101 protein-coding genes are annotated in these 113,329 nt (G+C 72.3%); 48 read left to right on the forward strand and 53 right to left on the reverse strand.

Annotated elements, in window-relative coordinates:
• Positions 1-114 precede the first annotated feature (114 nt).
• From EOT10_RS25350 to EOT10_RS25360, 3 genes are read left to right on the forward strand one after another with little or no spacing between them, the layout of a single operon-like run.
• On the forward strand, positions 115-1,263 hold the full coding sequence (locus tag EOT10_RS25350) for a lipid-transfer protein (protein ID WP_127830633.1): 1,149 nt from the start codon (positions 115-117) through the stop codon (positions 1,261-1,263).
• Positions 1,264-1,266: 3 nt separating this feature from the next.
• The gene (locus tag EOT10_RS25355; protein WP_127830634.1) at positions 1,267-1,740 is read left to right on the forward strand and encodes a Zn-ribbon domain-containing OB-fold protein; all 474 of its coding nucleotides are present in this window, start codon (positions 1,267-1,269) and stop codon (positions 1,738-1,740) included.
• Positions 1,737-2,510 carry an enoyl-CoA hydratase/isomerase family protein gene (locus EOT10_RS25360; protein WP_127830635.1) on the forward strand — a complete coding sequence of 258 codons (774 nt, stop codon included), beginning with the start codon at positions 1,737-1,739 and terminating at the stop codon, positions 2,508-2,510. The genes EOT10_RS25355 and EOT10_RS25360 overlap by 4 nt, the downstream gene beginning before the upstream one ends.
• Before the next feature lie 18 nt (positions 2,511-2,528).
• Here EOT10_RS25360 and EOT10_RS41390 read toward each other — a convergent pair whose 3' ends face one another.
• Complete coding sequence (locus EOT10_RS41390) at positions 2,529-3,122, reverse strand: hypothetical protein (RefSeq protein WP_223281187.1); 594 nt, start codon at positions 3,120-3,122, stop codon at positions 2,529-2,531.
• 146 nt (positions 3,123-3,268) lie between these two features.
• On the opposite strand from EOT10_RS41390, the gene EOT10_RS25375 reads away from it, so the two are divergent.
• On the forward strand, positions 3,269-3,841 hold the full coding sequence (locus tag EOT10_RS25375) for a hypothetical protein (protein ID WP_127830638.1): 573 nt from the start codon (positions 3,269-3,271) through the stop codon (positions 3,839-3,841).
• A gap of 6 nt (positions 3,842-3,847) precedes the next feature.
• On the opposite strand, the gene afsK is transcribed toward EOT10_RS25375, so the two are convergent.
• Positions 3,848-6,247: a protein serine/threonine kinase AfsK gene (gene afsK, locus EOT10_RS25380; RefSeq protein ID WP_127830639.1), complete on the reverse strand. Its 2,400-nt coding sequence runs from the start codon at positions 6,245-6,247 to the stop codon at positions 3,848-3,850.
• A 256-nt stretch (positions 6,248-6,503) separates the two neighbouring features.
• Positions 6,504-7,190, reverse strand: coding sequence for a VOC family protein (locus tag EOT10_RS25385; RefSeq protein ID WP_127830640.1), 687 nt, complete (start codon positions 7,188-7,190; stop codon positions 6,504-6,506).
• Positions 7,191-7,450: 260 nt separating this feature from the next.
• Between EOT10_RS25385 and EOT10_RS25390 the strand changes: the two genes are divergently transcribed.
• Positions 7,451-8,098, forward strand: a complete 648-nt coding sequence (locus EOT10_RS25390; protein ID WP_127830641.1) for a TetR family transcriptional regulator — start codon at positions 7,451-7,453, stop codon at positions 8,096-8,098.
• A gap of 180 nt (positions 8,099-8,278) precedes the next feature.
• Here EOT10_RS25390 and EOT10_RS25395 read toward each other — a convergent pair whose 3' ends face one another.
• Positions 8,279-8,755 (reverse strand): nitroreductase family deazaflavin-dependent oxidoreductase, encoded by a 477-nt coding sequence (locus tag EOT10_RS25395; RefSeq protein WP_127830642.1) that lies wholly within the window; start codon positions 8,753-8,755, stop codon positions 8,279-8,281.
• Positions 8,755-9,963: an acyl-CoA dehydrogenase family protein gene (locus tag EOT10_RS25400; RefSeq protein WP_127830643.1), complete on the reverse strand. Its 1,209-nt coding sequence runs from the start codon at positions 9,961-9,963 to the stop codon at positions 8,755-8,757. The genes EOT10_RS25395 and EOT10_RS25400 overlap by 1 nt, the downstream gene beginning before the upstream one ends.
• Positions 9,964-10,140: 177 nt before the next feature.
• Between EOT10_RS25400 and EOT10_RS25405 the strand changes: the two genes are divergently transcribed.
• The gene (locus tag EOT10_RS25405; protein WP_127830644.1) at positions 10,141-11,325 is read left to right on the forward strand and encodes a thiolase C-terminal domain-containing protein; all 1,185 of its coding nucleotides are present in this window, start codon (positions 10,141-10,143) and stop codon (positions 11,323-11,325) included.
• Positions 11,326-11,345: 20 nt separating this feature from the next.
• Positions 11,346-12,044, forward strand: coding sequence for a pyridoxine/pyridoxamine 5'-phosphate oxidase (locus EOT10_RS25410; protein ID WP_127830645.1), 699 nt, complete (start codon positions 11,346-11,348; stop codon positions 12,042-12,044).
• A 27-nt stretch (positions 12,045-12,071) separates the two neighbouring features.
• Here EOT10_RS25410 and EOT10_RS25415 read toward each other — a convergent pair whose 3' ends face one another.
• From EOT10_RS25415 to EOT10_RS25430, 4 genes are read right to left on the reverse strand one after another with little or no spacing between them, the layout of a single operon-like run.
• Positions 12,072-12,647 (reverse strand): GNAT family N-acetyltransferase, encoded by a 576-nt coding sequence (locus tag EOT10_RS25415; RefSeq protein ID WP_127830646.1) that lies wholly within the window; start codon positions 12,645-12,647, stop codon positions 12,072-12,074.
• Between the two features lie 6 nt (positions 12,648-12,653).
• Positions 12,654-13,535 (reverse strand): GNAT family N-acetyltransferase, encoded by an 882-nt coding sequence (locus EOT10_RS25420; RefSeq protein WP_127830647.1) that lies wholly within the window; start codon positions 13,533-13,535, stop codon positions 12,654-12,656.
• A gap of 24 nt (positions 13,536-13,559) precedes the next feature.
• Positions 13,560-13,976, reverse strand: coding sequence for a Zn-ribbon domain-containing OB-fold protein (locus EOT10_RS25425; RefSeq protein WP_127830648.1), 417 nt, complete (start codon positions 13,974-13,976; stop codon positions 13,560-13,562).
• Entirely contained in the window at positions 13,973-14,425 is a 453-nt protein-coding gene (locus EOT10_RS25430) for a DoxX family protein (protein ID WP_127830649.1), read from the reverse strand. The genes EOT10_RS25425 and EOT10_RS25430 overlap by 4 nt, the downstream gene beginning before the upstream one ends.
• A 269-nt stretch (positions 14,426-14,694) precedes the next feature.
• On the opposite strand from EOT10_RS25430, the gene EOT10_RS25435 reads away from it, so the two are divergent.
• The 3 genes from EOT10_RS25435 (at position 14,695) to EOT10_RS25445 (ending at position 18,435) form a co-directional block, all read left to right on the forward strand.
• Complete coding sequence (locus tag EOT10_RS25435; protein WP_127830650.1) at positions 14,695-16,911, forward strand: acetate--CoA ligase family protein; 2,217 nt, start codon at positions 14,695-14,697, stop codon at positions 16,909-16,911.
• A 44-nt stretch (positions 16,912-16,955) separates the two neighbouring features.
• The gene (locus tag EOT10_RS25440) at positions 16,956-17,750 is read left to right on the forward strand and encodes an enoyl-CoA hydratase/isomerase family protein (RefSeq protein ID WP_127830651.1); all 795 of its coding nucleotides are present in this window, start codon (positions 16,956-16,958) and stop codon (positions 17,748-17,750) included.
• 79 nt (positions 17,751-17,829) lie between these two features.
• Positions 17,830-18,435 (forward strand): flavin reductase family protein, encoded by a 606-nt coding sequence (locus tag EOT10_RS25445; RefSeq protein WP_127830652.1) that lies wholly within the window; start codon positions 17,830-17,832, stop codon positions 18,433-18,435.
• On the opposite strand, the gene EOT10_RS25450 is transcribed toward EOT10_RS25445, so the two are convergent.
• Positions 18,436-19,806: an MFS transporter gene (locus tag EOT10_RS25450; RefSeq protein WP_127830653.1), complete on the reverse strand. Its 1,371-nt coding sequence runs from the start codon at positions 19,804-19,806 to the stop codon at positions 18,436-18,438. It lies immediately after the preceding gene.
• An 86-nt stretch (positions 19,807-19,892) separates the two neighbouring features.
• Between EOT10_RS25450 and EOT10_RS25455 the strand changes: the two genes are divergently transcribed.
• Complete coding sequence (locus EOT10_RS25455) at positions 19,893-20,900, forward strand: GlxA family transcriptional regulator (RefSeq protein WP_127830654.1); 1,008 nt, start codon at positions 19,893-19,895, stop codon at positions 20,898-20,900.
• Positions 20,901-20,931: 31 nt separating this feature from the next.
• On the opposite strand, the gene EOT10_RS25460 is transcribed toward EOT10_RS25455, so the two are convergent.
• Genes EOT10_RS25460 through EOT10_RS25470 form a run of 3 tightly spaced genes read right to left on the reverse strand, consistent with a single transcriptional unit; the run spans position 20,932 to position 24,104 of the window.
• Positions 20,932-21,981 (reverse strand): Zn-dependent alcohol dehydrogenase, encoded by a 1,050-nt coding sequence (locus EOT10_RS25460; protein ID WP_127830655.1) that lies wholly within the window; start codon positions 21,979-21,981, stop codon positions 20,932-20,934.
• Positions 21,978-23,177: an acyl-CoA dehydrogenase family protein gene (locus EOT10_RS25465; protein ID WP_127830656.1), complete on the reverse strand. Its 1,200-nt coding sequence runs from the start codon at positions 23,175-23,177 to the stop codon at positions 21,978-21,980. The genes EOT10_RS25460 and EOT10_RS25465 overlap by 4 nt, the downstream gene beginning before the upstream one ends.
• Positions 23,178-23,192: 15 nt before the next feature.
• Positions 23,193-24,104 (reverse strand): SDR family NAD(P)-dependent oxidoreductase, encoded by a 912-nt coding sequence (locus tag EOT10_RS25470; protein WP_127830657.1) that lies wholly within the window; start codon positions 24,102-24,104, stop codon positions 23,193-23,195.
• Between the two features lie 84 nt (positions 24,105-24,188).
• On the opposite strand from EOT10_RS25470, the gene EOT10_RS25475 reads away from it, so the two are divergent.
• Entirely contained in the window at positions 24,189-25,115 is a 927-nt protein-coding gene (locus EOT10_RS25475; RefSeq protein ID WP_127830658.1) for a cyclase family protein, read from the forward strand.
• 396 nt (positions 25,116-25,511) lie between these two features.
• Here the strand turns inward: EOT10_RS25475 and EOT10_RS25480 are convergent, their stop codons facing one another.
• The 4 genes from EOT10_RS25480 to EOT10_RS25495 all read right to left on the reverse strand — a co-directional run bounded on the left by EOT10_RS25480 (position 25,512) and on the right by EOT10_RS25495 (position 29,676).
• On the reverse strand, positions 25,512-26,012 hold the full coding sequence (locus EOT10_RS25480) for an ATP-binding protein (RefSeq protein ID WP_127830659.1): 501 nt from the start codon (positions 26,010-26,012) through the stop codon (positions 25,512-25,514).
• Positions 26,013-26,439: 427 nt separating this feature from the next.
• Positions 26,440-27,303 carry an acyl-CoA dehydrogenase family protein gene (locus tag EOT10_RS25485; RefSeq protein WP_127830660.1) on the reverse strand — a complete coding sequence of 288 codons (864 nt, stop codon included), beginning with the start codon at positions 27,301-27,303 and terminating at the stop codon, positions 26,440-26,442.
• 2 nt (positions 27,304-27,305) lie between these two features.
• Entirely contained in the window at positions 27,306-28,466 is a 1,161-nt protein-coding gene (locus tag EOT10_RS25490; RefSeq protein WP_127830661.1) for an acyl-CoA dehydrogenase, read from the reverse strand.
• 10 nt (positions 28,467-28,476) lie between these two features.
• Entirely contained in the window at positions 28,477-29,676 is a 1,200-nt protein-coding gene (locus tag EOT10_RS25495; RefSeq protein WP_127830662.1) for an amidohydrolase family protein, read from the reverse strand.
• A gap of 238 nt (positions 29,677-29,914) precedes the next feature.
• On the opposite strand from EOT10_RS25495, the gene EOT10_RS25500 reads away from it, so the two are divergent.
• Positions 29,915-31,465 (forward strand): class I adenylate-forming enzyme family protein, encoded by a 1,551-nt coding sequence (locus EOT10_RS25500; RefSeq protein ID WP_127830663.1) that lies wholly within the window; start codon positions 29,915-29,917, stop codon positions 31,463-31,465.
• 16 nt (positions 31,466-31,481) lie between these two features.
• Here EOT10_RS25500 and EOT10_RS25505 read toward each other — a convergent pair whose 3' ends face one another.
• Positions 31,482-31,994, reverse strand: coding sequence for an EF-hand domain-containing protein (locus EOT10_RS25505; protein ID WP_127830664.1), 513 nt, complete (start codon positions 31,992-31,994; stop codon positions 31,482-31,484).
• 250 nt (positions 31,995-32,244) lie between these two features.
• Positions 32,245-32,619: an STAS domain-containing protein gene (locus EOT10_RS25510; protein WP_127830665.1), complete on the reverse strand. Its 375-nt coding sequence runs from the start codon at positions 32,617-32,619 to the stop codon at positions 32,245-32,247.
• 279 nt (positions 32,620-32,898) lie between these two features.
• On the opposite strand from EOT10_RS25510, the gene EOT10_RS25515 reads away from it, so the two are divergent.
• Entirely contained in the window at positions 32,899-33,486 is a 588-nt protein-coding gene (locus EOT10_RS25515; RefSeq protein WP_127830666.1) for a sigma-70 family RNA polymerase sigma factor, read from the forward strand.
• Positions 33,483-34,814, forward strand: coding sequence for a maleylpyruvate isomerase mycothiol-dependent enzyme family protein (locus EOT10_RS25520; protein WP_127830667.1), 1,332 nt, complete (start codon positions 33,483-33,485; stop codon positions 34,812-34,814). Before EOT10_RS25515 ends, EOT10_RS25520 begins: the two co-directional genes overlap by 4 nt.
• Before the next feature lie 446 nt (positions 34,815-35,260).
• Here the strand turns inward: EOT10_RS25520 and EOT10_RS25525 are convergent, their stop codons facing one another.
• From EOT10_RS25525 to EOT10_RS25535, 3 genes are all read right to left on the reverse strand, one after another.
• Positions 35,261-36,841 (reverse strand): transporter, encoded by a 1,581-nt coding sequence (locus EOT10_RS25525; RefSeq protein WP_127830668.1) that lies wholly within the window; start codon positions 36,839-36,841, stop codon positions 35,261-35,263.
• Positions 36,838-37,629, reverse strand: coding sequence for an ABC transporter ATP-binding protein (locus EOT10_RS25530; protein WP_223281188.1), 792 nt, complete (start codon positions 37,627-37,629; stop codon positions 36,838-36,840). Before EOT10_RS25530 ends, EOT10_RS25525 begins: the two co-directional genes overlap by 4 nt.
• 71 nt (positions 37,630-37,700) lie before the next feature.
• A complete protein-coding gene (locus tag EOT10_RS25535; RefSeq protein WP_127830669.1) occupies positions 37,701-38,372 on the reverse strand; it encodes a bifunctional DNA primase/polymerase in 672 nt (223 codons plus the stop codon).
• Positions 38,373-38,679: 307 nt separating this feature from the next.
• Here EOT10_RS25535 and EOT10_RS25540 point away from each other — a divergent pair, with 307 nt between their 5' ends.
• A complete protein-coding gene (locus tag EOT10_RS25540) occupies positions 38,680-40,062 on the forward strand; it encodes an NsdA family TPR-like regulatory protein (protein ID WP_127830670.1) in 1,383 nt (460 codons plus the stop codon).
• 228 nt (positions 40,063-40,290) lie between these two features.
• Positions 40,291-41,907, forward strand: coding sequence for a hypothetical protein (locus tag EOT10_RS25545; protein ID WP_127830671.1), 1,617 nt, complete (start codon positions 40,291-40,293; stop codon positions 41,905-41,907).
• 48 nt (positions 41,908-41,955) lie between these two features.
• Here the strand turns inward: EOT10_RS25545 and EOT10_RS25550 are convergent, their stop codons facing one another.
• Positions 41,956-43,251, reverse strand: coding sequence for an ABC transporter substrate-binding protein (locus EOT10_RS25550; protein ID WP_127830672.1), 1,296 nt, complete (start codon positions 43,249-43,251; stop codon positions 41,956-41,958).
• Positions 43,252-43,368: 117 nt separating this feature from the next.
• Here EOT10_RS25550 and EOT10_RS25555 point away from each other — a divergent pair, with 117 nt between their 5' ends.
• From EOT10_RS25555 to EOT10_RS25565, 3 genes are all read left to right on the forward strand, one after another.
• The gene (locus EOT10_RS25555; RefSeq protein ID WP_127830673.1) at positions 43,369-43,869 is read left to right on the forward strand and encodes an SCO4402 family protein; all 501 of its coding nucleotides are present in this window, start codon (positions 43,369-43,371) and stop codon (positions 43,867-43,869) included.
• Between the two features lie 85 nt (positions 43,870-43,954).
• Complete coding sequence (gene purU, locus EOT10_RS25560) at positions 43,955-44,839, forward strand: formyltetrahydrofolate deformylase (protein ID WP_127830674.1); 885 nt, start codon at positions 43,955-43,957, stop codon at positions 44,837-44,839.
• Positions 44,840-45,311: 472 nt separating this feature from the next.
• Positions 45,312-46,709, forward strand: coding sequence for a PAS domain-containing protein (locus EOT10_RS25565; RefSeq protein ID WP_127830675.1), 1,398 nt, complete (start codon positions 45,312-45,314; stop codon positions 46,707-46,709).
• Positions 46,710-46,842: 133 nt separating this feature from the next.
• Here EOT10_RS25565 and EOT10_RS25570 read toward each other — a convergent pair whose 3' ends face one another.
• Positions 46,843-47,598, reverse strand: a complete 756-nt coding sequence (locus tag EOT10_RS25570) for an SIS domain-containing protein (protein ID WP_127830676.1) — start codon at positions 47,596-47,598, stop codon at positions 46,843-46,845.
• Between the two features lie 231 nt (positions 47,599-47,829).
• On the opposite strand from EOT10_RS25570, the gene EOT10_RS25575 reads away from it, so the two are divergent.
• Together EOT10_RS25575 and EOT10_RS25580 are read left to right on the forward strand one after the other, a co-directional pair.
• The gene (locus EOT10_RS25575; RefSeq protein WP_127830677.1) at positions 47,830-48,522 is read left to right on the forward strand and encodes an iron-dependent transcriptional repressor DtxR; all 693 of its coding nucleotides are present in this window, start codon (positions 47,830-47,832) and stop codon (positions 48,520-48,522) included.
• 637 nt (positions 48,523-49,159) lie between these two features.
• Positions 49,160-50,020: an alpha/beta fold hydrolase gene (locus tag EOT10_RS25580; protein ID WP_127830678.1), complete on the forward strand. Its 861-nt coding sequence runs from the start codon at positions 49,160-49,162 to the stop codon at positions 50,018-50,020.
• Between the two features lie 36 nt (positions 50,021-50,056).
• On the opposite strand, the gene pdxH is transcribed toward EOT10_RS25580, so the two are convergent.
• A complete protein-coding gene (pdxH, locus tag EOT10_RS25585; protein WP_431313323.1) occupies positions 50,057-50,755 on the reverse strand; it encodes a pyridoxamine 5'-phosphate oxidase in 699 nt (232 codons plus the stop codon).
• A gap of 187 nt (positions 50,756-50,942) precedes the next feature.
• Between pdxH and EOT10_RS25590 the strand changes: the two genes are divergently transcribed.
• On the forward strand, positions 50,943-52,055 hold the full coding sequence (locus EOT10_RS25590; RefSeq protein ID WP_189492062.1) for a citrate synthase 2: 1,113 nt from the start codon (positions 50,943-50,945) through the stop codon (positions 52,053-52,055).
• 232 nt (positions 52,056-52,287) lie between these two features.
• On the opposite strand, the gene EOT10_RS25595 is transcribed toward EOT10_RS25590, so the two are convergent.
• Genes EOT10_RS25595 through EOT10_RS25615 form a run of 5 tightly spaced genes read right to left on the reverse strand, consistent with a single transcriptional unit; the run spans position 52,288 to position 58,332 of the window.
• The gene (locus tag EOT10_RS25595; protein WP_127830681.1) at positions 52,288-52,893 is read right to left on the reverse strand and encodes a TetR/AcrR family transcriptional regulator; all 606 of its coding nucleotides are present in this window, start codon (positions 52,891-52,893) and stop codon (positions 52,288-52,290) included.
• Positions 52,881-53,639: an enoyl-CoA hydratase family protein gene (locus EOT10_RS25600; protein ID WP_223281189.1), complete on the reverse strand. Its 759-nt coding sequence runs from the start codon at positions 53,637-53,639 to the stop codon at positions 52,881-52,883. The genes EOT10_RS25595 and EOT10_RS25600 overlap by 13 nt, the downstream gene beginning before the upstream one ends.
• Positions 53,640-53,663: 24 nt before the next feature.
• Positions 53,664-54,851 (reverse strand): acyl-CoA dehydrogenase family protein, encoded by a 1,188-nt coding sequence (locus EOT10_RS25605; protein ID WP_127830682.1) that lies wholly within the window; start codon positions 54,849-54,851, stop codon positions 53,664-53,666.
• Positions 54,848-56,725, reverse strand: a complete 1,878-nt coding sequence (locus EOT10_RS25610) for an acetyl/propionyl/methylcrotonyl-CoA carboxylase subunit alpha (protein WP_127830683.1) — start codon at positions 56,723-56,725, stop codon at positions 54,848-54,850. Before EOT10_RS25610 ends, EOT10_RS25605 begins: the two co-directional genes overlap by 4 nt.
• A gap of 8 nt (positions 56,726-56,733) precedes the next feature.
• Positions 56,734-58,332 carry an acyl-CoA carboxylase subunit beta gene (locus EOT10_RS25615; RefSeq protein WP_127830684.1) on the reverse strand — a complete coding sequence of 533 codons (1,599 nt, stop codon included), beginning with the start codon at positions 58,330-58,332 and terminating at the stop codon, positions 56,734-56,736.
• Between the two features lie 179 nt (positions 58,333-58,511).
• Here EOT10_RS25615 and EOT10_RS25620 point away from each other — a divergent pair, with 179 nt between their 5' ends.
• Positions 58,512-59,738 carry an RNA-guided endonuclease InsQ/TnpB family protein gene (locus EOT10_RS25620; protein ID WP_127830685.1) on the forward strand — a complete coding sequence of 409 codons (1,227 nt, stop codon included), beginning with the start codon at positions 58,512-58,514 and terminating at the stop codon, positions 59,736-59,738.
• 12 nt (positions 59,739-59,750) lie between these two features.
• On the opposite strand, the gene EOT10_RS25625 is transcribed toward EOT10_RS25620, so the two are convergent.
• The 3 genes from EOT10_RS25625 to EOT10_RS25635 form a co-directional block, all read right to left on the reverse strand.
• Positions 59,751-61,484, reverse strand: coding sequence for an acyclic terpene utilization AtuA family protein (locus EOT10_RS25625; RefSeq protein WP_431313321.1), 1,734 nt, complete (start codon positions 61,482-61,484; stop codon positions 59,751-59,753).
• Positions 61,481-62,275, reverse strand: a complete 795-nt coding sequence (locus EOT10_RS25630; RefSeq protein WP_127830686.1) for a TIGR03084 family metal-binding protein — start codon at positions 62,273-62,275, stop codon at positions 61,481-61,483. The genes EOT10_RS25625 and EOT10_RS25630 overlap by 4 nt, the downstream gene beginning before the upstream one ends.
• A 165-nt stretch (positions 62,276-62,440) precedes the next feature.
• On the reverse strand, positions 62,441-63,391 hold the full coding sequence (locus tag EOT10_RS25635; RefSeq protein ID WP_223281196.1) for an EamA family transporter: 951 nt from the start codon (positions 63,389-63,391) through the stop codon (positions 62,441-62,443).
• Positions 63,392-63,755: 364 nt separating this feature from the next.
• On the opposite strand from EOT10_RS25635, the gene EOT10_RS25640 reads away from it, so the two are divergent.
• Positions 63,756-64,679: a LysR family transcriptional regulator gene (locus EOT10_RS25640; protein WP_223281190.1), complete on the forward strand. Its 924-nt coding sequence runs from the start codon at positions 63,756-63,758 to the stop codon at positions 64,677-64,679.
• Here EOT10_RS25640 and EOT10_RS25645 read toward each other — a convergent pair.
• The gene (locus tag EOT10_RS25645; protein ID WP_127830688.1) at positions 64,669-67,575 is read right to left on the reverse strand and encodes an FAD-binding and (Fe-S)-binding domain-containing protein; all 2,907 of its coding nucleotides are present in this window, start codon (positions 67,573-67,575) and stop codon (positions 64,669-64,671) included. The two genes, EOT10_RS25640 and EOT10_RS25645, sit on opposite strands and share 11 nt — an antisense overlap.
• Before the next feature lie 167 nt (positions 67,576-67,742).
• On the opposite strand from EOT10_RS25645, the gene serC reads away from it, so the two are divergent.
• Positions 67,743-68,861, forward strand: coding sequence for a phosphoserine transaminase (serC, locus tag EOT10_RS25650; RefSeq protein ID WP_127830689.1), 1,119 nt, complete (start codon positions 67,743-67,745; stop codon positions 68,859-68,861).
• A 75-nt stretch (positions 68,862-68,936) separates the two neighbouring features.
• Here the strand turns inward: serC and EOT10_RS25655 are convergent, their stop codons facing one another.
• Complete coding sequence (locus EOT10_RS25655; protein WP_127830690.1) at positions 68,937-69,911, reverse strand: WD40 repeat domain-containing protein; 975 nt, start codon at positions 69,909-69,911, stop codon at positions 68,937-68,939.
• Between the two features lie 73 nt (positions 69,912-69,984).
• Here EOT10_RS25655 and EOT10_RS25660 point away from each other — a divergent pair, with 73 nt between their 5' ends.
• Both EOT10_RS25660 and EOT10_RS25665 read left to right on the forward strand, forming a co-directional pair.
• Complete coding sequence (locus EOT10_RS25660; protein WP_127830750.1) at positions 69,985-70,683, forward strand: GDSL-type esterase/lipase family protein; 699 nt, start codon at positions 69,985-69,987, stop codon at positions 70,681-70,683.
• A 30-nt stretch (positions 70,684-70,713) separates the two neighbouring features.
• Positions 70,714-71,709: an aldo/keto reductase gene (locus tag EOT10_RS25665; RefSeq protein ID WP_127830691.1), complete on the forward strand. Its 996-nt coding sequence runs from the start codon at positions 70,714-70,716 to the stop codon at positions 71,707-71,709.
• Positions 71,710-71,839: 130 nt separating this feature from the next.
• Here EOT10_RS25665 and thpR read toward each other — a convergent pair whose 3' ends face one another.
• From thpR to EOT10_RS25685, 4 genes are all read right to left on the reverse strand, one after another.
• Positions 71,840-72,409 (reverse strand): RNA 2',3'-cyclic phosphodiesterase, encoded by a 570-nt coding sequence (gene thpR, locus EOT10_RS25670; protein ID WP_127830692.1) that lies wholly within the window; start codon positions 72,407-72,409, stop codon positions 71,840-71,842.
• Between the two features lie 95 nt (positions 72,410-72,504).
• Entirely contained in the window at positions 72,505-73,713 is a 1,209-nt protein-coding gene (locus EOT10_RS25675) for a TIGR03118 family protein (protein WP_127830693.1), read from the reverse strand.
• A 152-nt stretch (positions 73,714-73,865) separates the two neighbouring features.
• Complete coding sequence (locus tag EOT10_RS25680; RefSeq protein WP_127830694.1) at positions 73,866-75,209, reverse strand: MFS transporter; 1,344 nt, start codon at positions 75,207-75,209, stop codon at positions 73,866-73,868.
• Between the two features lie 63 nt (positions 75,210-75,272).
• On the reverse strand, positions 75,273-75,710 hold the full coding sequence (locus EOT10_RS25685; protein ID WP_127830695.1) for a MarR family winged helix-turn-helix transcriptional regulator: 438 nt from the start codon (positions 75,708-75,710) through the stop codon (positions 75,273-75,275).
• Positions 75,711-75,863: 153 nt separating this feature from the next.
• Here EOT10_RS25685 and EOT10_RS25690 point away from each other — a divergent pair, with 153 nt between their 5' ends.
• The gene (locus tag EOT10_RS25690; RefSeq protein ID WP_189492065.1) at positions 75,864-76,046 is read left to right on the forward strand and encodes a ribbon-helix-helix protein, CopG family; all 183 of its coding nucleotides are present in this window, start codon (positions 75,864-75,866) and stop codon (positions 76,044-76,046) included.
• Between the two features lie 38 nt (positions 76,047-76,084).
• Here the strand turns inward: EOT10_RS25690 and EOT10_RS25695 are convergent, their stop codons facing one another.
• Positions 76,085-77,533, reverse strand: a complete 1,449-nt coding sequence (locus tag EOT10_RS25695; protein ID WP_127830697.1) for an NCS2 family permease — start codon at positions 77,531-77,533, stop codon at positions 76,085-76,087.
• A 246-nt stretch (positions 77,534-77,779) separates the two neighbouring features.
• On the opposite strand from EOT10_RS25695, the gene EOT10_RS25700 reads away from it, so the two are divergent.
• Both EOT10_RS25700 and EOT10_RS25705 read left to right on the forward strand, forming a co-directional pair.
• Positions 77,780-78,046: a DUF2530 domain-containing protein gene (locus tag EOT10_RS25700; RefSeq protein ID WP_127830698.1), complete on the forward strand. Its 267-nt coding sequence runs from the start codon at positions 77,780-77,782 to the stop codon at positions 78,044-78,046.
• A gap of 64 nt (positions 78,047-78,110) precedes the next feature.
• Positions 78,111-80,510 (forward strand): cation-translocating P-type ATPase, encoded by a 2,400-nt coding sequence (locus EOT10_RS25705; RefSeq protein ID WP_127830699.1) that lies wholly within the window; start codon positions 78,111-78,113, stop codon positions 80,508-80,510.
• 13 nt (positions 80,511-80,523) lie between these two features.
• On the opposite strand, the gene EOT10_RS25710 is transcribed toward EOT10_RS25705, so the two are convergent.
• From EOT10_RS25710 to EOT10_RS25720, 3 genes are all read right to left on the reverse strand, one after another.
• Positions 80,524-81,396: a calcium-binding protein gene (locus tag EOT10_RS25710; RefSeq protein ID WP_317617361.1), complete on the reverse strand. Its 873-nt coding sequence runs from the start codon at positions 81,394-81,396 to the stop codon at positions 80,524-80,526.
• Between the two features lie 195 nt (positions 81,397-81,591).
• Positions 81,592-84,735: a sacsin N-terminal ATP-binding-like domain-containing protein gene (locus EOT10_RS25715; protein WP_127830751.1), complete on the reverse strand. Its 3,144-nt coding sequence runs from the start codon at positions 84,733-84,735 to the stop codon at positions 81,592-81,594.
• Positions 84,736-84,824: 89 nt separating this feature from the next.
• Positions 84,825-85,748: a DUF3027 domain-containing protein gene (locus EOT10_RS25720; protein WP_127830701.1), complete on the reverse strand. Its 924-nt coding sequence runs from the start codon at positions 85,746-85,748 to the stop codon at positions 84,825-84,827.
• Positions 85,749-86,083: 335 nt separating this feature from the next.
• On the opposite strand from EOT10_RS25720, the gene EOT10_RS25725 reads away from it, so the two are divergent.
• From EOT10_RS25725 to EOT10_RS25740, 4 genes are all read left to right on the forward strand, one after another.
• Positions 86,084-87,625, forward strand: coding sequence for an MFS transporter (locus tag EOT10_RS25725; RefSeq protein ID WP_127830702.1), 1,542 nt, complete (start codon positions 86,084-86,086; stop codon positions 87,623-87,625).
• Positions 87,626-87,728: 103 nt separating this feature from the next.
• Positions 87,729-88,208, forward strand: a complete 480-nt coding sequence (locus EOT10_RS25730) for a DUF2771 domain-containing protein (protein WP_127830703.1) — start codon at positions 87,729-87,731, stop codon at positions 88,206-88,208.
• Positions 88,178-88,885: a futalosine hydrolase gene (locus EOT10_RS25735; RefSeq protein ID WP_127830704.1), complete on the forward strand. Its 708-nt coding sequence runs from the start codon at positions 88,178-88,180 to the stop codon at positions 88,883-88,885. The genes EOT10_RS25730 and EOT10_RS25735 overlap by 31 nt, the downstream gene beginning before the upstream one ends.
• Complete coding sequence (locus tag EOT10_RS25740; protein WP_127830705.1) at positions 88,882-89,742, forward strand: 1,4-dihydroxy-6-naphtoate synthase; 861 nt, start codon at positions 88,882-88,884, stop codon at positions 89,740-89,742. Before EOT10_RS25735 ends, EOT10_RS25740 begins: the two co-directional genes overlap by 4 nt.
• Before the next feature lie 176 nt (positions 89,743-89,918).
• On the opposite strand, the gene EOT10_RS42890 is transcribed toward EOT10_RS25740, so the two are convergent.
• From EOT10_RS42890 to EOT10_RS25755, 3 genes are all read right to left on the reverse strand, one after another.
• Entirely contained in the window at positions 89,919-90,302 is a 384-nt protein-coding gene (locus tag EOT10_RS42890) for a cold-shock protein (RefSeq protein ID WP_127830706.1), read from the reverse strand.
• Between the two features lie 227 nt (positions 90,303-90,529).
• On the reverse strand, positions 90,530-91,186 hold the full coding sequence (locus EOT10_RS25750) for a hypothetical protein (protein WP_127830707.1): 657 nt from the start codon (positions 91,184-91,186) through the stop codon (positions 90,530-90,532).
• A 160-nt stretch (positions 91,187-91,346) separates the two neighbouring features.
• Positions 91,347-92,972, reverse strand: coding sequence for a transposase (locus EOT10_RS25755; RefSeq protein ID WP_223281191.1), 1,626 nt, complete (start codon positions 92,970-92,972; stop codon positions 91,347-91,349).
• Positions 92,973-93,188: 216 nt separating this feature from the next.
• Between EOT10_RS25755 and EOT10_RS25760 the strand changes: the two genes are divergently transcribed.
• Positions 93,189-93,437, forward strand: coding sequence for a hypothetical protein (locus EOT10_RS25760; RefSeq protein WP_127830708.1), 249 nt, complete (start codon positions 93,189-93,191; stop codon positions 93,435-93,437).
• Here EOT10_RS25760 and EOT10_RS25765 read toward each other — a convergent pair.
• Together EOT10_RS25765 and EOT10_RS25770 are read right to left on the reverse strand one after the other, a co-directional pair.
• Complete coding sequence (locus tag EOT10_RS25765; RefSeq protein ID WP_431313322.1) at positions 93,416-94,102, reverse strand: HAD family hydrolase; 687 nt, start codon at positions 94,100-94,102, stop codon at positions 93,416-93,418. The genes EOT10_RS25760 and EOT10_RS25765 overlap by 22 nt on opposite strands.
• Positions 94,103-94,124: 22 nt before the next feature.
• On the reverse strand, positions 94,125-95,114 hold the full coding sequence (locus EOT10_RS25770) for a hypothetical protein (protein WP_127830710.1): 990 nt from the start codon (positions 95,112-95,114) through the stop codon (positions 94,125-94,127).
• 141 nt (positions 95,115-95,255) lie between these two features.
• Between EOT10_RS25770 and EOT10_RS25775 the strand changes: the two genes are divergently transcribed.
• Both EOT10_RS25775 and EOT10_RS25780 read left to right on the forward strand, forming a co-directional pair.
• On the forward strand, positions 95,256-97,769 hold the full coding sequence (locus EOT10_RS25775) for a helicase-associated domain-containing protein (protein ID WP_127830711.1): 2,514 nt from the start codon (positions 95,256-95,258) through the stop codon (positions 97,767-97,769).
• Between the two features lie 92 nt (positions 97,770-97,861).
• Complete coding sequence (locus EOT10_RS25780) at positions 97,862-99,511, forward strand: DNA repair helicase XPB (protein WP_127830712.1); 1,650 nt, start codon at positions 97,862-97,864, stop codon at positions 99,509-99,511.
• Between the two features lie 59 nt (positions 99,512-99,570).
• On the opposite strand, the gene EOT10_RS25785 is transcribed toward EOT10_RS25780, so the two are convergent.
• Positions 99,571-101,853, reverse strand: coding sequence for a heavy metal translocating P-type ATPase (locus EOT10_RS25785; protein ID WP_127830713.1), 2,283 nt, complete (start codon positions 101,851-101,853; stop codon positions 99,571-99,573).
• 142 nt (positions 101,854-101,995) lie between these two features.
• Here EOT10_RS25785 and EOT10_RS25790 point away from each other — a divergent pair, with 142 nt between their 5' ends.
• Positions 101,996-102,937 carry a DUF8832 domain-containing protein gene (locus EOT10_RS25790; RefSeq protein ID WP_127830714.1) on the forward strand — a complete coding sequence of 314 codons (942 nt, stop codon included), beginning with the start codon at positions 101,996-101,998 and terminating at the stop codon, positions 102,935-102,937.
• A 121-nt stretch (positions 102,938-103,058) separates the two neighbouring features.
• Positions 103,059-103,748, forward strand: a complete 690-nt coding sequence (locus EOT10_RS25795; protein ID WP_127830715.1) for a copper homeostasis protein CutC — start codon at positions 103,059-103,061, stop codon at positions 103,746-103,748.
• 190 nt (positions 103,749-103,938) lie between these two features.
• Here the strand turns inward: EOT10_RS25795 and EOT10_RS25805 are convergent, their stop codons facing one another.
• Positions 103,939-105,978 (reverse strand): HelD family protein, encoded by a 2,040-nt coding sequence (locus tag EOT10_RS25805; protein WP_223281192.1) that lies wholly within the window; start codon positions 105,976-105,978, stop codon positions 103,939-103,941.
• 313 nt (positions 105,979-106,291) lie between these two features.
• On the opposite strand from EOT10_RS25805, the gene EOT10_RS25810 reads away from it, so the two are divergent.
• The 4 genes from EOT10_RS25810 (at position 106,292) to EOT10_RS25825 (ending at position 109,198) form a co-directional block, all read left to right on the forward strand.
• On the forward strand, positions 106,292-106,474 hold the full coding sequence (locus EOT10_RS25810) for a hypothetical protein (RefSeq protein WP_127830716.1): 183 nt from the start codon (positions 106,292-106,294) through the stop codon (positions 106,472-106,474).
• Between the two features lie 25 nt (positions 106,475-106,499).
• The gene (locus EOT10_RS25815; protein ID WP_127830717.1) at positions 106,500-107,162 is read left to right on the forward strand and encodes an HD domain-containing protein; all 663 of its coding nucleotides are present in this window, start codon (positions 106,500-106,502) and stop codon (positions 107,160-107,162) included.
• Between the two features lie 182 nt (positions 107,163-107,344).
• A complete protein-coding gene (locus tag EOT10_RS25820) occupies positions 107,345-107,875 on the forward strand; it encodes a GNAT family N-acetyltransferase (RefSeq protein ID WP_127830718.1) in 531 nt (176 codons plus the stop codon).
• Positions 107,876-107,959: 84 nt separating this feature from the next.
• Positions 107,960-109,198 carry a Cmx/CmrA family chloramphenicol efflux MFS transporter gene (locus EOT10_RS25825; RefSeq protein ID WP_127830754.1) on the forward strand — a complete coding sequence of 413 codons (1,239 nt, stop codon included), beginning with the start codon at positions 107,960-107,962 and terminating at the stop codon, positions 109,196-109,198.
• On the opposite strand, the gene EOT10_RS25830 is transcribed toward EOT10_RS25825, so the two are convergent.
• On the reverse strand, positions 109,146-109,421 hold the full coding sequence (locus tag EOT10_RS25830) for a DUF4031 domain-containing protein (protein ID WP_127830719.1): 276 nt from the start codon (positions 109,419-109,421) through the stop codon (positions 109,146-109,148). The genes EOT10_RS25825 and EOT10_RS25830 overlap by 53 nt on opposite strands.
• On the reverse strand, positions 109,418-109,786 hold the full coding sequence (locus tag EOT10_RS25835) for a DUF8819 family protein (RefSeq protein ID WP_127830720.1): 369 nt from the start codon (positions 109,784-109,786) through the stop codon (positions 109,418-109,420). Before EOT10_RS25835 ends, EOT10_RS25830 begins: the two co-directional genes overlap by 4 nt.
• Before the next feature lie 88 nt (positions 109,787-109,874).
• Between EOT10_RS25835 and EOT10_RS25840 the strand changes: the two genes are divergently transcribed.
• Together EOT10_RS25840 and murQ are read left to right on the forward strand one after the other, a co-directional pair.
• Positions 109,875-110,804, forward strand: a complete 930-nt coding sequence (locus tag EOT10_RS25840; RefSeq protein WP_127830721.1) for a MurR/RpiR family transcriptional regulator — start codon at positions 109,875-109,877, stop codon at positions 110,802-110,804.
• A 205-nt stretch (positions 110,805-111,009) separates the two neighbouring features.
• Positions 111,010-111,939, forward strand: a complete 930-nt coding sequence (murQ, locus tag EOT10_RS25845; RefSeq protein WP_127830722.1) for an N-acetylmuramic acid 6-phosphate etherase — start codon at positions 111,010-111,012, stop codon at positions 111,937-111,939.
• Between the two features lie 65 nt (positions 111,940-112,004).
• Here the strand turns inward: murQ and EOT10_RS25850 are convergent, their stop codons facing one another.
• Positions 112,005-112,247, reverse strand: coding sequence for a hypothetical protein (locus EOT10_RS25850; RefSeq protein ID WP_127830723.1), 243 nt, complete (start codon positions 112,245-112,247; stop codon positions 112,005-112,007).
• Between the two features lie 140 nt (positions 112,248-112,387).
• Between EOT10_RS25850 and EOT10_RS25855 the strand changes: the two genes are divergently transcribed.
• Both EOT10_RS25855 and EOT10_RS25860 read left to right on the forward strand, forming a co-directional pair.
• Positions 112,388-112,885 (forward strand): hypothetical protein, encoded by a 498-nt coding sequence (locus tag EOT10_RS25855; protein WP_127830724.1) that lies wholly within the window; start codon positions 112,388-112,390, stop codon positions 112,883-112,885.
• Between the two features lie 44 nt (positions 112,886-112,929).
• Complete coding sequence (locus EOT10_RS25860) at positions 112,930-113,220, forward strand: hypothetical protein (RefSeq protein WP_127830725.1); 291 nt, start codon at positions 112,930-112,932, stop codon at positions 113,218-113,220.
• Positions 113,221-113,329: the final 109 nt, after the last annotated feature.

Below are 113,329 nucleotides of genomic sequence, written 5' to 3' on the forward strand. Positions count from 1 at the left end.
CCACATACGTAGCCGTACCCGTAGCTGACTATCCGTCAGATTAACGGTAGCCTGACGCGCTGTCAGCAGACGGGACGATCGTGGTGGCATCACGACGCGCGGAGGTGGCTTGCGATGGCGGGGCTCAAGGACGCGACGGCCATAGTGGGGATCGGGCAGACGGACTTCGGGAAACAACTGCCCGAGAATGAGAAGACGTTGGCGTGCCGGGCCATCCTCGCCGCGCTCGACGACGCCGGGATCGCGCCGTCCGAGGTCGACGCCTTCGCCTCGTACACGATGGAGGAGACCGACGAGGTCGAGGTCGCCAAGGCCGTCGGCGCGGGGGACGTGACCTTCTTCAGCAAGGTGGGGTACGGGGGCGGCGGCTCGTGCGCGACCGTCGCGCATCTCGCCGCCGCCGTCGCGACCGGGCAGGCGAGCGTCGGCATCGCCTGGCGGTCGCGGAAACGCGGGTCCGGGCCACGGCCCTGGAAGAACACGGCGGTACAGCTGCCGACCCCCGCCCAGTGGACCCGCCCGTACGGGCTGCTGCGCCCCGCCGACGAGATCGCAATGCTCGCGCGCCGCTACATGCACGAGTACGGGGCGACCAGGGACCACCTCTTCAACGTCGCCCTCGCCTGCCGCAACCGGGCCAACCAGAACCCGGCCGCGATGATGTACGAGCGCCCGCTGACCCGCGACATGTATATGACGGCCCGCATGATCAGCGAGCCGCTGTGCCTCTTCGACAACTGCCTTGAGACGGACGGCGCGTTGGCGTGCGTCATCGTCTCCGCCGAGCGCGCCCGTGACTGCCGGCAGAAGCCCGTGTACGTGCACTCGGTGGCGCAGGGGCTGCCCGCGCAGCACCACGGGATGGTCAACTACTGGAACGACGACCCGCTGACCGGCCCCGCCTGGACCGCCGCCCGGCACCTGTGGAAGCAGGCCGACTTCGGGCCGCAGGACGTGGACGTCGCCCAGATCTACGACGCGTTCACCCCGCTCATCCCGCTGTCCCTGGAGGGGTACGGGTTCTGCGGGCGCGGCGAGGGCGGCGCGTTCACGGAGGGCGGGGCCCTGGAGATCGGCGGCCGGCTGCCCCTGAACACCGGCGGCGGCGGCCTCAGCGAGGCCTACGTCCACGGCTTCAACCTGATCAACGAGGGTGTGAAACAACTGCGGGGCAACAGCACCGCACAGGTTCCGGGCGCGGGGACGTGCCTGGTCACGGCGGGCGAGGGTGTGCCCACGTCGGCCCTTCTCCTGAGGAGCTGAACCATGACGGAGACTCTTCCCGGCGCCGGGACCGACGCCCCCGCCCTTCTCCGGCCCGTCGTCGACGACGACGGCGCCCCCTTCTGGGACTACGCCGCCCGGTCCGAGCTGCGCGTGCAGGCCTGCGCCTCCCCCGCCTGCGGCGAGCTCCGGTTCCCGCCCCGGCCCTGCTGCCCGCACTGCGGTTCCTTCGACAGCGAGTGGCGGCTGATGAGCGGGCGCGGGCGCATCTGGTCCTTCGTCGTCCCGCATCCGCCCCTGCTGCCCGCCTACGCGGCGCTCGCCGGGTACAACGCGATCGTCGTCGAGCTGGCGGACGCGCCCCGCATCCGGCTCGTCGGCAACCTCGTCACCTCCGCCGACGCGCCCCTCGACTCCGTACCCCCCGAGCGGCTGCGGATCGGCGCCAAGGTGCAGGTCGTCTTCGCCGACGTCGACGGTGTGACGATGCCGCGCTGGGTTCTGGAGCGGCCGTGACGCTGCGGGTGGAGACGGACAAGCAGAGCGGCGTCGCCGTCGTCACGCTGGACCGGCCCGACCGGCACAACGCCATCGACCTGGCGACCGCCGGTGAACTCGCCGACGTCTGGCGGGAGTTCCGGTTCGACGACTCCGTGCGCGCCGTCGTCCTCACCGGGGCCGGCGAGCGGGCGTTCTGCACGGGCATCGACCGCGACGCCGAGGTGCCGCAGCCGCACTCCCCGTACAGCATCGACGACCCGCTCGTGGCGATCGGGCCCAGGGCGAACGACCTGTGGAAGCCCGTCATCGCCGCCGTCAACGGCATGGCGTGCGGCGGGGCCTTCTATCTGATCGGGGAGTCCGACTTCGTCGTCGCGGACGAGACGGCCACGTTCTTCGACCCGCACACGACGTACGGCATGGTCAGCGCCTACGAGACGATGCTGCTCGCGCAGCGCATGCCCGTGGGTGAGGTGGCCCGGATGGCGCTCATGGGGAGCGCCGAACGGATCTCGGCGCGGCGCGCGTACGAGACCGGGCTCGTGTCCGAGGTGACGGGGCCGGGCGGGGCTCGGGCGGCGGCGGTGGCGTGCGCGGAGACGATCGCGTCGTATCCGACGGAGGCCGTGCAGGGCACGGTGCGGGCGGTGTGGGCCGCCAAGGAGGCGACCCGCACGCAGGCCCTCGCGCACGCCCCGCACCTGATCACCCTGGGCAACCTGCCGCCCGAGCGTCAGGCGGAACTGTTCACGGGGCGGCGGCCGGGCGGGTTCCGGGTGCGGTGACGAAAGGACGAGAAGGGGTCAGACCGTGGTCGCCAAAGGGTTGGCGCACCGGTACACCTTCGCCGCCTGGCGCGGCATCGTCATCCTCAGCGTGAGGGTCTCGGTCTCGCCCTCGTCGAGGGTCACGGACTTGCTGACGTTCTCGACGAGCCTGCCGCCGCCGTCCAGCAGGTCGACCCCGACGGAGAAGTCGTTCGTGCCCGGCGCCTGGGACGTGACGCGTACGGTCACGGTCGAGTCGGCCTTGCCGGCGGCGCGGCGCTTACCGGCCTTGCGGCCGGGGCCCGCGCAGTCCACGATCACCACGTCGGCGTCGCCTGTGACGGAGTCGGTGGCGGTGTCGCTGCCACCGGACGACCCGTAAGAGTCGTCGTCGTACGAGTCGTCGCCGTAGTCACTGTGGTGCGAACCGGTGTAGCCGCCGCCGTGGTTCTGCTTCGAGCTGGAGCAGCCGCCGCCCCCGCTGCTGCTGTGGCTGCCGCCGCTCCAGCTGCTGCCGCTCCCGCCCCTGCTCTTGCCGGACCCGCCGTGGCCGCGGCCCGTCGAGAACCCGGTCAGTGCGAGTACGACCACTGTCGCCAGTGCCGTGAGCTTCAGCCCGCGTCGCAGCATCCTTCGACTCCCCCGAAAATGTGGTGATCAGTTGTGTGCCGTGCGGCAGCCCGAAACCGTAGCAGCGCCGCATGGCGACGGGGGTCCTCGGGGCGTAGCGTCGGAACCGAGAGCCGAACCGGACCGCACCCTCAGGGAGGCTGCGCATGGTCCGCAACGTCCTTGGGTCGATCCTCGCTGTCCTCGGAGCGACGGCCGCCGTTTCCAGCCCCTTCCGTGCGTGGTACGACGGCCGTCACGGGCGCTACTACCGCCTCGGTGACCTGTTCTCGGGTGCCGGTGTGACGGACGCGCGCGCGGGGCTGTTCGGTTCCCTCTTCCTCCCGTTCGCCGTGGCCGCCGTCCTGACGCTGGTCGGGATCATCCTGCGGTCGCGGCTGCTCGTCGCGGGCGCGGGGGTGCTGGTGCTCGCGTTCACCGTGCTGTGGATGGTGCGGGTGGGACAGGCCGAGGGGCAGCTGGTGATCGGCGGTGACGGGGCTGGGCTCGGGGCGGGGACGGCGACCGCGCTCGTCGGCGGTGTGCTGCTGCTGATCGCGGCGGCGGTGATGAGCGGCCGGCCCCGGCCCGTGGCCCCGCGCCACGATCACCCCGACCACGAGCCCCCGCACGGCCCGCTCACCCTGGAGGGCCCGATGCAGCCGTACGCCGACCAGCCCCCGTACCCGGAACCGCCGTACGAGGAGCCGCCCGAGGGACCGCCGCCGCACCGGGCCTGAAACCCTCTAGCGGGCCGTGCCCGTGCCCTTCTCCGCGTCGAGCGCGTACACGCAGCGGTCCTTGCTGCACGCGTACACGACGCCGTCCTTCACGACGGGTGAGCCGGTGATCTCACCGCCCGTGGCGAGCTTCCAGCGGAGGCGGCCGTCGTCGGCCTTGAGGGTGTAGAGGAGGTGGTCGGTGGCGCCGAAGTGGATGCGGTTGTCGGCGACGACGGGTGAGCCGACGACCTCGCCACCCGCCTGGAAGCGCCACTTGGGCGTGCCGGTGACCGCGTCGAGGGTGTAGAGGCCCTGGCCACTGCCGACGTGGACGTGGCCGTGCGCGACGAGGACCGGTTCGACGGACGACGGGCGGGGTTCCGTCGCGATGCGCCAGCGGTCGCGGCCGTCGGTGGCGTCGAGGGCGTAGACCGTGCCGAGGTGGTCGGCGAGGTAGACACCGCCGCCGGTGACGGCCGGGCCGGGGACGAACGCGGGCGGACAGAGGAACACCGCGGGCGCCTCGAAGTGCCAGCGCACATGACCGCTGGCGACGTCGACGGACAGGACGCGGGTGCCGGCCGCCACGTAGACGTAGCCGTCGGAGGCCGGGGTGAGGCGGACGGGGACGCCGCCGCAGGAGGCCGCGTCGCCGATCGGGTACGACCAGCGCTCCTCGCCGGTACGGGCCTCGAGCGCGCGCAGCCGGGCGTCCTGCCACACGTAGACGGTGCCGTCGTGGATGACGGGGCCCGCCTCGGGTGACTCGAAGTCGGTCTGGGCGCCGGTGAGCTCCCACAGCTTGTCGCCGGTGGCGGCTTCCCTGGCCTGGACGCCGCCGCCGCGGGTGCCGGTGACGACGGTGCCGCGGTCGGCCTTGAGGGAGTACACCCAGGCGTCGGACTGGAGCCGCCACAGGTCGTGTCCCTCGCGGGCGTCGAGCGCGTAGAGGGTGGGTCCGTCGGAGGCGTGGATGCGGCCGTCGGTGACGGCCATGGACCAGGCGACGTCGCGGGTCTTGAAGCGGCGCCGGCCGGTGGACACGTCGAGGGCGTGTACCTCGAAAGAGGTCACGTAGACGAGGTCGCCCGCCACGGAAGGGGTGCCCCACACGTCGTTCGACATCCGGAAGCGCCAGGGCCGCCAGGCGGCGCCGGCCTCGGGAGCGGGGGCGGGCACGACCGGGTCGGGCGTGCCGTTGGCCCCGGGCCGGGGGCGGGACCAGGACGCGGCGAGGCCCGCGTCGGCGGGCGGTGCCTTCACGGCGGCGGCGCGGGCGTCGGCGACGCGCGGCCCCGGGCCGATCGGGACCCGCACCCCGGCCAGGTGCACGGGACCGGGGTCGGGGGCGTGGGCGGCGCCGACGGGCGCGGGCGACGGGCGCCAGCCGTCGGTTCGGGGAGCGTGGCCCGGGGGCGGGCCGGGGGGCTGGGCGGGCATGGCAGGCATGGGGCCGGGGCCGAGGCCGTGTCCGCCGCGTCCGCCCGACGAGCCGCGTCCGCTGCTGCCGCTCGTCCTGACCGGCGGGCGTCCGCCCCTGCGCTCCTCGATGAGGGCGACGGAACGCTCGGGGAGCCAGGCGGAGGCGGTGCCGCTGTCGTCGCTGCCGGAGCCGAAGAGGTGCGGGGCGAGCTGGGCCTGGAGGTCCGCGGGCGAGGGCCGCAGCGGGGCCTCCATCTGCATGCAGGACTCGATGAGGGGGCGCAGCTCGGCGGGCAGTCCTTCGACGTCGGGGCCTTCGCGCAGCAGCATGAAGACGGTCTCGACGGGGTTGGCGCCGTGGAAGGGGGCGTGTCCGGTGGCGGCGAAGACGAGGGTGGAGCCGAGGGAGAAGACGTCGGAGGCCCCGGTGACGCTCCGCGAGTCCTTGGCCTGCTCGGGCGACATGTACGCGGGCGTGCCGACGGCGACGTTCGTCATGGTCAGGCGCGTGTTGGAGACGCCGGACGCGATGCCGAAGTCGATGACGCGGGGGCCGTCCTCGACGACCAGCACGTTCGACGGCTTGAGGTCGCGGTGGACGAGGCCCGCGCCGTGGATGGACTGGAGGGCTTCGGCGATGCCGGCGGCGAGCCAGCGCACCGCCTGGGCCGGCAGCGGCCCGCACTCGTTCACTATTTCTTCGAGGGAGGGTGCGGGGACGTAGGCGGTGGCGAGCCACGGCACGGCGGCGCGCGGGTCGGCGTCGACGACGGCCGCGGTGTAGAAGCCGGAGACGGCGCGGGCCGCCTCGACCTCGCGGGTGAAGCGGACGCGGAAGAGCTGGTCCTCGGCGAGTTCGGTCCGCACCGTCTTGATCGCCACGCGCCGGCCGGACGCCGAGCGCGCGAGATAGACGAGTCCCATGCCGCCCGCGCCGAGCCGTCCCAGAACCTCGAACGGGCCGATCCGCCTCGGATCGTGCTGCGTCAGCTGATCCACCACTTGCCTGCCACCTCCCCGTACGGGACCGGGTGCTTGGTCACAGTCCCCGGCCAGCGTCTCACCACCGAAGCCCTACGGCGGCACGCACCCCGATTCTTCCTGTACGAGGCTCCGGTTGCGAACCCGGGGGCAAATCGGGGTGTCACGGGAGGGGTGCCGTATTTCGGTCCGTGATTCGGTCCGTATCTCGGGTCCGTAGTACGGGTCCGTAGTACGGGTCCGTATACGGGTGGCGAGCTCGGGCCGTGTGACCCGTTCAGCCCTGGACGACGGCGAAGGCCGCGCCCTGGTCGTCGGTGAGGTGCGCCACGCGTCCGTGCGGGGTGCCGAAGGGAGGCTTGCGGACGTGTCCGCCGAGGCGGGTGGCGGTGCTGGCGGCGGCCTCGCAGTCGGTGACGCCGAAGTGGGGGAGGAAGCGGGCGGGTGCGCCGTCGGCGGCGGCAGAGATGCCGAAGCGGGCGGCTGCGGGGCCGAGGACCGACGCGTAGAAGGGGGTGACGGCCGCCTTGTCGCGCGCGTGGAGTTCGGCCCGGTGGAACGTCGCGGGTTCGCCCTGTGCCTCGAAGCCGGTGAGGGTGCCGGCCTGCCAGAGGCCGAAGACGGTTCCTTCGGGGTCGGCGGCGAGGGCGAGGGTGCCGAAGGGGCCGATGGAGAGGGGTTCGACGACGAGGTGTCCGCCGGCGTCGCAGGCGGCGCGGGCGAGGGCTTCGGCGTCGCGGGCGGCGAAGTGGACGGTCCAGCCGGTGGGCGGAGAGCCCTCGCGGCCGGGGGCGAGAGCCGCCACGTTCCTGCCGTCGCTGTAGGCGTGGGTGTAGTAGCCGTACTCGGCGCCCGCGCCCTCGTCGAAGGTCCAGCCGAAGAGGTCGCCGTAGAAGCGCTTGCCCGCCTCCACGTCGGGAAGCGTGGCGTCGGCCCAGCAGGGGGCGCCCTCGGCGAACTCCATCGGCGTGCGTCCTTCCTGGTTCACTGACGGGGACACCCGCAGAGTGCCGCGTCCGCGGGCCCGCGGCACGGCCGATTCGAACACTTGGCCAATTTTATCCACCGGGTTTTCCACAGGCTGTTGATAACGGGTGCGGCACCCCCCGCCCCGACGTGCGCGAAGCCCACGGGCACCCCCTCACCAACCCGTGTGCCGGAGCCCCCAACCCCATTTGCAGTCGGCCGAATCGCGCTCCGATCACCCCTCGGTAAGCTGACGGCATGACAGGACAAGTACGTACCGTCGACGGCCGCGTGGCCGGACGGCGTGGTCAGGCGACGCGTCAGAAGCTCCTTGAGTGCCTCGGCGAGATGCTCAGCTCCTCGCCCTACCGGGACGTCAAAGTCATTGATGTCGCGCGGAAGGCGGGCACCTCACCGGCGACCTTCTACCAGTACTTCCCGGACGTCGAGGGCGCCGTCCTGGAGATCGCCGAGCAAATGGCCGCGGAGGGCGCCGGGTTGACCCAGCTGCTCGAAGGCCGCTCATGGGTCGGCAAGGCCGGCTGGCAGACCGCGCAGGAACTCGTCGACGGCTTCCTCGAGTTCTGGCGCAAGAACGACGCGATCCTGCGCGTCGTCGACCTCGGCGCGGCCGAGGGCGACAAGCGGTTCTACAAGATCCGCATGAAGATCCTGAACTCCGTGAACAACTCCCTTACGGACACGGTCAAGGAGCTCCAGGCCAAGGGCAAGGTCGACAAGGACGTGAGCCCCGCCGCGATGGCCGGATCGCTCGTCGCGATGCTCGCGGCGGTGGCCTCGCACCAGAAGGGCTTCCAGACCTGGGGCGTCAAGCAGGCCGAACTCAAGCCCAATCTGGCCCTGTTGGTGCACCTGGGCGTCACCGGCAAGAAGCCGACGAAGTAGCCTCCGGGCCTCCCTCAAGGGGGAGCCCTGTGCGGGGAGCCCTCGGGGCTCTCGTTCCTGTCGAGCAGCGGCGGTTCGCGTCTCACGTGAACCGCCGCTGTTGCAGTTGCGGCCAGGGTCAGAGCCAGAGCCGGTGTGCCAGGGCCGGTGCACCAGGGCCAGTGTGCTGGCGGCGGTGTGCTAGCGCCGCGCCAGCCTGAACAGCCTGATCTCGCGCTCCACCCTCGCCTGGTACGTCGCGTACGGCGGCCAGAACTTCAGGGCCGCCGCCCACGCCTCCTCCCGTTCGGCGGAGTCGAGCAGCCGGGCGGTCACCGGGACGTCCTCGCCCTTCCAGTTGATGTCGGCGTCCGGATGGGCCAGCAGGTTCGCCGTCCAGGCGGGATGTCCCGGGCGCCCGAAGTTGGACCCGATCAGGAGCCAGGTGCCGGCCTCCTCCTCCGGCATGCACGCGAGCGGCGTACGCCGTGGCAGTCCGGTCTTGGCGCCGCGCGCGGTCAGGATGAGCCCCGGCAGCATCTGGGCGCTGACCAGCACCTTTCCTCGCGTGAGCCGGTGCACGGCGCGGTCCATCGCGGGGATGAAGTGGGGCGCGACGCGGGCGAAGGCACGGGTCGACGAGACTTTCTGGATGAGCTTGATTCCGGGTGGCGCCATCAGACCGTCACCTCCTGGCGGGCGAAGAGTTCGGCGGACTCGGCGGCGCGTGCCCGCAGCAGGTGGACGGGACCGAAGAGCAGTTCGTCGCCGGTCGCGCGTTTGAGGTAGAGGTGGGCGTCGTGCTCCCAGGTGAAGCCGATGCCGCCGTGCAGCTGCACGGCCTCGGACGCGGCGGTGCGCAGCGCCTCCAGGGCCTGGGCGAGGGCGAGCCCGCCCGCCCGTCCGCCGCCTTCCGCACCGGCGGCCCAGGCCGCGTAGTAGGCCGCGGAGCGTGCCGCCTGCACCTGTACATACACGTCGGCGAGGCGGTGCTTGACGGCCTGGAAGGAGCCGATCGGGCGCCCGAACTGCTCACGCTGGCGCACGTGCTCGACGGTCCGTTCCAGGGCGCGCCCGGCGGCGCCGACGGCCTCCGCGGCGAGCACGGTCGCGGCCGCGTCCCCCGTGACGGCGAGCGCGGCGGCCACCTCGTCGCTGTCGCCTGACCCGAGCAACTCGGCGGGCGTGTCGCGCAGTTCGATCCGGGCGCGGGGCCGCGTCTCGTCGAGCGCCGTGCGCCGCGTCCTGACGACTCCGTCGCCGTCCCCGTGCACGAGGAAGAGCAGGGTGCGGGAGCGGGCGAAGCCGCCGGTGTGGGCGGCGACGACGAGGAGTCCGGCGCTGTGCCCGTCGAGGACCTGGTCGGCCTGTCCGTACAGGCGCCAGCCGTTCCCGTCGTCGCCGCCGTCGGCCGGCCGGGCCTGGATGCCGCCCGCGCGTCCGCCGCCGGACCAGTCGCCCCCGTTGTCGCCGGTGAGGCCGAGCGCGGTGGCGAGGCCCTCGCCGGGCACGGCGAGGGTGGCGGTGAGGGCGCCGGTGGCGATGCGGGGCAGCAGTTCGGCGCGCTGCCCCTCGGAACCCAGGGCGAGGACGAGGGGGGCGGCGAGTGCCGCGGTGGCCAGGAGCGGGGACGGCGCCAGGGCACGGCCCGACTCCTCGCAGGCCAGGGCGAGCTCGGTGGTTCCGCAGCCGACTCCGCCGTACGTCTCCGGGAGGGCGAGGCCGGGCAGGCCGAGGTCGCTCCCCAGGGCGGTCCACAGGGCCGGGTCGTATCCGGCGGGGGTGGCGACGGCGGCCTTGACGTCGTCGGGTCCGCAGCGCTTGTCCATGAGTTCGTGCAAGGTGCGGCGGATCTCGTCCTGTTCCGCGGTGAAGGCGGCGTCCATACGGGCTCCTCCCCGGGGGCCGGCGACCCCGGACCCCTGTTCTGACGGGGCGTCATGTTAGGACCGCGGCGACGGATTGCCCAGACTTTCCGCTCACGCCCTTCCCCTCACCCTTCTTCGGCCGCCTTCTTCCTCTCCCTCCTCCCCCTCCAAGAAATCTGATGTACCGTCAGATTCATGACTGCCGCACCCCGACCGCAAGGTTCCCGCCGGGTCGCCATCGCCGGCATCGCCCTCTCCGACTGCGGCCGCGTGGACGAGGCCACCCCGTACGCGCTGCACGCCCAGGCCGCCCGCCGCGCCGTGGCCGACGCCGGGCTCACCCCCGACGTCGTCGACGGGTTCGCCAGCGCGGGCCTCGGCATCCTCGCGCCCGTCGAGGTCGCCGAGTACCTGGGCCTCAAGCCCCGCTGGGTGGACTCCACCTCGGTCGGCGGCTCCACGTGGGAGGTGATGGCCGCGCACGCCGCGGACGCCATCGCCCAGGGCCACGCCCGCGCGGTCCTGCTCGTGTACGGGTCGACCGCACGCGCCGACATCAAGGCCAAGCGCCGCACATCGAACCTCAGCTTCGGCGCCCGCGGCCCCCTCCAGTTCGAGGTGCCGTACGGCCACTCGCTGATCGCCAAGTACGCGATGGCCGCCCGCCGCCACATGCACGAGTACGGCACGACCCTGGAGCAGCTGGCCGAGGTCGCCGTGCAGGCACGGGCGAACGCGGCACTCAACCCCGAGGCCATGTTCCGCGACCCGGTCACCGTCGACGACGTGCTCGACGGGCCGATGATCGCCGACCCCTTCACGAAGCTGCACTGCTGCATACGCTCGGACGGCGGCGCCGCCGTGCTGCTCGTCGCCGAGGACCTGCTCCCCGACTGCGCCAAGTCGCCGGTGTGGGTGCTCGGTTCGGGTGAGCACGTGTCGCACACCACGATGTCGGAGTGGGACGACTTCACGGTCTCCCCGGCCGCCGTCAGCGGGAAGCTCGCCTTCGAGCGGGCGGGCGTCACGCCCGACGAGATCGACATCGCGGAGATCTACGACGCCTTCACGTACATGACCCTGGTGACGCTTGAGGACCTCGGGTTCTGCGCGAAGGGCGAGGGCGGCCCGTTCGTCGAGAAGGGGCGTCTGCTGCGGGACGGCGCGCTGCCCACGAACACGGACGGCGGCGGCCTGTCTGCCCAGCATCCGGGCATGCGGGGCCTGTTCCTCCTGGTGGAGGCGGTACGGCAGCTGCGCGGCGAGGCCGGGGAGCGCCAGGTCTACAAGGCGGGCGGCAGGCTCCCGCGGCTCGCGGTCGCGTCCGGCACGGGCGGCTGGTTCTGCTCGTCGGGCACGGTGGTGCTCGGCACGGAGTGAGCGGCGTCCAGAATCGACGTATGCGAGAACTGCCAGAACGGCCAGAACTGCGAGATCTGCGAGATCTGCGAGATCTGCGAGAACTCCTGAAGTCCCTGCGCGTCTGGGACACCGACCTGCCCGGGTTCGACCCGGCGCAGGCCCCGCCGTCCCCGCTGCCCCTCTTCGCCGAGTGGTTGGCGGCGGCCGCCGCCGCGGGCCAGACCGAGCCGCACACCATGTCGCTCGCCACCGTCGACGAGGACGGGCTGCCCGACGTCCGTACGGTGATGCTGCACGGCGTCGAAGAGGAGGGCTTCCACTTCGCGTCGCACGCGGGCAGCGCCAAGGGCCGCCAGCTCGCCGCGAACCCGCGGGCCGCGCTCGGCTTCTACTGGCCGGCGCAGGGCCGCCAGATCCGCGTACGCGGTGAGGTCACGGCGGCGACGCCGGAGGCGAGCCAGGCCGATCTGCACGTCCGCTCGACCGGCGCGCTCGCGGCGGCCCTCGTCGGGCACCAGAGTGAAGTGCTGGGATCGCAGGACGAGTTGGAGCGCGCGTCGGTGGCCGCCTGGGAGCGCGCGCAGGCCCAGCCGGACGCGCCCGCGCCCACCTGGACGGCGTACGCGCTGGTCCCGCGCGAGGTGGAGTTCTTCCAGGGCGACGCCCGGCGCCGCCACATCCGCCTCAGGTACCGCGCCGACGGCTCCCGGTGGGTACGGGAACTGCTCTGGCCGTAATCCCGTAACCCGTAAGCCGTAAACGCCTCACGCCACCTCGGGCTCGGGGTCCGAGGAGAGGCGGGCGTGCAGGTGCACGTCACGGAAGGCGTCCTGTCGCCCGGCCTCGAACATCGCGCCCCTCAGCGTGCCCTCGTAGGGGTAGCCGCCGCGCTCGGCGACCCGGCAGGACACCTCGTGGCCAAGGGCGTGGCCGAGTTCGAGCCGGTACAGGCCGAGTTCGCCGAAGGCCAGCCGGGAGCCGAGGCACAGCGCCCGGGTCGCGACCCGGCGCCCGCGCGCCTCGGGCAGCACCCAGTACCCGACGATCGCGGTGCGGAAGGCGGGCGTGATGGCGCTGAAGCCGATGTGTCCGAGGACCTCCCCCGTGTCCTCGTCGGTGACACAGCACGACACCCCCTCGCCGCTCTCCAGGAGCTCCTGGCGCTTACGCAGGAAGGCGTGCGCGCCGGCGAGGTCGTCGACGGCGGTGAGCGGGGTGTTCCAGCGCAGGAACTCCGGGTCGGTGAGGCCACGCAGCACGGCGGCGGCATCGCCCTCGTCGCCGACGCGCCAGCCGCGCAGGCGCAGCCCGAGGCCGCGTATCTCAGAGGTGTCGGTCATGAGCTGTCAGCCGTTCTCGGGTGCGGTGAAGGTGTGGACGGCGAAGTCGCGGACGGGACGGTAGCCGATGCGCCGGTAGAGGCCGTTGCTGGTCGGGTTGGCGAGGTCGGTGAAGAGCAGCACCTCGCGCGCGCCCGCGGCCCGTGCGGCGCGGCTGACCTCGGCGGTGACCGCTCCCGCGTAGCCCCGGCCGCGCAGGTCCGGCGGGGTATAGACGGGCGCGACGCGGACCGCTCCGGCGGCCTCGCGGGTCACTCCGGCCATGGAGACGGGCACGCCGTCCGCGCTCTCCCAGAGGGTGATGCCGCCGTACGAGATCCGCTCGTCGGCCCATTCCGCCGAGCCGGACCCGGCGCCCGGCGTCCCGGTGTCCTCGGCGAACGCCTGGTGCCACCGGGCCAGGAGGTCCCGGTCGCCGTCGGTGGCGACGCGGGGCCGGCCGTCGGGGGCGGGCGCGGGCGGGGTGAGGACGTCGAGCCGGTACAGGCGCTGGTCGATGGCGCGGTGGGCGCGCATCCCCGTACGGGAGCACCACGCGTCGGCGAAGGCGGCCGAGGCCGTGTCGACGCCGAACACGCCTGTCACCGGGCGCCCTTGGAGCGTGACGGCGAGCGCGTCGGCCTGTTCACGGTCCAGGGGGCTGACGTTCAGCCGGTACGGCTTCGTCCACAGCAGCGTGCCGTCGACACCGCCGTCCGGCCCGTACAGCACGCCGAAGAGCTGGCTGTCCGCGCCGTACACCTTCGGTCCGCGCTCCCGCAGGCTCGCGGTGACGCTGAGGGCGACGGTGTGCAGCGCGGGGTCGGCCCGCAGGTAGGCGCCCGCGCGGGCGAGGAAGTCGTCGGCGTCGGCGGTGAGATGCCAGCCGCTTCCGGGAGTCCCAGTCATGCCCGCATGATGCCGCCCGGCGCGTCAGGACCGCGACCGGAATACCGGCACGGAGAATCCCTCCACCTCACGGAAGGCGACCGTGAGGGGCATGCCCACCCGTAGGTCGTCTCCTTCAGTAGCCACGATCTCGGTCATCATGCGCGGCCCCTCCGCGAGGTCGACGACGGCCGCGATGTACGGGGTGCGGGTGCCGAAGGGCGGCAGGTCGTTGCGGTGGACGACGGACCATGTGTAGAGCTCGGCGTTCCCGGACGCCCGCTCCCACGTCCCGTCCTCGCTCCAGCAGTGCGGGCAGAACTCGCGCGGATAGTGGTGGGCCCGGCCGCACGCCCCGCAGCGGCGCACGAGCAGCACCCCGTCGGCCGCCGCGTCCCAGTAGGGCTGCGTGAAGGCGTCGGGCTCGGGGAGGTCGAACCGTACGGTCGCGGGAAGAGTCACAGGAAGAGTCCGATCGCCGCGTCGAGGGACCAGGTCTGCCAGGACATGGCGAAGAGCGCCACGAGCGAGATGAGGGCCATCATCGCGTTCTGTCCCTGCTCGGCCCAGTCGTGGATCATCAGGACCAGGTACAGGAGGTTCAGGAGCAGCCCGCCGACGAGGGCGACCGGGGTCAGCAGGCCGGCCACGAGGCCGAGGCCCAGGGCGAGTTCGGCGTAGACGACGATGTACGCCATCACTTTCGGCCGGGGGGTGACGACCGCGCCGAAGCCGCTGCGTACGGCGTTCCACTTGTGCTTCGCGGCGACGTCGGCGGCCCAGGCGATGCCGGTGCCCCGCTCGAACCAGCCCTTCTTGTCCTTGTGCCGCCAGCTCTCCAGCCACCACAGTCCGAGGCCTATGCGCAGCACGGCCAGCCATTCGACGCCGTCGAGCCAGATCGAGTCCACGACCGGGGCCCTCCTCTCTGTTTCTGACGGTACGCGTTTCTGACGGTACGTCAGTTCAGCGCATGCGAGGCCCGCCCGCAAGGGGTGGAGCCGGCCCGCCGCGCCCCAGTCATGCCCCACCATGGCCGCATACCGCCGTTCGAACCCGGCGGCCCGAGGGAACACCCGTAACAGCCTTTGCGTGCAGCCCTGTTCCTGACACAGCGTCAGTTCAGTAATCTGACACTACGTCAGTTACGTGAGTACCAGTCGAGGAGCGGGCGGACCCGATGCTTGGATCGACATACGGCACCCTGACCACCGACCCCCGCCGGGCCCGCACGATCGCCTGCGGAGAGCAGCCGGCACCCGCCGTGCACAGCAGGGCGGACGACCTGGACGTGAGCGGCCGGCCACTGCACCGCGAGGTGCCTGACCTGGACCGTTTCTTCCGGCCCGAATCGATGGCGGTCATCGGCGCGTCCGACGCCGAGGGCCGCCCCAACACGGGCATCACGCGGCAGCTGATCACCTGGGCGGAGCGCGTGGGCGCCCGCCTCCACCCCGTGCACCCCACCCGCGAGAGCGTGTTCGGCATCCCGTGCGCGCCGAACGTCGCCGCGCTGCCCGAGACCGTCGACCTGGCCGTCCTCCTCGTCTCGGACCCGCTGCCGGTCATCGAGGAACTGGCCGCGTCCAAGGTGAAGTTCGCCGTCGCGTTCGCGTCCGGTTTCGCGGAGACCGGCGAGGAGGGCGCGGCCGCGCAGTCGTCCCTGGCCGAGGCGGTCGGCCGCTCGGGCCTGCGCCTGCTGGGCCCGAACACGAACCTGAACGCGTTCTCCGAGTTCCGCGAGGACCTGGACGGACCGGCGATCGCCCTCATCACCCAGTCCGGCCACCAGGGCCGCCCGCTCTACACGCTGCAGGAGCTGGGCGTCCGGCTCTCGCACTGGGCACCCACGGGCAACGAGGCGGACCTGGAGACGGCGGACTTCATCTCGTACTTCGCCGAGCGCCCGGAGGTCGGCGCGATCGCCTGTTACGTGGAGGGGCTGAAAGACGGCCGCGGGTTCCTGCTCGCGGCGGACCGCGCCGCCCGCAACGGCGTCCCCGTCGTCGCCGTCAAGGTGGGCCGCACCGAGACCGGCGCCCGCATGGCGGCCTCGCACACGGGCAAGCTGACGGGCGCGGACACCGTGGTCGACGCGGCGATGCGGCAGTTCGGCGTGATCAGGGTGGACGGACTCGACGAACTCCAGGACACCTCCGCCCTGCTGGCGCGGGCGCGGCCCCCGCGGGCGGACGGCGTGGCGGTCTACTCGATATCGGGCGGCACCGGCGCACACTTCGCCGACCTGGCCACCCGCGCGGGCCTGACCCTGCCGCAGCTGTCCGAGGCCAAGCGGCAGGAACTCCACCAGTGGATCCCCGACTACCTGAACGTCGCGAACCCAATCGACAACGGCGGCCACCCGGTGGGCGACTGGCGCGGCCCCAAAATCATCGACGCCATCCTCGACGACCCGTCGATCGGCGTGCTCATCTGCCCGATCACCGGCCCGTTCCCTCCGATGAGCGACAAGCTGGCGAAGGACCTGGTGGCGGCCGCCGAACGGACCGACAAGCTGGTCTGCGTCGTCTGGGGCTCCCCCCTCGGCACCGAGGACGCCTACCGCGAGACGCTGCTCGGCTCCTCGCGCGTCGCCACGTTCCGCACCTTCGGGAACTGCATCACGGCCGTCCGCGCCTATCTGGACCACCACCGGTTCACCGCCGCCTACCGCTCCCCGTTCACCGACGCGCCCCGCACGCCCTCCCCGTCCTTCCGCAAGGCGCAGGCCCTGATGCGTCCGGGCCGGCAGCTCAGCGAGCACGCCGCGAAGCAGCTCCTGCGGGCGTACGGCATCCGCGTACCGCGCGAGCAGCTCGTCACCAGCGCGGCGGCGGCCGTGCGGGCGGCCGGGCAGGTCGGCTACCCCGTCGTCATGAAGGCGTCGGGCGCCCGGCTCGCCCACAAGTCCGACCTCGGCCTCGTCAAGGTCGGCCTGACCTCGGCCAGCCAGGTCAGGGACGCCTACCGGGAGCTCACCGACATCGCCCGTTACGAGGGCCTCGACCTGGACGGCGTCCTCGTGTGCCAGATGGTCGAGCGCGGGGTCGAGATGGTCGTGGGGGTCACGCAGGACGACCTGTTCGGCCCGACGGTGACGGTGGGCCTGGGCGGCGTACTCGTGGAGGTGCTGCGGGACACGGCGGTCAGAGTGCCGCCGTTCGCGGAGGACCAGGCGCGGGCCATGCTCGACGAACTGCGCGGCAGGCCGCTCCTCGACGGGGTCAGGGGGGCGCCGCCCGTGGACCTGGACGCGCTCGTGGAGGTCGTGCTGCGGGTCCAGCGCATGGCCCTCGAACTGGGCGACGAACTCGCCGAGCTGGACATCAACCCGCTGATGGTGCTCCCCCGGGGCCAGGGCGCTGTGGCCCTGGACGCCCTGGCCGTCTGCCACTGACCCGTCCGCCACTGACCCGTCCGCCACTGCAAGGAAAAGAGAACATGACCGAGTCCGAGACGATCCGGTGCGAGACGACCGACCACGTCACCTGGATCACGCTCAACCGGCCCGAGGCGATGAACGCGCTCACCTGGGACCAGCGCAACGAGATCATCGGCATCCTGGAGCACGCCTCCGCCGACCCGGACGTGCGCGCCGTGGTCCTCACCGCGACCGGGAAGGGCTTCTGCGCCGGCGCCGACCTGCGCGGCACCCCCGACACAGGGCCCCGCGTGCCCGGTGACGTGGCCCGCACGATCCGGCGGGGCGCGCAGCGGCTGACCGCCGCCGTCCTGGACTGCGAGAAGCCGGTGATCGCGGCGGTGAACGGGACGGCGGCCGGCATCGGCGCGCACCTGGCGCTCGCCTGCGACCTGGTGATCGCGGCGGAGTCCGCCCGGTTCATCGAGGTCTTCGTGCGCCGTGGCCTGGTCCCCGACGGCGGCGGTGCCTATCTGCTCCCGCGGCTCGTCGGCCCGCAGCGGGCGAAGGAGCTGATGTTCTTCGGCGACGCGCTGTCCGCGCGCGACGCGGAGCGCCTGGGTCTCGTCAACCGTACGGTCCCGGACGAGGACCTGCGCAAGACGGCCGAGGAGTGGGCGACGCGTCTCGCGAACGGCCCGACCCGCGCCATCGCCCTGACCAAGCAGCTGGTCAACGCCTCGCTGGAGTCGGACCGGGCGACCGCCTTCGCGGCGGAGGCTGCGGCGCAGGAGATCAACATGACGACACGGGACGCGCAGGAGGGTGTGGCGAGCTTCCGGGAGCGGCGCGACGCGTCGTACGAGGGCCGCTGAGCCGTATCAACCCCGGTCGAGGCACTTCCCATCTGACGATCCGTCAGCTTAAATCGTAGGTGTGATGGGACATGCGGGAATGGCAGCCACGGTGGTCCGGTACCTCCGGGAGGTCGGCGCGCCCACGTCGGCCGGACCGGTGGAGGCACTGCCGCGTCCGGAACTACGAGCGGTGGGCGAGGACGAGCGGGCGCCCCTGGATCCCGGCGAGTTCCGCCGGGTCCTCGGTCACTTCGCCTCCGGCGTCACCATCATCACGGCGCCGCCGTCGGAGTCCGGCGCGCCCCCGGCGGGCTTCGCCTGCCAGTCCTTCTCCTCGCTCTCCCTCGACCCGCCCCTGATCGCGTTCATGGTGGCGCGTACGTCCACGACCTGGCCGCGCATCGCGGCGGCGGGTGTGTTCTGCGTGAACGTCCTCGGCGCGGACCAGGGCCCGTTGTGCCGCTCGTTCGCGGTGAGCGGCGCGGACAAGTTCGCGGGCGTCGACCACGACGCGGCGCCGGTCACGGGTTCACCGCGGCTCGCGGGGGCGCCCGCATGGATCGACTGCACGATCCACGCGGTCCACACGGGCGGGGACCACCTGATCGTCGTGGGCCGGGTCGAGGCGCTCGGGACGGCGGCGGACGGCGACCGGTCCCCGCTGCTGTTCCACCAGGGGACGTTCGGCCGCTTCCAGGCCTGATCAGACGAGCAGGGCGGGCAGCGGGGCGTCGACGGTCCGGCGCCGGATGACCAGCGCCATCAGGGCCGCCGCCGCACACAGCGCGCCGGACGCGTACCAGACGACGTCGTAGTTGCCGAACGTGTCACGGGCGACGCCGCCGAGGAACGCGACGAGCGCGGCGCCCACCTGGTGCGAGGCGAGCACCCAGCCGAACACGATCGCGCTGTCCTCGCCGTAGTGCTCCCGGCACAGGGCGAGGGTGGGCGGCACGGTGGCGACCCAGTCGAGCCCGTAGAAGACGATGAAGAAGATCATCGGCGGGTGGACGGTCGGCGCGAGGAGCACCGGCAGGAACAGCAGGGAGATCCCGCGCAGCGCGTAGTACACCGCCAGCAGCCGCCGGGCGTCGAAGCGGTCGGTGAACCAGCCCGACGCGATGGTCCCGACGACGTCGAAGATCCCCACGACGGCGAGGAGCGAGGCGGCGGCGGTGATCGGCATGCCGTGGTCGTGCGCGGCCGGCACGAAGTGCGTCTGGATGAGCCCGTTCGTGGACGCGCCGCAGATCGCGAAGGTCCCGGCGAGCAGCCAGAAGGGGCCGGTGCGGACGGCCCTGGCCAGCACGCCCACCGTCCGGCGCGCGGCACCGGTGACGGGCGGGGGCTTCTCCACGAACTTCTCGGCGCCGTACGGCGTGCTCCCCACGTCGGCCGGGTGGTCGCGCAGCAGCAGCCACACGAAGGGCACGACGGCCAGCGCCGCGAGCGCCACCGTCACGGCCGCGGGCCGCCAGTCGTGCTTCTCGACGATCCAGGAGAGCAGCGGCAGGAAGATGAGCTGCCCCGACGCGGACGCGGCGGTGAGGATGCCGGTCACGAGCCCGCGCCGGGCGGTGAACCACCGGTTGGTGACGGTCGCGGCGAACGCGAGGGCCATCGAACCGGAGCCGAGCCCGACGAGAAGGCCCCAGCACAGCAGGAGCTGCCAGGCCGAGTCCATCCACACGGTGAGCCCTGAGCCGCAGGCGATGACGACGAGGGCGGCGGCGACCACGCGCCGGATGCCGAACCGGTCCATGAGCGCGGCGGCGAAGGGCGCGGTCAGGCCGTACAGGGCGAGGTTGATGGAGACGGCGAGCCCGATGGTCCCCCGGGACCAGCCGAACTCCGCGTGGAGCGGGTCGATCAGCAGCCCCGGCAGGGACCGGAAGGCGGCGGCGCCGATGATCGTCACGAAGGTGACGGCAGCCACGAACCAGGCGCGGTGGATACGGGGACGGGGGTGGGGCGGGTGTGGGGCATCCGCGCCGGGCGCGCCCGGGGTGGCGGCTCCGGCGTCACTGGGGGTGTCGGTTCCGGCGTCGCCGGGGGTGTCGGTTCTCTGCGTCACAGCACACAGCATCCGATCAAGGGGCCCGCCAGGGCGAGTGGCCCGAAAGTCATCCTTCGCTAGGATCGGGCCATACACTCGGAGTCATGCCGGAGACTCCCGCCCGCCTCACGAAGCGCCCCCACCGCGTGGCCGTCCTCGCCCTCGACGGCGTGATGCCCTTCGAACTCGGCATCGCACAGCGCATCTTCGGCCGCGCCAGGGACGCCGGGCACAACCCGCTCTACGAGGTCGTGACGTGCTCGGTCAGGGAGCCGGGCCTCGTGGAGTCGGACGCCGACTTCGCCGTCCAGGTCAGGAACGGCCCGGAGGCCCTCGCCACCGCCGACACCCTCGTGGTGCCGACGTCGTACGAGCTGGGTCCCGTCTACGAGGAGGGCGTCCTCACCGACGAGCTGGCGGCGGCCTTCGAGCTGCTCAGGCCCGGCACGCGCCTCGTGTCGATCTGCACCGGCAGCTATGTGCTCGCGGCGGCCGGCTTCCTGGACGGGCGGCCCGCGACCACGCACTGGGCGAACGCGGAGCACTTCCAGCGGCTCTTCCCCGAGGTCAGGGTCGACGCGGACGTCCTGTTCATCGACGACGGGGACGTCCTGACGTCGGCAGGGGTCGCCGCGGGCATCGACCTGTGCCTGCACCTGGTCCGCCGCGACCACGGCACGGCGGTGGCCAACGACGTGGCCCGCCGCACCCTCGTCCCGCCCCACCGCGACGGCGGGCAGGCCCAGTACATCCACCGTCCCGTCCCCGAGCCGCAGCTGGCGACCACGACGAAGTCCCGCGCCTGGGCCCTCGCCCGTCTCCACGAACCGCTCCAGCTACGGGACCTGGCCGAGCAGGAGTCGATGTCCGTACGGACCTTCACGCGCCGCTTCCGCGAGGAGGCCGGTGTCAGCCCGGGCCAGTGGCTCACCCAGCAGCGGATCGAGCGGGCCCGGCACCTCCTGGAGTCGAGCGACCTGACGATGGACCAGGTGGCGCGCGAGTCGGGCTTCGGCACGGCCCAGTCGATGAGAGCGCACCTCCAGGCGGCCCTCGGCGTGACGCCCACCGCCTACCGCCGCACGTTCCACGCGACGAACGGCGGGGCGTAGTCGGCGGGCGTCACGTCACGCCCGGCGCGGGTCAGAACACCAGCACCCCGCGTGCCACCTTCCCCTGTTCCGCGTCCTCGACGGCCTTCGCGAAGTCCTCGACCGGGTACGTCTCCGTGACCAGCTCGTCGAGCAGCAGCTTGCCCTGCCGGTACAGGTCGGCGTAGAGCCTGATGTCGCGCTGGGGGCGGGAGGAGCCGTAGCGGCAGCCCAGGACGGACTTGTCGAGGAAGAGCTGGGCGGGGACGAAGGACGCCTCCGCGTCGGCGGCCGGCATGCCGAGGAGGATGGCCTGGCCGTGCCGGTCGAGGAGTTCGATGGCCTTCCGGATCAGCGCGACATGGCCGACGCACTCGAAGACGTGGTCGGCGCCCGTGGGCAGAATGTCCCGGACGGCGTCGGCCGAGGTGAGGAACTCGGTGGCGCCGAACTGCCGGGCCACCGCCTCCTTGTCCGGGTTCGTGTCGACGGCGACGATCTTCGAGGCGCCGGCGATCCGCGCGCCCTGGAGCACGTTGAGGCCGATGCCGCCGGTCCCGATGACGACGACGCTCTCGCCCTGGCCGACACGCGCCCGGTTGAGTACGGCGCCGACGCCGGTCAGGACGCCGCAGCCCATGAGCGCGGCCGACGTGAGCGGGATGTCGCCGGGGATGGGCACGGCCTGCACGGCCTTGACGACGGTCCGCTCGGCGAACGACGAGTTCGCGGCGAACTGGAAGAGCGGGGTGCCGCCCCGCGAGAACGGCCGCGTGGGCCGCCCGATCGCCTTGCGGCACATGGTGGGCCGGCCCCGGTCGCAGTCCTCGCAGGCACCGCAGTTGGCGAGCGTGGACAGCGCCACATGGTCGCCCGGCTTCACATGCGTGACGCCCGCGCCCACCGCCTCCACGATCCCCGCGCCCTCGTGCCCGAGCACGACCGGCACCGGGAACGGGATCGTCCCGTCGATCACCGACAGGTCGCTGTGGCAGAGCCCCGCGGCGGCGACGTCGACAAGGACCTCCCCCGGCCCCGGATCACGTATCTCGAGATCGCCGACGACGTCCGCACGGACCCCGTCGAACACGACACCCCTCATGACGACTCCCTCGTCTCCCTGGGCAGCCCGAGCACGCGCTCGGCGATGATGTTGCGCTGGATCTCGTCCGAGCCGCCGTAGATCGTGTCGGCCCGGCTGAACAGGAAAAGACGCTGCGCGGCGTCGAGTTCGTACGGGCTTGCGGGGGTCCAGTCCCCGGGCCCGGCCGCCGCGTGCGCGCCCCGCGCCTGGAGGGCGAGTTCGCCGAGGCGCTGGTGCCAGCGGCCCCACAGGAGCTTGGCGACGCTCGGGGCGCCGGGGTCCTGCGCGCCGCCGAGGGTGCGCAGGGCGTTCCACCGCATGACGCGCAGCTCGGCCCACTGCCGGACGAGGCGGTCCCGGAGGAGCGGGTCGCCGGCCGCGCCCGTGCGCACGGCCGTGGTGACGACCTCGGCGAGTTCGGCGGCGAAACCGATCTGCTGGGCGAGCGTCGAGACGCCGCGCTCCAGGGCGAGCAGCCCCATGGCGACCTGCCAGCCGTTCCCCTCACCGCCCACGACGTGCTCCACGCGCGCGTGCGCCCCGTCGAAGAACACCTCGTTGAACTCGCTCGTGCCGGTCAGCTGCCGGATGGGCCGCACCTCGATACGGCCCGGCTGGTCCATCGGCACGAGCAGGAACGACAGGCCGTGATGGCGCCGCGACCCGGCCCCGGTGCGCGCGAGCACGAAGCACCAGGCGGCCTCGTGCGCGAGCGACGTCCACACTTTCTGGCCAGTCACGCGGTACGTGTCCCCGTCGCGCACGGCGGTCGTGCGCAGGTTCGCGAGGTCGGAGCCGGCGCCGGGCTCGCTGTAGCCCTGGCACCACAGCTCATCGCCGGAGGCGACCGCGGGCAGGAAACGCTTCTGCTGCGCCTCGTCGCCGTACGCGATCAGGGTCGGGGCGAGCAGGTTCTCGCCGATGTGCCCGTGGCGTGCGGGCGCGCGGGCCCGCACGTACTCCTCGGCCCAGACGACCTGCTGGGTCAGCGAGGCGGTGCGGTTGCCGTACCCGCCGCGCTGCCAGCCGAGCCCGATCCACCCGGCCGCGCCCAGCTCCCGCTCCCAGGCCCGCCGCAGCGCGGTGTCCTCGTGCTCGCTGCCGGGCCCGCCGCGCCCCTGGGCCCCGGCGTACTCGCCGGTGAGATGCTCCGCGAGCCAGGAGCGGACCTCCCGCCGGAACGCCTCGTCCTCATCCCCGAACCCGAACTCCACCACACGCCTCCGCCGTCACTGGTTGGGGCGCGCTTTCGCCGCGGCGGCCTCGGCCATCGCCTCCAGCTGCGCGAGCATCGGCATGGGGTCGGTGCCCACCGTCCCGGGCAGGAAGTCCGCGATCCGCTCGGGTGTCCACGCGCCGTCCGCGTAGCCCGCGCGCAGTTCCCGCGGCTGCGCCCACACGGCGATCTTGGGTCCGGCGATCGTGTAGACCTGCCCGGTGATCTTCTCGGCGCGGGCCCGCTCGCTGAGCAGGTAGACGACGAGCGCGGCGACGTCCTCCGGCTCCCCGATCTCCTTGAGCTCCATGGGCACGTTCGCCGACATGCGCGTACGGGCGACGGGTGCGACGGCGTTCGCCGTGACGCCGTACTTGTGCAGGCCGAGGGCGGCGCTGCGCACGAGCGAGATGATCCCGCCCTTGGCGGCGCTGTAGTTGGCCTGCGCCACGGATCCCTGGTGGTTGCCGCTGGTGAAGCCGATGAGCGTGCCCGTGCCCTGCTTGCGCATGACGGCGGACGCGGCACGGAACACGGTGAACGTGCCCTTCAGGTGCGTGGCGACCACCGGGTCCCACTCCTGCTCGGACATGTTGAACAGCATCCGCTCGCGCAGGATCCCGGCGACGCAGACGACGCCGTCGATCCGCCCGTACTCGGCGAGCGCCACGTCGACGATGCGCTGGCCGCCCTCCATGGTCGAGATGTCGTCGGCGACGGCCACGGCCTCGCCGCCGGCCGCCTCGATCTCCTTGACGACGGACTCGGCGATCTCGCTCGCCGGTTCGCCGCCCTCGATGGACACGCCGTAGTCGTTGACGACGACCCGTGCGCCCTCGGCGGCACAGGCGAGGGCGACGGCCCTGCCGATGCCGCGCCCGGCGCCGGTGACGGCGACCACCTTGCCTGCCAAGAAGTTCCCCACGTCCGGCCCCTTCCCGCGGTTTCTGACGGACCGTTAGATTTTATGACCTGATCGATGCCGGAAGACAAGCCCCGGGGAGTACTCATGTCGATGCCAGCCGAGTTCCAGGACATAGCCAAGCGGGTCAACAACTGGGGGCGTTGGGGCGCCGACGACGAGATCGGCACCCTCAACCTGGTGACCGACGACGTCGTCCGCGAGGCCGCGGCGACCGTCCGCACCGGCCGCCGGGTGGCGCTCGCGCTGCCCCTCCAGGAGGACGGCGTACAGACGGGGATGATCCGCGGCCGGATCAACCCGCACCACACCATGGTCCAGATCAACCAGGAGCTGTTCGGCCCCGGCACCGTCGCCACCAGCGACGACTCCGTGACCATGGCGCTCCAGACGGCCACCCACTGGGACGCCCTCACGCACGTCTCGCACTCGGGCCGCATCTACAACGGCCGCCCCGCCGACACGATCACGGCGCACGGCGGCGCGCAGTTCAGCGGCATCGACAAGGCCCCGTACGTCGTCTCGCGCGGTGTCCTGCTCGACGTCGCGGCGGCGAAGGGGGTGGACCGGCTGCCGGGCGACCACGCGGTGACGCCCGAAGACCTCGCGGAGGCCGAGGAGTTCGGCCGGGTCACGGTCCGCGCCGGCGACATCGTCCTGGTGCGCACCGGCCAGGTCCAGACGTATCTGGCGGGCGACAAGCACGGTTACGGCTATCCGTCGCCCGGCCTGTCGATCCGTACGCCCGAGTGGTTCCACGCGCGCGACGTGGCCGCCGTCGCCAACGACACGCTCACCTTCGAGATCTTCCCGCCGGAACACGAGAACCTCTGGCTCCCCGTGCACGCCCTCGACCTGGTCGAGATGGGCATGCTCCAGGGCCAGAACTGGAATCTGGAGAACTTGTCCACAGCCTGTGCACAAGAGTCCCGCTACGCGTTCCTGCTGTCGGCGATGCCCGAGCCGTTCGTGGGCGGCACCGGCACACCGGTGGCCCCGGTAGCGATCCTCTGAGGTCCTGACACACCTACCGCGTACGGGAGTTCAGAACCGGACGGCGCTGCGAGCGCACCGCCGTCCGGCCCCCGGCGCCCGGGCCCTGCTCCCCCGGACCCCTCGGGAGAGCCGGCCGCCGCGGCACGACCCGTACTCGCCGAGGGCCCCCGTCACCGGGACCCTTGGCGTCCCCTCGCCACGAATCGCTGACCACAAGCGTGATCAAACGGACACCCGACGTCAACACCAGCGCGGAGATTTGCCAGTTATGTGACATTTGTGACGGCGTACGACGGCGCGCGCAAGGGGACGGAACGGGTGCACGAAGGGGCGTGCGACGGACGTACGGCGGGCGTGCGACGGGGGTGAGGCAGGGCGTACGGCAGGGCGTGCGGCGGGACGCGGTCCCGCCGACTACACCGCCTCGTACGCCATCCCCGGATACGTCCCGGGAAACGCCTCAGGACGCGTCCGCCCGGGATACGCGCCCGCCCCCGCGGCACCCGCGCCGCAGCGGTCGATCTCGCACCAGATGGCCTTGCCCGTGCCCTCCGGGCGCCATCCCCAGCGGTCCGCCAGGCCGTCGACGAGTTCCAGGCCGCGGCCGTTGGTCTCGTCGCCGTCGGCGTGCCGGGGGGCCGGCGGGCGGTCACTGGCGTCGGCCACCTCCACGCGGACCGTGCCGACGCTCGCCCCCGCCGGGAGACCCGGCAGCAGCATGCGCAGAACGGCCGGACAGCCCGTGTGCACCACGGCGTTGGTGACCAGCTCCGAGACGATCAGGATGAGCGTCTCCGCCAGTGGCTCATCGGCCTCTATGCCTGACCCGGCCAGGCGCGAACGCACCCACCTGCGGGCGCGCCCCACCTCCGCGGGATCGGCCCCGACCTCCAGCTGAACTTGAAGCACCTGCACCGCTCACACCATCCGAACCGGCGGACACATCGCCTCGGGACTGTGACAAGTCAAGGAGCTCACGGACCGTGATCCCCTTGGAAGACAGCATGGTTGACGTACAGTCACCCCAACAAGCGCTTCGGGCATATTCCAGCGCGAAGGAGTACGCGTGCGCCATACTGTGCGACGCGTCCTGCGGGGAGTCGAACGGGCGGACGTGACGCCCTCCCGTGCGCTGCGAGCGGCGTGCAACGCCGGATCCGGGGCCGCCTCAGGGGCAACACCGGGATGGCTCGGACTCGCAACCGCTCGCATCCCACACAAGGTACCGGAGCGGAACCCGACTGCGTGCCGTGACGAGTCCCGCGCAGGACACAACCCGATATCGACGTTCCGTGACCGTCCGTACACGGGTTCGCCCGTGCCGCGGCTCAGGATCCGGACGTCACAGCGCCGCCGCCAGCACCTCCTCCGTCTCCCGCGCCGTGCGGCCCGCCCCGGCGCGCACCCAGGCCCGTTTGAGATGCAGATGCACGTCGGCCTCCCACGTGAAGCCCATGCCGCCGTGCACCTGGACACAGTCGCGCGCGTTGCGGACCGCCGCCTCGTCGGCGAGCAGTTCGGCGGCGGCGGTCTCCACCGGATCCCCGGTGACGGCCGCCGCGTACACCGCCGCGCGCGCCAGCTCGGTCCGCACGAGCATCTGGGCGCACAGGTGCTTGACGGCCTGGAAGGCACCGATGGGCTGCCCGAACTGCTCGCGTTCGCGGGCGTGTTGAACGGCCATCTCGCAGGTGCGCCCGGCGGAGCCGAGCTGTTCGGCGGCCGTGAGGAGTACGGCCTCCGGGGTGCGGGGCGCGTACGGGCCCGGCAGCCGGTGCAGGGGCGTGAGCGGGTCGACGGAGCGCAGCGGAGCGGCGCCGGACGCGTCGGCGAGGACGACGTCCGACGCGTCGAGCCACGGCAGGAGTTCTCCATCGGCGTCGGTCACGACCGTCTCGCCCGTGGCCGCGCCCGGCACGGTGCCCGCGGCGAGATGGGTGGCGACGAGGGGGCCCGGCAGCAGGACGCGGCCCGCCTCCTCGAAGACGAGGACGGCCTCGGGCAGTCCGAGGCCGACGCCGCCGTCCGCCTCGGGGAGGCGCAGGGCGAAGAAGCCCGCCTCCCCCAGGGCGCGCCAGAGTTCGCGGTCCAGGTGTCCGGGCACGTCCACGGCGGCGCGCAGGGCGTCGCGGTCGAACCGGCCGGCGAGCAGGTCGCGTACGCCCTGCCGCAGGGCCCGTTGGTCGTCGGTGAGCTGGAAGTCCATGCTCACTTACCTCCCTTCGGCAGGCCGAGGATGCGTTCGGCGACGATGTTGTGCTGGATCTGGGAGGTGCCGGCGGCGATCGTGTAGGACAGCGACGACAGCCGGTCGAGGGTCCAGTCGTGGTCCGCGTCGAGTGCTCCCCCGGCGCCCAGCACTTCGGCGGCGGCGTCGAAGAGTTCCTGACGGGCGTGCGAGTAGCGGAGCTTGAAGACGGAGCCGCCGATGCCGGGGACGCCGCCCGCGCGCTGCGACTCGCTGACGTTCCACTGCGTGAGCCGCCACAGGGCGCGGAACTCGGCGTTGAGACGGCCGAGCCTGCGGCGCAGCACGGCGTCGTCCCAGCGGCCGTTCTTGCGGGCCTGCGCGGCCAGTTCGCCGAGGACGCGGCGGCAGGCGACGACCTCGCCGACGAACGCGGTGCCGCGTTCGAAGGACAGCGTCACCATCGTGACGCGCCAGCCGTCGTTCTCCTCGCCGACCCGGTTGGCGACGGGTATGCGCACGTCGTCGAGGAACATCTCGGCGAACTCCGCGGAGCCGGCGAGCGTGCGCAGCGGCCGGACGGTGATGCCGGGCGCGTCCATCGGCATGGCGAGCCAGGTGATGCCGCGGTGCTTGGGCGCGGCCGGGTCGGTGCGCACGAGGAGTTCGCACCAGTCGGCGACCTCCGCGTGCGAGGTCCAGATCTTGGACCCGCTGACCACGTAGTGGTCGCCGTCCCGCACCGCGCGCGTGCGCAGCGACGCGAGGTCGGAGCCGGCGTCCGGTTCGCTGAACCCCTGGCACCACACCTCGTCGCCGCGCAGGACCGGCGGCAGCCAGCGCGCCCGCTGCTCGGCCGTGCCCTCGGCGGCGATCGTCGGCCCGGCGTGCAGCAGGCCGACGAAGTTGGCGCCCACGTAAGGGGCGCCCGCCTTCTCGGTCTCCTCCAGGAAGATCAGGTGCTGGGTGGGGGTGGCGCCCCGGCCGCCCGCGTCGGCGGGCCAGTGCAGGCCCGCGTACCCGGCGTCGTACAGCCTGCGCTGCCAGCCGAGGTCGTAGGCGCGGCGGCCCGGCCAGTCGTCGGGGGACGGCTTCGGCGGCAGGCCGGGGAGCACCGAGGCGAGCCACTCCCGCAGCTTCGCCCGGAACTCCTCTTCCTCGTCCGTGTAGGTCAGGTCCACGGTGCGGCCCCTACTTGTCGGACTTGTCGAGGTCGAGGCCGAGCATGCGGATGGCGTTGCCCCGCATGAGTTTGTAGACCGTCTCGTCGTCGAGACCCTTCACGTGGTCTAGGGCGACCTCCTTGGTGTGCGGGAAGGTCGAGTCGACGTGCGGGTAGTCCGTCTCGAAGGTCGCGTTGTCCCGGCCGACGACGTCGAGCGACGCGACGCCGTGCTTGTCCCGGAAGAAGCAGCAGAACATCTGCCGGTAGTAGTACGTCGACGGCGGCTCGGGGATGAGGTCACGCACCCCGCCCCAGGCCCGGTGCTCCTCCCAGACGTCGTCCGCGCGCTCCAGGGCGTACGGGATCCAGCCCATCTGGCCCTCGCTGTAGGCGAGTTTGAGGCGCGGGAACTTCACCAGGACCCCGGAGAAGAGGAAGTCCATCATCGACGCCATCGCGTTGTTGAAGCTGAGCGAGGCCTGGACGGCGGGTGGGGCGTCGGGGGACGCGGCGGGCATCTGGGACGAGGACCCGATGTGCATGTTGACTACGGTCCCGGTCTCCTGGCACGCCCTGAAGAACGGATCCCAGTACCCGGAGTGGATGGACGGCAGCCCGAGGTGGGTGGGGATCTCGGAGAACGTGACCGCCCGGACGCCGCGCGCCGCGTTGCGGTGGATCTCGGCGACGGCGAGGTCGATGTCCCACAGCGGGATGATGCAGAGCGGGATGAGACGGCCGCCGCTGTCGCCGCACCACTCCTCGACCATCCAGTCGTTGTAGGCGCGCACGCAGGCGAGCGCCACCTCCTTGTCCTTGGCCTCGGCGAACGTCTGGCCGCAGAAGCGCGGGAAGGTGGGGAAGCAGAGGCTGGCCTCGACGTGGTTGAGGTCCATGTCCGCGAGGCGGGCCTTGGGGTCCCAGCAGCCGCGCCGCATCTCCGCGCGCGTGATGCCTTCGAGGGTCATGTCGTCACGGTCGAAGCCGACGGCGGCGATGTTGCGCTTGTAAGGGAACTTCAGGTCCTCGTAGATCCACCAGTCCGTCGGGGGGCCGTCCGGATCCATCGTGATCTGGTACTTGCCCGCCACGTAGGCGAGCTCGCCGATCCCGGCCGTGAGCGGCTGCGGGCCCCGGTCCCGGTACTTCGCCGGCAGCCAGGTCGAGAAGAGGTGCGCGGGCTCGATCACATGGTCGTCGACGCTGATGATCCGGGGCAGTTCCATCGGGTCCATCGTGTCCCCTCACCTGACAGTTTCTGATGGCGTTTCGGATGGTGGTTCTGGTGCTGGTTCCGGCGCTGGTTCTGGCGCGGTTCCGGCGCTGGCTCTGGTGCTGTTTCTGATGGGTCGTCAGATAGCAGGCTAGCTGCGCACCCCTGGACCGACAAGGCGCAGCGCTCTACGCTCTGCCCACGATCTGACTATCCGTCAGGTCGGGTCGCCCGTTTCGAGGGGGAGCACCGTGAACGACACCGCACACGCCCTGGGCGCGAGCGCGACGCTCTGGGAACTGATCGAACGCCGCGCCGCCCTCACACCCGACACCCCGGTCCTGATCCAGTCCGCCCCCGACCCGGCCGACGACCGGCGCCTGACCTTCGGCGAGCTGCGCACCCGCGGCGAACGGGTCGCGGCGGGCCTGTACGACATGGGCGTACGCCCCGGCACGGTCGTCGCCTGGCAGCTGCCCACCCGCATCGAGACCGCGCTGCTCTCCTTCGCCCTCGCCCGGATCGGCGCCGTCCAGTCCCCCGTCATCCCCTTCTACCGGGACCGCGAGGTCGGCTTCGCGCTGCGCGAGTCGAAGGCCGAGTTCTTCGCGACACCGGGCGTGTGGCGCGGCTTCGACCACACCGAGATGGCCCGCCGCCTCGGCGCGCGCGGCGTCTTCGAGGCGTACGACGAACTGCCCGACGGCGACCCGTCCGTCCTGCCGCCACCGCCCTCCGACGGCACGTCCGTGCGCTGGATCTACTGGACCTCCGGCACGACCTCCGACCCCAAGGGCGTCCTCCACACCGACCGCTCACTGATCGCCGGCGGCTCCTGCCTCGCGCACGCCCTGCACCTGTCGTCGGCCGACGTCGGCTCGATGGCGTTCCCCTTCGCGCACATCGCGGGCCCCGACTACACGGTCATGCTGCTCCTGTACGGGTTCCCCGCGGTGATGTTCGAGCAGTTCGCGCTGCCGGACGCGCTCGACGGCTACCGGCGGCACGGCGTGACCGTCGCGGGCGGCTCCACCGCGTTCTACTCCATGTTCCTGACCGAGCAGCGCAAGGCGCCCGAGGAGAAACTCATCCCGACGCTTCGGCTGCTCGCGGGCGGCGGTGCGCCCAAGCCGCCCGAGATCTATCACTCGGTCGTGCGCGAGATGGGCTGTCAGCTCACCCATGGCTACGGCATGACCGAGGTCCCCATGATCACGATGGGCGCCCCCGACGACACGAGCGAGAACCTGGCGACGACGGAGGGGCGGCCCCCCGAGGGCATGGAGATCCGCATCACCGATGCCGACGGCAAGCAGCTCCCGTACGGCGTGGACGGCGAGGTCAGGCTGCGCGGGGAGGCCGTCTGCCAGGGCTATCTGGACCCCGTGCAGTCGGCGGCCGCGTTCGACGACGACGGGTTCCTCGTCACCGGCGACCTGGGACACGTACGGGAGACCGGGCATCTGGTGCTCACCGGGCGGGCCAAGGACATCATCATCCGCAAGGGCGAGAACATCTCCGCCAAGGAGATCGAGGACCTGCTGCACGCGCACCCCGCCGTCGGTGACGCGGCGGTCGTGGGGCTGCCGGATCCGGAGCGGGGCGAGCGCGTGTGCGCGGTCGTCGTCCAGCGCGACGGCACGGAGCCGCTGACGCTGGAGGCGATGGCGTCCCACCTGCGGGCGGAAGGGCTGTCCACGTACAAGCTGCCGGAACAGCTGGAGCTGGTGGACGCCCTTCCGCGCAACGACACCCTGCGCAAGGTGCTCAAGTACAAGCTGCGGGAGCGGTATTCGGCGTGAGCGGTGTGCGCGCGCGTTACTCGGGGACGGTGAAGTACGTGGCGAAGGCCGCCACGATGTCCGGCTCCGCGATGCGGCCGTCGCCGTCCGCGTCGAGCGCGGCGGCCGACGCGTTCGCGATGTCCGGGGGCACGCCGAGCGCCCTGAGGACGCGCTCGGTCTCGCCCGGGGTGACCGCGCCGTCCCCGTCGGCGTCCGCCACGGCGATCGCGGCGTCGAGGAAGGGGCGGGCGATCTCGGCGAACCGCCCCGGATTGTCGGCCAGGCGCTTGACCGCGCCGCCCACGAACTCGTCCCGGGTGATGCGCTGGTCGCCGTCCCGGTCGGCGATCCCGGCCATCCCCTGCCAGAACGCCTCGGCCCCGATGTACAGGGCCTGCCCCTTCTCGCAGCGCGCCTTCACACCGAACTCGGCGAGCAGCGCGGCGGCCGCCGTGCTGAAGTCCTCACGGGAGATGTAGCCGTTGCCGTCCTGGTCGAAGGTGGCGAAACGGGCCGCGATCCTGCGCTCGTAATCGGCACTGTCCATGGTTTTCGGGCCGCCTCGATTCCGCGGTTCGGTTACGTGTACGCGTACGTGTACGCGCTCTGTGGCAGCGAGCGTACGTCGTGGAGGGGCGCCGGGTGCCCTGACAGCAACGCTTGTGCCAAGACCGGGGGAATTCCGCGACAACTTCCGCGCCCGCGCGCCGGGGGCGTCGGATGTGTGGGGGGGGTGGGTCTTGCTCTGTACGGGGGTCGGGTCTTCCTCGCGGGCAGGACGGGCGGGGCTTCGCCGGTCAGGCGGAGAGGGGGGACGCCTCGTCGTTCACTGCCGTGAGGACGTCCGGGTACACCTCGAAGAGGCGGCGGACGCCGAGCGCCGACAGGACCCGGTTCACGTGCGAGCCGTCCTCGGCTCCTTTGGCCGGCAGGATCAGCCGGAGCTCACCCCGGCACGACCGCATCAGCCGGCGTGCGGCGATCAGCACGCCGACCCCGCTCGAATCGCAGAAGAGGACCTGCGAGAGATCGAGGACGAGGCTGCGCCGGCCGTCCGCGACCGCGTCGTGCACCCGCTGGCGCAGCGCGGGAGAGGTGGCGATGTCCATCTCGCCCGACACCCGCACGACGGCCCAGCCATCCTGCTGTCCCTCGGTCACTCTGAGCGTCACGCGCCACGCCTCTCGCCGATCCGGAACCCCTGCTTACGTTTGTCCTCTCTCGCGGCTGCCCGGCCGCGAGACGCTGAAACACCACTGCAGACGTATCACATATAGGCGGGTTAAGACCCAAGTGATCTGATTTTGGGTCCCCTTCGACGCCGAAGGCCCGCGCAACGTGACCAAGCCCTTACCATCCGCATCCGGCCAGGTCCACCTTTGCGGCAAAGGCACGTGCGTTGTCGGCGGCTCCGACTACATTCGAGGGGAAGCACACGGTGAGGGGGCCGCATGGCCAAGGAAACTCCGACCCGGTGGGACCGGAGGATGCAGCAGCGGCTCGCGCACGGGGAAGCGGCCGCGCTCGGCGAGCTGTACGACCGCTTCGCGTCCCTCGTGCACGGGCTCGCGCACCGCGTCCTCGGCGACGAGGACGCGGCCGACCGCATCACCCGCGACGTCTTCACCCATGTCTGGGAGAACCCCGAGGCGTACGACCCCAAGCAGGGGCCGCTGCGCTCCTGGATCGCCACGCTGACGCACGGGCGCGCGGTCCAGCGCCTGCGCCAGACCGAGTCCGCCGCGCTCGTCCGCAGCGGGCAGGGCACCACGGAGGACCTGGAGCGCAAGGTGCGGCACGCCTCCGCCGCCGCCCGCGCGGACTACATCGTCACGGCGATGCCCGCCCCGCTGCGGGCCGCGCTCGAACTGGCCTACTTCCAGCGCCGGGACTACCGCCAGACAGCGGTCGATCTCGGCGTCACCGAGGACGAGGCGCGCCGCCGCCTGCGCCTCGGCCTGCAGCTGCTCTCCACCGCCCACGACGCGGGCGCGTCCGGCACCCCTCCGGGGCCTCCGGGATACGGGAGGGCACTGTGAGCGGGCCCTCTCCCTTCAGCAACCCGGACGACTCCGAGGAGCCGGACATCTTCGAGACCGCCGCGGGTGCCGGTCCCGGCGCGGGCACCGGCGGTACGAACGCCGGCGGTGCGAACGCGCGCATACCCACGCCCCGTTCGTCCGTCGAGGACACCGGGCGGCCCCTGCCCGACCATGTGCCCGAGCCGCTCGTCCTGGACCATCGCGTCCTCAAGTCGCTCCTCGGCGCGTGGGCGCTCGCCGCGTGCTCGGCCGAGGAGAGCTTCGCCGTGGAGGACCATCTCGGTGACTGCGGCCCCTGCGCCGAGGAGGCCCTGCGGCTGCGGGACGCCGTGAGCCTGCTGCACGCCGAGGAGAGCCTCGACCTCGACCCGCTGCTGCGCGCCCGCGTCCTGGAGGGCTGCCTCACCCGCCGCCCGCCCCGCATCCCGGTCCCCGACTGGGCCGTCGCCTACGACGCGGAGGCCGCCCGTCTCGACGCCCTGCTCCAGGACATCGGCGACTCCGAGTGGCACGCCCCCGTCCGGCTCCGCTGGTACGAGGGCGACGACCGGGTCAGCCGCAAGACGACCGTCGCCGGCGTCCTCACGCACCTGATGAGCGTGGACGGACTGGTCGCCGTCGCCCTCGGCCTCGACGACCCGCTGTTCGGCATGGCTCCCGAGGACCGCCGTACCCCGGAGAGCCGCACGGAGTCATTCTGGCGCGCCTCCCACTTCCCGCCCACCCGCGCGGTCCGCGGCCCCTGGCGCGACCAGTCGCACGCCGTGATCCGCACGGTGTCCTTCGCCGCGGACGCGAGTGGCTCCGCCGGGCGCAAGGACCGGCCCTCGGGTCAGCTCCCCGTCTCCTACGGGGACTTCACCCTTCCGTTGCGGGACGCGATGCTGGACCGTGCCTTCGAGTGCTGGGTGCACGCCGAGGACATCGCCGAGGCCGTCGACTATCCGTACGAGGCGCCGTCGCCCCGCCATCTGAACCGCATGATCGACCTGGCGGCCCGGCTGCTGCCCGGCTCCCTCGCCGGCCGTCGCCGTGCCGGTCTCGCCGCGCCGGCCCGTGGGCTCGTCGCCGCGGGCGCGCCGGGGCGCACCCTGCGTCTGGAGGTCGAGGGGGCGGGTGGCGGCCAGTGGCTGATCGCTCTGGACTCCCCCGGCGCCGTCGGCTCCGCCGCGCACGAGGTGGCCCATGTGGCCCTGGACGGCGCGGAGTTCTGCCGGCTTGCCGCCGGTCACGTCACCCCGGAGGAGGCGGCCGCGGGGCAGGACGGTGACCGCGAGGCGATCCATGACGTCCTGTACGCCACCGCTGCGCTCAGCCGGATGTGACGGGGCCCTCCGGGCGGGGGGGCATCCATGTGTGGCCGTGAGCGCGGGGGGTGTGGGGGCGGTGCGGGGCAGCCCGGTGGGCAGGCTCGGGGGCGAGGGCCGGCGCGGGCTCGGGGGCAGGCGCCGGGGTCGGGGGCTGGTGCGGGGCCGCGGCGGGATGTACGTGCTCGCTGTTCTATGGGGGATCGTTCCGCGAGACCATGCCGCCTGCGCGTGGTGCTGGTGGCTCCGCGCGCACATCCCGCCACGGCCCCTCCCGTCTCGTACGCGCCTGATCGCCGGGGGCCCGCGCGCCTTCCTGCGCGGGGCCTTGTGATTCGTACGCGCCTGATCGCCGTGGGGGCCTGTGCGCCTTGCCTGCGCGGGGCCTTGTGATTCGTACGCGCCTGATCGCCGGGGCGCAGTCCTGTACGGGCCGCTTCGTACTTGGCTGATCGGCGGTGGCGCTAGCCCTTGCTTACCGCTGTCAGGATTTCTGGGAGGCGGGTGGCCGTGCGGGGGGCCGCCAGGCGTAGGCCCGCCAGGGTGAGGGCCGCTCCGTACGTCGTGCCCAGGGGGAGCAGGAGCCAGGTCGCGGAGGACTCGTCCGAGACGTGCAGCCAGATCGTGAACGCGATGACCGGGGCGCACAGCAGGGCCGCCGCCACCATTCCGCCGAAGATCGAGATCCAGGCCAGGCCTGCCTGACCGGGGGCCACGTTCTTGTAGCCCTCCTGCGGGATCGAGTAGGGAAAGCGCGCCGACGACCACGCGCCCGTCGCGAGCATCGCGCCGAGGAGCGCGAAGGACAGGCCGAGTACCTCGGGCAGGGCCCGCCAGTCGCCGAGCATCGCCGTCGTGACGACGGTGACCAGCGTCGCGTACGGCAGGGTGATCGTCAGGAGAGCGAGGGCGCGGCCGCGCAGTTCGACGTAGGCGTCGCGCGGCGAGGAGATCGTCATGGCGACCATCCAGAACGCCGACGTGTCCTGCCCGAACTGGTTGTACATCTGGATTCCGAGCATCCCGGCCGCGAAGCACGCGAAGTAGATGGAGCCGGTGCCCTGGAGGGCGTTGAAGACTGGGACGATGAGGCCGATGGCTAGCGAGGTCACCCAGGCCGCCTTCGTCTTCGGGTCGCGCCACACGTAGCGCAGGGAGCGCTCCATGACCGTGCCCGTGCGGCCGGCGGGCAGGAGACGGGGGCCCCGGGACGTGCGCTTGGTGCGGGTGGGTTCGGCCGCCTGGAGCGTGGAGCCGTCGGGGGACGTCATGAGGCGGGTGAGAGTGCGCTGCCAGGTGTGGAGGAGTGCGGCGAGGGCCGCCGCGCAGAGGGCCAGGCGGGCCGTGCCGGCTGCGTAGGCGCCGTGGCTGACCGCGTCGACGGCGCCGATCGCGGATGCCGGGGGGATCCAGCTCAGTACGTCACCTGCTGGGTCCAGTGCCCCGAAGCCGGACGAACCGAGCGTGCGCGCCCCGAAGTTGACCACCTGTGCGCCGATGGCGATCACCAGGCCGCTGAGGACGGCGAGGTCGCGGCCCTTGCGGCTGGTGAGCAGCCGGATGTTGGCGGCGGCCACGGCGCGGGCCAGGGCCACGCAGGTGAGGAGCGCGAGCGCGACGGCCAGGACGGCGGTGACGCATGCCGCCGCGCCGTGCGCGAGGGAGATGACCGCGCCGACGGCCAGGCAGAGGGTGAAGAGGGGGCCGATTCCGACGAGGGACGCGACGAGCAGGCCTCGCACTAGCGGCTGTGGCCGCAGCGGGAGCATGACCAGGCGGGTCGGGTCGAGGGTCTCGTCGCCGGAAGGGAAGAAGAGCGGCATCACCGCCCAGCCGAGGGCCAGTACGGCGGTGAGGATCACGGAGAGCGTCGCCGCGTGGGCGTTGCCGCGCAGCGCGATCAGGCCGAGGAGTTGGAGGGCGGCTACCAGGAGTACGACGATGAGTGTGGTGACGTACGCGGCGCGGCGGCCCTTGGAGCCACGCAGGCCGTTGCGCAGGAGCGACAGTTTGAGGCGGACGAGGGTGGCGGTCGTCGTGGTCACCTGGCGCCCCCGAGCCAGTCCAGGTCCGATGCCATGTCGCGGCCGTTCGCGCCTACCAGCTCGAGGAACGCCTGCTGGAGGGAGGGCGCGTCGCCTCGTACGTCGGCGAGGGTGCCCTGGGCGCGGATGCGGCCCGCGGCGATGACGGCGACCCAGTCGCAGAGGGACTCGACCAGTTCCATGACGTGCGAGGAGAAGACGACGGTCGCGCCGGAGCGCGTGTACCGCTCCAGGACCCCGCGGATGGTCTGCGCGGACACCGGGTCGACGCCCTCGAACGGCTCGTCCAGGAACAGGACTTCGGGGTTGTGGAGGAGGGCCGCTGCCAGGCCGATCTTCTTGCGCATGCCGGTCGAGTAGTCGACGACGAGTTTGTGCTGCGCCCCGGCGAGGTCGAGTACGTCGAGGAGCTGGGCGGCGCGTTTGTCGACCTCGTCGCCGGGCAGGCCGCGCAGCCTGCCCGTGTACGCCAGTAGTTCGCGCCCCGAGAGCCGCTCGAACAGGCGCAGGCCCTCGGGGAGTACGCCGATGCGGGACTTGACCTCGACGGGGTCGCGCCAAACGTCGCGGCCGACGACCTCGACGGTGCCGCGGTCGGGCCGCAGCAGGCCGGTGACCATGGAGAGGGTCGTCGTCTTGCCCGCGCCGTTCGGGCCGACCAGGCCGATGAACTTGCCCGCGGGCAGCGTCAGATCGATGCCCGCGACGGCGACGCTCGGCCCGAACGCCTTCCAGAGGTCCTGCACGCGTACGGCCGGCGTCCCGGCCCCCGTCTCCACCTCGGTCACTGTGCCCCGCCGTCCCTCGCCGCCGTCACCCGTTCCCGCACGATACGTGTCCGCGCGGGGCGCGAGGGGCTTTAGCGGCGCCCTTCCCGGCCGCACGCGTAGGCCAGGGGGGAGATGAGTTCCTCCGCGTCGGGGAGCCAGCGGTTGGCTGCGGTGGGGCGGCAGGCCCACTGGACGGCGCCCCGGCCCCCGAAGCGGGTGGGCGGCGCGGCGACGTAGGCGCCCTCGCCGAGCGCGTCCAGGTCGAGCGAGGCGGGCGGCCAGCCCAGCTTGCGGACGAGGTCGGGGACCTTGGACGCGGCGCCCGGCAGGACGAAGAACTGCATCCGGCGGTCGGGGGTGCAGGTGACCGGGCCGAGGGTGAGTTCCATGCGCTCCATGCGGGCGAGGGCCAGGAAGCCGGCCGTCTCGGGCACGTCGATCGCGTCGAAGGTGCGCCCCGTCGGGAGCAGGATCGAGGCGGTGGGCTGCTTGGACCACAGCCGGCGGGCGGCGGTCGCGCTCCCCGTCGCCTGGTTCGCCCAGTCCTCGCGCGCCGGGTGCGCGCCGGGGGCCGCGCACCCGGCGTCGCCGCAGGAGCAGTGCTGCCTGCCGTCGTCGACCTCCAGCCAGGTGCCGGGGAACACGTCCCAGTGGCGTTCCTCCGCGTAGCGCACGGCCGCGTCAAGGAGGGACTCTCCGCGCTGCTTGGGGATCTGGGCGGGCGAGGTGACTGCCGAGGTGACTCCGATGGTCTCTTCCACGACGTTCTCAACTCCCGCCGCCACCCGGGGTTACGGGCGTACGCGCGCGGGGGTCAGCAGCACCGATCCTGCACGTGGGGCGCATGGATGCATGGGCGGGGGCGCGCGGGAGGAAAGGCCTCGGGAGGGGGGTAGCCAGGGCGGAGGACCGGGTGGGGGCGGCGTCCGTCGACCGGCGTTCCGGGGGCTCGTGCTGCGGTCTGCCCCCTTTGTGACGCATCTTCCGTTTGGTCTCAGGGCATTGATCACCTCAGGGCCGGCCCCGCTCGGGCCGCCCGATGGTCCACGGTGCACACAGGGGGTAGCCATGGCCGCAAGGCCTCTCGTCGCGCGACAGCCCAACGAACGGCTGCAGGCACTCATCCAGGAGGCGGGCTGCTCGAACGCCGGCCTGGCCCGCCGGGTCAACATGTGCGGCTCGGAGCACGGACTCGACCTGCGCTACGACAAGACGTCCGTGGCGCGCTGGCTGCGCGGGCAGCAGCCGCGCGGCCGGGCGCCGGGCATCATCGCCGAGGCCATCGGCCGCAAGCTCGGCCGCACGGTCACGATCGACGAGATCGGCATGGCCAACGGCAAGAACCTCGCCTCGGGCGTGGGCCTCCAGTTCTCGCCGACGGTCCTCGGCGCCATCGAGCAGGTGTGTGAGCTGTGGCGCAGCGACGTGGGACGCCGGGACTTCCTGTCCGGCTCGTCCGTGGCCTCGTCCGCCCTTGTCGAGCCGAGCCGCGACTGGCTGATCTCCGTACCCGACTCCCAGGTCGCGCGCTCTGCGGGGCCGCGGGTCGGGGTGTCGGACGTGACGGCCGTGCGGGCGATGACGCAGGCGCTGACGGATCTTGACCACCAGTACGGCAGCGGGCACGTGCGGCCGGTCGTCGTCCACTACCTGAACAGTGTGGTGTCGGGGCTGCTCGCCGGCTCGTACCGGGAGGCCGTGGGGCGTGAACTGTTCGCCGCGGTCGCCCGGTTGACGGAGCTGGCCGGCTACATGGCCGTCGACACGGGACAACCGGGCCTCGCCCAGCGGTACTACATCCAGTCGCTGCGCCTCGCCCAGGCCGCCGGGGACCGCGGGTACGGCGGATACGTGCTGGCCGCCTCCATGAGCCACCTGGCGGCGCAGCTCGGCAACCCGCGCGAGATCGCGCAGTTGGCACGCGCGGCGCAGGAGGGGGCGCGCGGCCGGGTGACCCCGCGCGCGGAGGCGATGTTCTACGCGGCCGAGGCGCGCGGCCACGCCCTGCTCGGGGACGCGCGGACGACGCAGGCGGTGGCGGGCAGCGCGCTCGACGCCCTGGAGCGCGCCTCGGCGGACTCGGGCGACGACCCGGCCTGGATCGCGCACTTCGACGCCGCGTACCTCGCCGACGAACTGGCGCACTGCTACCGCGATCTGGGGCAGGCGGAGGCGGCGCGCCGGCAGGCGGAGGCGTCCCTGGCCGGGCATCCCGAGACCCGGGCGCGGCGCCGGGCCATCGGTCTCGTGCTCCTCGCCACGGCGCACGTGCAGCAGCGCGAGGTCGAGCAGGCCTGCCGGACGGGGACGCGCGCGGTGGAACTCCTCGGCACGCTGCGGTCCAACCGGGGCGCGGAGTATCTGGACGACTTCCGGCAGCGGCTCGAGCCGTACCGGGACGAGCCCGTGGTGCGGGAGTTCGGCGCCCGCCTCGATCTCCAGGCGGCGTGAGGGCGGGGCGAGGGGGGCGGGAGAGGGTGCTGGGGGCGTACACGTGATGGTTCTGTGACGCACGCCTCAACCTGCCGGGCGTGGGGGGCTTATCAGCGTTTCGCAGGGCAGTTCTGTTACTTGGAGGGGCAGGGAAGACGTGGGGCCTTGAGCTGCGTGGCACTGGTGTGCGGGGACCCGGTAGCGTGAGCCGACGATTCCGAAGGTCCCCCATTCGTAGGAGTCCCGGTGACGCAGCAGAGCGGACAGGGCGAGGATCCGCACCTTCCCTCGGTGCGGCAAGCGCACGAAGGTGTCGTGCTGCCCGCCGACGGCAGCGAGCCCTTGCTGCCGGGCACCTTCGGCGACCCGTCCCAGGTCGCCCCCGCGGGCGGCAGCCCCTGGGGTCAGCCCTGGGGCCCCGAGTCCGCGCAGGCCGCCGGACAGATGCCCACGTACGAGTGGGGCACGCCGCCCCCCTCATCCCCGCCGGCCCCCTCACCCGTGCTGCCCGCCGAGGGCGCACCGTACGCCGCGGCCCCACTGCCGCCGGCCCACGCGGCGCCCCAGCAGCCGTACTCCGCGCCGCTGCCGCCCGCCGGCGCACCGGCCGCCCCGCTGCCGCCGAGCGCCGCCCCGTACGGCTCGGCCCCGCTGCCTCCCTCCTCCGCCTCGGACGCGACGCAGTACATGGCGCCGCAGAACCCTGGCGCGGACGCCACGCAGTACATGCCTCCGCAGGCTCCGGCCGCCGACGCGGCCGCCACGCAGTACATAGCCCCGGTCGCGCCCGGCGCCCTGCCGCCCGAGGTGCCCGCCGACGCCACCCAGTACCTGGGCCGCGCGGCCGCCCCCGGCGCGACCCCGCCGCCGCCCGCTCATCAGCCCCCGCAGCAGCCCGCGCAGCAGCCGCAGCCCTACGCGGCCGCGCCCATGCCGCCCGCCGGTGCCGACAGCGAGGCCACGCAGTTCATGCCCCCCGTGCCGTCCGCGCCGCAGAGCGCGCCCTACGGCATCCGGCCGGGCGCCCCCGGCGACCGGCAGCCCCCGGCGGAGTTCGACAGCCTCTTCCGCACCGAGCCCGCCCCTGACGCGGCCGGCGCGACGCAGCAGATGCCGCGCTTCGACCCGCACGCCGGCGGTCCGCAGGCCCCCCACCCCGCCGCGCAGCCCCCGCAGCCGCAGGCCCCGTACGACCAGCCGCCGGCCGGCCGGGCCGCCGCCCGCCAGGGCCAGAGCCGCTCCGGTTCGAGGGTGCCGCTCATCGCCGCCGTCGGCGTCGGCATCCTCGTCGTCGGCATCGGCGCGGGCGCCCTCATCAGCGGTGGCGGAGGCGACAAGAAGGCGGACGACACCAAGCCGGTCGCCGGGACCGCCGCGCCGGGCGAGTCGTCCGCACCGGCCGTCGACCCCGCCAAGTCGCAGGCCGTCGCCCTGGACAAGCTCCTCGCCGACTCGAACAACAGCCGCGCCACGGTGATCAGGTCCGTCGCCGACATCGGCGGCTGCAAGAACCTCGGCAAGGCAGCGAGCGATCTGCGCGGCGCGGCCACCCAGCGGACCGCGCTGGTCACCCGGCTCTCCGCGCTCTCCGTGGACAAGCTCCCGAACAACGCCGCCCTGACGGACGCCCTCACCAAGGCGTGGCAGGCCTCCGCCTCCGCGGACAGCCACTACGCGGCATGGGGCGACCAGGTCGCGGGCAAGGGCGGCTGCAAGAAGGGCCACGCCAGGCCGACCCCGCAGCGCCGCGCGGGCGACCAGGCGAGCGGCACGGCCTCCACGCAGAAGACGCAGGCCGCGAAGCTGTGGAACGCCATCGCGACGAAGTACAGCCTCCCGCAGCGCAAGCCGTTCGAGCTGTAGACGAGCCCGCCGGGGAGCTGTGGACGAGCCCGCCCGGGAGGCGGCGGTTCAGCCCTCGGGCGTCGCCTCCAGCGTCCTCGACACGTCGACGAGACCGCGGCGCGCGGACACCAGGCGCCCGTCGCGCACCACCTGATAGGTGACGTCGGCGTTGACGAGCCGCGGGAAGCCGCGGGCCGCGATCATGTCCTCGAAGCGCCAGCTGAGCGTCGGCGTGAGCCCGCCGGTGCGCACCTTCAGGCCGCCGTCGAGGGCGTTGCGCACCGAGTGCGCGCTCACCTCGCCGTCGCCGAGCGACTCGACGACCTGCTGCAGGACGGTGTACGCGATCCACGTCGTCTGCACGCCCGCGTCCGCCGGGTCGATCCGGTTGTCGCCGAACGCCTGCTCGCTGATGACCTTGCGCATGTTCGCCCACCGCTTGTCGGTGGCCACCGGGTACCAGCCGGTGACGTACGCCCCTTCGTAGACGCCCGACTTGCCGCCCGAGCGGTCGATGACCGTCTGGTCGACGCTGCCGAGGACCGTCGAGACCCGCACCTTCGGGTAGGCGTCGCGGGTGCGGCGGAACGAGTCGAAGAACGTGTCGGTGCGGTCCCCGAGCACCGCCGTCACGCAGCCCTTCGCCGTCGGGTCGGCGCCGGCCCGGCTCAGTGCCTGCCGCGCCTGGTCCGTGTAGTCCGTGGCGTCCTCGGCGGCGCGGATGTCGGCCGCCTTGCCGCGGGCCGCGGACAGGCCCGTGTCGAGGAGCAGCGGCAGCTGGTCGCCGGCGACGGTGTCGGGGCGTACCAGGGAGGTGCGGGTGCAGCCGGCGGCGGCGAGCTGGCGTCCGTTACCCGCCATGAGGGCGGGCTGGCCGCCGTTGACCGGGTACGACAGGGGGCTGGCGAACTCCTCGTCGGTGACGCCGTAGCCGCCGAGGTAGGGGATGCCCGCCGACTCCAGGGGGCCGAGGAAGTCGCTGGCGTACTGGCTGTAGGAGCCGACGACGGCCACGGCCTTCTGCTCGACGGCGTCCCTGGCGCAGCGGGCGGCGCCCACGGTGTCGTTGTCGTCGTTGCAGGTGATGACCCTCAGCCGGCGGCCGTGGATGCCGCCGTGGGCGTTGACCCAGCGGGCGTAGGCCCGTGCCATGGCGGGCATGCCGGGCATGTTGGTCGCCTGGGTCTTCTCGGGCGCCCAGGTCATCACGGTGACGGGGTCCCCGGAGCCCCCGGTGGTTCCGGGGATGATCCCGCACCCGGCGGCGAGCGACGCACACGCCGCCCACACTCCCGCCGAGAGTGCAGCGGAGCGGAGGGTGCGGGGTGTGCGTGAGGTGGTGGTGCGGCGCCGGCCAGTCATGAACCTGCACGATTCCGCCGCATCCCTAACCCGCGAGTGACCTGTGGTCAACGTGCGGTGACGTGGAGGTGAATTACGGGGGGCGGGACGGGCGGGCGAGAGCGGCACGTACGATCGATGACCGTGCAAAGCTCGGAGAAGTCTTCCCGTCGCGGCCGTCGCTCCTCCACCATGGGCGGCATGCCACTCAACGACATGCCGTGGTGGCGCTGGCGCAGCAATGTGCGCTCCGCGCTGCACATGCTTTCCGACCCCGCGTTCCAGCGGGACGTCTGGCTCGCGGGCGTCGACGGGTTCGGGGACGTCACCGACGCCGTGTACCGCCTCGTCGAGGACACCTGGCTCGACAACTGGTCCGCCGAGAAGTACGTCGGCACGATCTTCCGGGACTCGCAGGAGGCGCAGCTCGTCGACACCGCCGTCCTGCGCGTGCTGCGGATCATGCACCAGGTGGGCCCCGACGCCCCCGTGTCCGCGTATCTCGACCACCCGGCGTGGCCGGAGGCGGTGCGTTCCGCGCGGGACGCGCACCTGGTGCTCGCCTCGAGCGACGGCGACGACCCCGACGAGGTGCCCCGCACCCTCGAGGTTCTGCGGATCATGACGCGCGCGGCCTGAGCGGGCGGCGGCCCGGCCCGGCCCGCGCCGTCCGACCTGCGGGACGGGGAGCCGGCGCCGGGTGCGTGTATGGGACCCTTGCGGGATGAACGAGCAGTCCCCCGCGTCCGGCGACGCCGGTGCCGAGCAGTACGTCCTGACGCTCTCCTGCCCCGACAAGCAGGGCATCGTGCACGCCGTGTCGAGCTATCTCTTCATGACCGGCTGCAACATCGAGGACAGCCAGCAGTTCGGCGACCACGACACGGGCCTCTTCTTCATGCGGGTCCACTTCTCGGCGGACGCGCCCGTCACCGCGGAGAAGCTGCGCGCCAGCTTCGCGGCGATCGGCGACTCCTTCCACATGGACTGGCAGATCCACCGCGCCTCGGAGCGCATGCGCGTCGTCCTGATGGTGTCGAAGTTCGGCCACTGCCTGAACGACCTGCTGTTCCGCGCCCGGATCGGCGCCCTGCCCGTGGACATCGCGGCGGTCGTCTCCAACCACACGGACTTCGCCGAGCTCGTCGCCTCGTACGACATCCCCTTCCACCACATCCCGGTGACGAAGGAGAACAAACCCGAGGCCGAGGCGCGGATCCTGGAGCTCGTGCGCACCGAGGGTGTCGAACTGGTCGTGCTGGCCCGCTACATGCAGGTCCTCTCGGACGACCTGTGCAAGGAGCTCAGCGGCCGGATCATCAACATCCACCACTCGTTCCTGCCGAGCTTCAAGGGCGCCAAGCCCTACCACCAGGCACACGCGCGTGGCGTGAAGCTGATCGGCGCGACCGCGCACTATGTGACGGCCGACCTCGACGAGGGCCCGATCATCGAGCAGGAGGTCGAGCGCGTCGGCCACGACGTGACGCCGGACCAGCTCGTGGCGATCGGCCGCGACGTGGAGTGCCAGGCGCTGGCCCGCGCGGTGAAGTGGCACGCGGAGCGCCGGATCCTGCTGAACGGGCGCCGGACTGTCGTCTTCACCTGACGGAAGGTCGTCTACGTAGGTCGTAAACGCAGACGACCCGCGAGCCTGGTCTCCTCCCGCACGAGGCGGGGGGAAGCCGGCCGGACGTACCGGCGGCTCGCGGGTCGGGTGACTGCTGGGGATTGGGGCCGGCTGCACGCAGCTCTCACGTGCTGGTCCGGCGCCGAAATCGAGATGCGACGCCGGGCTGCTAGCCCGCAGTCACCTCACGCGTCCGGTTCTCATACATCTGCCGAACCACCTCCCTTCTTGTGTACCTCCACCCTAAGAACGCTCCGGGGAGCCTTCAAGCGAATTAACGGGCGTACCGCTCGGCCCGTCCACGAGGTCGTAGGCTGTGATCAAGGACGGAACGTTCGTCCCGGGTCTCCGGGACACAACGATTTCCCCGAACTCCGTGTGGGCTGCGTCACGTTCGAGTTGAATGATCTGACGTGCGGAACACGCGGACACAGCCTGCAGGGGGTGCCAGGTGAGTGCTTCCCGGCGTAGTGGGGCCACCGACGAGCTGGGGCCCGGCGAGCCCGGGCGGGACGGGGCCGATCTTCTTGCCGCGTTGCTCGACGGTATGGACGCCGCGCTGTGCGCGTTCGACGCCGACGGGGTCGTGACCCATTGGAACCGGGAGGCCGAGCGGATCCTCGGCTGGTCCGCGGCGGAGGCCGTGGGACGGCGCGGGTTCTCGGGCTGGGCGGTGCGCAGCGCCGACGCCGACGAGGTCGAGGCGCGTCTGATGGCCGCGATGCGGGCGCCGGGCCGGCAGGTGCACGAGTTCGCGCTGCTGACCAAGGACGGCGGCCGGGTCCTGGTCCGTACGCAGTCCGCAGCGGTGCGCGGGCCCGACGGCAAGCCGGCCGGACTGTACTGCGCGTTCAGCGAGGTGCACACGCAGATCGACCTGGAGCGGTCGATCGCGCTGAGCGAGGCCCTGTTCGAGGACGCGTCGTGGGGTGTCGTCCTCGTCGACGCCGACCTGCGGCCCGCGGTCGTGAACGTGCACGCCGCGCGGGCGCTCGGCTCCGGCCGCACCGCGCTCCTCGGACGCCCCCTCGGCGAGCTGATCTCGCAGGGCGTCGAGGAGCTGGAGAGCGCACTCGCCCATGTCCTCGCCGAGGGCGCGCCGCCCGCGCCCGCCGAGCTGTGGGTGACGGTGCGGCTTCCTGAGGGCGACTCACGCAGGTGCTGGCGCAGCGGCTTCGTGCGGCTGGCCTCGCCGCTGGCCGAGGAGCCCGTCCCACTGGGCGTCGGCTGGCTGTTCCAGGACGTCACCGACGCCAAGCAGACGGAGCAGGAGGCGGCGCAGCTGCGGTTCCGGGCGAACCAGCTGCACCGGGCGGCGCGGGCCGCCGCCGAGTGCGAGGACCCGGCGGAGGCCGCGACGGTCCATCTGGACTTCGCGCTCGCCGGGTTCGCCGACCACGCGCTGATCGACCTGGTGGTCGGCGACGAGCAGGACGGCCGGGGTGCCGACGAGGACCGGACGGGTCCGGTGCGCCTCGCGCGGGCCGCGTCCACGCCGTCGGGGGCGCCGGGTCCGAGCCTGCTGGTGTCGCGGACGTCGCTTCCGGTGCGCTATCTGGAGGGGCATCCGGCGCTGCAGTGCGTGGAGCGCATCGGTTCGGTGCGGGCGAGCGCGAGCGGGCGCGACGCGGCGAAGACGCGCGAGTGGGCCGAGGCCCGGCAGTGGCCGGAGGGCACGGTGCACGCCCTGTGCGCGGTGCTGCGCAGCCGGGCGCGCACGCTGGGCGTCGTGACGTTCCTGCGGGGGCCGAGCCGTACGCAGTTCGAGCGGGCCGACGCGACGTACGCGGAGAGTGTCGCGGCGCGGATCGCGGGGACGATCGACCTGGCGCGGGTGCTCGACCGGTAGCCCACCGGGGGGCGTGTCAGTGCCGGAGCTCAGCGCCGGGGCTCAGTGCCGGAGCTCAGTGCCGGAGCTCAGTGCCGGAGCTCAGCGCCGGAGCTCAGCGCCGGAGCTCAGCGCCGGAGCTCAGCGCCGGAGCTCAGTGCCGGTAGAAGATCCGGTCGCCGTACTCGGCGAAGACGCGGCCGTTCCACTCGTGGCCGCCGTCCACGTTCCCCGAGCGCAGCAGGGGCGGCTGGATGCCGCGGTCGGCGAGCTCGGCGGCGGCGGTCGCCATCATGGCCTGCATGAGCGCACTGGCCACGAGCGTCGAGGCGGGTCCGAAGGGGGCGTCGACGGTCTCGTGGGTGAGCTCCGCGTCCCCGACCTCGATCTTGGAGTCGAGGACGATGTCGCAGTGGTCCTTGAGGAAGGTCCCCGACACATGGCGGGACTTCGTCTCCTGCGCGTACGCGACGGACGTCACGCCGATCACGCGCAGGCCGAGTGCGCGCGCGTTCATGGCCATCTCGACGGGCAGGGGGTTGCGGCCCGACAGGGAGATGATCACGAGGGCGTCGCCCGCGCGGGCCGGGCTGGTGTCGAGGACGGCGCCCGCGAGCCCGTCGACGCGTTCGAGGGCGGAGCCCAGCGTCGCGGGCATGACGTCGACACCGACGACGCCGGGTACGGACAGCAGGTTCATCAGGGCGAGGCCGCCCGCGCGGTAGACGACGTCCTGCGCGGCGAGCGAGGAGTGCCCGGCGCCGAACGCGAAGAGCCGGCCGCCGTCGGCGACCGTGTCGGCGAGCAGCGTGCCGGCCGCCGCGATGTTGCGGCTCTCTTCGTCGCGCACCCGCCTCAGCAGGCCGATGGCGGCGTCGAGGTACTGACCGGCCAGCTTGCTGTCGCTCATCGGCGGAGCCCCTTCGTCGTCCCTTGGCACGGTCCTTGCCAAGATCCTTGCCACTGTCCGCATGCCGGGCATCACGTTGCGGTCCGGACCAGCGCCGTGTCAATACGGTCCCTGCCCCGCACAGGCCGGTTCACCCGGCGCGGCACGGTTGTCAGCGCCATGCGTCAGAATTGGGGTCAGGGCCAGCGCACGCGCTAGCGGTGAGCTAGCAGAGCTAATCGAGGGGCACGTATGTCCGGACTGATCGACACCACGGAGATGTACCTCCGCACCATCCTCGAGCTCGAAGAGGAAGGTGTGGTCCCCATGCGCGCCCGGATCGCGGAGCGGCTGGACCAGAGCGGCCCGACGGTGAGCCAGACGGTGGCACGCATGGAGCGCGACGGTCTGGTCGCGGTGGCGACGGACCGGCACCTGGAGCTGACGGACGAGGGCCGCCGCCTCGCGACGCGCGTGATGCGCAAGCACCGCCTCGCCGAGTGCCTGCTCGTCGACGTCATCGGTCTGGAGTGGGAGCAGGTGCACGCGGAGGCCTGCCGCTGGGAGCACGTCATGAGCGAGGCGGTCGAGCGCCGCGTCCTGGAGCTGCTGCGGCACCCCACCGAGTCGCCTTACGGGAACCCGATCCCGGGCCTGGAGGAGCTGGGCGAGAAGGACGGCGCGGACCCGTTCCTCGACGAGGGCATGGTGTCGCTGGCCGACCTCGACCCGGGCGCGGACGGCAAGACGGTCGTGGTGCGCCGGATCGGTGAGCCGATCCAGACGGACGCGCAGCTGATGTACACGCTGCGGCGGGCCGGCATCCAGCCGGGCTCCGTGGTGAGCGTGACGTCGTCGCCGGGCGGGGTCCTGGTGGGCAGCAGCGGCGAGGCCGCGGAGCTGGTGGCGGACATCGCCTCCCACGTGTTCGTCGCCAAGCGCTGACGCGGAGCCGGCACCCCGGACTCCCCGGACTCCCCGGACTCCCCGAACTCCCCGGACTCCCCGGACTCCCCGGACTCCCCGACGCGTCAACTCCTGTTTCCACGGGGAAGGTTGGGGCGTCGCGGCGTCACCTGAGAACTCTCGGAGAACTCTTACCGAATCCGAGATTCACTGTGCGGAACCGCAGCGCTACAACGATTCGCGTGCCACGCTGTCGCATAGGGCGGGTGGGGAGGGGGCGGGACGATGCACCGGCGTACTCAGGCGGTCCGGACTCACGCAGGCCCCATTCAGGAAGGGCCCGTCGAGGAAGGGCCCGTTCACGCAGGGCCCGTTCACCCAGGGCCCGTGAACGCAGGGCCCCTTCATACAGAGGGCCCCGGCGCCTCGCGGCGCCGGGGCCTGTCCTCCCCTGCGCTGACCCGGAGCCCCGAGCTCCCAGGGTCATCCCCTTCGGACCGATTTCCCCGAGCGGTCCGCTCCCGCAGGAGATCTCCCCTCGGCGGCGGCGGTCAATCCCTGAGCGAGGTCACTCGAACGAGGGGTGTTGCCGGGAACGGCCGCGCTTTCGAAAAAGAGTTCGATAACGTGCGCGGGTACGCCACTGCAGCGCGACCACAAGGGGGTGCCAGGGCCTATGGTGCGGCGCATCGACGTGACCGGGGCGGGCGGCGTCAGCCTCGCCGCCTGGGAGTTCGCCGACCCTCCCAAGACGGGTGAGGCCGACCGGTCCCCGGGCGTGCTGTTACTGCACGGCCTGATGGGCCGCGCCTCCCACTGGGCGGCCACCGCGCGCTGGCTCGCCGAACGCCACCGCGCCGTGGCGCTCGACCAGCGCGGCCACGGCCAGAGCCAGAAACCTCCCGAAGGCCCCTTCGACCGCGAGGCCTACGTCCAGGACGCCGAGGCCGCCCTCGTCCAGCTCGGCCTCGCGCCCGCCGTCGTCATCGGCCACTCCATGGGCGCGCTCACCGCCTGGCAGCTCGCCGCCCGCCGCCCCGACCTCGTACGCGCCGTGGTCATCTGCGACATGCGGGCCTCCGCGCTCGGGGCCGCGTCCCAGCGGGAGTGGGAGGACTGGTTCGACGCCTGGCCGCTGCCCTTCGCCACGCTCGCCGACGTACGGAAGTGGTTCGGCGAGGACGATCCCTGGGTGGAGCGGCCCACCCCCTCGCGCGGCGAGTTCTACGCCGAGGTGATGGCCGAGTCCACCGACGGCTGGCGGCCCGTGTTCGACCACCGCCAGATGCTGGCCTCCCGCGCCACCTGGGTCTACGACGCGCACTGGGAGGAGCTGGCCCAGGTCCGCTGCCCCGCCCTCGTCGTCCGCGGCCTCGACGGCGAACTGGGCCGCGCCGAGGCCCAGGAGATGGTCCGAGTCCTGCCCCGTGGCGCGTACGCGGAGATCCCGGACGCCGGGCACCTCGTCCACTACGACCGGCCGGACGCCTGGCGCACCGCCATCGAACCGTTCCTGGACGGCGTCCTCACGCCATAAGCCGTACGCGGCTCACACGCAATAGCCGTACGCGGCTCAGGGGGCCAGGCGCTCCACGTGCCAGGTGCCGGGCTCCTCGTGGACGTAGCGCAGCCGGTCGTGGAGGCGGTTCTCGCGGCCCTGCCAGAACTCGACCGTGCGCGGGGTGACGCGGAAGCCGCCCCAGTGGTCGGGGACGGGGACGCTCTCGCCCTCCGGATAGCGCGCCGCGAGATCGGCGTACGCGGCGTCGAGCTCGGCCCGCGCCGCGAGGACCCGCGACTGGGGGCTCGCCCACGCGCCGAGCTGGGAGCCGCGCGGGCGCGAGCGGAAGTACGCGGCCGTCTCGGCGCGGCTCGTGTGGGCGGCGGTGCCCGTGACGATGACCTGGCGGGCCATGGGATGCCAGGGGAAGAGCAGCGCGATCTCGTGGTTCGCCGCCAGGTCGTGGGCCTTGCGGGAGCCGTAGTTCGTGTAGAAGACGAAGCCCCGGTCGTCGTACCCCTTGAGCAGCACCGTGCGGGAGCTGGGGCGGCCGGCCCCGTCCACCGTGGAGACGACCATCGCGTTCGGCTCGTACAGCACACCGCTCGCCCGGGTGGCCTCCTTGAACCACCGCCCGAACAGCGCCATGGGATGCGCGGGGACGTCCTCTTCCAGGAGTCCCTCACCCGGAGGGCGGTACTGCTCACGCATCGCTGCGGGGTCCGGGGGCACGTGGTGGTCGTGGTCGCTCACGCCGTCATCCTGCCGTATGCCCCGGGGCGGTCCGCGGTGTGGAGTGCGCCACCGCGTGGCACTGAGTGCCGCGAACCCTCCCCAAGGGTGGCACCAAGGGATATCGTCGGCGGTCCCGCCGCCCCTTCGGTTGGGTGACCGACCACCGAACGGGGAATCACGGGGGTGACCGACCCCGACCGCGAGCATCAAGAGGAGCCGCCTGATGTCCGACTTCGACCCCGGCTTTGTACCCGGCCTCGAGGGAGTGGTCGCGTTCGAGACGGAGATCGCCGAACCTGACAAGGAGGGCGGCGCTCTGCGGTACCGGGGCGTCGACATCGAGGATCTGGTCGGCCATGTCTCGTTCGGCAACGTGTGGGGCCTGCTCGTCGACGGAGCCTTCAACCCCGGCCTGCCGCCCGCCGAGCCGTTCCCCATCCCCGTCCACTCCGGCGACATCCGCGTCGACGTGCAGTCCGCGCTCGCCATGCTCGCGCCCGTGTGGGGCCTGAAACCGCTGCTCGACATCGACGCGGCGCAGGCCCGCGACGACCTCGCCCGCGCCGCCGTCATGGCCCTCTCGTACGTCGCCCAGTCCGCCCGCGGGCAGGCCCGGCCGATGGTCCCGCAGAGCGAGATCGACAAGGCGGGCACCGTCGTCGAACGGTTCATGCGGCGCTGGCGCGGCGAGCCCGACCCCAAGCATGTCGCCGCCGTCGACGCGTACTGGACGAGCGCCGCCGAGCACGGCATGAACGCGTCCACGTTCACGGCCCGCGTCATCGCCTCCACCGGCGCCGATGTGGCCGCCGCCCTGTCGGGTGCCGTCGGCGCCATGTCGGGCCCCCTGCACGGCGGTGCGCCCTCCCGTGTCCTCGGCATGATCGAGGAGATCGAGCGCACGGGCGACGCGGACGCGTATGTGAAGCGGGCGCTCGACAAGGGTGAGCGCCTGATGGGCTTCGGGCACCGTGTGTACCGGGCCGAGGACCCGCGCGCCCGCGTCCTGCGGCGCACCGCCCGTGAGCTGGGCGCGCCGCGCTTCGAGGTCGCGGAGGCGCTGGAGAAGGCGGCTCTCGCCGAGCTGCACGCGCGCCGGCCCGACCGGGTCCTGGCGACGAACGTCGAGTTCTGGGCGGCGATCGTCCTGGACTTCGCCGAGGTTCCGGCGAGCATGTTCACGTCGATGTTCTCGTGTGCGAGGACTGCGGGGTGGTCGGCGCACATTCTTGAGCAGAAGCGGACGGGGAGGCTGGTGCGGCCTTCGGCCCGGTATGTGGGGCCGGGCAGTCGGGCGCCTCAGTCGATCGAGGGGTACGGGGAGATCGCGGGCTGAGGTTTGCCTCCGGCGGTTCTCTCCCCAAGCCCGCCCCTTCCCGAACTGGGGCTCCGCCCCAGACCCCGCTCCTCAAACTCCCCCAGACTCCGTCCGGGGGGACCCCCAAGGGGCTGGATTATCCAGCCCAATCAAGCCCGTCCGGCGTTTGAGGACGAGCCCGGAGGGCGATTGCGGGGGTCCAGGGGGCGGAGCCCCTTGGTTTCGGGAAGGGGCGGGCTCGGGGAAAGGTTCAAGCCCCCAGAGCCGACTCCACCAGCACAGTCCATTGCGCCACCACCCGCTCCCGCCGCCCCCCGTCATCCGTCAGGAGATTCGCGAGGCCCAGGCCGCGCGCCATGTCCAGGAGGCCCTGGATCGTCTCGCGGACGCCCGGGCGTGACTCGTCCGCGTCGAGGAGTTCCACCGCGATCCGGTGAGTCTCCCGGCCGACGCGGGCCTCCAGTTCGGTGACGCGGGAGCCAAGGGCCGGCTCGTTCGACGCCGCCACCCACAGGTGGAGCGCCGCACGGAACAGCGGGCCCGTGTACAGGTCGACGAGCGCCGCGACCACCGACGCCCGGTCCTGCGCGGGCAGCGCCCGCAGCGCCGTCGACCGCTCCTCCGCCACGTACTCGACGGCCGCGGTGAACAGGTCCTCGCGGGTCGGGAAGTGGTGCTGGGCCGCGCCGCGCGAGACGCCGGCGCGTTCGGCGACGACGGACACCGTGGAGCCTGCCCAGCCGCGTTCGGCGAGGCAGGAGACGGCCGCTTCGAGCAGGCGCCGGCGGGTGGCGCGGCTGCGGTCCTGCTTGGGGGCGCGCTCCACCCCCGTACCGGATGAGGTCACAGCACCCATGCGGGATCCCGTCGTTCGAGGAAGGCCGTCATCCCTTCGCGTGCCTGCGCGGAGGAGAAGAGCCGGGCCGAGAGCGCGCTCAGGTCGGTCGCGTCCCGGTCGAAGGCCTCCAGCACCTTAGCCGTGAGCAGCCGTTTCGTCTCCGCCAGGCCCTGCGCGGAGGACCGGCGCAGCCCGTCGAGCACCGGGGCGAGCGCCGCGTCGACGTCCGCCCCGCACACCGTGAGCAGACCGATGCGGGCCGCCTCGTACGCGTCGAAACGCTCGCCCGTGAGGTAGTAGCGGGCGACGGCCCTCGGGTCGGTGCGCGGCAGCACCGTCAGCGAGATGACGGCGGGCGCGACGCCTATGCGCACCTCGCTGAACGCGAACGACGCGTCGCGCGAGGCGGCCGCGATGTCGCAGGCCCCGAGCAGCCCGAGCCCCCCGGCGCGGACGTGCCCGGTGATACGGGCGACGACCGGCCGGTCGAGCGTGACGATCCGCCGCAGGAGCGCGACGAGCGCCTCCGGCGGCGGCGGGTTGCGCAGGTCGGCGCCCGCGCTGAACGTGTTGCCGGTGTGGGTGAGGACGACAGCCCGTACGGAGTCGTCCTCGCCGCACCGTGTGAGCGCGTCCGTGAGCTCGCCGACGAGCCCCGCCGACAGGGCGTTGCGGTTGGCCGGGGAGTCGAGCGTGAGGGTGGTGATCCCCCGCTCGTGCGCGGAACGGACGAGGGGCAGGGGCGCGGGCTCGGCGTCACTCACCGGGTTCCTCCAAAGAGCTGGATATCAGTACGACTTGGGGAGTCCCAGGGTCTGGTGGGACACGTAGTTGAGGATCATTTCCCGGCTCACGGGCGCGATGCGGGCGACCCGGGACGCCGTGATGAGGGACGCGAGGCCGAACTCGCGGGTGAGCCCGTTGCCGCCCAGCGTGTGCACCGCCTGGTCGACGGCCTTCACGCAGGCCTCGGCGGCGGCGTACTTGGCCATGTTCGCGGCCTCCCCCGCGCCGATGTCGTCGCCCGCGTCGTACAGGTGGGCCGCCTTCTGCATCATCAGGCGGGCCGTCTCCAGCTCGATGTGGGCCTGTGCGAGCGGGTGCGCGATGGCCTGGTGCGCGCCGATGGGCGCCTTCCAGACGCTGCGCTCCTTCGCGTACGCGACCGCCTTGCCCAGCGCGAAGCGGCCCATGCCGATCGCGAAGGCGGCCGTCATGACGCGCTCGGGGTTGAGTCCGGCGAACAGCTGGAGCAGCCCGGCGTCCTCGTCGCCGACGAGCGCCTCGGCGGGCAGCCGTACGTCGTCAAGGGTGAGCTCGAACTGCTTCTCCGGCGCCTGGAGTTCCATGTCGATCTGCCGCCGCCCGAAGCCTTCGGCGTCGCGCGGCACGATGAACAGGCACGGCTTGAGGCTGCCGGTACGGGCGTCCTCGGTGCGGCCGACGATGAGGGTGGCGTCGGCGATGTCGACGCCGGAGACGAACACCTTGCGCCCGGACAGGATCCAGTCACCGCTGTCCGGGTCGCGGCGGGCCGTGGTGGTGATGCGGTGCGAGTTGGAGCCCGCGTCGGGCTCGGTGATCCCGAACGCCATGGTGCGGCTGCCGTCGGCGAGCCCCGGCAGCCAGGCCGCCTTCTGCTCCGGCGTACCGAAGCGCGAGATGACGGTCCCGCAGATCGCCGGCGACACCACCAGCATCAGCAGCGGCGCCCCGGACGCGCCCAACTCCTCCAGGACAAGCGAGAGTTCGTATATGCCGCCGCCTCCGCCGCCGTACTCCTCGGGCAGGTTCACGCCCAGGTAGCCCAGCTTCGCGGCCTCCGCCCACAGCTCCTCGGGGTGACCCTCCTCGCGGACGACGCGGGTCATGTAGTCACGTCCGTAGCGGCGGCCGAGCGCGGCGACCGCGGACCGCAGAGCCTGGTGCTCCTCGGATTCAAGGACGGAAGCGACGGGAGCGACGGGAGCGTTCATGGCTGATCCTCCTGTACGACGGCGAGCAGGGCGCCGACCTCGACCTGGCGGCCGGGCGCGGCGTGCAGAGCGGTGAGCGTGCCGGAGGCGGGAGCGGTGATGCGGTGCTCCATCTTCATCGCCTCCAGCCAGATGAGGGGGGCTCCAGCAGTGACCGTGACGCCTTCGGCGAGTCCTTCGGCGAGCCGGACGACGGTGCCGGGCATGGGGGCGAGCAGGGAACCGGGTTCCTGGCGCGCGACGGGCTCGGGGAGCAGGGGCAGCGGGGTCAGGGTCACGCCGTTCACGTACACGCGCTTCCCGTGGACGCGATCCCCGTAGACCGCGACGTCGAACTTCCGCACCACGCCGTCCACTTCGAGCACGACGAGTGACGGGGTCACCCGTACGACGCGTACGCCGTCGTCCGCCGCGAGGCCGTCGCGGGTGTGCCGGTAGCGCACCTCGTGCTCGGTCCCGTCGGGTTCGGTGCGGTAGCGCTTGGTCTGCGGCTGTGAGGAGACGTTGCGGAAGCCGCCGAAGCGGGAGCGGCCGTGGGCGGCGGCGAGGGCGGCGGCGAGTGGCGCGTACGGGTCCGGGCGGGGCGCGGTGAGCGCGGTCAGGTGCCGGTCGTAGAAGCCGGTGTCGGCGCCGCCCGCGACGAACTCCGGGTGCCGCAGGGACCGTACGAGCAGGTCACGGTTGGTGACGGGGCCGTGTACGACGGCCTTCTCCAGGGCGCCCGCGAGCTTGCGCAGGGCCTCGGCTCGGGTGGGCGCGTGCGCGACGGCCTTGGCGAGCATCGCGTCATAGTGCACGCCGATCGTGTCGCCGTCGGTGAAACCGGTGTCCAGGCGTACGGCGGCCGGGACGGACAGTCGGTGCAGGGTGCCGGTCTGCGGGGCCCAGCCGGCGGCCGGGTCCTCCGCGTACAGGCGTGCCTCGACGGCGTGGCCCCGGGCGGGCGGCGGCTCCTCGTCAAGGCGTTCCCCCTCGGCGACGCGCAGCTGCAGCGCCACGAGGTCGACGCCGAACACGGCCTCGGTGACGGGGTGTTCGACCTGGAGGCGGGTGTTCATCTCCAGGAAGTGGGCGGTGTCTCCGGCTACGAGGAACTCGACGGTTCCGGCGCCCCGGTAGCCGGTGGCACGGGCGGCCCGGACCGCCATGTCCCGTAGAGATGCCTCCAGTTCGTGGGTCAGGCCGGGCGCCGGGGCCTCCTCGACGACCTTCTGGTGGCGCCGCTGGAGCGAGCAGTCGCGGGTGCCGAGCGCCCACACCGTGCCGTACGCGTCGGCCATGACCTGCACCTCGACGTGCCGGCCGCCCTCGACGTACGGCTCGACGAACACCTCACCGTCCCCGAAGGCACTCAGCGCCTCGGCACCGGCGGCGGCCAACTCACTGTCCAGTTCGGCGAGTTCGCGTACGACGCGCATGCCGCGCCCGCCACCGCCCGCCGCCGCCTTCACCAGGACCGGGAGATCTCCGGCCGTGAGGTCACCGGTCTTCAGGGGCGCGATGCCCATGAGTTCCTTGGCGCGCGTCTTGGACGCCATGGCCTCGATCGCCTCGGGCGGCGGGCCGATCCAGGTGAGACCCGCGTCGGCGACGGCCCGCGCGAAGTCCGCGTTCTCGGACAGGAACCCGTACCCGGGGTGCACCGCGTCCGCACCCGCGTCGAGGGCGGCCTTCACGACGAGGTCGGCGCGCAGATAGGTCTCGGCGGGCGTGGCCCCCGGAAGACGTACGGCGACGTCGGCCTCACGCACGTGCAGCGCGTCGGCGTCCGGCTCTGAGTACACGGCGACGGTACGTATGCCCAGGTCACGGCAGGTACGGAAGACGCGGCAGGCGATCTCGCCCCGGTTGGCGACAAGTACAGAGGTGATCATGTCGGGCCTCACATCCTGAAGATGCCGAAGCCGCCGCGGGCGCCCTCGTACGGTGCGGTGTGGATCGCGGACAGGCACAGGCCGAGGACGGTCCGGGTGTCGCGCGGGTCGATGACCCCGTCGTCGTACAGCCGCCCGGAGAGGAACATCGGCAGGGACTCGGACTCGATCTGCTGCTCCACCATCGCGCGCAGCGCCGCGTCCGCGTCGTCGTCGTACGGCTGCCCCTTGGCCGCCGCCGACTGGCGGGCCACGATCGACAGGACGCCGGCGAGCTGCTGCGGTCCCATGACGGCGGACTTGGCGCTCGGCCAGGCGAACAGGAAGCGGGGGTCGTAGGCGCGCCCGCACATGCCGTAGTGCCCGGCGCCGTACGAGGCGCCCATGAGGACGGACAGATGCGGCACGCGGGAATTGGAGACCGCGTTGATCATCATCGCGCCGTGCTTGATGATGCCGCCCTGCTCGTACTCCTTGCCGACCATGTAGCCGGTGGTGTTGTGCAGGAAGAGGAGCGGGATGTCGCGCTGGTTGGCGAGCTGGATGAACTGGGCGGCCTTCTGCGACTCCTCGCTGAAGAGCACGCCCTGTGCGTTGGCGAGGATGCCGACGGGATAGCCGTGCAGCGAGGCCCACCCGGTGACGAGACTCGCGCCGTACAGCGGCTTGAACTCGTCGAAGTCGGAGACGTCGACGATCCGGGCGATGACCTCGCGCGGGTCGAAGGGGATTTTCAGATCACCCGGCACGATCCCGAGCAGTTCCTCCGGGTCGTACTTGGGCGGCTCCGCGACCTGCGGATCGGCGTACGCCTTTCGGTGGTTGAGGCGGGCGACGACGCGGCGGGCCTGGCGGATCGCGTCCTGCTCGTCGACGGCGAAGTGGTCGGCGAGACCGGACGTACGGGCGTGCATCTCGGCGCCGCCGAGCGACTCGTCGTCGCTCTCCTCGCCGGTCGCCATCTTCACGAGCGGCGGCCCGCCGAGAAACACCTTCGCGCGCTCCTTGACCATGATCACGTGGTCGGACATGCCGGGGACGTAGGCGCCGCCGGCCGTGGAGTTGCCGAAGACGACGGCGATCGTGGGGATCCCGGCGGCCGACAGGCGCGTGATGTCGCGGAAGATGGCGCCGCCCGGGATGAAGATCTCCTTCTGGGAGGGCAGGTCGGCGCCGCCGGACTCGACGAGCGAGATGCACGGCAGCTGGTTCGCGTACGCGATCTCGTTCGCCCGCAGCGCCTTCTTCAGGGACCACGGATTACTGGCGCCACCGCGCACCGTCGGGTCGTTCGCGGTGATCAGACACTCCACGCCCTCCACGACACCGATCCCGGTGACGAGCGAGGCGCCGACGGTGTAGTCGCTGCCCCACGCGGCGAGCGGGGAGAGTTCGAGGAAAGGGGTGTCGGGGTCGAGCAGCAGCTCGATCCGCTCGCGGGCGAGCAACTTGCCGCGCTTGCGGTGCCGTTGGACGTACTTCTCGCCGCCGCCCGCGAGCGCCTTGGCGTGCTCGGCGTCCAGGTCGTCGAGCTTGGCGAGCATGGCCTCCCGATGGGCGGCGAAGTCGGCGCCCCCGACGTCGAGTGCCGAGGCGAGAACGGTCACCGGTTCCCTCCGAGGACGCCCCGACCTCCAGGCCGGGAAGGAATTGGAATCCTGCGGGGCAGGACAGGGAAAGCTGAACTGCTGTCAGGGCGGTTCGCTGTCCGCCCATCTGTTCGGTGATTCGACCCACAGCTTGCAGGGGCTCTCAACTGTCGTACCTCCCGGCTAGGTTGGCGTTCATGACGACATCGCAGGAAAAGGCGGAGGGTGCCGGGCACGCCCGGTATACCTACCGTCTGCGCGTGTCGTCTTCGGCTGCTGCCGCCCTGGATTCGGAGTGGGCGCGGTGCCGGTGGATCTGGAACGAATGCGTCGCCCGTTCGAGGAGAGCGCACGCGGAGGGCGAGAAGTGCGGTCCGGCCCACCTCGATAAGATGCTGACCGAGGCCCGTACCTCCAACGGATGGCTGCGGGAGGGTTCTTCGGTTCCGCAGCAGCAGATCGTCCGGGACTTCGGAAAGTCCCGCGCGAAGGCGCTGAAGGACATCAAGGCCCGGCTGCCACAGCGGCAGCGTGCCGGGATGCCGAAGTACAAGAAGAAGCGCGAGTCCAGGCCGACCCTGAACTACACACGGCGCGGGTTCCGGATCAAGGACGGCCGTCTGCACCTGGCAGGCGGAATCGTGCTGGGTGTCGTGTGGTCGCGGAGGCTGCCCGCCGATCCGTCCAGCGTGCGCGTGTACCAGGACAGTCTCGGCCACTGGTACGCCAGCCTCGTCGTCCCCACCCAGCTTCAGCCGCTGCCGTCGACCGGCCGTGTGATCGGGATCGACTGGGGCGTCAGTCAGACCGCGACCACCACCAGCGACGCTCACGACCTGGCCCACCCACAGCACGGAAACACTGCCGGAATGAAACTCACCCGGTACCAGCGGATGATGGCGCGCCGCAAACCAGCACGCGGGCAGGCCGCATCGAAGGGCTACCGCGAGGCGAAGCGGCAGACCGCGAAAATCCACAAGAAGGCCGCCCGGCAGCGCCAGGACACCGGACGCAAGTGGGCCAAACGCGTCGTGACCGACCACGACGCCCTCGCCGTGGAGGACTTCCGCCCGAAGTTCCTCGCGAAGTCCACCATGGCCCGCAAAGCCGCCGACGCCGCGATCAGCGCCACCAAGCAGGCCCTCACCGAGATGGCCCGCAAACACGGACGCATCGTTCACCTTGTCCACCCCGCGCACACCACCATGGACTGCGCACAGTGCGGAGCGAGAGCCAAGCACGCACTACCTCTTTCCGAACGTACCTACACGTGCACCGCGTGCGGAACGGTGTCCCCCAGGGACAAGAACTCCGCCCGCGTGATGCTCGTCCGGGCTGGTCTCAACCCGGCTGGTGCCGATCGTGCAAGACCTGCAGGACCGCCGGTCCGCAGGCAACGTGAGCCAGGAATCCCCTCCCATTAGGGAGGGGAGGATTCAAAGCAGGACCTCCGGTATGTCCAGATGACGGGAGCGCAGCCACTCGCCGAGCCCCTTGGCCTGCGGGTCGAAACGGTGCCGGGATGCGACGCCCTGGCCCAGGAGGCCGGTGACGGTGAAGTTGAGGGCGCGCAGGTTGGGCAGTACATGGCGTACGACGGTCAGCGGGCGGGTCTCGGGCAGCAGCTCCCGGAAGCGCTCGACGGTCAGCTCGTGCGCGAGCCACGCCCACGCGTCGTCGCCGTCCACCCACACCCCCACGTTGGCGTCGCCGCCCTTGTCGCCGCTGCGCGCCCCGGCGACGGCCCCGAGGGGGACGCGGCGGGTGGGGCCGGGCGGCGGGGGCGCGGGCAGGGGCGGCGGCTCCACGTCCGAGAGGGCGCGGGTGGCGCCGTCGTACGTGATCAACTGCCGTTCCCCGTACGGCAGTACGGCCACCTGCTCGACGTCGGCCCGGTCCACGTACGCCGCCTCGAACACCCCGTACGGCGCGGCCTTCCCTGGCGGGGCCGTCACGTGGAAGCCGGGATAGCTGCCGAGCGCCAGCTCGATCGCGGCGCTGCTGAGGGTGCGGCCCACCGTGTCCGCGTCGGCGTCCCGGACGACGAGCCTCAGCAGCGCGCTCGCCGTCTCCTGCGTCTCCGCGTCCGGGCGGTCCGTGCGGGCCAGCTCCCATGTCACCTGCGCGGGCCGGGACTTGGCCCGCGCGAACGCGTCGTCCATCTGGTCCCGTACGAGCGCCGCCTTGGCCTCGATGTCGAGACCGGTGAGCACGAACACGACCTCGTTGCGGAACCCGCCGAGCCGGTTGAGGCCCGCCTTGAGGGTGGGCGGCGGCGCCTCGCCGCGTACGCCGTCCACGCGGACGCGGTCCGGCGCCTCCTGCGTGAGCCGTACGGTGTCGAGGCGCGCGGTCACGTCGGGCCCCGCGTACCGGGCGCCGCCCGTCTCGTAAAGCAGCTGCTCCGTCACCGTGCCCACGTCGACGAACCCGCCCGTGCCGGGGTGCTTGGTGATGACGCAGGAGCCGTCCTCGTGGAGCTCGGCGAGGGGGAAGCCGGGGCGGCGAAGCTCACTGGCGCGCTCCTTGAAGCGAGAGTGGTTGCCGCCCGTCGCCTGCGTGCCGCACTCCAGGAGGTGCCCGGCGACGACGGCCCCCGCGAGCCTGTCGTACGCGTCCTGCGCCCACCCGAAGTGCCAGGCCGCGGGCCCGGTGACGAGCGCGGCGTCGGTGACGCGCCCGGTGACCACGATGTCGGCGCCGGCCGCGAGGCAGGCGGTGATGCCGGCGCCGCCGAGGTAGGCGTTGGCGGTGAGCGCGCCGGGGAAACGTCCGCCCGGCGCGAGGTCGTCGCCCTCGACGTGCGCCACGCGCGCGTGGAGCCCGAGCCGGGCCGCCAACTCCCTTACTGCGTCCGCGAGTCCGGCCGGATTGAGGCCGCCCGCGTTCGCGACGATCCGCACGCCCCGGTCGAGCGCGAGGCCGAGGGTCTCCTCCAACTGGCGCAGGAACGTGCGGGCGTAGCCGCGCGCGGGGTCCTTCAGGCGGTCGCGGCCCAGGATGAGCATGGTCAGTTCGGCGAGATAGTCGCCGGTCAGGACGTCGAGGGGGCCGCCTTCGAGCATCTCGCGCAGGGCGTCGAAGCGGTCGCCGTAGAAGCCGGAGGCGTTGCCGACGCGCAGGACGTCCCCGCTCACGGCACGGCCGCCTCCGCCGGGGGTCCCGCTCACGCCGCCGACCCTTTCGCCGCGCGTCCCGCTCCTGGCGGGCCCGCGAAGGCCTGGGCGATGTCCAGCCAGTGGTCGGCGTCCACGCCTTCCGCGTGTACGTCGAGGTCGTCGCGGTGCGCGCGCTGCGTCACGAGGAGGCAGAAGTCGAGCGCGGTCCCGGTCACCCGCTGGGCGGCACCCTCGGGCCCGTAGGTCCACAGGTCGCCGGAGGGGGCGGTGAGTTCGACGCGGAACTCGTCCGCGGGCGGGGTGAGGCCGCGTGCGGCGAAGGCGAAGTCGCGGGCCCGGACACCGATCCTGGCCACGTGCCGCAGCCGGTCGGTGGGTTTGCGTACGACGCCCAGCGCGTCCGCCACGTCCTGCCCATGGGCCCAGGTCTCCATGAGCCGGCCCGTCGCCATGGAGGCGGCCGACATGGGTGGCCCGTACCAGGGGAAGCGCGTTCCGGCGGGGGCGGCGGCCAGGGCGCGGAGGAGTTCCTCGCGGCCCGCGCGCCAGCGGGCGAGCAGCTCGGCGGGCGGCAGCGCGGCGCCCGCCTCCGCTCCCTCGTCGACGAAGGCGTCGGGCGCGGCGACGGCGTCCCGCACGAGGGCGGCGAACGCGTCGGCGTCCGTCACGGCGAGCAGGGCGGAGTGGTCGGTCCACGCCAGATGCGCGATCTGGTGGGCGACGCTCCAGCGGGGCGCGGGCGTCGCGAGAGCCCAGCGGTCCTCGCTCAGCTCACTGACGATCCGGTCGAGTTCGGCGCTCTCACTGCGCAGATCCTCGAGCACGGCCAACGGGTCGGACACGATGCGCTCCCCTCCGGGGCACGACGGCGTGCCCCGGAGCATGGCAGCGCCCGGAGAAACAATCAAGCGTGCTTGTATGAAAATTGGCCAAGACGTAGGGCAAGACGAAGGGCCCTGCGCGAGTCCGCACAGGGCCCTATGTCACCGGGGCCGGGGGAGGCAGGCCTACGCCTCGGCCTCCACCTCCGTCGCCTCCGCCTTCGGCTTCGCCTCCGTCACCTTCGCCCGCCCCCGCCCCACCTGCGTACGCACCGCGCCGATGCTGGCCGCGATGACCAGGGCGATCGCGAGGGCGCCGACGGCGGACAGAGCCTGGTTCAGGATCAGGAACCCGGCGAGCGCGGCGATGGCCGGTTCCAGACTCATCATCACGGCGAACGTGGACGCGGGCAGGCGGCGCAGGGCGAGGAGTTCGAGGGTGTACGGCAGGACGGACGACAGGACGGCGACGGCCGCCCCGAGGCCGATCGTCGACGGCACGACGAGCCGGGACCCGGACGCCGCGATGCCGAGCGGCAGGCAGAGCACGGCCGCGACCGCCATCGCGAGGGCGAGACCGTCCGCCTGCGGGAAACGGCGCCCCGTACGGGCGCTGAAGACGATGTACGCCGCCCACATGCCGCCCGCCGCGACGGCGAAGGCCGCGCCGACCAGGTCGAGGTCGCCGAACCCGCCCCCGCCGAGCAGGAACACGCCACAGAGCGCGAGGCCCGCCCAGACCGCGTTGACCAGGCGCCGGGAGGCGAGGACCGACAGGGCGAGCGGGCCGAGGACCTCAAGGGTCACGGCCGGGCCCAGGGGGATCCGCGACGCCGCCTGGTAGAAGAGCATGTTCATGCCGCCCATGGCGACGCCGAAGGTGATGACGGTGCCCCAGTCCGCGCGCGAGTGGCCGCGCAGCTTGGGCCGGCATACGACGAGCATCACGAGGGCGGCGACCACCAGGCGCAGGGTGACCACGCCGACCGCGCCCGCGCGCGGCATCAGGCTCACCGCGACGGCCGCGCCGAACTGCACCGACACACAGCCGCCGAGCACGAGCCCGACCGGGCCGAGGGCGCCCCAGCGGGAGCCCTTCACCGCCGCGCCCTCGGGGGCGGGGGTCACGCCCGCCACCTCCGGCTGCGCCACCGCGGCCTCCGACTGCACCAGTACGGCGGCCGCCGCGTCGGCGCCGGCCGCCGCGCGGTCGGTACGTGAGACGTTCACGCCTTGTGCCTTCCCTTTCCCCACCGCCACCCACAGTTCATCAGGGTGGACTCCACCGTCCAAGGTAGTACACCGCGTCATGATCGTGGACCCGTTATACGGCTGACGTGCCGCTGACGTGCCACCACCATGCCGACCGTCGTGCCACTGCCCTGCCGGCCCTCGTACGCGGTTGACGTACGCGGTCGGCCGGCAAAGGCCCACCTGCCAAGCTAAGTCGCCGCGCGCGGTCCGTGAAATGCCGACTGCGCTCCCGTTATGCTCCGCAGGCATGAGCGGTCCGCATGCCCTCCACTCGCTGGAACTGCGCCATCTGCGCTGCTTCCTCGCCATCGCCGAGGAGGGCAACGTCACACGCGCCGCCGCCCGCCTCCGCCTCACCCAGCCCGCCGTCTCCCGCACCCTCGCCGCCCTGGAGGACGCGCTCGGCGTACGGCTCGTCGACCGCTCCACCCACCACCTCGCGCTGACCCCCGAGGGCCGGGCGTTCCAGGAGAGCGCGACGGCAGCCGTCGCCGCGTTCGAGGACGCCCTCGACTCGGTACGCACGGTGCGGCGCCCGCTGCGCGTCGGGCACGCCTGGTCGGCGGCGGGCCCGTACACGACACCCCTGCTGCGGCGCTGGCGCGAGCGGCACCCCGACGTACCGCTCGAACTCCTGCGCATCGACGACCGCACCGCCGGGCTGACCCGCGGCGCCGTGGACGTCGCGCTCCTGCGCGGACCCGTGGACGCGCCCGGCCTGGTCACCGAACTCCTCTACACGGAGAGCCGGGTCGCCGCCGTGCCCTCCGACAGCCCTCTGTCCGCGCGCGCCGAGCTGGCCCTCGCCGACCTCTCCGCGCACACCATCGCCCTGAACCCCGTCTCCGGCAGCACCGCCCTCGACCTCTGGCCGCCCGCCGACCGGCCCACCGCGACGATCATCGTGGCCAACACGGACGACTGGCTCGCGGCCATCGCGGGCGACCGCGCGGTGGGCGTCACGACGACCGCCACCCCCGGCATGCACCCGCACCCGGGCGTCGTCTACGTCCCCCTGACGGACGCCCCCGACCTGCCCGTGGTCCTCGCCTGGCGCGACGGCCCGCGCCACCCGGCGGTACGGGACCTGGTGACGCTGGCCCACGAGGTCGTACCCCCCGACGCCACCCGGCCTACGGGACCCACGAAACCCACGCGCCCTAGGGGGTGACCCCCCGTACCTCCCCCAGCGCCTCCGCCAGCACCTCCGCCAGATGCCTCCCCGGGCGCCCGCCCCGCCCCGCCGACTGCTCCAGCTGCGTGCGGCACGAGAAGCCGTCCGCGAGGATCACCGTCTCCTCGCCGACGGCGCGGACGGCGGGCAGGAGCTGTTCCTCCGCGCAGGCCACCGACACGTCGTAATGGCCGTCCTCGAAGCCGAAGTTGCCCGCGAGACCGCAGCAGCCGCCGCTCAACTCGCCCGCCAGGCCCGCCTTTTCGCGCAGCCGCCGTTCGGCCGCGTCGCCGAGGACCGCGTGCTGGTGGCAGTGCGTCTGGCCCGCGACGGGACGGTCGACGCGGGGCGGGTCCCAGTGCGGGGCGAGCCGTTCCAGGGCCTGCGCGAACGTGAGGACCGAGTCGGCGAGGCGCCGCGCGCGCGGGTCGTCCGGCAGCAGTTCCGGCAGGTCCGTGCGCAGCGCCGCCGCACAGGACGGCTCCAGAACGACGACGGGCAGCCCCGCGTCGACGACCGGCCGCATCAGGTCGAGAGTGCGGCGCAGGACGGCGCGGGCGCGGTCGAGCTGGCCCGTGGAGACGTACGTGAGACCGCAGCAGACGCGGCCGCGACGCGCCGTGAGCGTGTCGGCGACCGCCGAGAAGCCGTCCGGCGCATACGTGAGGACCCGCGTCGGGGGCAGCGCCACGGACAGCCCCGCCTCTTCGAGGACGCGGACGGCAGCCCGTCCGACCTGCGGCGCGAGGTGGTCCGTGAACGTGTCCGGCCACAGCACGACCCGGGGCCCGTCACCCCCCGACCGCGCCTCGCCGCCGCGCCTCCCCCACCAGGTACTGAACGTCTCGGTGGCCACGCGCGGGATCCGGCGCTCGGCCGCGATCCCACCGAGCCACTTGCCGATCGCCGCCAACGGGCCCACGCCCGCAAGGGAGTTGACCAGGGCGGCCGACCGCGTACGCGCCACGACCCGCAGCCAGCGCGGCAGCCACCCCATGGAGTAGTGCGCCGCGGGCCGCCGGCGCCCCTCGTAGTGGTGGTGCAGGAACTCCGCCTTGTACGTGGCCATGTCGACGCCGACGGGGCAGTCGGAGCGGCACCCCTTGCAGGACAGGCACAGGTCGAGCGCGTCCCGTACCTCCGTGGACCGCCACCCGTCCGTGACGACTTCGCCCGCGAGCATCTCGTGCAGCAGGCGCGCGCGCCCGCGCGTGGAGTGCGTCTCGTCGCCGGTCGCCCGGAACGACGGGCACATGACGCCGCCGCCCGCAGGCGCCTTCTCCGTACGGCACTTGGCGACGCCGACGCAGCGGCGGACGGCGGCGGAGAAGTCGCCGCCATCGTGCGGGTAGCCGAACTCGACGTCGACGGGCTCGCGCGGCAGCACGGCGAAGCGCAGGTTCTCGTCGAGGCGATGAGGGCGGACCAGCATGCCCGGATTGAGGAGCCCGTCCGGGTCCCACACGTCCTTGATCCGCTCGAAGAGGCGCACCATGTCCGGCCCGTACATCTTCGGGAGCAGCTCCGCGCGGGCCTGCCCGTCGCCATGCTCCCCGGACAGCGATCCACCGTGCGCGACGACGAGTCCGGCCAGGTCCTCCGAGAACCGCCGGAACCGCCGCACCCCGGCATCCCCAAGGAGATCGAAGTCGATGCGTACGTGGATGCAGCCGTCACCGAAGTGCCCGTACGGCGTGCCGCGCAGCCCGTGCTCGGCCAGCAAGCCCCTGAAGTCCCGCAGATACGGGCCGAGGCGGGCGGGCGGCACCGCGCAGTCCTCCCAGCCGGGCCACGCCTCGGTACCGTCGGGCATACGGGTCGCGGTCCCGGAGGCGTCCTCGCGGACGCGCCACAGCGCGCGCTGCCCCGCCGGGTCGTCGACGATCAGGGAGTCCGTCGTCCCGTCGGCCGCGGCCCGCACGATCACCTCGGCACGCGCGCGTGCCTCGGCCGCCGACTCCCCACCGGTCTCGACGAACAGCCAGGCATCCCCCTTGGGCAGGCCGGACCGGTCCCGTACGAGGTCGGCCGCCATGCCCTCCACGGTGAGCGGCCCCAGCGGCAGGAGCCCCGCGGCGGCTTCGGCGGCGGCGCTCTCGTCGGCGTAGGCGAGCACGGCGAGGGCACGCGCGCGGGGCGCCTCGACGAGCCGGACGGCGGCTTCGGTGACGATCCCGAGGGTGCCTTCGGTGCCGCAGAGGAAGCGGGCGAGGTCCACGCCGTTCTCGGGGAGCAGGGCGTCGGCGGCGTATCCGGAGATGCGGCGCGGCAGGTCGGGGAACCCGGTCCGCAGAAGCGCCAAATCGCCCTCGACCAGCGGACGAAGGCCTGTGGGCGCGCCCTCCCAACCCCGCCCCAGCACACGCTCCCGGAAACCACCGTCCGGCTCACGCCGCACGACCGACAGCTCCCGCACGTTGTCCGCCGTCGTCCCCCAGGCCACCGAATGGGACCCGCACGAGTTGTTCCCGATCATCCCGCCGAGCGTGCACCGGCTGTGCGTGGACGGATCGGGCCCGAACCTCAGCCCGTGCGGGGCGGCAGCCTCCTGGAGCCGGTCGAGCACGACACCCGGCTGGACGACGGCCGTCCGGGACTCGGCATCGACATCCACGATGCGATTCATGTACCGCGTGAAGTCGAGAACGACGCCCGTCCCGGTCGCCTGCCCCGCGATGGACGTACCACCCCCACGCGCCACCACGGCCACGCCCCGCACCCGGCACACGGCCAGGACGGCCACCACGTCGTCCGCATCACGCGGCGAGACGACCCCTAGGGGCACGCGACGGTAATTGGAGGCGTCCATGGTCGTGAGGGCACGCGCGGTCACAGAGAAGTCGACGTCCCCACGAACAACACGACGCAGCGCTTTCTCGACACCTTCAGCCATGCCTCCCAGCATGCCCACGTGTCAGGCCCACATATCCAGCCCGTCCGGCGCACCATTCAGCCCGTCCGGCGTTTGAGGACCGGGGTCCGGGGCGGAGCCCCGAGGCGCAAGTCTCACCGAACGGACACACGGCATGCCGGGTTCCAATGACCCGCTACCCTCAAGCCGTGGCTGAGATCCAGATTCCCGCTGACATCAAGCCCGCCGACGGACGTTTCGGCGCGGGCCCCTCCAAGGTGCGCACGGAGGCGCTGGACGCCCTGGCCGCAACCGGCACGTCCCTGCTCGGCACCTCCCACCGCCAGGCCCCGGTCAAGAACCTGGTCGGCCGCGTCCGCGAGGGCGTGAAGGACCTGTTCTCCCTCCCCGAGGGCTACGAGGTGATCCTGGGCAACGGCGGCTCCACCGCCTTCTGGGACATCGCGACCCACGGCCTGATCGAGAACAAGTCGCAGCACCTGAACTTCGGCGAGTTCTCCTCCAAGTTCGCGAAGGCGTCCAAGCTGGCCCCGTGGCTGGCCGAGCCGACCGTCATCGCCTCCGAGCCGGGCACGCACCCCGAGCCGCAGGCCGAGGCGGGCGTCGACGTGTACGGCCTCACGCACAACGAGACCTCCACCGGTGTCGCCGCCCCCATCAAGCGCGTGGCGGGTGCCGACGAGGGCGCCCTCGTCCTGGTGGACGCGACGTCCGGCGCCGGCGGCCTGCCCGTCGACATCGCCGAAACGGACGTCTACTACTTCGCCCCGCAGAAGTCCTTCGCCTCGGACGGCGGCCTGTGGCTGGCGGCGTTCTCGCCGGCCGCGATCGAGCGCGCCGAGCGCATCCACGCGTCGGGCCGGCACATCCCGGAGTTCTTCTCGCTGCCTACAGCGATCGACAACTCCCGCAAGAACCAGACGTACAACACCCCGGCGCTCGCCACCCTCTTCCTGCTCGGTGAGCAGCTGGAGTGGATGAACAGCCAGGGCGGTCTCGCGTTCACGACGGCCCGTACGAAGGACTCGTCGTCGCGCCTGTACAACTGGGCCGAGGAGTCGAAGTACGCGACGCCGTTCGTCACGGACGCGGCGAAGCGCTCGCAGGTCATCGGCACGATCGACTTCGACGACTCGGTCGACGCCGCCGCGGTCGCCAAGGTCCTGCGCGCCAACGGCATCGTGGACACGGAGCCGTACCGCAAGCTCGGCCGCAACCAGCTGCGCATCGCGATGTTCCCGGCGATCGACCCGGCGGACGTCGAGGCGCTGACGAAGTGCATCGACTACGTGATCGAGAAGCTCTAGTCACCAGCTCCGGCTCTACGTCGATGGGGCGCCCGGCACTGGCCGGGCGCCCCATCGACGTATCACCCTCTACCGCTACCGCTTGGGCCGCCGCACCAGCCGGCCGATGCCGAAGACGGCGATGACCCCGGCGACGATCCCGACCGCGCTCGCGCTGAAGCCGGTGTCGATGCGCCCGTCGCCCGACCCTTCGGACCCCGACGGCGACTTCGGGCCACCGCCCGCCCCGCCCTCGACCTGCACGGGCTGCACCGCACTCCCCCGCCCCTCGCTCCCGTAGAGCAGTGTCTTCCCGTCGAGGGTGTACGTGACGGACTCGCCCTGCGGCTGCGTCGGCACGTTCAGCTGCCCCTCGCGCTTCGGCTTCCCGTCCTTCCACGCGTACGAGATGCCACCGAAGTAGCCGCGCAGGGCGAGATGCCGGCCGTCGGGCGAGAACGCGCCGTCCGTGACCCACAGGTCGATGCCGGCGACGCGCCGGAACACGTTCGTGCCGGCGGCGGACAGCGTGGCGGGGCCTTCGTACAGGCCGCCGCCGTCCTCGTTCTTCTCGGCGATGTAGACGCGCCCGGTCTTCGGATGGACCATCAGCGCCTCGGCGTTGCGCGGGCCGTCCGCGTAATTCACGACGTACTGCGTCGCCCGTACCGTCTGGTCGCGCAGCTCCTTCGGCTCGGGCAGCTTGTAGATCCACACGTGGGACCAGGAGCCGCCGAGGTTGTCACCGATGTCGCCGACGTAGAGGTTGTCGTCGGGGCCGATCGAGATGGCCTCGACGTCACGCGGCGCGCCGATACCGGTCAGAGTGAGGGTGGCGACGGTCTTCCCGGTCTTCCCGTCGACCGCGTACAGGTACGGGCCGTCGCCGCTGTCGTTGTGCGTCCAGTAGATCCCCGGGTGGAGGCGGGACGCGGCGAGGCCGCTGGACTCGGTGATCCGGGGGTCCTTGATGGTGAACCCGTCGCTGCCGGGGTCGTCCGCCACGGCGGGAGCGGCGGCACCGAACGCGAGAACGACGGCGGCCCCTGCCGCACCCAGAAACGAACGCATGGCCCCAGCTTGCCAGGGTGGGCGTGCTCAGCGTCACACGCCCTGGCCGCCCATGATCCGCGATGATGAGCGGATGCTCAGGTTCATGTTCGTCGGCGACTCGATGACGATAGGCAGCGCGGGCGAACTGACCTGGCGCTACCGCATGTGGCAGCACCTGCGGGCCGCGTACGGAGACGGAGACAACGGGTTCGCCATCGTCGGCCCCCGCGACACGCTCTACGACAAGACAGCCGACGCACCCGTCTCCCACGACTACGCGGACGCCGACCCCGCCTTCCCGCGCGCTCACCTCGCCGGCTGGGGCGAGGGCTGGCTGCACATGGCTCCCGTCATCGAGGACGCCGTCGCCACCGCACGCGCCGACGTCCTCCTCATCTCGCTCGGCCTGATCGACCTCGGCTTCTACACCGACGCGGAGCAGACCGCGCTCAACGTCCGCGCCTTCGTCGCCGCCGCCCGCGCCGCGAACCCGCACGTGCGCCTCGTACTGCTCCCGGTCATCCCGAACGTGCGCGCCGAGACGGACGCGCCGTTCGCCGCCGAGGTCGCCCACTTCAACACGCTCCTCGCCAAGGCGGTCGCCGACCTCGACTCGGGCCGCTCACCCCTGCTCCTCGCCTCCGTGCCGGAGTCGTACGACATCCACGCGGACACGTACGACGGCACGCACCCGAACGCGAGCGGCGAGCACAAACTCGCGGACACGTTCGCCCGCGCGATGCGCCAGGCGTGGGGTCCGGTGGGCACGGGGCCCCGGGGCCTTGCCTAGAGCCCACTCCACGCCGTTGGCTTGTGTTCCATGAAGTACACGCAGCTCGGACGCACAGGACTCAAGGTCAGCCGGCTCGTTCTCGGCACGATGAACTTCGGCCCGCAGACCGACGAGGCCGACAGCCACGCGATCATGGACGCGGCGCTGGCCTCGGGGATCAACTACTTCGACACCGCCAATGTGTACGGCTGGGGCGACAACAAGGGCCGCACCGAGGAGATCATCGGCAGCTGGTTCGCCCGGGGCGGCGACCGGCGGGACAAGACGGTCCTGGCCACGAAGGTCTACGGCAACATGGGCGGCGCGGGCACCGACTCCCCCTGGCCCAACCACGACAAGCTCTCCGCGGTCAACATCCGGCGGGCGGTGGAGGCCAGCCTCAGGCGCCTCGGGACCGACTACATCGACATCTACCAGTTCCACCACGTGGACCGCAGCACTCCCTTCGAGGAGATCTGGCAGGCCGTCGACGTCCTGATCCAGCAGGGCAAGATCCTCTACGCCGGGTCGTCCAACTTCCCCGGCTACAAGATCGCCCAGGCGAACGAGACCGCCGCCCGGCGCGGGATGGTCGGCCTCGTCAGCGAGCAGTGCCTCTACAACCTCGCGGAGCGCCGCGCCGAGATGGAGGTCATCCCGGCCGCGCGGGAGTACGGCCTCGGGGTCATCCCCTGGTCGCCGCTGCACGGCGGACTGCTGGGAGGGGTCATCAAGAAGGAGGTCGAGGGGGGCCGCCGCGCGAGCGGCCGGGCCGCGGAAGCCCTCGGCGCCCCGGAGACGCGGGCGCAGCTCCAGGCGTACGAGGACCTGCTCGACAAGCACGGTCTCGAGCCGGGCGAGACGGCCCTGGCCTGGCTGCTCACGCGTCCGGGGGTGACGGGCCCCATCGTCGGCCCGCGCACGGCGGAGCAGCTCGACTCGGCGCTGCGCGCGGTCGAACTGGAACTGAGCGAGGAGATCCTCACGGCCCTGGAAGAAATCTTCCCTGGGCCGGGGCCGTCTCCGGAGGCGTTCGCCTGGTAGTCGGATGTGCCGGGGGCGCGGCGGTCGGTGTTACTTACCTACCGCCGCCGCCACCGCCACCACGCCGAACATCAGCACGAGCACACCGGCCATGATCCGGTTACGGGTCTTTGGGTCCACGCCTTCGAGGTTAACCTGCGGCGCCGAGCGGCCATCCGGCGACCTTCTCGTACCGCGGCTGCTCCCCGGCCACCCCGGAGCGCGGCAGATTGCTGCGTACGAGCCCCAGCTCGCCCACCGTCCACGTGCTGCCGCTGAACTCGTGGAGGACATCGACGAAGGGCCGCAGATCGGCGTGGTCGCGGCCACGGGCGACCGTCAGGTGCGGGTGGTAGCGGCGGTGCTCCTTCATCTCCACGCCCGCCCTGCGCGCCGCCGCCTCGGCCCGGTGGGCGAGGTGCGCAAGGGTGTCCAGGTCCCCCGTGGCGCCCACCCACAAGACCTGGCCGTCGAAGCGGCCGCCGCCCCCTATGGCCAGCTCGAACGGTGGCGTCTTGTGCGCGGCCCGCTCCAGCCGCTCCGACAGCTCCGGGACGAGGTCGTCGGCCACCTCACCGTAGAAGGCGAGCGTGTAGTGCCAGCCGGGGCGGCCCGTCCAGCGCAGCCGTCGCGCACCCGGCACGTTCTGCAACTGGTCGACCTCGCCCGCGAGTTCGGAGAGGGCCCGCTCCGGCGGCAGGACTGCGGCGAAGAGTCTCATGAGGTCAATATTCCCGGGCCGTCGGCCGAAAGCGAGGCAGGTGCCGGCCCGGCGGGTGTGGTCGGCCACCCGCCGGACCTTCATGGAGTGCGCGGTCAGTCCTCGGCGCGCAGGGTGCCCAGCAGGCCGTCCGCCTCGCCGTTGATGCCCGCGGCGAACCAGACGGAGTCCTTGCCGCCGGACTGCTTGGTGCCGCTCTGCAGGCCCCACAGGCCCTCGATCTCGATCGGGTCGCCGTTGCGGTGCTTCAGGGTTCCCTTGAACTTGCCGGTCTTCTTGTCGAAGACGTTGATGTGGCCGTCGCCGAAGTTGCCGACGAGCAGGTCACCGGCGAACTTCCCGAAGCCCTTGGGGGCGACTTCGAGACCCCACGGGGAGTTCAGCACATCCCCGTGCCCCTTCGTGTCGGTCCCGCTCACGAGGCGCCGAAGCAGCTTCCCCTCCGTGCTGTACACGTCGATGAAGCCGTGGCCGACGCCGGGGACGTCGTCATGCTTCTGGTCGTCCTGCAGGGCGTACGTCACGAAGACCTTCGAGCCGATCGTCTTGACGTCGAACGGTGCGTAGTGCGCGCCGTTGGGTCCCTCAGGAAGGTTCGGGTCCTCGAAGCGGCTGTCGGTCGGCGGTACGGGGTTGAAGTCCTTGTCGAAGACGTCGATGCGCGCGTCACTGAAGTTCGCGACGAGGATCCGCGACTCATCGCACTTCTCGTCCTTGCCGTGCTTCCCCTTGCCGTGCTTCCCCTTGTCGTCCTTGCCACGTACCAGCGCCAGGCCCTTGAAGGTGGCGTCCTCGTGAGCGACCGTGTCGACGCCCGTCCCGGTGATGTCCGGGTTCCAGGCGAAGAGGTCGCCGTGCTCCCCCGCGAAGAGGAACTTGGCGGGAGCCTTGGAGCCTTTGGGCCCGATCTGGAAGTCGTCGGTGTCGTTGCGTACGACCCCGGTCGGAGCGCCGTCCTGCGGGAAGTCCACCACCAGGGGCACGACGCTGACCGGCTGACCGTCCACGGCGCCGGTGTAGATCGTGGCATGGTCGGAGCCGTTGTCCGAGACCCACACCTGCCCGGTCTTCGCGAGCGCCAGGCCCCAGGGGTTGACCAGGTTCTTGTCCCGTACCTCCGCCCTGCCCGCGAGGTTGGACACAAGGTCCCTCTCCAGGAAGCCGTGGTCCGTCTTGCGCGGCGCCTCCCCGGGCCCGGGCGGGGCCGCCGCGCCGACGGCGCCGACGGTGCCCAGGGTCAGCGCGGCCGCCAGCAGCCGCTTGGTGAGTGGTCGGGGCCGGCGGACCGATGCCTGCTGTGCCATGTACGTGCTCTCCTCTGCCAGTGTGGGACAAACCGATAGAGGACATCAGATGTGACGTAAATCGCACAGCCCGGCCGACACGCGGCGTCCGGCGCACCGCCCCGTCGATCGGACCGCGCCCAACCGGCCCCACACCGAGGCGTCGCGCCCCGCTACGCGGCCGTGGCCAGCTGCTCGCGCGGGACGAACTGCACGTGCTGGGCGCCGCGCCGCAGGTCGAGCTTGAGCCGCAGGTTCGCGGCGCGGGCCAGCATCAGGCCGACGCCGACCGCCGCGGTGGCGCACACGACGCCGCCGATGGCGAAGCTGATCCGGACGCCGTACTGGTCGGCGAGCCAGCCGAAGAGGGGCCCGCCGAGCGGCGTACCGCCGGTGAAGACCATCATGAACAGGGACATGACGCGGCCCCGCATCTCGGGGTCGGTGGCCATCTGGACAGACGAGTTCGCGGTCACGTTGACCGTGAGTCCGAGGATGCCGAGGAGCACGATCAGCGGCGCGAAGGCCCACACGGCGGGCGAGAACGCGGCCACGACCTCCAGGACACCGAAGCCGACGGCGGCTCCGGCGAGGACGCGCAGGCGGGTCGAGCGGCGGCGGGCGGCGAGCAGCGCCCCGGCGAGGGAGCCGAAGGCCATCAGGGTGTTGAAGACGCCGTACATGCCGACCCCGCCGTGGAACACGTCGTCGGCGTACGCGCTGAGCCAGATCGGGAAGTTGAAGCCGAAGGTGCCGACGAAGCCGACGAGGACGATCGGCCAGATCAGCTCGGGGTGCTTGGAGACGTAGTTCAGGCCCTCGCGGAGCTGGCCCTTGCCGCGCGGGGTGCGGGGCGTGTGGTGCAGCTCGCGGGTGCGCATCAGCATCAGGCCGGTGAGCGGGGCGAGGAACGACAGGCCGTTGGCGAGGAACGCCCAGCCCGGACCGACGGCGGCGGTGAGCGCGCTCGCCACCGCGGGACCGATCAGGCGCGCCGACTGGAAGTTCGCCGAGTTCAGGCTGACCGCGTTGCGGACCTGGTCGGGGCCGACCATCTCGGAGACGAAGGACTGGCGGGTCGGGTTGTCGACGACGGTGACGAGGCCGGTGAAGAAGGCCGCGAGGTAGACGTGCCAGACCTGGACGTTGTCCGTGAGGGTGAGCGCGGCGAGGAAGAGCCCGGACAGGCTCATGGCGCCCTGGGTGAAGAACAGCAGCTTCCGCTTGGCGAAGCGGTCGGCTATGACGCCGCCGTAGAGGCCGAAGAGGAGCATCGGCAGGAACTGCATGGCGGTGGTGATGCCGACGGCCGTGGAGGAGCCGGTGATGCTGAGCACCAGCCAGTCCTGGGTGATGCGGGCCATCCAGGTGCCGGTGTTGGAGACGACGGCCCCGGTCGCGAAGAGCCGGTAGTTACGGATCTTCAGCGAGCTGAACATCGAGTTCTTGCGGGGGCGGTCGGTTGTGTCGAGGGCGGCTGGTGCGGGGGCGGAGTCTGCTCCGGGTCCCGTACTCAAAGTGGGTTCGCCTCCTTGGCGGCCGTGAACGGCGGGGTCGACGTACGCCCCGAAGGGCTTTCCTTACAGGTGTGCGAGCTTCTCCAGGACGGGCGCGGCGGCGCGGACCTTGGCCCACTCGTCGTCGTCGAGGTGGTCCACGAGGGATGCCAGCCAGGCGTTCCGCTTGCGGCGGCTCTCCTCGAGCATGGCCTCGGCCTGCTCGGTGGAGGTGACGACCTTCTGGCGGCGGTCCTCGGGGTGCGGCTCCAGCCGGACGAGTCCCTTGGCTTCGAGCAGCGCGACGATGCGGGTCATCGACGGGGGCTGCACGTGCTCCTTGCGGGCGAGTTCGCCCGGTGTCGCGCTGCCGCAGCGGGCGAGGGTGCCGAGCACCGACATCTCGGTGGGGCTCAGCGACTCGTCGACCCGCTGGTGCTTGAGTCGGCGTGACAGGCGCATCACTGCGGAGCGCAGGGCGTTCACGGCGGCTGCGTCGTCGCCATGGGTGAGGTCCGGCATGTTCTTAGGTTAACTCATTACTCTAGCTAAAGACCACTTGGTTCCCGTGACACGGGACACCGAATCCTCCCCGCCCCGGCGCGTCACCCATATGAGTGACGTGGACACGAAAAGTGACGCGCGGGCGGACGGGGGGCCGCGACTCTGTTGCGCATGGGATCGGAAGTGCTCAGCCTGCGGATAGACGGTGAGCTTCTCGACCGTCTCAAGAATCACGCCGCCAAAAGAGGAATGAGCGTCCAGGACTATGTGGTCCGGACGCTCATTCGTGACGACTTCGACGAACGCTTCAAAACGGCGGTCGAGGAGACGGAGAGGTTCTACGGTGCCGCGTGAGCACCGTGGCTCACGCGGCGACTAATTCGTGAGGGCGACTACTTCGTGAGGCCCAGCGCCGGCATCAGGTAGTAGAAGGCGAAGACCGCCGCGACGACGTACATCGCGACCGGCACCTGCTTGGCGCGGCCCGCCGCGACGCGCAGCACCGTGAAGGTGATGAAGCCCATCCCGATGCCGTTGGTGATCGAGTACGTGAACGGCATCATCAGCATCGTCACGAACGCCGGGATGGCGATCGTGTAGTCGCTCCAGTCGATCGCGCGGATCGACCCCGACAGGATCAGGAAGCCCACCGCGAGCAGCGCGGGCGTGGCCGCCTGGGACGGGACCATCGTGGCGACGGGCGTGAGGAACAGCGCGACGGCGAACAGACCGCCGGTGATCACGTTGGCGAAACCGGTGCGCGCACCCTCGCCGACACCGGCGGTGGACTCCACGAAGCAGGTGGTCGCCGACGAGGACGAGGCGCCGCCCGCGGCGACGGCGATGCCGTCGATGAAGAGCACCTTGTTCATGCCGGGCATCTGACCGTTCTCGTCGGTCAGCTTGGCCTCGTCACTGATGCCCATGATCGTGCCCATCGCGTCGAAGAAGCACGACAGCAGCACGGTGAAGACGAAGAGGATGCCGGTGAGCAGGCCGACCCGGTGGAACCCGCCGAAGATGCTGACGTTGCCGACGAGCCCGAAGTCCGGCATCTCGACCGGGTTGCCGGGCCACTTGGGCGTGGTCAGGCCCCAGCTGGGGACCTTGGCGACCGCGTCGATGACGACCGCGACGACCGTCATCACGACGATGGAGATCAGGATGGCGCCCGGCACCTTGCGCACGAGCAGGGCCAGGGTGAGCAGCACGCCGAGCACGAAGACGAGGACGGGCCAGCCGTTGAGGTGGCCGTTCGCGCCGAGCTGGAGCGGGACCGTGGTCTGCGCGGCGTCCGGGATGCGGGAGACGAAGCCCGAGTCGACCAGGCCGATCAGCATGATGAACAGGCCGATGCCGATCGCGATGCCCTTGCGCAGGCCCAGCGGCACGGCGTTCATGACCCGCTCGCGCAGGCCGGTCGCCACCAGGAGCATCACGACGAAGCCCGCGAGGACGACCATGCCCATCGCCTCGGGCCATGTCATGCGGGGCGCGAGCTGGAGGGCGACGACGGTGTTCACGCCGAGGCCGGCGGCGAGCGCGATCGGGACGTTGCCGATGACGCCCATGAGCAGGGTCGTGAAGGCCGCGGTCAGCGCGGTCGCGGTGACCAGCTGGCCGTTGTCGAGCTGGTGCCCGTACATGTCCTTCGCGCTGCCGAGGATGATCGGGTTCAGCACGATGATGTAGGCCATCGCGAAGAAGGTGGCGAAGCCACCCCGGATCTCGCGGCTGACGGTCGAACCCCGCTCGGAGATCTTGAAGTAACGGTCGAGGCCGTTCTTCGGGGCCGGGGGCGGCTCGGTGACATCGACCGGGGCGGGGGCCGAGGTGGACATGAATGACCTCTGAATCGGGATGCTGGTGGGGGCGCTGACTGGCGTCTATTTGGAGTTTTCTACGAACAGAAGCAGCCAGACACAGACTGTTTCAGTATGAACATCTAAGCAAAAAATCGCCATCTCTGCGCGTAGACCCTTGACCTGACAGGCCTGCACACCGCCTGACCTGGGGCGCGAGGGTCCGCACAGGCCGACCGCGGGACGCTTGTCAGCCGCGCGTGAGTGTCCTCGTAAGCTGTGCCCATGGAGAAGTGGACCCCTAAGCACGAGGCACCCGAGCCCCTCGAAGGGCCCGTGGTCGCCACCATCACGGGCGGCACGATCCTCTGGTTCGTCCTCTTCCTGGCACAGCTGCCGTTCTACGGCTGGTTCGAGGACCACGGCCACACCTGGTGGCTGTGGACGTGCCTGGCCGGAGCCGGCCTCGGACTCATCGGCATCTGGTACGTACGGGGCCGGGACAAGGCGCTCAAGCGCGCGGCGGCCGAAGCGGGCCAGGCACCCGAGTAGCCCTCTCCATCGGGTCGGCTCACCCGAGGGGTGAAGCCGCAAATCCGCCCGTACTGTCGTTTGCATGACGCACATCGACGCGGGCTCCGAGCTGGACCCGGTCCACCCGGTGCCGGTCCCCACGCGGGCGGCCGGGCTCACCGCCGGCGAGGTGGCCGAGCGCGTCGCGCGCGGCGAGGTCAACGACATTCCGGTCCGCAGTTCGCGCTCCGTGACCGAGATCGTCCGTGCGAACGTCTTCACCCGGTTCAACGCGATCATCGGCGTGCTCTGGCTGGTCATGCTCTGCGTCGCGCCGTTCCAGGACAGCCTCTTCGGCTACGTCATCCTGGCCAACACCGGCATCGGCATCATCCAGGAGTGGCGCGCCAAGAAGACCCTCGACTCCCTCGCCGTCATCGGCGAGGCGAGACCGACGGTCCGGCGCGACGGACGCGCCACCGAGATCTCCACCTCCGCCATCGTGCTCGGCGACCTGATCGAGATCGGGCCGGGCGACAAGATCGTCGTGGACGGGGTGTGCGCCGAGGCGGACGGCCTGGAGATCGACGAGTCCCTGCTCACCGGCGAGGCCGACCCCGTACTCAAACGCCCGCGCGACCTGGTCATGTCCGGCAGCTTCGTCGTCGCGGGCGGCGGCGCCTTCACCGCCACCAAGGTCGGCCGCGAGGCCTACGCGGCGCAGCTCGCCGAGGAGGCCAGCCGCTTCACCCTCGTCCAGTCCGAGCTGCGCTCCGGCATCTCCACCATCCTCAAGTACGTCACCTGGATGATGGTCCCGACGGCGATCGGCCTCGTCATCAGCCAGCTCGTCGTCAAGCAGCACGCCTTCAAGGACGCCGTCGCGCGGACCGTCGGCGGGATCGTGCCCATGGTCCCCGAGGGGCTCGTCCTGCTCACCTCCGTCGCCTTCGCGATCGGTGTGATCCGCCTCGGCCGCAAGCAGTGCCTCGTCCAGGAACTGCCCGCCATCGAGGGCCTCGCCCGCGTCAACGTCGTCTGCCTCGACAAGACCGGCACCCTCACCGAGGGCGGCATGGACATCACCGAGGTGCGCGCCCTGGGCGGCGCCGACGAGGCGTACGTCGCCAAGGTCCTGGGCGCGCTCGGCGAGTCCGACCCGCGGCCCAACGCATCCCTCCAGGCGATCATCGACGCCTACCCCGACAGCGAGGAGTGGCGCTGCACCGAGTCGCTGCCCTTCTCCTCCGCCCGCAAGTACAGCGGCGCCTCGTTCAGCGAGGGCGACGGCACGGACAGCGCGTGGCTGCTCGGCGCGCCCGACGTCCTGCTGCCGCCCGGGCACCACGTCCTCGCGGAGACCGAGGAGCTCAACCACCAGGGCCTGCGCGTGCTGCTGCTCGCCCGGGCCCGCGGCGACCTCGACGACCCCGCGGTCAAGGAGGGCGCGGAGGCCGTCGCACTCGTCGCCATGGAGCAGCGTCTGCGCCCCGACGCGGCGGACACCCTGCGGTACTTCGCCGAGCAGGGCGTCCACGCGAAGGTCATCTCCGGGGACAACGCGGTGTCGGTGGGCGCGGTCGCCGGGAAGCTGGGCCTCGCGGGCGCCCGGGACACGGTCGACGCCCGCACGCTCCCCGCCGAGCGGGCGGACATGGCGAAGGCGCTCGACGAGAACACGGTGTTCGGCCGTGTCACCCCGCAGCAGAAGCGCGACATGGTCGGCGCGCTCCAGTCCCACGGGCACACGGTCGCGATGACGGGCGACGGTGTGAACGACGTCCTCGCCCTGAAGGACGCCGACATCGGCGTCTCGATGGGCTCCGGCTCGGAGGCGACGCGGGCGGTCGCGCAGATCGTGCTCCTGAACAACAGCTTCGCCACGCTGCCGTCGGTCGTCGCCGAGGGCCGCCGCGTCATCGGGAACATCACGCGCGTCGCGTCCCTGTTCCTCGTCAAGACGGTCTACTCGGTGCTGCTCGCCGTCCTCGTGGTGTGCTTCCAGGTCGAGTACCCGTTCCTGCCGCGGCACCTGACGCTGCTGTCGACCTTCACGATCGGCATCCCCGCGTTCTTCCTGGCGCTCGCCCCCAACAAGGAGCGGGCCAGACCGCACTTCGTCCGGCGGGTCATGCGGTACGCGATCCCCGGCGGGGTCGTCGCCGGGGCGGCCACGTTCCTGACGTACATGATCGCCCGGCACTACTACACGGGCGCGGGATCGCTCGGCGCCGAGACGAGTTCGGCGACGCTGACGCTGTTCCTCGTGTCGATGTGGGTGCTCGCGATCATCGCGCGGCCCTACACCTGGTGGCGGGTGTGCCTGGTGGCCGCGATGGGCGTGGGCTTCCTGTTCGTCCTCGTGGTGCCGTCGCTCCAGAAGTTCTTCGCGCTGAAGCTGGTCGGGGCGGCGATGCCGTGGACGGCTGTGGGCATCTCGGCGGTGGCGGCGGTCGCCCTGGAGTTCCTGTGGAAATGGGTCGACCGCCGCTTTCCCGTGTGACGGGGGGTTGTGACTAGCGCACGTCGACGTAGTCGCTGGCCGACGTCACGGCCGGGGTGGTGGAGGTTCCGGCGAAGCTGTAGCGCCAGTAGCCGTCGTAGGCCGCCGTCACGGTGGTCTTCAGACCGCCGGTCGAGGAGGACGTCACCGTCTTGACGGTGGTGTAGGTGGTGGTGCCCGCCTTCTTGAACTGGAGCTTCACGGGCTGGTTGGTGTAGCCCGCGTACGTGTAGTTGTCCCAGTTGGCGCGGGTCAGGGAGCCGGTGACCGTGAGGGTCTTGCCCTTGGCGACGGGCTCGGGGCCGGCGTTGGTGGTGAGCTTCGAGTAGCGCTTCATGCCGAACGTCTTGACGTTCTCCCGCTGGGAGTAGTCGCCGTCCTTGCCGCTCGCGATCGCCCACGTCTTCCACGAGCCGGCCGCGGCGTTGGCCAGGTCGGCGTGCGGGTCGATCGTGAAGGTCATCGTGCAGGTCGCGGTGGTGGCACTGGTCGTGGCGCAGTTGTTCGCGTCACCGACCTGCTGGCTGGGGACGGACCCGTAGTCGGAGTGGTCGATGTCCGTGCCGTGGTACAGCACGGCGTAACCCGTGCTCGTGTCGATCCCGGAGTTGTCGGTGGCGGTGAAGGTGACGGTGACGGTCTTCTTGGCGGTGGTGCCGAGCACCACGTCCTTGCCGCCGTTCACGACGACGTTGGATATGGCGGTGTCGCCCTGCTGGTCGTCCGCGGTGCCGGTCGCCGAGAAGGCGGTGGCCTTCGGCGAGGCGGACTTCGACGCGTGGGCGGTGGCCTGCGAAGCGGCGGCGCGCACCTCGGAGTTGCCGGCGGCCTGCGCGGCCGGGACGATGACGGCCGTCAGGGCCAGGGCACCGAGAGACGCGGCCACAGTGGCACGAATACGCATGTGTTCCCCAAGTTGGAGAAGGGGTCCCGCGGTGCGGATGCCTTCACGCGGGACCAGATTGATCTAGGAGTCTGTTGACTCGCGAGATCAGACATGCGCCGGGAGTGGCAGGTTGTACGCGGGCGGGAGATTTTGTGACCGGTTTACACAACCCCGGTCTCCCCGTTACGAACGCCCTCAGTCGAACCAGCGGTCCCGGGCCAACTCCGCCGTGCGTGACGGGTCTTCGAGCAGGGCGGCGACCTCGAAGCGGCGTGGCCACTGGCCCGCCGCCCACGCCAGACCCGCCGCCACTCCTTCGAGCGTCGAGGCGTGGACCGTGCCGTCGGGCGTGCGCCGCCAGTCGACCTCCACCCCGGCGACGAACAGCTCCTCGTGCTCGATGTACGTCTCCGGGGTCGCCGCCCCGAGCAGAGTCCGTACGGAATCGGGCACCGGGTGCTCGGCGCCCTCCTCGGTGACGTCCGCGTCCGCCGTCGCGCTCAGCCGCCTCACCTGGAACAGCTCGGCGAGGTCCGCGGCGCGCGCCGGGCTCACCGGCAGCAGGGCCAGGCCCCCGGCGAGCGGCAGCAGATCGGGGGCGTCGGCGACCACGGCGTCGGCCGCGTCCACGACCCTGACCTCGCCGTCGACCACGGCCCGCAGCTCGTCCGGGAGCGTCACCTGCTCCGGGTCGAGGTCGGCGAGCGCCCCGTACAGGGCGTGCAGCTGGGCCGCGCCCACCTCGCGGTCCGGGTCGGCGAGACGGTCGAGGAGTTCGGCGGCGCCGCCGGGCTCGTCGAGGAGCGCGGCGACCGACGTGCGCACGCCGAGGGCGCGCAGCACCTGCTCGTCGTCGAACCCGGCCGCGTCGGCGGCGTCGTAGAGCCCGGCGAGCAGCGGGTCGCCGCCCGCCGCGCGGAGCCCGGCCGGGCGGCGCCCGTCGAGGACGGGGTGGTCGCGCAGCCACCACGCGGTGTACGGGCGGACGATCTCGTGTGTGCCGTCGGGCAGCAGGACCCGTACGGGCTGGGTGAGGGCGTCGCGCAGCGGGGGCCGGGAGAGGAGGGCGAGGGCCTGGGGCCAGTGGTCGTCGTCGACGAGGTCGAGGTCGCGGACGGCGACGAGTTCGGTGGCGACGGGCGGCACGGGCGTGTCGGGCAGCCGGTCGAGGACGTCCTCGCACCACACGTCGACCGCGTCGAGCAGGCCCGCGTCGTCCGGCTCGGCGAAGTCGCCCTCGCGGGGGTCGAGTTCGTCCGGGTCGAGGACCACGTCGGTGGCGCGGACCAGGGCGAAGCCGGCGAGGACCCCGCACGCGGCGAGCGGCTGCTCGCCCCACCGCTCGGCGAGTTCGCCGTCCACCATGCCCAGTTCGCCCTCGCGCACGACCTGCGCGAACGGGCTGCCGGGCAGCACGAGTTCACCGGCGGGCGCGAGCTCGCCCTCGTCGTCGGGCAGGGCGAGCGCCCCGAGCCAGGGCTCGTCACCGGGTTCGAGGTTGGCGTCCCGTACGAGGGAGAGGACGAGGTCGGCGAGTTCGTCCGCGTCGACCCCGGCCTCCTCGCCGAGGGACCAGGAGTCGTCGTCGAGCGAACCGGCGACGGCCGCCCGCACCTGAGGTGTCGTCAGGACGGCGCGGGGCGTCGCGGGCAGCGCGCCCAGCTTCTCCAGGAGGGGGTGCGCGGCGTCCACATGGGCGACCTTGAGGCCGAGCCGGGCCAGGGTCTCGCCGGGCGTGGCGTCCGGCATGGGCAGCAGCACCTGCCGGGGGCCGATCGTCGTACGCCCGCCCGCGAGCGGCACCGGAAGCCCGGTGAGCCGGTCCGGGTCGACGCCCGCGAGGCTGTCGTACAGGCGCCGCCACCAGTCCGGGTCCTTCTCAAGGCCTGCGAGCCGGTCGATCGCCTCGGTCAGCGGGACGCGGGCGACCTCCAGGGTCCGCAGCTCGACGCGGCGTTCGAGCCCGGCGGGCAGCAGGCTCGGCAGCACCTCGGCGAGGACCTGTACGGTCTGGGCGCCCGCGCCCTCCACGACCTCCGCCTCGCGCGGCCGCAGCGTCTCGGGGAGTCCATCGGCGTCGTCCGGGGTGCGGGGCAGCGCGGGCGGCAGGAACGCGGTGCGGGGCAGCCTGGCGAGGATCGCGCCGCGCAGGCTGCCGTCCACCGCGCCCCGGCCGAGCGGGCCGGGCACCAGGCCGAGGATGCCGGTGCCCACGGGCCGCCAGCCGGCGAGGAGTTCGGCGTAGGCGTCGGCGGCCCGTTCCACCAGGAAGTCGGTGAGCGGTCCGGGGGCGGCGTGCCGCCGGGTCGTGTCGAGGGGGAACGACGCGATGAGCAGCGCGGGCACGCCGAGGGGTTCGTCGCTGGGGGTCGGCGCGTGCAGCACGGGCGCGCTGCGCGGCGGCACCGGTGTGCCGTCCTCGTCGACCGGGACGGCCCAGGTCACGGACCAGTGCGGGCGCAGCCGCTCTTCCAGGGGCCGGTCGGCGAGGAGCGCGGCGTCCAGCGGTCCGGTGCGGACGAGGACGTGCCAGCGGGTCGTGACGCTCTCCCGCGTGCCGTCGGCGCCGACGCGCTCGTCGTCCACGGCCACGTACGGCCCGTCGGTCCTGCGGCGCAGGACGCGCGTGCCGGAGCCGGTCTCCACGACGACCTCGTCGAGGCCGGGCAGGGCGAGGAGCAGGGTGTCGTCGATGGCGTCGACGAGCCGCGTCGCGAGCTCCTCGGCGGCGGGGTCGCGCAGCGGCAGGATCACGACGGTGTCGTACGGCTCCGGGGCCGAGCCCTGCGCGGCGAACGGGAGCCGGAGCAGTGGCACGTGGCCGTCCCGGCGGCGCAGCTCGTCGCCGAGGCCGGGGCTGTGCCGGGCCGTACCGGCGGTGAGGTCGCGTGCCTCGGCGAGCGACCAGCGGACCCCGCCCGTGCGGCCGACGACCGCGGGCTCGTCCGTGACGGCGAGGACGGCGGCGAACCCGACGCCGAAGCGGCCAACGGCGCCGTCGCCCTGCTCGCGCTTGGCGGAGGCGCGCAGCGTGGACAGCGACTCGACACCGGCGGCGTCCAACGGGGCGCCCGTGTTCGCGGCGGCCAGCACCCCGTCGCGCAGCGTGAGGGAGAGCCGGCCGGGCACGCCCGCGCGGGCGGCGGCGTCTGCCGCGTTCTGGGCGAGTTCCACGACGAGACGGTCTCGGTAGCCGCCGAGGGCGAGGTCCTCCTCGGCGTTGGCGTCCTCACGGAAGCGGGCCGGGCTGCCGGTCCAGGCGTCGATGACCCCACGCCGCAGACGGCCCGTCCCGAACGGGTCCATCCCCTCGGGTGCCGGGCGCACGATCTTGCTCATGCTCACGGTGTGGTCTCCCTCTGCCGTTCACCCAGGCCAACCCTGGCGACGGAGACGCTACCGCGCGTGCGCGCGTAGACGCGCCGGGGCTACGAGTGCCCCAGATCCTCCGTGCCGTCGGGGGCCGACGGGACCGATCCGGAGTCCGGCGCCGGGCGCAGCGGGAACGGGTCCACGCGGGTCTCGTCGATCACCGGTGCCGCGGGCCGCGGGGGCTTCGGCATGACGGCCGCCTCGGAGTGGCCGCCGCAGCCGTACGCGAGGGAGACGACGTGGCCGTCGGCCGGGGAGAACTCGTTCGCGCAGACGCCGAAGGCCTGGCCGAGCGAGCCGCCGATCGGCGCGAGGAAACCGCAGGACACACAGGTCGCGGGCGCCGCCTGCGCCATCTGCGTCTTCGCCCCGAACCCCTCGTCCCAGCGGTCGGCCGCGACATGCAGGCCGTACCGGGACAGGACCCGGGCACGCCGCATGCCGAGCTCCTCGGCGACGGCGGCGATGGAGCCGCGCTCGGGCGCGACGGGCAGCTCGGCGGGCGGTCCCGCCGTCAGTTCGGCGTCCTCCGCCTCGGCGAGCTCCGCCATCTCCTCGGACACCGCGGAGTTCGGCGGGGGCGCGTCCTCACCCGAATAGCCGGGTTCGAGGCGAAGATCCTCGGCGTCGGTCGGCAGCAGGTCGCCGGGGCCCATGTCGCCGGGGCGCAGCCGCTCGCTCCACGGCACCCACTCCGGGGCCATGAGCGCGTCCGGGCCCGGCAGCAGAACCGTCTCGTCGAGGGTGACGACCTTGGCGCGCGACGCCCGCGCCACCGTCACGGCCCACCGCCAGCCGCGGTAGCCGAACTCCATGCATTCGAAGAGATGCGTGACGACCCGGTCGCCCTCGACGACGATGTCGACGTGCTCGCCCACGACTCCTGGCGCGGCGGCCTCCTCGGCCGCGGTCCGCGCGAGGCCGACCGCCTCGGCGCACAGGCGGTCAGGGGTGCGGCTTCGCGTTGTCGCTGCGCTCACAGGTATCGCTTCTCTCCTACGCCGTCTCACGAGTGCGCCACCTTGCGCGGGGGTACGGACGGAGCGGACCAGGGGGCCGCGTCGACGTCCGCGCCCGAACGTCCCCGGGCGCACCTACGTCACCCATTCTGACGGATGACCGAGAGGCGCGCGGCCGAGCACAGCTGCCGCAGGCGCGTTACGCACGCTACCTTCTCCCGGCCCGTGCGCCCACACCGACGTACAAGTAGCTGTGTCCTGCAACACCCTCCGGGAGAGTTTCCGGGGGCGCTCACCTGCGACCCGCTCCGGCGATATCGGTACTAGTCACCACGTTCCGGGGGCACTATGGCTGGGTGACCTCCACCAGGTCGTCATCGCGGAAGGCAGGCGGATCGGGCCCGGTACGCCGGGCGGTCCGCGCTGTGGGGCGTGCCCTGCACCTGCCCTTCACGGGCACCGCGCGCGGGATCCGCAAGGCGACCCACGCGCACGGCGCGGGCGAGTCGGGCCTCGGAAAACTGATCGAGCTGCACGGCGTGAACGGCGCCGGCGACGTCATGATCACCGTGGCGCTCGCCTCCACGGTGTTCTTCTCGGTGCCGACGGGCCAGGCGCGCGGGCGCGTCGCGCTCTACCTCGCGATCACGATGCTGCCGTTCACACTCCTCGCGCCCGTGATCGGCCCCCTCCTGGACCGGCTGCCGCACGGCCGGCGCGCCGCGATGGCCGGCTCGATGCTGGCGCGGGCGCTCCTCGCGCTCGTCCTCGCCGGGGCGGCGGCGGGCGGCGGCCTGGAGCTGTACCCGGCGGCCCTCGGCGTCCTGGTCGCGTCCAAGGCGTACGGGGTGGTGCGCAGCGCCGTCGTGCCACGTCTGCTGCCACCACGGTTCTCCCTGGTCAAAGCGAATTCGCGGGTGACCCTGGGCGGGCTCCTCGCCACCGGTGTGGCCGCGCCGGTCGCCGCCGGGCTGCACATGGTCGGGCCGAGCTGGCCCCTCTACGGCGCGTTCGTGATCTTCATCTCGGGGACGGTCCTGTCCTTCCAGCTGCCGCACAAGGTGGACTCCGCGAAGGGCGAGGCGAAGGCGCTCCTCGCGGCCGACGAGGAACATCTGCACGGCCCGCACCTGCATCTGCACGTCCCGCACCGGCCAGGAAGCGAGGCCGACCGGAAGGCGAAGGAGGCCGCCGACGAAGCCGCCGGAGTCTCCGCCGGGAGAGCCGCCGCCGAGAAAGCCGCCCAAGACGCCAAGGACGCCAAAGCCGCCAAGGACGCCGCCAAGAAGGAGAAGCGCCCCAGTCTGCGCACCGTCGGCCCGGCCGTGACGCACGCGCTCGTCGTCAACGCCTCCCAGCGCTGCCTCTCCGGCTTCCTGATCTTCTTCCTGGCGTTCCTGCTGCGCGACCACCCCATGTCGGGCCAGAGCGCCGCCGTGTCGCTGAGCATCGTCGGGGTCTCGGCGGGCGCGGGCAACGCGCTCGGCACGGCCGTCGGGGCGTGGCTGAAGGCGCGGGCGCCGGAGATCATCATCGTGACGGTGGTGGCCGTGGTCGTGGGCGTGGCGGTCCTGTCGGCGCTGTTCTTCAGCGCGGCCTTCACGGCGTGCCTGGCGGCCGTCGCCGGGTTCGCGCAGGCCCTGTCCAAGCTCTCCCTGGACGCCCTCATCCAGCGCGACGTCCCCGAACAGGTCCGCAACTCCGCGTTCGCCCGCTCCGAGACCACCCTCCAGATGGCGTGGGTCGTCGGCGGCGGCATCGGCATCTCCCTGCCCCTGAACGGAGCACTGGGCCTCGGAGTGGCCGCGGCGATCGTCGGAACGGGCTGGCTGACGACCGTGAAAGGGCTGCTCGCCGCCGCCCGGCACGGCGGACAGGCCCACGGCCGCGTCGCGTGAGACCGCGCGCGAGAGGGCGCGGCGGACGTCCCGGACCGTGCGGGCATGCGGCACGCCGCACCCGCATGGCGAGTGTGTGCGAGCCGCCAGATAGCCTGCCCGCATGACCTCCCTGCGTTTCACTGTGCGCCACCGCCGCACCGTGGCAGCTGCCGGCGCCGTCGCCGCCGGGCTGCTCGTCCTCTCGGCCTGCGACAAGCCGACGCCGCTGGCGACCGTCACGGTCGGCACCTCCACGGTGACGTCGGAAGCCGCCTGCTACAACGACGGCAAGGCCCTCACGCCGTCCGCGCTCAAGGACTGCCTCACGAGCGAGAAGGACATCAAGTCCATCAAGGTCGACCCCGACGCGACGGTCCGCTTCGGTGTGGACCCGAAGATCGCCGACAAGGGCTGGACCCTGCTGATGAACGGCCAGGCGCTGACCGACTCCAGCAAGAAGACGTACCGCACCGTCCCGGGCAGCGTGTTCTTCAACCAGCAGTACGGCGCCACGGGCAACGCCACGACGGTCAGCATCGTCGAGGGCAGCGGTACGAACGCGACCGGCCTGTGGTCGTTCAAGCTCAAGAAGGACGCCTGACGGACACCGGGCGGGTGCTGATCGCCACCGCCGTCCCCGCGGAGCGGGACGCGGTGGCCGGAGGCCTGTCCGGGGCGGGCGCCGCGTCCCCTGCCGTCGATGTCGTCGCGGTGGGCGTCGGGCCCGCCGCCGCGGCGGCCGGAACCGCCACCGCCCTCACCACCGCCGCCCTGTCGGGGCGGCCGTACGGACTGGTCGTGTCCGCCGGTATCGGCGGCGGGTTCCAGCCGGACGCCCCCGTCGGCTCCGTGGTCGTCGCCGACGCCCTCACCGCCGCCGACCTGGGCGCCGAGACCCCCGACGGCTTCCTGCCCGTCACCGAGCTCGGCTTCGGCACCGTCACGCACCTCCCGCCGCCGTCCCTCGTACGGGACGTCGCCGCGGCGGCCGGCGCGCGCACCGGCACCGTGCTCACCGTCTCCACCGTCACCGGCACCGCGGCCCGCGCCGCCCAGCTGCTCGGCCGTCACCCCGGCGCCGCCGCCGAGGCGATGGAGGGTTTCGGGGTCGCCGAGGCCGCCGCCGCGCACGGCGTGCCCGTCCTGGAGATCCGCGCGGTGTCGAACGCCGTCGGCCCCCGTGACCGCGCGGCCTGGCGTATCGGCGACGCGCTCGCGGCGCTCGCCGACGCGTTCGGGAAGTCCGCGCACGTACTGGAGAGTTGGACTCACACATGACGCACCCCGAAGCGGACCTCAGGATCGCCTTCTCGCCCTGCCCGAACGACACGTTCGTCTTCGACGCGTGGGCCCACGGCCGGGTTCCCGGCGCCCCCGCCCTCGACGTGACCTTCGCCGACATCGACATCACGAACGGCGTCGCGGAGCGCCGCGACCCCGCCTTCGACGTCCTCAAGGTGTCGTACGCGGTCCTGCCGTACGTCCTCGACGACTACGCGCTCCTGCCGTGCGGCGGCGCGCTCGGCCGGGGCTGCGGCCCGCTCGTGCTCACGCGCGAGCCCGGCGTCGACCTGACCGGCAGGACGGTCGCCGTCCCCAGCGAGAAGTCGACGGCCTACCTGCTGTTCCGGCTGTGGACGGCGGACGTGCTGCCAGGCGGCGTCGGCGAGATCGTCGTCATGCCGTTCGACGAGATCATGCCCGCCGTGCGGGACGGCAAGGTCGACGCGGGTCTCGTCATCCACGAGGCCCGTTTCACGTACCAGAACTACGGCCTGCACTCCCTCGCCGACATGGGCGAGCACTGGGAGTCGACGACGGGCCTGCCGATCCCGCTCGGCGCGATCATCGCGAAGCGCTCCCTCGGCGGGGACCGGCTGCGACAGATCGCCGACGCGGTCCGCACGTCGGTCCGCATGGCCTGGGACGACCCGCAGGCCTCCCGCCCCTACGTCCTGGAGCACGCCCAGGAGATGGACCCGTCGGTCGCGGACCAGCACATCGGCCTGTACGTCAACGAGTTCACGGCAGACCTCGGCGAGAACGGCTATGCGGCGATCCGCGGCCTGCTGACGCGCGCAGCGGCCGAGGGCCTCGTGCCGGCCCTCTCCCCCAACGCCCTGTCATTCCCCTGAACACGGCGGCCGCCGGACGGAGTCCGGCACAGCCGCCCGACGCCTGCGAAGCAGCGCGAGGGCGGCAGAAAAGAGGGGCCGCGGCGATCCGCGGCCTGCTCACCCGCGCAGCGGCCGAGGGCCTCGTGCCGACCCTCGGCCCGGACGCGCTCGCGTTCCCGTAAGGACAGCTGCGGCTATACGTCGAGCTGGTCGGCGACCGCGCGCAGCAGGCCCGCGATCTTCGCGCCGGAGGCCTTGTCCGGGTAGCGGCCCTTCTCCAGCATCGGCGTGATGTTCTCGAGGAGCGTCGTCAAGTCCTGGACGATCGAGGCCAGTTCGTCCGGCTTGCGGCGCTGTGCCGCGGCCACCGACGGGGTCGGGTCCAGGATCGCCACGGAGAGCGCCTGGTCGCCACGCTGCCCCGCGACGACGCCGAACTCGACACGCTGGCCCGGCTTGAGTGCGTCCACGCCGGCCGGGAGTACGGAGGAATGCACGAAGACGTCGCCGCCGTCGTCGCGGGAGAGAAAGCCGAAGCCCTTCTCACTGTTGAACCACTTGACCTTGCCAGTCGGCAAAGCACACACTCCCTCGATCGGTCCCGGACGCTCCTGAGACGCCGACTGAACTGCCGTCGAACCACCCTACCGGGGGTTTCTCCAACGAGACATGCCTTAAAACGGGACTGAGTCCCTGCCTGTGCAGGCGCCGACTCAAAGTGACATGACACGAATAATCGAGAACGAGCGCTGCGCCTGAAGTCAGTCCCACCTGCTGATCCCTCCCCCGGCCTGCCGGACGGACGCTAAGGGACGTCTGCGTGCGCCGAGGGCTTGAGCCCCAGGTGGGCCTGCTGCACTCGTTCGACCTGGAGCTTGGCCGCCAACTCGGCACGCTCGCTCGTGACGGCCTCCTCGGTCCCCATGGCGAAGGTCCACAACACGGTCGTCCCTATCCGTACCTTGTCGTGGTAGATGGACACGGGGTGCTCGCCATTCAGGAGCGAGCTTGACGCAGCGCTCTCGTCTCCGAGCGCCGGAGTCTTCGCCCCGTCAGCCCGCTTGTCGTAGTCGGGCATCGCCTCGTACAGGAGCTGTGCGGCGCTCACGGTGCGGCAGGAGTAGACGGTGAAACTGAACCTGAGCCACTTCGTGGTCCGCTGCGCCCCTCGTGTGAAGTTTGCCGTGCCGGTGGCGATCACGTCGTTGCATGCGTCGCCGGCCACGACCTGGCACAAATAGCCATGTGTATCGATCTGGCGTGAGCCGATCTGTCTCCAACCGGGCAAAGCTTCCTTGTCCGGCAAGGCGGCTTTGACGTGGCGAGCCTTCAACGTGCCTACAGGCCTCGCCGTCGGCATGCCGTCGGCCCCACCACCGGAACCACAGCCCGCCAGCAGCACCGCCGCCGCCACGATCGCGGCCGCTTGGTATCCCGACCGTCTTCGTGCGTTCAAATTCATGTGCCCCACCCCTTGATTGACGTGGCGCGATCATACGTAGCCGCATGGCACGCCCCGGGTAGACCGGATCGCCGCCGACAACCGGCCCGTTTCGCACTTCTGCCCGAACGCACTTCGGGACCTCCACCAGACGCCCCCGATTGTTCCTACGCGCTGGGAACTACCGTTCCTGGAAGCTGAGCGGAAGTGCGTCCTGTTGCCAGGGCTGTTGCTCAGCCGAACACCCCAAACGGTGTTGGGTGTTCTGGTCGCCCGCTTTCTTGCCACTGTCGGGCGACACGCATCTGGTGCGTGGTCCGGGTGTGTGGGGGCGGGGTTCCTCACGCTGTCGGGTGTCCGGTCCGGCCTGGACGGTCCGATGCCCGTACCCATCGCTCTGGTGAGTAGGGGGCGGTGCCGTCCGTCGCCGGATCGGGTGCCCGAGGGCGCGTCGCCCGATCGCGATGCTTGCCGCATCGTGCCGGGTGGTCTTGCGGGTGCGTGTGGTCAGCGGCTGTTGCCAGTGCTGGGCACCCCACCGGGAGGTGTAGGCCGGATCCACCGCGACGACGGCGATGTCCAGCTCGGCGGCCATAGATACTAGGCGGGCCTTCAGCTTCGCCGTGGGAAAGCGGGAGATGAGACGACGGAAGCGCTTGTTGCGGCCGTGCTTCTCACGGGACTTGCCGTCGGTGAAGTCCAGGTCTTCGATGGCGATCGCGGCAGCCCCACAGCGGCGGGTGTGGTGCAGCAGCCGGGTCAGCGCGTGCCGGATCTGGGCGTCCCGGTGCGCTGCCATGCCCGACAGGTCGTAGAAGAAGCGCCGGGGTTCGCCGACCGGGTTGCCGTGGGTGTCGAGGTGCCAGGCGGCAAGGTGGTCGTCGTTCATGTCCATCCCGACCACACCCCGTGCCAGAGCTGCCGTCAGGGGCAGGACCGGGACGGCGTTGCGTTGCCAGGACGCGGTCACGTACCAGCGTCCGCGCACGTGGTCGTGGTGGATGCGGTAGGCCACAGACCGGTTCGCAGTGATCCGGTCCAGCCATTCCTGGCCCCGGTGCTTGAACGCCACCGTCGCGTCTAGGACGTAGCGGCCGCGCGGGGCGTTGGCCACATGGGTGAGGGCGGCCGGGAGCTTGAGGGAGATCTCTCCGGTGCCGGTGATGCGGATGGTCTCATTGCCGAAGCGTTTACCGGTCTCACCATCGGCGGCCAGGAACATTCGCGCCGTCTGCCACCGCTCGCGCCAGGTTCGCTCATCTAGTCCGGCCTCGTCCAGATGGTGACGTAGGTGGGATAGGCGTTTGCCGCCGCGCACCAGGTGCACCCGGCCCGCCGCCCAGTCCGCCGCCACGCCGGCCAATCGGCCCTTCAGTGCGTGCAGCCGACGGGACTTGGCATGCCACTCGGATCGCGACCCGTACCCCCGCGCCAGCCCCTCCCGCTTAGACGCCTTCGCACCCAGCGGTCGGGCCATGCGTGCCTCGACCTGCCCGATCTGCCCCCGCAGCCACACCATCTCCGCCAGCTGGCCTCGCCTTGCCAGCGCCCACTGGTCGTGCGTGGCCTTGGTGATGCTGCCCGCCCACCGCGCGGATGAGTCCCCGGTCAGCTCCCGCTTGCGGGCCGCCCACCCGGATGCGTCATGCGTCAGGCCTTGCCGGGAACGGACCGCGAGATCCCCGGCCGCCAGCGAACCCAGAAACACACCGACCTCTCGCAGCACCGCCGTATCCCGGTCCGACAACCGCAGCCGGTCCCGGATGGCCACCCCCGAGGTGCCCGGCACCACGAACGATGCCTTCAACTCCCGCAGCCTGCCCACCTGTTCACCCCCAGCGCCATGTCGAAGATCTCGTTCACCGCAGTCAACGAAACCCGCCCGCAAAGGTCACCCGTTCGCCCCAAGAACTTCTGTTCCCAACCCTGGGAAGCCCCCGCACCACACAGCCGCGCCTCCTGCACCCCTGCTCAGTCACACACACGAACGCAGTCCGGCGGCAGCACTCCGTACCCTGGTCGGGTGCGTGACAAAACCCAAGCGAATTCCGCCGGACCCGGTGACGGCCTCGTCAAGGCCGGCGGCATCGTCTTCATCGTCGGAGCCGTGGCCACCCTGGTCACGATGGCCCCTCTGTTCCTCGGGACCCACCCGTTCCCGCCCGTCGCCTACGCCGTGTGCATGCTGATGGGCGTCGGTTTCCTCATCGCCGCGGCCGGGGTGCTGCGCGGGATCGCCGCGCAGCGGCGTCAGGCCCGCTCGGCCACGTAGCGCTCCAGCCAGGCCGGGAACCCGGTCAGATCCGCGAGGACGACGTCCGCTCCGGCGGCGCGCAGCTCGGCCGCGTCGCAGGGGCCCGTGGCGACCGCCACGGACAGTGCCCCGGCGCTGCGGGCGCCGCGTACGTCGCCGGTGTGGTCGCCGACGTACACGGACGCGCCGTGCTCGCGCAGCGCCGTGCCCTTGGCCTCCGCCCACAGCCAGCCGATGACCTCGTCGGGCTCTATGCCCAGGTGCGCCAGGTGCAGTTTCGCGTTGGGCTCGTGCTTCGCGGTGACGACGATCGCCCTCCCGCCGAAGGCCCGCACGGCGTCGACGGCCTCGCGGGCGCCGGGGAGCGCGAGGGTCGGCTGGATCGCGTACTCCGGGTAGATCTCCCGGTAGCGGTCGCCGGCCTCCTGGATGCGGTTCTCGGGGAACCAGCGGACCAGCTCCTCCTCGAGCGGCGGGCCGAGCCGCCGGACGGCCGCGTCCGCGTCGATCGGGACGCCCGTCTCCGCGGAGAGCGCGCGGTAGGTGGCGTGAATCCCGGGCCGTGAGTCGATCAGCGTCATGTCCAGGTCGAAGCCGACCGTGGGGCCGACCGTGGAGCCGATCGTTGGGTTGTTCGTGGGGGCGGCGGTGGTCCGGTGTTCGTAAGGAGCCATGCCAGCCATTGTGCCTGGGCGTACGAACGGGTCACGGCCGTCGCCGCTGTGACCTCCACACCACGAACAGCGCGGAGGCGACGGCCGCTCCGCGCACCACCCACGGCCAGGTCTCGCCGATGGCGGCGCTCATGTGCCCCTGCGCGATCGGCTCGCCCCAGCGCCCGGAGTCACGGCCCCACAGCCACACCAGGCCCGCGGTGACCGCGAGCCCCGGGAGCCACAGGACCGCCCCCTTCGACTCGGCCTCGCTCAGCCGCCGGGACGCGTAGGCGATGATCCAGCCGAGGCCCAGGGCGAACCAGTTGCCCAGGACCGCGCCGGCGACCAGGAGGGCGGCGGCGAGCAGCAGGAGCGGGTTGGACCAGGTGGGCAGGGACGGCAGCCGGCGCCGGGCCCGCGGCTCGCCGTCCTCGGCGGATTCGTCCGCCTCGGGCTCGTCGGGCTCCCCGGGCTCCTCCGCCTCCGCCCCGGCCTGCTTCGGGAAATCGCGGCCCGGCGGCTTGAGGATCTCCGGGATCTCCACGCCGCCCACGAACCCCGGCACGCTGTCGCCCACCCCGAACGGGCTGCTGTCCACCCGCCACCAGTCCGGCTCCGAACCCGGCCGCCCCAGCTCTTCCGTCCCCGCGAGGTGCGGCGGCGACGGGGCGTCCACGGCGTCCCCCGGCTCCACGTCCTCGCGAGGCCCCGGCACGATCCGCCGCAGCCCGCGGGGGCGCTGCTCCTTCGACCGCTGCTCCTTCGACCGCTGCACCGGCACCGCCGCGCGCGGCTCCGCCGGTTCGGCCGGTCCGCCGCTCGCTCCCGTCACCACGGCGTCCGGCGTGCCGAGCCGGTCCAGGATGCGCCGCACCGCCGCCGGGCTGTCCCCGCCCACTCCCTTGCGCCGCGCCTCGATCTCGTTGCGCAGCTCGGACACCAGGCGCATCCGGGTGCCGGAGGGCAGCTGGCGCTGCTGAGCCAGGTCGCCGACGCGGCTCAGATAGTCGAAGACGAGCTGATCGCTCTCGATCCCCACGAAGTCCCCTCCGGGGTGGCGGTGTTGACGGTTCCTTCACCCGTTTTACGACGTTACCGTGCCCGGCCCGGCACCGGGGTCCCCTTCCGGGCCCAGCGGCGCCGCAGCCCGGCGGGCCGGTCAGGCGCTACCGTGAACCGGATGAGCACTCACGAGCCGGACCGCGCCGCCGAGGACGGGCGCGCGCCGGGCAGCACCGCCCCTCGGTCCCTCGCCGAGGCGCTGCGCGCCCGCGACGACGCCTCCCTCGGCGCACTGCTGCGCGCCCGCCCCGATCTGCTCAACCCCGTCCCGAACGACCTCACCCAGCTGGCCACGCGCGCGGGCACCCGCGCCTCCGTGATCCGCGCCCTCGAACACCTGGACAGGTTCACGCTCCAGACGGCGGAGGCCCTGGCGGTCGCCCCGGACCCCACCACGTACGGCACGCTCCTCGCCCTGCTGGCCGGGGACGAGGGCGGTGACGCGGGGGCCGACGCCCGTACCGTCACCGCCGTCCTGCCCCGCGCGGTGGCCACCCTGCGCGAACAGGCCCTGCTGTGGGGGCCCGAGGACCGGATCCGCCTCGTGCGCACCGCGCGTGAACTGCTCGCGCCCGCGCACCGGCGGCCCTCCCCCACCGGCCTCGGCCCGACCGTCGTGGAGGCCACCGCCGGCATGTCCCCCGGCCGGCTACAGGAGATCGTCACGGCCGCCGGACTGCCGTCCACGCACGACCCGGTCTCCGCCGTCGCCGCGCTGACCGCCCTGTTCACCGACCGCGCCCGGATGTCGGCGCTCCTCGACGAGGCGCCCGCGGACGCCGTCGAGGTCCTGTCCCGGCTCGTGTGGGGCCCGCCGTACGGCCAGGTGACCGCCGAGCCGGCCGCCCATCTGCGCTGGCTCCTGGACCGCGGCCTTCTCCTGCCCACCGCCCCGGGGACCGTCGTCCTGCCCCGCGAGGCCGCGCTCCATCTGCGGGGCGGGCGCGCCCACCGGACCGTGGAGCCGGTGCCGCCCACCGTGGAACCGGCGGCCACCCATCGCTTCCCCGTGGTGAACGCGACCGCCGCGGGCCAGGCCTACACCGCGCTCGCCACCGTCGAGGAGCTCCTCAAGGACTGGGACGAGGGCGGCCCCGCCGTCCTGCGCGCGGGCGGGCTCAGCGTCCGCGACCTCAAGCGCACCGCGGCCGCCCTCGACACGACGGAGGCGCTGGCCGCGTTCTGGACCGAACTCGCGTACGCGGCCGGTCTCGTGGCGTCCGACGGCGAGGCCGACGAGCAGTACGCCGCGACGCCCGCCTACGACGAGTGGCTGGAGCTGCCCGCCGCCGAGCGCTGGGCCCGCCTGGTGACCGCGTGGCTGCCGGCCACCCGCGCGGCCGGTCTGGTCGGCGGGCGGGAGGGGGCGGCGGCCGTGTCCGCCGCCGGGCGCACCCTGTCCGCTCTCGGCCCGCACCTGGACCGTTCCGCGGCTCCCGAGGTACGCCGCCGGGTGCTCACGCTCCTGTCCGAGCTCCCCGAGGGCGCCTCCCCCGACCCGGAGACCCTGCTCGCCCGTCTGCGCTGGGAGCGGCCCCTGCGCGGCGCGGCGCCCGACGACGACGGCGACCCCGACGACCTGCGCGCGCGCATCGCCCGGTGGACGCTCACCGAGGCGGAACTCCTCGGCGTCACCGGGCGCGGTGCGCTGTCCGAACACGGGCGGGCGCTGCTGGGCGAGGGCCCGGACGCGACGCCCGCCGAGCAGGCCGCCGTACGACTGCTCGCCCCCCTCCTCCCGGAGCCCCTGGACCACGTACTGCTGCAGGCCGACCTGACGGCCGTGGCGCCCGGGCCGCTGGAGCGGCCGCTCGCCGAGGCCCTGGCCGTCCTCGCCGACGTGGAGTCCAAGGGCGGGGCGACCGTGTACCGGTTCACGCCCGGGTCGGTGCGCCGGGCCCTCGACTCGGGGCGCGCCGCGTCGGACCTGCACGAGTTCCTGACCACGCACTCGCGCACGCCCGTGCCGCAGCCGCTGGCCTATCTGATCGACGACGTGGCCCGTAAGCACGGGCATCTGCGGATCGGCGCGGCCTCCGCGTACGTGCGCTGCGACGACGACGTGCTGCTGGGCGAGATCCTCGCCGACAAGCGCTCGGCCGGTCTGCTCCTGCGGCGGATCGCGCCGACCGTCCTCGCCGCGCAGGCCGACCCGGCGGCGCTCCTGGAGGGCCTGCGCCAGATGGGTTTCGCGCCCGCCGCGGAGTCCCCCGAGGGCGATGTCCTCATCACCCGCGCCCACGCCCGCCGCACCCCGCCCCGCACCGCCCCCGAACCCGTACCGGAGGGCCCGCCGGTCCCGGACGGCACGCTCCTGACGGCGGCCGTGCGCGCGATCCGCGCCGGTGACCTGGCCTCGACGACGCCGCGCAAGCACGCGCCGGGCGAGGAGAGCGGCACGCTGCCCCGCACCAGCGCGGCGGACACGCTGGCCACGATGCAGGCGGCCGTCATGACGGGCGAGGCCGTGTGGATCGGCTATGTGAACGCGGAGGGCTCCGCCAGCCAGCGCGTCATCGCCCCGATCCGGGTGGAGGGCGGCTTCGTCACCGCCTACGACCACACGGCCGACGAGGTGCGCACGTATCCGCTGCACCGCGTGACGGGGGTCGCGGAGCTGGAGGCGGGCTGATCTCCGGCGTCCACGCGGCAACGGCGGGCGATGCGGCACACTGGACGTTTGGCCCCGCGCTCCGCGGAGCGCGGTGGAAGGGATGAACAGACGTGAACGGACCGCTCATCGTCCAGAGTGACAAGACGCTGCTCCTGGAGGTCGACCACGACCGGGCCGACGCCTGCCGGCGCGCCATCGCCCCGTTCGCCGAGCTGGAGCGCGCCCCCGAGCACATCCACACGTACCGGCTGACGCCGCTGGGCCTGTGGAACGCGCGGGCCGCCGGGCACGACGCCGAGCAGGTCGTCGACGCCCTCGTCGAGTACAGCCGCTACCCCGTCCCGCACGCGCTCCTCGTGGACATCGCCGAGACGATGGACCGGTACGGCCGTCTCACGCTGTCCAAGCACCCGGCGCACGGTCTGGTGCTGACCAGCACGGACCGGCCCGTCCTGGAGGAGGTGCTGCGCTCCAAGCGTGTGGCGCCCCTGGTCGGCGCCCGGATCGACGCGGACACCGTCGCCGTGCACCCCTCGGAGCGCGGCCAGATCAAGCAGACGCTGCTCAAGCTGGGCTGGCCGGCCGAGGACCTCGCCGGGTACGTGGACGGCGAGGCGCACCCGATCGACCTGGCCGAGGACGGCTGGGCGCTGCGTCCCTACCAGAAGCAGGCCGTCGAAGGCTTCTGGCACGGCGGGTCCGGTGTCGTCGTGCTGCCGTGCGGCGCGGGCAAGACGCTGGTCGGCGCGGGCGCGATGGCCGAGGCCAAGGCGACCACGCTCATCCTCGTCACCAACACGGTCTCGGCCCGGCAGTGGAAGCACGAGCTGGTGAAGCGGACCAGCCTCACCGAGGACGAGATCGGCGAGTACAGCGGGACGCGCAAGGAGATCCGGCCCGTCACGATCGCCACGTACCAGGTGCTGACGACGAAGCGGAAGGGCATCTATCCGCATCTGGAGCTCTTCGACTCCCGCGACTGGGGGCTCGTGATCTACGACGAGGTGCATCTGCTGCCCGCACCCGTCTTCAAGTTCACCGCCGACCTCCAGGCCCGGCGCCGCCTCGGCCTGACCGCGACCCTGGTCCGCGAGGACGGGCGCGAGTCCGACGTCTTCTCCCTCATCGGGCCCAAGCGCTTCGACGCTCCGTGGAAGGAGATCGAGGCGCAGGGCTACATCGCTCCCGCCGACTGTGTCGAGGTCCGCGTCAATCTGACGGACAGCGAGCGTCTCGCGTACGCGACCGCCGAGACCGAGGAGAAGTACCGCTACTGCGCCACGACCGCGACGAAGCGGAAGGTGACGGAGGCGCTGGTGAGGAAGTTCGCCGGGCAGCAGATCCTCGTCATCGGCCAGTACATCGACCAGCTCGACGAGCTGGGCGAGCATCTGGACGCCCCGGTGATCAAGGGCGAGACGACGAACAAGGAGCGGGAGCGGCTCTTCGACGCGTTCCGCGAGGGCGAGCTGAGCGTCCTCGTCGTCTCCAAGGTCGCTAACTTCTCGATCGACCTGCCCGAGGCGACGGTCGCGATCCAGGTGTCGGGCACCTTCGGGTCCCGGCAGGAGGAGGCCCAGCGCCTGGGCCGCGTGCTGCGCCCGAAGGCGGACGGCCACCAGGCGCACTTCTACTCGGTCGTCGCCCGCGACACCATCGACCAGGACTTCGCCGCCCACCGCCAGCGGTTCCTGGCGGAGCAGGGGTACGCGTACCGGATCGTCGACGCGGACGAACTCCTCGCCGGCGACCAGGGCTGAGCAGAGATGGGTGAGGGGCCCGTCCGCTTCGGCGGACGGGCCCCTCACGCGTTGTGTGCTCAGCCCTGGGGCTTGAAGTTCCTCAGGCGCAGGCTGTTGCCGACGACGAACACCGACGAGAACGCCATGGCCGCGCCCGCGATCATCGGGTTCAGCAGGCCCGCGGCGGCCAGCGGCAGCGCGGCGACGTTGTAGGCGAAGGCCCAGAAGAGGTTCGAGCGGATGGTGCGCAGGGTCCGCCGGGACAGGCGGATCGCGTCGGCCGCCGCCCGCAGGTCACCGCGGACAAGCGTCAGGTCGCCCGCCTCGATCGCCGCGTCCGTGCCGGTGCCCATCGCGAGCCCCAGGTCGGCCTGCGCCAGGGCCGCCGCGTCGTTGACCCCGTCGCCGACCATGGCGACGGAACGCCGCTCGCCCTGCAGCCTCTTGACGACGTCGACCTTGTCCTGCGGCATGACCTCGGCGATGACGTCCTCGGGGGAGATGCCCACCTCTGCGGCCACCGCGCGGGCCACCGCCTCGTTGTCCCCGGTCAGCAGGACCGGGCGCAGACCCAGGGCACGGAAGCGCCTGATGGCCTCGGCGCTGGTGTCCTTGACCGCGTCCGCGACTTCGAGGACCGCCCGCGCCTCCCCGTCCCAGGCCACCGCGATCGCCGTACGGCCATTCGCCTCGGCGGCCGACTTGGCCCGCTCGAGCTCCACCGGCAGCCGGATCTCCCACTCGGCGAGCAGCTTCTCGCGGCCGACGAGTACGGCGTGGCCGTCGACGATGCCCTGGACGCCGAGCCCGGGAACGTTCGCGAAGTCCTCCACGGTCCCGAGGTCGCCCGCCTCGTCGCGTGCCCCGGCGGCGACGGCCTGGGCGATCGGGTGCTCCGAGGAGTGTTCCAACGCCCCTGCGAGGCGCAGGACTTCGCGCTCGTCGGTGCCGTCGGCGACGTGGGTGGCGAGGAGGGTCATCCGGCCGGTCGTGACGGTTCCGGTCTTGTCGAGGACGATCGTGTCGACGGCGCGCGTGGTCTCCAGGACCTCCGGGCCCTTGATGAGGATGCCGAGCTGCGCGCCCCGGCCGGTGCCGACCATCAGCGCGGTCGGGGTGGCCAGGCCCAGGGCGCAGGGGCAGGCGATGATGAGGACGGCGACGGCCGCGGTGAAGGCGGCGGTGATGCCGGCGCCGTTGCCCAGCCAGAAGCCGAGGGTGGCCAGGGCGAGCCCGATGACGACGGGCACGAAGACGGCGGAGATCTTGTCGGCGAGGCGCTGGGCCGCGGCCTTGCCGTTCTGCGCGTCCTCCACGAGGCGTGCCATGCGGGCGAGTTGGGTGTCGGCGCCGACGCGGGTGGCCTCGACGACGAGGCGTCCGCCGACGTTCAGGGTCGCGCCGGTGACGGAGTCGCCGACGGCGACCTCGACGGGCACGGACTCGCCGGTCAGCATGGACGCGTCGACGGCGGAGGCGCCCTCGGTGACGGTGCCGTCGGTGGCGATCTTCTCGCCGGGCCGTACGAGGAAACGGTCGCCGACCTTCAACTCGCTCACGGGCACGGTCTCTTCGCGCCCGCCCTCGCGCACAAGGGTGACGTCCTTCGCGCCGAGTTCGAGCAGCGCCTTGAGCGCGGCGCCCGCCTTCCGCTTGGACCTGGCCTCGAAGTAGCGCCCGGCGAGGATGAAGGCGGTGACTCCGGCGGCGGCCTCCAGGTAGATGTTCCCGGCGCCGTCGCTGCGGGCGATGGTCAGCTCGAAGGGGTGGGTCATGCCGGGCATCCCTGCGGTCCCGAAGAACAGGGCCCACAGCGACCAGAGGAACGCGGCCGACGTGCCGACGGAGATCAGCGTGTCCATCGTCGCGGCGCCGTGCCGCGCGTTCGTGAAGGCGGCCTTGTGGAAGGGCCAGGCGGCGTAGGTGACGACGGGCGCCGTCAGCGTGAGGGACAGCCACTGCCAGTACTCGAACTGCAGGACCGGGACCATGGCCATCGCGATGACCGGCACGGCGAGCACGACGGCGGTGACGAGCCGCTGACGCAGCGGGGCGAGGGCATCGGCCTCCGGCTGCGCGTCCGCTTCGTCCGTGGCCTCGCCCGTGGGCCTGGGCGGCTCCTGGGCCGTGTACCCGGTGGCCTCGACGGTGGCGATCAGGTCGGCCACGGCGACCCCGCCGGCGAAGGTGACCTTCGCCTTCTCCGTCGCGTAGTTGACGGTCGCCTCGACGCCGTCCATCCGGTTCAGCTTCTTCTCGATCCGGGCGGCGCACGACGCGCAGGTCATACCGCCGATGGCCAGTTCCACCTCTGCCGCGGGGGCGGCGGAGGGTGCGGGGGCGGCTGCGTGCGCCGTCATGGTGCCTCCTCGGTCGGGACTTCTTGACCTCAGTTATACCCCCAGGGGGTATCGAGCGCAAGAAATTCTCCCGCTTGACTTCATACCCCCTGGGGGTATCTTCGGAGTCAGTCGGATGAGCCAGCCCACCCAGGAGCCCGTCATGAAGACCGCACTGAAGATCACCGCCTTCGCCGCCGCCGTCGCCGCCACCTTCGGCACCGCGTACGGGGTGGGCAGCACCGTCACCCCCGTCACCGCGGGCAAGCAGCACGGTGAACCCACCGGGCACGGCGACCACGGCCGGCAAGACGACCACGGCAACCACGGCGGGCACGGTGGAATGGCCGGGAAGGAGGCCGCCGTCCCCGGCGGTCTGCAGATCTCCGAGCGCGGCTACACCCTCGCCCTCAAGACGCCCCGCATCGCCGCCGCCGGTGAACGCACCGAGCTGAGCTTCGCGATCACCAAGGACGACACGGGCCGCAAGGTCACCGCGTACCGGACCGAGCACGGCAAGCAGCTGCACCTGATCGTCGCCTCGCGGGACCTCACGGTCTACCGCCACTTGCACCCGGTCCGCGCGGCGGACGGCACCTGGACGACACCCGTCGAGCTGCCGAAGGCGGGCGACTACCGGGTCTTCGCCGACTTCGCCCCGCAGTCGGAGAAGGAGGGCCTGACGCTCGGCGCGGACCTGTCGGTGGCGGGGAAGTACGCGCCCCAGGACCTCCCGGCCCCCTCCGCTACCGCCGGGGCCGGCGACGGCTACGAGGTGCGGCTCAGCGGCAAGCCGACGGCGGGTGCGGCGAGCCAACTCACCCTGAGCGTCAGCCGGAACGGCAAGCCGGTCACCGACCTCCAGCCCTACCTCGGCTCCTACGGGCACCTGGTCGCCCTGCGCTCCGGCGACCTCGCCTATCTGCACGTCCACCCGAACGAGGGCGGCCCCGGGCCCGAGGTCTCGTTCACGGCGACCGCGCCGAGCACGGGGACGTACCGGCTCTTCCTGGACTTCAAGCACAACGGCACGGTGCGGACGGCGGAATTCACGGTGCAGGCCGGGCGGAGCGGGAGTGATCACTCGGAGGGCCACGGTCACTGATCACCTGCCGGCGGGGGCGCTCGGCGCGTAGGCTGGCCTATTGGACTAGACCTCTATGGCCTACCCGCACCCGCCCTCGCAACCGACACACACCGATACGTACCGACCGACAAGGGGTCCCATGAGCAAGCGTGCAGTCCTGGAGGTGATCGCGCTCGGCGCCGAGGACGCGGTCGCGGCGCAGGTGGGCGGGGCCGACCGTCTTGAGCTGGTCACCGACATGGCGGCGGACGGGCTCACGCCCTCGCGCGAGACGTTCGGCCGGATCCGGGCGGCCGTCGGCATCCCGCTGCGGGTCATGATCCGGCTCGCGGACGGTTTCGCTGCGGGGGACGTGGACGCGCTGGTGGAGGCCGCGCGGGGGCTGCGCGCGGAAGGGGCCGACGAGTTCGTGCTCGGTTTCCTCGACCCGGCGGGCGGCCCCGACATGGCGGCGGTCGACCGGATCACGGCGGAGCTCGACGGCTGCCGCTGGACGTTCCACCGCGCGATCGACCGGGCGGCGGACCGGGACGCCCTGCGCAAGCGGCTCGCGGACGAGCCCGGCCTCGACACGTATCTGACGGCGGGCTCGCCGGCCGGCGTGGACACCGGGCTCGACGTCCTGGCGGCGGAGGCGGCCCGCGCGGGCGAGCCGGGCTACCGGCAGCAGATCCTCGTGGGCGGCGGCCTCCGCCTCGACCACCTCCCCCGGCTGAAGGCGGCCGGCCTGGACGCCTTCCACATCGGCGGCGCGGCCCGCCCCCAGGGCTGGAACGCCCCGGTCTCGGCGGACGCGGTACGGGAGTGGCGAGCGGCGGTCGACGCGTAGGGCTGCCGCCGGGGCATAGAGGTCGCCAGGGCGTGTCCGGTGGATCAGGGTGGGACAGGTCGCGGCGTCCGGTGCGGTGCATCGCAAGGCGCCGGAGCGTCCTGACAGCGGAGCTGTCCGGGCGTTTCGGCAACGCGGCGAGGTGCCGTGACAGGCGTCGCGGCCCCGGCCATGATCCGCCGGACACGCCCTAGGCCCCCAGCTGCTCCGGCAGCGGGGCCGCGTGGATGACCACGAGGCCCGAGACCGCGCGCGTCAGCGCCACGTACAGGCGCCGCAGTCCGGTCCGTTCGTCCGGTTCGCCGTCGACGACGGCGGCGGGCTCGTCCAGGACCACGTAGTCGTACTCCAGTCCCTTGGCCAGCGAGGCGGGGACCAGGGTCAGACGGGTTGCGGCCGTGGTCTCCTCGCCGGGGCCGAGGTAGGTGAGGCCCGCGTCCGACAGGGCGGAGGCCAGGTCCGGGATGCGGGCGTCGGCGGCGATGAGACCCACGGAACCCTCCCGCTCCAGGGCCTCGACGCAGGCGGCGACCACGTCACGGGCGCCGTCCGACGCCTCCCTGACCTCGAAGGCCCCGGGGTTCTCGCGGACGGACGAGACGGGCGCGAGGCCGGGCGCGATGTGGGGCAGCAGCCGGGACGCGTACGCGATGACGTCGCGGGGCACGCGGAATCCGACGGTCAGCTCCTCGACGACGGCCTCCTCCTTGCCGAGGTGCCGCAGCGCCTCGGCCCAGCTGCGCGTGGCCCACGGGGTCGTGCCCTGCGCGAGGTCGCCGAGGACGGTGGCGGATCCGGTGGTGCAGCGGCGCCCGACGGCCCGGTACTGCATGGGCGACAGGTCCTGCGCCTCGTCGAGCACGACGTGCCCGAGGGAGTGGGTGCGGGCGACGAGGTCGGTCACCTCGTCGATGAGCACGGCGTCGGCGGACGACCACTTGGCGGCCCGCACGCTCCGCGCCGGCCGCTCCCACAGCACGCACTTCTGCTCGTCCTCGCTCAGCACACCCTCCGCGTGCTCGGCGAGGAAGTCGGCGTCGGACAGCAGCCGCAGCACCAGCTTCGCCGGGTCGACGGCCGGCCAGATGGCCTTCACGGCCGCCTTGACCGCCGCGTTCCGCGCCACGGCGTCCTGCACGCGGTCGTCCGGCGCCTCGCCGGACCGTTCCATCTGGACGAGGACGGCGTGGGCGATGCGCTGCGGAAGGGCCTCGCGGGCCGCGCCGTACCGCATGTCGCGGGCCGTCAACTCCCGGACGATCTCCTCCAGTTCGTGACCCGGCACCCGCCACCGCCGGGAGCCGCGCACGACGACGACGGACTCCGTCGGTGGCGTGATGTGCGAGCGCACGGCCCGCCGCAGCACCTCGGCCATGCGCGCGTCACCCTTGATGACGGCGGCGTCGGCCGAATCGACTCCCCGCACCTCCACATGCGCGACGAGGTCGTCGACGGTGGCCTGCTTGACCTCCAGCTCACCGAGCGCGGGCAGCACCTGCTCGATGTAGTGCAGGAAGGACCGGTTCGGCCCGATGACGAGCGTCCCGGTCCGGGCGAGCCGCTCCCGGTGGGCGTACAGCAGATACGCGACGCGGTGGAGGCCGACGGCGGTCTTTCCGGTCCCGGGCCCGCCCTGGACGCACACGGACCCCGAGAGCCCGCTGCGGACGATTTCATCCTGCTCGGGCTGGATGGTGGCGACGATGTCCCGCATGGGCCCGACGCGGGGCCGCTCGATCTCGGCCTGGAGCAGCGCGCTGACGACCTCGGCCTCGGCCGGATCGGAGAGCCGCTCGTCCTCGTACGCGGTGAGGTCCCCGCCCGTGTACCCGAACCGCCGCCGCAACCCGACGTCCATCGGGTCCTTCTTCGAGGCCCGGTAGAAGGGCTGGGAGACGGGCGCGCGCCAGTCGATGACCATCGGATCGCCCACCGCATCGTGAACATGCCGCCGCCCGATGTAGAACCGCTCGCCCTCGCCCCCTTCCGCCTCGTCGGCGCCGGGGGCGTGCAGGTAGTCGAGGCGCCCGAAGAACAGCGGGGTGTGCGACAGGTCGGCGAGCGCCTTGATCCGGTCGTCGATCTGGCGCTGCAGCACGGCGGCGTTCACCCAGTTCGCGGTGACGTCGGCGATGTCGAGGGACTCCACGTCCTCCCGCATGGCGCGCAGGGCGGCACGGGACGACGTGAGGTGGGCGCGCTCGCGGGAGAGCGGGTCGTCGAGGGACACGGGTACTTCCTCCGGGCTCCGGGGGTTCGGTGACGGACGGCGGCCGACCGGTTTCCGTCCGGCGGGCGGCACTCCACGGAGGGAGGCGGGGAAGTCGGACACCCTACTCCGGTGACCTGCGCGGGGGCCAACGGTTTTGTCGGGAGCCCGCGCCCCCGTTTCCCCGGCAGCCCGTGCCCCCGATTTCCCGGCAGCCCGCGCCCCCGACAGATGGGCCCTAGGGGTCCCCCTCAGTCCCAGGGCGCATGGCCGGCCGCGCAACCTACACCCACGGACCGATGTGCACGGAATGCCCGTATTCCACCATGGAGGTATGACGACGATGACCTTCACCCACGGTGCGACGGCGGCCACGGACACGCGTCACCCCCACCGGCTGGGGAACGTGTTGCGGGCCTGCAAGGTCCTGGTGGTCACGGCGCTGCGCGTGATCCTCCTCGGCGAGTACGACGAGGAGGCCGGGATCCACAGGCGATCACCCTCGTACCGGACGTGAGCGGGAGTGGCGCTAGGGTCGCCCCATGCGGGACGACCACGAGCTCAGGAGTGCCTGGATCCGGACGCTGCGTGCGGCCCGGACCACGACCACGCCCACCTCCGCCGCCCCCGCGGAGGCCTACGCAGATGATCTTCTGGGGCGCTGGGCGGAGCCGCAGCGGAGGTACCACACCACCGCCCACCTCAAGGCCGTCCTGGACCACGTCGACGAGCTGGAGGAGCACGCCGACGACCCGGACCTCGTCCGCCTCGCAGCCTGGTTCCACGACGCCGTGTACCTGCCCGAGCGCTCGACCAACGAGGAGCGTTCCGCACGCCTCGCCGAACGCGCCCTGAACGAGGCCGGCCTGACGGACGACCAGATCCAGGAAGTGAGCCGGCTCGTCCTGCTCACCGTGACCCACGACCCCGCCGAGGGCGACCGGAACGGTGAGGTGCTGTGTGACGCCGACCTCGCCATCCTCGCCGCGCCGCCGGAGGCATACGCGGCCTACGCGGCGGCGGTCCGGGAGGAGTACGGCTTCGTGCCGGACGAGCCGTTCCGCGAGGGCCGCGCCGCCGTCCTGCGCCAACTCCTGTCCCTGCCCCGCCTGTTCCGCACCCCCTACGGGGCGGAGCACTGGGAGGGCCCGGCCCGCGAGAACCTGACCGCGGAGCTGGCCCTGCTGTCCCCGCAAACGGGTTGACCGGGGAAACCGGCTGATCGGGCAAACCGGTTGACCAGGCACACCGGCTGATTGGGCAAACGGTTGACCGGGCAAACCGGTTGACCAGGCACACCGGCTGATCGGGCACCCCGATTGACCGGGCAAACGGTTGACCGGGCAAACCGGTTGATCGGCGCGCGGGGCTGCCGCATCCTCGCCGCATGACACTCCTCACCCTCGCGGCCCCCCGGGTGCGCCTGCACGAGCTGTCCCCCGAGTCGGCCGCGGACCTGCACTCCGGCGGCGGAGCGGGCGGCTTCACCTGGCTGGACGGCGGCGCGCCGGACGGCACACGGACCGGCTCCGGGATCACGGTGAAGGCGCACGCCCGGGGCGCCTACCGCGCGGGCTGGGGGACGTACGTGATCGTCCGGTCCGGGGACGGGCACGCGATCGGCGGGATCGGCTTCCACAGCGCGCCGGACGACGACGGCCGCGTGGAGATCGGCTACGACCTGACGGAGGGGGCGCGCGGCCGGGGCTACGCCACGGAGGCGGTGACCGCGATCGCGGCCTGGGCCCTGTCACAGCCGGGCGTCACGGCGGTGACGGCCACTACGGACCCGGACAACGCGGCGTCCCAGCGGGTCCTGCGGAGGGCCGGCTTCGCGGAGATCCCGGCGGCCGGGGACGAGCGCGCCTACGAACTCCCGCACACGCCCGACCGCACTCCAGGAATGTCAGCAACGTAAGCCGCGTTGACAGCTGTTATGCCTGACTCCGCTCACCCCGCTCCCGCCGATCCGACCACCGACCCGCCCGCCGCGCGCGGCAGCATGCCCCTGGCCGTCTACATCCTGGGCCTCGCGGTCTTCGCGCTCGGCACGTCCGAGTTCATGCTGTCCGGCATCCTCCCCGCGATCGCCGACGACATGGACGTCACGATCCCGCAGGCGGGCCTGCTGATATCGGCGTTCGCGATCGGCATGGTGGTGGGCGCTCCGCTGCTCGCCGTGGCGACGCTGCGGCTGCCGCGCCGCACCACACTCATCGCGCTGATCTCGGTGTTCGGCCTCGGCCAGGTCGCGGGCGCGCTCGCCCCGACGTACGCGGTCCTGTTCGCGTCGCGCGTCGTGAGCGCGCTGGCCTGCGCCGGGTTCTGGGCGGTGGGCGCGGCGGTGGCCATCGCGATGGTGCCGGTGAACCAGCGGGCGCGCGCCATGGCCGTGATGATCGGCGGTCTGTCGATCGCGAACGTGCTGGGCGTCCCGGCGGGCGCGTTCCTCGGGGACGGGCTCGGCTGGCGGGCGGCGTTCTGGGCCGTGGGCGCCGCGTCGGCGGTCGCCCTGGTCGGTGTGGTGACGCTGATCCCGCGTATCCCGGCCCCGGCACAGAAGCCGCGCCTTCGGGGCGAGCTGTCGATCTACCGCGACCGCCAGGTCTGGCTGTCCGTCGCGGTCACGGCGCTCGCCGCGGGCGGCGTGTTCTGCGCGTTCAGCTATCTGTCGCCGCTGCTCACGGACGTGGCGGGCCTCGACGCGGGCTGGGTCCCGACGGTCCTGGCGCTGTTCGGCATCGGCGCGCTGATCGGCACGACGGTCGGCGGCCGGGTCGCGGACGCGCACCTCTTCGGGGTGCTGCTGAGCGGGATCGCGGCGTCCACGGTGTTCCTGGTGGCGCTCTCGCTGCTCGGCTCGTTCGCGGTGGCGGCGGTGGTGCTGTCGTTCCTGCTGGGCTTCTCGGCGTTCTATACGGCACCGGCGCTCAACGCCCGCATGTTCAACGTCGCGGGCGCCGCCCCGACGCTGGCGGGCGCGACGACCACGTCCGCGTTCAACCTGGGCAACACGGGCGGCCCGTGGCTGGGCGGCACGGTGATCGACGCGGGACTCGGCTACCCGGCGACGGCGTGGGCGGGCGCCGCGATGACGGTGACGGCGATCGGCGCGACGGCGGTGGCGCTGCGGCTGCACCGCGGACCGGCGGCCACGAAGCTGGTGGCGTCGTCCGGCGCCAAGGACCTCAACTCCCCGCCGCAGGACGCCCCTTCGGCCTCCGTAGCCCCGCCTCGGTGAGCCTGCGCACCAGTTCCTTCGAGCCGATCCGCACGGCGCCGGCCCGCACCGCGTCCTCGTAGCGGTGCGACGGCAGGTCGTAGTGGTCGCGCTCGAAGGCGCGGGGCGGGACGCCGAGCCCCTCGGCGAAGCTGTGCAGTTCGTCGAAGGAGACGTCACTGATCACGTGGGACCACAGCCGCCCGTGCCCCGGCCAGGTCGGCGGATCGATGTAGACGGTCATCGCACGACGGTGCCGAGGGAGCCGACCGCGGCCACGACCACGCCCGCCTCGCTGCACACCCAGTGCGGGTCGGGGCCCAACTCCGGTTCCACGTCGAGCGCGTGGGGCGTGCCCGAGCCGCACACCGGGCACAGCGGCCAGCGCCCGTAGCGCTCCAGGAGCCCGTCCTGGACGTCCTGGGCGACGAGCCCGGCGACGAATTCGATCCCCTCCGGCCACTGCTCGACCCACCAGCGGCGCTGCACGATGGACTCTTCGACGAGGGAGACGACGTCCGCGTGGGCGACCTCGCCGGAGCCGAGGTCGGCGAGAACGAGGGCGCGGGCCGCGTGCAGTGCCTGTTCGAGGGGGCTGATGTGGTCCATGGAGCCATTGTGCGCCCCTCGGCCGCCTGCTCTGCAGCACTGCGATACGACCCTTGACGTCTCACCCCCCTGAAAATATCTTTCAAATGTGACCAGCAATGTGAAGGAAATTTTCGCGGGCGAGGCTCCGCCCGCCCCGGCCGCCCTCGCGGCCAAGGTGCGCACCCTCGCACCCTCGATGACCCGCTCCATGCAGCGCGTCGCCGAGGCCGTCGCCGGGGACCCGGCCGGCTGCGCCGCCCTCACGGTCACCGGCCTGGCCGAGCTCACCGGCACCAGCGAGGCGACGGTCGTCCGCACCGCCCGCCTCCTCGGCTACCCCGGATACCGGGACCTGCGCCTCGCCCTCGCCGGGCTCGCCGCCCAGCAGCAGTCGGGCCGCGCCCCCGCCGTGACCGCCGACATCGCGGTCGACGACCCCATCGCCGACGTCGTCGCCAAGCTCGCCTACGACGAGCAGCAGACCCTGGCCGACACCGCGGCCGGACTCGACACCGTGCAGCTCGGCGCCGCCGTCAACGCGCTGGCGGTCGCCCGCCGTGTCGACGTGTACGGCGTCGGCGCCTCGGGCCTCGTCGCCCAGGACCTCGCGCAGAAACTGCTGCGCATCGGGCACGTCGCCCACGCGCACTCCGACCCGCACCTGGCGATCACCAACGCCGTGACCCTGCGCTCGGGCGACGTGGCCGTCTCCATCACGCACTCCGGCGCCACCGGCGACGTCATCGAGCCGCTGCGCGTCGCCTTCGAGCACGGCGCGACCACGATCGCGATCACCGGCCGGCCCGACGGCCCGGTCTCGCAGTACGCCGACCACGTACTCACCACCTCCATCGCCCGCGAGAGCGAGCTGCGCCCGGCCGCGATGTCCTCCCGCACGAGCCAGCTCCTCGTCGTGGACTGCCTGTTCGTGGGCGTCGCGCAACGCACCTACGAGACGGCGGCGCCGGCGCTCTCGGCTTCGTACGAGGCCCTGGCCCACCGCCACAAGGCCGCTCCGCGGGGTGGCAGGTCGTGATCGCCGGGTTCTGCGGCTCCGGTGGGGGCTGGTCGCGCAGTTCCCCGCGCCCCTGAAATGCGTGCGCTCCGCGCAGCATTTCCCCGATGAAGGCGCGGCGAAGTCGCAAGCCTTCTAGGGGCGCGGGGAACTGCGCGACCAGCCCCCACGAACCCGCACCCAAAAACCCGCACCCGCACCCCGCACACAAGAGAGGCACCCCCTCATGACCCGCCACACCGACCTCCGCACCCAGTTGGAGACGCTCACGACGGAGGCGTTCCGCCCGGAACTTTCCGAGATCGACCAGCTCTCCACCCTGGAGATCGCAAGGATCATGAACGGCGAGGACACCGCCGTCCCCACGGCCGTGGCCGCGCAACTGCCCCAGATCGCCGCCGCGATCGACGGCATCGCCGCCCGCATGGGCGCCGGCGGGCGCCTCGTCTACGCGGGCGCGGGCACCGCCGGCCGCCTCGGTGTCCTGGACGCGTCCGAGTGCCCGCCCACCTTCAACACCGACCCGAGCGAGGTCGTGGGCCTGATCGCGGGCGGCCCGACCGCCATGGTCACGGCGGTCGAGGGCGCCGAGGACTCCAAGGAACTCGCGGCCGACGACCTGGACGCGCTGGGGCTCACGGCGGACGACGTCGTGGTCGGCGTCTCGGCCTCGGGCCGCACCCCGTACGCGATCGGCGCGGTCGAGCACGCGCGCACCCGGGGCGCTCTCACGATCGGCCTGTCCTGCAACGCGGACAGCGCGCTCGCCGCGGCCGCCGACCACGGAATCGAGATCGTCACGGGCCCCGAACTCCTCACCGGCTCCACCCGGTTGAAGGCGGGCACGGCCCAGAAGCTCGTCCTCAACATGCTGTCGACGATCACCATGATCAGGCTCGGCAAGACCTACGGGAACCTGATGGTGGACGTACGCGCCTCGAACGAGAAGCTGCGCGCCCGCTCCCGCCGCATCGTCGCCCTGGCCACGGGCGCGGACGACGCCGCCATCGAGGCCGCGCTCGCCGCGACCGACGGCGAGGTGAAGAACGCCATCCTCGTGATCCTCGGCGAGGTCGACGGCCCCACGGCGGCCCACCTGCTCAAAACCAGCAACGGCCACCTCCGCGCCGCACTCCAAGCCGCGCCGAAGATCTGACATCGGCGAACGGCGAAGGGGCGGCCCCCTTCTCACGGGGCCGCCCCTTCGTCGTTCGCTCGTCCCTACTGCCCGTCGCCGAGCGGCTCGTGGTTGCCGAAGGTGTAGACGCCGGGCAGGTACCAGTCCTGCGCGACGAACCCGGCCCCGGGCGGCTGCCCGTTCGGCATCACCACGCTCTGATCCACCGGCGGCACGGGATCCGGCTCCGCGGCACTCGCGACTCCCGCGCCGATCCCCACCACACCCGCCGCACCGGCCACGGTGACAACCACCCGCCGCACGACCCTGCCTGTCTTCGCGTTCATCCACATGCCGAGCGCAACGACCCATGGGGCCCGAGGTCACCCCCCCCACGCTCATCTCAACGATCCGGGGCTGGATTTAGGTAGATGCAATCTACGTAGATGGGATCTACCTAACTGCGATCCCCCTGAAGAATGGGCGCATGAGCGATGACCGTGTCTTTGTCCGGAGCAAATGGGGCACCAACCGGTACGTCTACAACGCCGCCAATCCCATCGGCATGGCCCTGATCATCGGCTCGCTTCTGTTCGCCGCGGCGGGCATGTTCTTCCTCTACCACCCGGACCTCTTCAAGGGCGGGTGGGACGGGGGCGACCTGCGCAAGGCCGTGTCGGGTGCGACCGCCGAGCTGTCGGCGGAGAAGGCACTCGGCCCCGGCGGCGACAGCGGCCTCTACGGGGACGTACTGAAGCAGAAGATCAACGAGCACGGCCACGGCCCCGAGGACGCCGTGAAGGTCGTCCTCGCGTCGAAGCCCGCGGAATCGGATCTCTGGAGCGGCGGACTGGAGGAGGCCTCCTACACGGTCTCCGCGCGCGGCACCGGCACCGCGCTCTGCCTGCACGTCTCCGCCATGAAGAAGGCGAAGGCCATGGGCTACGACTCCGTGGACTTCACCGTCGACGACGGCGCCTGCTGACTTACCGACGTGCGGCGGCCAGGGGCCTGACCCATGCTGGATTTATGGCTGAAAGCACCTTCTCGAAGATTTCCTGGACGGAGTTCCATCCGAACCAGCGGCGTCTGGCCACCGGTGCCGCCCTGACCGGCCTGGGCATGCTCGTCTCCGCGGCCGGCGCGGGCCTTCTGGTCTACGAACTGGCACGCGCGGGCCGCACCTGGACAGGCAGCTGGGACGTACACCCGACCGAACTCGCGTCCCGCACCCTCCACCAGGCCCAGGCGGCAGCCCAGAGCGCGAAAAGGGCAGGCAGGGAAGCCTGGCAAAGCTACGACGAAACAAGCACCCCGTAAGGCGGCGCTCCGTAAAGGTGGCGCTCCGTAAGCAGCGCCCCTTAAGGGGCGCGGGACTGTGACATTCTGCGGCTCCGCCGCGTGGGCGCGAACAACCCCCCACTGCCCC

This window comes from Streptomyces antnestii, assembly GCF_004005495.1.
GTDB lineage: Bacteria > Actinomycetota > Actinomycetes > Streptomycetales > Streptomycetaceae > Streptomyces > Streptomyces antnestii.

Bases quoted from the DNA above. Each gene is read 5' to 3' on its own strand.
- EOT10_RS25495 (WP_127830662.1), bottom strand. From the start codon at position 29,676: ATGGAACTGCCCCGGATCATCAGCGTCGACGACCATGTGATCGAGCCC.
- EOT10_RS25705 (WP_127830699.1), top strand. From the start codon at position 78,111: ATGACGCACATCGACGCGGGCTCCGAGCTGGACCCGGTCCACCCGGTG.
- EOT10_RS25850 (WP_127830723.1), bottom strand. From the start codon at position 112,247: ATGAACGCGAAGACAGGCAGGGTCGTGCGGCGGGTGGTTGTCACCGTG.
- EOT10_RS25655 (WP_127830690.1), bottom strand. From the start codon at position 69,911: ATGCGTTCGTTTCTGGGTGCGGCAGGGGCCGCCGTCGTTCTCGCGTTC.
- EOT10_RS25750 (WP_127830707.1), bottom strand. From the start codon at position 91,186: ATGAATTTGAACGCACGAAGACGGTCGGGATACCAAGCGGCCGCGATC.
- EOT10_RS25820 (WP_127830718.1), top strand. From the start codon at position 107,345: ATGACACTCCTCACCCTCGCGGCCCCCCGGGTGCGCCTGCACGAGCTG.
- EOT10_RS25400 (WP_127830643.1), bottom strand. From the start codon at position 9,963: ATGGACGCCGCCTTCACCGCGGAACAGGACGAGATCCGCCGCACCTTG.
- EOT10_RS25795 (WP_127830715.1), top strand. From the start codon at position 103,059: ATGAGCAAGCGTGCAGTCCTGGAGGTGATCGCGCTCGGCGCCGAGGAC.
- EOT10_RS25835 (WP_127830720.1), bottom strand. From the start codon at position 109,786: ATGGACCACATCAGCCCCCTCGAACAGGCACTGCACGCGGCCCGCGCC.
- EOT10_RS25675 (WP_127830693.1), bottom strand. From the start codon at position 73,713: ATGGCACAGCAGGCATCGGTCCGCCGGCCCCGACCACTCACCAAGCGG.
- EOT10_RS25410 (WP_127830645.1), top strand. From the start codon at position 11,346: ATGCGAGAACTGCCAGAACGGCCAGAACTGCGAGATCTGCGAGATCTG.
- EOT10_RS25540 (WP_127830670.1), top strand. From the start codon at position 38,680: ATGGCCGCAAGGCCTCTCGTCGCGCGACAGCCCAACGAACGGCTGCAG.
- EOT10_RS25660 (WP_127830750.1), top strand. From the start codon at position 69,985: ATGCTCAGGTTCATGTTCGTCGGCGACTCGATGACGATAGGCAGCGCG.
- EOT10_RS25355 (WP_127830634.1), top strand. From the start codon at position 1,267: ATGACGGAGACTCTTCCCGGCGCCGGGACCGACGCCCCCGCCCTTCTC.
- EOT10_RS25375 (WP_127830638.1), top strand. From the start codon at position 3,269: ATGGTCCGCAACGTCCTTGGGTCGATCCTCGCTGTCCTCGGAGCGACG.
- EOT10_RS25785 (WP_127830713.1), bottom strand. From the start codon at position 101,853: ATGACGGCGCACGCAGCCGCCCCCGCACCCTCCGCCGCCCCCGCGGCA.
- EOT10_RS25515 (WP_127830666.1), top strand. From the start codon at position 32,899: ATGGCCAAGGAAACTCCGACCCGGTGGGACCGGAGGATGCAGCAGCGG.
- EOT10_RS25435 (WP_127830650.1), top strand. From the start codon at position 14,695: ATGCTTGGATCGACATACGGCACCCTGACCACCGACCCCCGCCGGGCC.
- EOT10_RS25855 (WP_127830724.1), top strand. From the start codon at position 112,388: ATGAGCGATGACCGTGTCTTTGTCCGGAGCAAATGGGGCACCAACCGG.
- EOT10_RS25810 (WP_127830716.1), top strand. From the start codon at position 106,292: ATGACGACGATGACCTTCACCCACGGTGCGACGGCGGCCACGGACACG.
- EOT10_RS25475 (WP_127830658.1), top strand. From the start codon at position 24,189: ATGTCGATGCCAGCCGAGTTCCAGGACATAGCCAAGCGGGTCAACAAC.
- EOT10_RS25610 (WP_127830683.1), bottom strand. From the start codon at position 56,725: ATGATCACCTCTGTACTTGTCGCCAACCGGGGCGAGATCGCCTGCCGC.
- EOT10_RS25645 (WP_127830688.1), bottom strand. From the start codon at position 67,575: ATGGCTGAAGGTGTCGAGAAAGCGCTGCGTCGTGTTGTTCGTGGGGAC.
- EOT10_RS25385 (WP_127830640.1), bottom strand. From the start codon at position 7,190: ATGGAGTTCGCCGAGGGCGCCCCCTGCTGGGCCGACGCCACGCTTCCC.
- EOT10_RS25555 (WP_127830673.1), top strand. From the start codon at position 43,369: ATGACCGTGCAAAGCTCGGAGAAGTCTTCCCGTCGCGGCCGTCGCTCC.
- EOT10_RS25815 (WP_127830717.1), top strand. From the start codon at position 106,500: ATGCGGGACGACCACGAGCTCAGGAGTGCCTGGATCCGGACGCTGCGT.
- EOT10_RS25715 (WP_127830751.1), bottom strand. From the start codon at position 84,735: ATGAGCAAGATCGTGCGCCCGGCACCCGAGGGGATGGACCCGTTCGGG.
- EOT10_RS25350 (WP_127830633.1), top strand. From the start codon at position 115: ATGGCGGGGCTCAAGGACGCGACGGCCATAGTGGGGATCGGGCAGACG.
- thpR (WP_127830692.1), bottom strand. From the start codon at position 72,409: ATGAGACTCTTCGCCGCAGTCCTGCCGCCGGAGCGGGCCCTCTCCGAA.
- EOT10_RS25390 (WP_127830641.1), top strand. From the start codon at position 7,451: ATGACAGGACAAGTACGTACCGTCGACGGCCGCGTGGCCGGACGGCGT.
- EOT10_RS25620 (WP_127830685.1), top strand. From the start codon at position 58,512: ATGACGACATCGCAGGAAAAGGCGGAGGGTGCCGGGCACGCCCGGTAT.
- EOT10_RS25395 (WP_127830642.1), bottom strand. From the start codon at position 8,755: ATGGCGCCACCCGGAATCAAGCTCATCCAGAAAGTCTCGTCGACCCGT.
- EOT10_RS25420 (WP_127830647.1), bottom strand. From the start codon at position 13,535: ATGACTGGGACTCCCGGAAGCGGCTGGCATCTCACCGCCGACGCCGAC.
- EOT10_RS25860 (WP_127830725.1), top strand. From the start codon at position 112,930: ATGGCTGAAAGCACCTTCTCGAAGATTTCCTGGACGGAGTTCCATCCG.
- EOT10_RS25590 (WP_189492062.1), top strand. From the start codon at position 50,943: ATGTCCGACTTCGACCCCGGCTTTGTACCCGGCCTCGAGGGAGTGGTC.
- EOT10_RS25460 (WP_127830655.1), bottom strand. From the start codon at position 21,981: ATGAGGGGTGTCGTGTTCGACGGGGTCCGTGCGGACGTCGTCGGCGAT.
- EOT10_RS25415 (WP_127830646.1), bottom strand. From the start codon at position 12,647: ATGACCGACACCTCTGAGATACGCGGCCTCGGGCTGCGCCTGCGCGGC.
- EOT10_RS25665 (WP_127830691.1), top strand. From the start codon at position 70,714: ATGAAGTACACGCAGCTCGGACGCACAGGACTCAAGGTCAGCCGGCTC.
- EOT10_RS25730 (WP_127830703.1), top strand. From the start codon at position 87,729: ATGACCTCCCTGCGTTTCACTGTGCGCCACCGCCGCACCGTGGCAGCT.
- EOT10_RS41390 (WP_223281187.1), bottom strand. From the start codon at position 3,122: ATGCTGCGACGCGGGCTGAAGCTCACGGCACTGGCGACAGTGGTCGTA.
- EOT10_RS25825 (WP_127830754.1), top strand. From the start codon at position 107,960: ATGCCCCTGGCCGTCTACATCCTGGGCCTCGCGGTCTTCGCGCTCGGC.
- purU (WP_127830674.1), top strand. From the start codon at position 43,955: ATGAACGAGCAGTCCCCCGCGTCCGGCGACGCCGGTGCCGAGCAGTAC.
- EOT10_RS25405 (WP_127830644.1), top strand. From the start codon at position 10,141: ATGACTGCCGCACCCCGACCGCAAGGTTCCCGCCGGGTCGCCATCGCC.
- EOT10_RS25830 (WP_127830719.1), bottom strand. From the start codon at position 109,421: ATGACCGTCTACATCGATCCGCCGACCTGGCCGGGGCACGGGCGGCTG.
- EOT10_RS25605 (WP_127830682.1), bottom strand. From the start codon at position 54,851: ATGAACGCTCCCGTCGCTCCCGTCGCTTCCGTCCTTGAATCCGAGGAG.
- murQ (WP_127830722.1), top strand. From the start codon at position 111,010: ATGACCCGCCACACCGACCTCCGCACCCAGTTGGAGACGCTCACGACG.
- EOT10_RS25765 (WP_431313322.1), bottom strand. From the start codon at position 94,102: ATGGCTGGCATGGCTCCTTACGAACACCGGACCACCGCCGCCCCCACG.
- EOT10_RS25440 (WP_127830651.1), top strand. From the start codon at position 16,956: ATGACCGAGTCCGAGACGATCCGGTGCGAGACGACCGACCACGTCACC.
- EOT10_RS25595 (WP_127830681.1), bottom strand. From the start codon at position 52,893: ATGGGTGCTGTGACCTCATCCGGTACGGGGGTGGAGCGCGCCCCCAAG.
- EOT10_RS25505 (WP_127830664.1), bottom strand. From the start codon at position 31,994: ATGGACAGTGCCGATTACGAGCGCAGGATCGCGGCCCGTTTCGCCACC.
- EOT10_RS25485 (WP_127830660.1), bottom strand. From the start codon at position 27,303: ATGGACTTCCAGCTCACCGACGACCAACGGGCCCTGCGGCAGGGCGTA.
- EOT10_RS25580 (WP_127830678.1), top strand. From the start codon at position 49,160: ATGGTGCGGCGCATCGACGTGACCGGGGCGGGCGGCGTCAGCCTCGCC.
- EOT10_RS25575 (WP_127830677.1), top strand. From the start codon at position 47,830: ATGTCCGGACTGATCGACACCACGGAGATGTACCTCCGCACCATCCTC.
- EOT10_RS25700 (WP_127830698.1), top strand. From the start codon at position 77,780: ATGGAGAAGTGGACCCCTAAGCACGAGGCACCCGAGCCCCTCGAAGGG.
- EOT10_RS25570 (WP_127830676.1), bottom strand. From the start codon at position 47,598: ATGAGCGACAGCAAGCTGGCCGGTCAGTACCTCGACGCCGCCATCGGC.
- EOT10_RS25445 (WP_127830652.1), top strand. From the start codon at position 17,830: ATGGCAGCCACGGTGGTCCGGTACCTCCGGGAGGTCGGCGCGCCCACG.
- EOT10_RS25740 (WP_127830705.1), top strand. From the start codon at position 88,882: ATGACGCACCCCGAAGCGGACCTCAGGATCGCCTTCTCGCCCTGCCCG.
- EOT10_RS25550 (WP_127830672.1), bottom strand. From the start codon at position 43,251: ATGACTGGCCGGCGCCGCACCACCACCTCACGCACACCCCGCACCCTC.
- EOT10_RS25690 (WP_189492065.1), top strand. From the start codon at position 75,864: ATGGGATCGGAAGTGCTCAGCCTGCGGATAGACGGTGAGCTTCTCGAC.
- EOT10_RS25695 (WP_127830697.1), bottom strand. From the start codon at position 77,533: ATGTCCACCTCGGCCCCCGCCCCGGTCGATGTCACCGAGCCGCCCCCG.
- EOT10_RS25685 (WP_127830695.1), bottom strand. From the start codon at position 75,710: ATGCCGGACCTCACCCATGGCGACGACGCAGCCGCCGTGAACGCCCTG.
- EOT10_RS25640 (WP_223281190.1), top strand. From the start codon at position 63,756: ATGAGCGGTCCGCATGCCCTCCACTCGCTGGAACTGCGCCATCTGCGC.
- EOT10_RS25775 (WP_127830711.1), top strand. From the start codon at position 95,256: ATGAGCACTCACGAGCCGGACCGCGCCGCCGAGGACGGGCGCGCGCCG.
- EOT10_RS25790 (WP_127830714.1), top strand. From the start codon at position 101,996: ATGAAGACCGCACTGAAGATCACCGCCTTCGCCGCCGCCGTCGCCGCC.
- EOT10_RS25455 (WP_127830654.1), top strand. From the start codon at position 19,893: ATGCCGGAGACTCCCGCCCGCCTCACGAAGCGCCCCCACCGCGTGGCC.